The 115343-nt window shown below is 67.4% G+C and carries 102 protein-coding genes and 3 tRNA genes (2 of these 105 cut by a window edge); 47 read left to right on the top strand and 58 right to left on the bottom strand.

Going from position 1 to position 115343, the window contains the following annotated elements:
- Nucleotides 1–422, top strand: partial view of a DUF808 domain-containing protein gene (locus ACWDUN_RS13540; RefSeq protein ID WP_449929336.1) — the end only. The gene continues 514 nt to the left of window position 1, outside the view; the window shows 422 of its 936 coding nt (coding positions 515–936); its start codon lies beyond the left edge, outside the window; it ends in the stop codon at nt 420–422.
- Between the two features lie 132 nt (nt 423–554).
- Here ACWDUN_RS13540 and katG read toward each other — a convergent pair whose 3' ends face one another.
- From katG to ACWDUN_RS13525, 3 genes are all read right to left on the bottom strand, one after another.
- On the bottom strand, nt 555–2744 hold the full coding sequence (gene katG, locus ACWDUN_RS13535; RefSeq protein ID WP_449929334.1) for a catalase/peroxidase HPI: 2190 nt from the start codon (nt 2742–2744) through the stop codon (nt 555–557).
- 28 nt (nt 2745–2772) lie between these two features.
- Nucleotides 2773–3204 carry a Fur family transcriptional regulator gene (locus ACWDUN_RS13530; protein ID WP_449929550.1) on the bottom strand — a complete coding sequence of 144 codons (432 nt, stop codon included), beginning with the start codon at nt 3202–3204 and terminating at the stop codon, nt 2773–2775.
- Nucleotides 3205–3294: 90 nt separating this feature from the next.
- A complete protein-coding gene (locus ACWDUN_RS13525) occupies nt 3295–4449 on the bottom strand; it encodes a transporter substrate-binding domain-containing protein (protein WP_449929332.1) in 1155 nt (384 codons plus the stop codon).
- 195 nt (nt 4450–4644) lie between these two features.
- On the opposite strand from ACWDUN_RS13525, the gene ACWDUN_RS13520 reads away from it, so the two are divergent.
- Nucleotides 4645–5829 carry an alpha/beta hydrolase family protein gene (locus tag ACWDUN_RS13520; protein ID WP_449929330.1) on the top strand — a complete coding sequence of 395 codons (1185 nt, stop codon included), beginning with the start codon at nt 4645–4647 and terminating at the stop codon, nt 5827–5829.
- Here ACWDUN_RS13520 and ACWDUN_RS13515 read toward each other — a convergent pair.
- Nucleotides 5826–6488, bottom strand: a complete 663-nt coding sequence (locus tag ACWDUN_RS13515; protein ID WP_449929328.1) for an SIMPL domain-containing protein — start codon at nt 6486–6488, stop codon at nt 5826–5828. The two genes, ACWDUN_RS13520 and ACWDUN_RS13515, sit on opposite strands and share 4 nt — an antisense overlap.
- A 9-nt stretch (nt 6489–6497) precedes the next feature.
- Nucleotides 6498–7259, bottom strand: coding sequence for a TetR/AcrR family transcriptional regulator (locus ACWDUN_RS13510; protein ID WP_449929326.1), 762 nt, complete (start codon nt 7257–7259; stop codon nt 6498–6500).
- A gap of 103 nt (nt 7260–7362) precedes the next feature.
- On the opposite strand from ACWDUN_RS13510, the gene ACWDUN_RS13505 reads away from it, so the two are divergent.
- Nucleotides 7363–7785 carry a nuclear transport factor 2 family protein gene (locus ACWDUN_RS13505; protein WP_449929324.1) on the top strand — a complete coding sequence of 141 codons (423 nt, stop codon included), beginning with the start codon at nt 7363–7365 and terminating at the stop codon, nt 7783–7785.
- Between the two features lie 61 nt (nt 7786–7846).
- Here the strand turns inward: ACWDUN_RS13505 and ACWDUN_RS13500 are convergent, their stop codons facing one another.
- Nucleotides 7847–10258 carry a VCBS domain-containing protein gene (locus tag ACWDUN_RS13500; RefSeq protein WP_449929323.1) on the bottom strand — a complete coding sequence of 804 codons (2412 nt, stop codon included), beginning with the start codon at nt 10256–10258 and terminating at the stop codon, nt 7847–7849.
- A gap of 430 nt (nt 10259–10688) precedes the next feature.
- Between ACWDUN_RS13500 and ACWDUN_RS13495 the strand changes: the two genes are divergently transcribed.
- Nucleotides 10689–11330: a GNAT family N-acetyltransferase gene (locus tag ACWDUN_RS13495; protein WP_449929321.1), complete on the top strand. Its 642-nt coding sequence runs from the start codon at nt 10689–10691 to the stop codon at nt 11328–11330.
- A gap of 399 nt (nt 11331–11729) precedes the next feature.
- The gene (locus ACWDUN_RS13490) at nt 11730–12149 is read left to right on the top strand and encodes a hypothetical protein (RefSeq protein WP_449929319.1); all 420 of its coding nucleotides are present in this window, start codon (nt 11730–11732) and stop codon (nt 12147–12149) included.
- Between the two features lies 1 nt (nt 12150).
- On the opposite strand, the gene ACWDUN_RS13485 is transcribed toward ACWDUN_RS13490, so the two are convergent.
- Both ACWDUN_RS13485 and ACWDUN_RS13480 read right to left on the bottom strand, forming a co-directional pair.
- Nucleotides 12151–13551, bottom strand: coding sequence for a GntP family permease (locus ACWDUN_RS13485; RefSeq protein WP_449929317.1), 1401 nt, complete (start codon nt 13549–13551; stop codon nt 12151–12153).
- A 27-nt stretch (nt 13552–13578) separates the two neighbouring features.
- Complete coding sequence (locus tag ACWDUN_RS13480; RefSeq protein WP_449929315.1) at nt 13579–14079, bottom strand: gluconokinase; 501 nt, start codon at nt 14077–14079, stop codon at nt 13579–13581.
- Between the two features lie 125 nt (nt 14080–14204).
- On the opposite strand from ACWDUN_RS13480, the gene ACWDUN_RS13475 reads away from it, so the two are divergent.
- Entirely contained in the window at nt 14205–14906 is a 702-nt protein-coding gene (locus ACWDUN_RS13475) for a FadR/GntR family transcriptional regulator (RefSeq protein WP_449929314.1), read from the top strand.
- 80 nt (nt 14907–14986) lie between these two features.
- Here the strand turns inward: ACWDUN_RS13475 and ACWDUN_RS13470 are convergent, their stop codons facing one another.
- Together ACWDUN_RS13470 and ACWDUN_RS13465 are read right to left on the bottom strand one after the other, a co-directional pair.
- On the bottom strand, nt 14987–15670 hold the full coding sequence (locus ACWDUN_RS13470) for a GAP family protein (RefSeq protein ID WP_449929312.1): 684 nt from the start codon (nt 15668–15670) through the stop codon (nt 14987–14989).
- Between the two features lie 104 nt (nt 15671–15774).
- Nucleotides 15775–15857 (bottom strand) — tRNA-Leu (locus ACWDUN_RS13465).
- Between the two features lie 284 nt (nt 15858–16141).
- Between ACWDUN_RS13465 and ACWDUN_RS13460 the strand changes: the two genes are divergently transcribed.
- The 7 genes from ACWDUN_RS13460 to pknB all read left to right on the top strand — a co-directional run bounded on the left by ACWDUN_RS13460 (nt 16142) and on the right by pknB (nt 25659).
- A complete protein-coding gene (locus ACWDUN_RS13460; protein ID WP_449929310.1) occupies nt 16142–17578 on the top strand; it encodes an FhaA domain-containing protein in 1437 nt (478 codons plus the stop codon).
- Between the two features lie 124 nt (nt 17579–17702).
- A complete protein-coding gene (locus ACWDUN_RS13455) occupies nt 17703–18170 on the top strand; it encodes an FHA domain-containing protein FhaB/FipA (RefSeq protein ID WP_449929309.1) in 468 nt (155 codons plus the stop codon).
- Nucleotides 18167–19699 (top strand): PP2C family protein-serine/threonine phosphatase, encoded by a 1533-nt coding sequence (locus tag ACWDUN_RS13450; protein WP_449929307.1) that lies wholly within the window; start codon nt 18167–18169, stop codon nt 19697–19699. Before ACWDUN_RS13455 ends, ACWDUN_RS13450 begins: the two co-directional genes overlap by 4 nt.
- Complete coding sequence (locus ACWDUN_RS13445; protein WP_449929306.1) at nt 19696–21111, top strand: FtsW/RodA/SpoVE family cell cycle protein; 1416 nt, start codon at nt 19696–19698, stop codon at nt 21109–21111. The genes ACWDUN_RS13450 and ACWDUN_RS13445 overlap by 4 nt, the downstream gene beginning before the upstream one ends.
- Complete coding sequence (gene pbpA, locus ACWDUN_RS13440) at nt 21108–22583, top strand: D,D-transpeptidase PbpA (RefSeq protein ID WP_449929305.1); 1476 nt, start codon at nt 21108–21110, stop codon at nt 22581–22583. The genes ACWDUN_RS13445 and pbpA overlap by 4 nt, the downstream gene beginning before the upstream one ends.
- Nucleotides 22580–23785, top strand: coding sequence for a protein kinase domain-containing protein (locus ACWDUN_RS13435; protein WP_449929303.1), 1206 nt, complete (start codon nt 22580–22582; stop codon nt 23783–23785). The genes pbpA and ACWDUN_RS13435 overlap by 4 nt, the downstream gene beginning before the upstream one ends.
- Nucleotides 23782–25659, top strand: a complete 1878-nt coding sequence (gene pknB, locus ACWDUN_RS13430; protein WP_449929301.1) for a Stk1 family PASTA domain-containing Ser/Thr kinase — start codon at nt 23782–23784, stop codon at nt 25657–25659. Before ACWDUN_RS13435 ends, pknB begins: the two co-directional genes overlap by 4 nt.
- A 5-nt stretch (nt 25660–25664) precedes the next feature.
- On the opposite strand, the gene ACWDUN_RS13425 is transcribed toward pknB, so the two are convergent.
- Both ACWDUN_RS13425 and ACWDUN_RS13420 read right to left on the bottom strand, forming a co-directional pair.
- A complete protein-coding gene (locus ACWDUN_RS13425; protein ID WP_449929299.1) occupies nt 25665–26324 on the bottom strand; it encodes an aminodeoxychorismate/anthranilate synthase component II in 660 nt (219 codons plus the stop codon).
- Between the two features lie 30 nt (nt 26325–26354).
- Entirely contained in the window at nt 26355–27137 is a 783-nt protein-coding gene (locus ACWDUN_RS13420) for a DUF881 domain-containing protein (protein WP_449929548.1), read from the bottom strand.
- A gap of 18 nt (nt 27138–27155) precedes the next feature.
- Here ACWDUN_RS13420 and crgA point away from each other — a divergent pair, with 18 nt between their 5' ends.
- Nucleotides 27156–27437 (top strand): cell division protein CrgA, encoded by a 282-nt coding sequence (crgA, locus tag ACWDUN_RS13415; protein ID WP_447712060.1) that lies wholly within the window; start codon nt 27156–27158, stop codon nt 27435–27437.
- A 156-nt stretch (nt 27438–27593) separates the two neighbouring features.
- Nucleotides 27594–28007 (top strand): PH domain-containing protein, encoded by a 414-nt coding sequence (locus ACWDUN_RS13410; RefSeq protein WP_449929297.1) that lies wholly within the window; start codon nt 27594–27596, stop codon nt 28005–28007.
- Nucleotides 28008–28107: 100 nt separating this feature from the next.
- Here ACWDUN_RS13410 and ACWDUN_RS13405 read toward each other — a convergent pair whose 3' ends face one another.
- Nucleotides 28108–28644 (bottom strand): peptidylprolyl isomerase, encoded by a 537-nt coding sequence (locus tag ACWDUN_RS13405; protein ID WP_449929546.1) that lies wholly within the window; start codon nt 28642–28644, stop codon nt 28108–28110.
- An 89-nt stretch (nt 28645–28733) separates the two neighbouring features.
- On the opposite strand from ACWDUN_RS13405, the gene cwsA reads away from it, so the two are divergent.
- Both cwsA and ACWDUN_RS13395 read left to right on the top strand, forming a co-directional pair.
- Nucleotides 28734–29054 (top strand): cell wall synthesis protein CwsA, encoded by a 321-nt coding sequence (gene cwsA / locus ACWDUN_RS13400; protein WP_449929295.1) that lies wholly within the window; start codon nt 28734–28736, stop codon nt 29052–29054.
- A 90-nt stretch (nt 29055–29144) separates the two neighbouring features.
- Nucleotides 29145–31472: an arylsulfatase gene (locus ACWDUN_RS13395; RefSeq protein ID WP_449929293.1), complete on the top strand. Its 2328-nt coding sequence runs from the start codon at nt 29145–29147 to the stop codon at nt 31470–31472.
- On the opposite strand, the gene ACWDUN_RS13390 is transcribed toward ACWDUN_RS13395, so the two are convergent.
- The 11 genes from ACWDUN_RS13390 to dnaA form a co-directional block, all read right to left on the bottom strand.
- Nucleotides 31469–32368 carry an alpha/beta fold hydrolase gene (locus tag ACWDUN_RS13390; RefSeq protein WP_449929291.1) on the bottom strand — a complete coding sequence of 300 codons (900 nt, stop codon included), beginning with the start codon at nt 32366–32368 and terminating at the stop codon, nt 31469–31471. The two genes, ACWDUN_RS13395 and ACWDUN_RS13390, sit on opposite strands and share 4 nt — an antisense overlap.
- 12 nt (nt 32369–32380) lie before the next feature.
- Nucleotides 32381–32453 (bottom strand) — tRNA-Ala (locus tag ACWDUN_RS13385).
- A 129-nt stretch (nt 32454–32582) separates the two neighbouring features.
- Nucleotides 32583–32656, bottom strand: a tRNA-Ile gene (locus tag ACWDUN_RS13380).
- Nucleotides 32657–32722: 66 nt separating this feature from the next.
- Nucleotides 32723–33565, bottom strand: coding sequence for a DUF3566 domain-containing protein (locus ACWDUN_RS13375; protein ID WP_449929289.1), 843 nt, complete (start codon nt 33563–33565; stop codon nt 32723–32725).
- A 40-nt stretch (nt 33566–33605) separates the two neighbouring features.
- On the bottom strand, nt 33606–37412 hold the full coding sequence (gene gyrA, locus ACWDUN_RS13370) for an intein-containing DNA gyrase subunit A (RefSeq protein WP_449929287.1): 3807 nt from the start codon (nt 37410–37412) through the stop codon (nt 33606–33608).
- Between the two features lie 28 nt (nt 37413–37440).
- Complete coding sequence (gene gyrB, locus ACWDUN_RS13365; RefSeq protein WP_449929285.1) at nt 37441–39468, bottom strand: DNA topoisomerase (ATP-hydrolyzing) subunit B; 2028 nt, start codon at nt 39466–39468, stop codon at nt 37441–37443.
- A gap of 286 nt (nt 39469–39754) precedes the next feature.
- On the bottom strand, nt 39755–40315 hold the full coding sequence (locus ACWDUN_RS13360) for a DUF721 family protein (RefSeq protein WP_449929284.1): 561 nt from the start codon (nt 40313–40315) through the stop codon (nt 39755–39757).
- On the bottom strand, nt 40312–41472 hold the full coding sequence (recF, locus tag ACWDUN_RS13355; protein WP_449929282.1) for a DNA replication/repair protein RecF: 1161 nt from the start codon (nt 41470–41472) through the stop codon (nt 40312–40314). Before recF ends, ACWDUN_RS13360 begins: the two co-directional genes overlap by 4 nt.
- A 24-nt stretch (nt 41473–41496) precedes the next feature.
- Nucleotides 41497–42390 carry a phosphogluconate dehydrogenase (NAD(+)-dependent, decarboxylating) gene (gene gnd / locus ACWDUN_RS13350; protein WP_449929281.1) on the bottom strand — a complete coding sequence of 298 codons (894 nt, stop codon included), beginning with the start codon at nt 42388–42390 and terminating at the stop codon, nt 41497–41499.
- A 21-nt stretch (nt 42391–42411) separates the two neighbouring features.
- Complete coding sequence (gene dnaN / locus ACWDUN_RS13345) at nt 42412–43611, bottom strand: DNA polymerase III subunit beta (protein WP_449929279.1); 1200 nt, start codon at nt 43609–43611, stop codon at nt 42412–42414.
- A 562-nt stretch (nt 43612–44173) separates the two neighbouring features.
- The gene (gene dnaA, locus ACWDUN_RS13340) at nt 44174–45661 is read right to left on the bottom strand and encodes a chromosomal replication initiator protein DnaA (protein ID WP_449929277.1); all 1488 of its coding nucleotides are present in this window, start codon (nt 45659–45661) and stop codon (nt 44174–44176) included.
- A 588-nt stretch (nt 45662–46249) separates the two neighbouring features.
- Here dnaA and rpmH point away from each other — a divergent pair.
- The 9 genes from rpmH (at nt 46250) to ACWDUN_RS13295 (ending at nt 52533) form a co-directional block, all read left to right on the top strand.
- Complete coding sequence (rpmH, locus tag ACWDUN_RS13335) at nt 46250–46393, top strand: 50S ribosomal protein L34 (protein WP_073695092.1); 144 nt, start codon at nt 46250–46252, stop codon at nt 46391–46393.
- Nucleotides 46394–46414: 21 nt separating this feature from the next.
- Nucleotides 46415–46804, top strand: a complete 390-nt coding sequence (rnpA, locus tag ACWDUN_RS13330; RefSeq protein ID WP_449929267.1) for a ribonuclease P protein component — start codon at nt 46415–46417, stop codon at nt 46802–46804.
- 50 nt (nt 46805–46854) lie between these two features.
- On the top strand, nt 46855–47085 hold the full coding sequence (gene yidD, locus ACWDUN_RS13325) for a membrane protein insertion efficiency factor YidD (protein ID WP_449929265.1): 231 nt from the start codon (nt 46855–46857) through the stop codon (nt 47083–47085).
- A gap of 43 nt (nt 47086–47128) precedes the next feature.
- Nucleotides 47129–48202, top strand: a complete 1074-nt coding sequence (gene yidC, locus ACWDUN_RS13320; RefSeq protein WP_449929545.1) for a membrane protein insertase YidC — start codon at nt 47129–47131, stop codon at nt 48200–48202.
- Between the two features lie 71 nt (nt 48203–48273).
- Nucleotides 48274–48831, top strand: a complete 558-nt coding sequence (locus tag ACWDUN_RS13315; protein ID WP_449929263.1) for a Jag family protein — start codon at nt 48274–48276, stop codon at nt 48829–48831.
- A 74-nt stretch (nt 48832–48905) separates the two neighbouring features.
- Nucleotides 48906–49589, top strand: coding sequence for a 16S rRNA (guanine(527)-N(7))-methyltransferase RsmG (gene rsmG / locus ACWDUN_RS13310; RefSeq protein WP_449929261.1), 684 nt, complete (start codon nt 48906–48908; stop codon nt 49587–49589).
- The gene (locus ACWDUN_RS13305; RefSeq protein ID WP_449929259.1) at nt 49586–50509 is read left to right on the top strand and encodes an AAA family ATPase; all 924 of its coding nucleotides are present in this window, start codon (nt 49586–49588) and stop codon (nt 50507–50509) included. Before rsmG ends, ACWDUN_RS13305 begins: the two co-directional genes overlap by 4 nt.
- Before the next feature lie 37 nt (nt 50510–50546).
- Complete coding sequence (locus tag ACWDUN_RS13300) at nt 50547–51548, top strand: ParB/RepB/Spo0J family partition protein (RefSeq protein WP_449929257.1); 1002 nt, start codon at nt 50547–50549, stop codon at nt 51546–51548.
- Between the two features lie 238 nt (nt 51549–51786).
- Nucleotides 51787–52533, top strand: a complete 747-nt coding sequence (locus ACWDUN_RS13295; RefSeq protein WP_449929255.1) for an acetyltransferase — start codon at nt 51787–51789, stop codon at nt 52531–52533.
- A gap of 8 nt (nt 52534–52541) precedes the next feature.
- Here the strand turns inward: ACWDUN_RS13295 and ACWDUN_RS13290 are convergent, their stop codons facing one another.
- From ACWDUN_RS13290 to ACWDUN_RS13255, 8 genes are all read right to left on the bottom strand, one after another.
- The gene (locus ACWDUN_RS13290) at nt 52542–53756 is read right to left on the bottom strand and encodes an N-acetylmuramoyl-L-alanine amidase (RefSeq protein ID WP_449929253.1); all 1215 of its coding nucleotides are present in this window, start codon (nt 53754–53756) and stop codon (nt 52542–52544) included.
- A gap of 121 nt (nt 53757–53877) precedes the next feature.
- On the bottom strand, nt 53878–54213 hold the full coding sequence (trxA, locus tag ACWDUN_RS13285; RefSeq protein ID WP_449929251.1) for a thioredoxin: 336 nt from the start codon (nt 54211–54213) through the stop codon (nt 53878–53880).
- Nucleotides 54214–54223: 10 nt separating this feature from the next.
- A complete protein-coding gene (trxB, locus tag ACWDUN_RS13280; protein ID WP_449929249.1) occupies nt 54224–55186 on the bottom strand; it encodes a thioredoxin-disulfide reductase in 963 nt (320 codons plus the stop codon).
- Between the two features lie 81 nt (nt 55187–55267).
- Nucleotides 55268–55990 (bottom strand): hypothetical protein, encoded by a 723-nt coding sequence (locus tag ACWDUN_RS13275; protein WP_449929247.1) that lies wholly within the window; start codon nt 55988–55990, stop codon nt 55268–55270.
- 7 nt (nt 55991–55997) lie between these two features.
- Nucleotides 55998–56558 (bottom strand): RNA polymerase sigma factor SigM, encoded by a 561-nt coding sequence (sigM, locus tag ACWDUN_RS13270; protein ID WP_449929245.1) that lies wholly within the window; start codon nt 56556–56558, stop codon nt 55998–56000.
- A gap of 98 nt (nt 56559–56656) precedes the next feature.
- A complete protein-coding gene (gene murJ / locus ACWDUN_RS13265; protein WP_449929243.1) occupies nt 56657–60352 on the bottom strand; it encodes a murein biosynthesis integral membrane protein MurJ in 3696 nt (1231 codons plus the stop codon).
- Nucleotides 60349–62706: a DUF6049 family protein gene (locus tag ACWDUN_RS13260; protein WP_449929543.1), complete on the bottom strand. Its 2358-nt coding sequence runs from the start codon at nt 62704–62706 to the stop codon at nt 60349–60351. Before ACWDUN_RS13260 ends, murJ begins: the two co-directional genes overlap by 4 nt.
- 5 nt (nt 62707–62711) lie before the next feature.
- Nucleotides 62712–63494 (bottom strand): NUDIX hydrolase, encoded by a 783-nt coding sequence (locus tag ACWDUN_RS13255; RefSeq protein WP_449929241.1) that lies wholly within the window; start codon nt 63492–63494, stop codon nt 62712–62714.
- A gap of 100 nt (nt 63495–63594) precedes the next feature.
- On the opposite strand from ACWDUN_RS13255, the gene ACWDUN_RS13250 reads away from it, so the two are divergent.
- Both ACWDUN_RS13250 and ACWDUN_RS13245 read left to right on the top strand, forming a co-directional pair.
- Nucleotides 63595–65055 carry a CCA tRNA nucleotidyltransferase gene (locus tag ACWDUN_RS13250; RefSeq protein WP_449929240.1) on the top strand — a complete coding sequence of 487 codons (1461 nt, stop codon included), beginning with the start codon at nt 63595–63597 and terminating at the stop codon, nt 65053–65055.
- Between the two features lie 15 nt (nt 65056–65070).
- Nucleotides 65071–65565, top strand: a complete 495-nt coding sequence (locus tag ACWDUN_RS13245; protein ID WP_449929238.1) for a pullulanase — start codon at nt 65071–65073, stop codon at nt 65563–65565.
- Here the strand turns inward: ACWDUN_RS13245 and ACWDUN_RS13240 are convergent.
- The 3 genes from ACWDUN_RS13240 to ACWDUN_RS13230 form a co-directional block, all read right to left on the bottom strand.
- A complete protein-coding gene (locus ACWDUN_RS13240; RefSeq protein ID WP_449929236.1) occupies nt 65549–66751 on the bottom strand; it encodes an ankyrin repeat domain-containing protein in 1203 nt (400 codons plus the stop codon). The genes ACWDUN_RS13245 and ACWDUN_RS13240 overlap by 17 nt on opposite strands.
- 130 nt (nt 66752–66881) lie before the next feature.
- Nucleotides 66882–67658 (bottom strand): TIGR03084 family metal-binding protein, encoded by a 777-nt coding sequence (locus ACWDUN_RS13235; RefSeq protein ID WP_449929234.1) that lies wholly within the window; start codon nt 67656–67658, stop codon nt 66882–66884.
- Between the two features lie 9 nt (nt 67659–67667).
- The gene (locus ACWDUN_RS13230; RefSeq protein WP_449929232.1) at nt 67668–68954 is read right to left on the bottom strand and encodes an MFS transporter; all 1287 of its coding nucleotides are present in this window, start codon (nt 68952–68954) and stop codon (nt 67668–67670) included.
- 113 nt (nt 68955–69067) lie between these two features.
- Between ACWDUN_RS13230 and ACWDUN_RS13225 the strand changes: the two genes are divergently transcribed.
- Nucleotides 69068–69673 carry a YqgE/AlgH family protein gene (locus ACWDUN_RS13225; RefSeq protein WP_449929230.1) on the top strand — a complete coding sequence of 202 codons (606 nt, stop codon included), beginning with the start codon at nt 69068–69070 and terminating at the stop codon, nt 69671–69673.
- A 17-nt stretch (nt 69674–69690) separates the two neighbouring features.
- Here the strand turns inward: ACWDUN_RS13225 and ACWDUN_RS13220 are convergent, their stop codons facing one another.
- Together ACWDUN_RS13220 and ACWDUN_RS13215 are read right to left on the bottom strand one after the other, a co-directional pair.
- Nucleotides 69691–70050 (bottom strand): hypothetical protein, encoded by a 360-nt coding sequence (locus tag ACWDUN_RS13220; protein WP_449929228.1) that lies wholly within the window; start codon nt 70048–70050, stop codon nt 69691–69693.
- A 33-nt stretch (nt 70051–70083) separates the two neighbouring features.
- A complete protein-coding gene (locus ACWDUN_RS13215; RefSeq protein ID WP_449929226.1) occupies nt 70084–71040 on the bottom strand; it encodes an LpqN/LpqT family lipoprotein in 957 nt (318 codons plus the stop codon).
- A gap of 220 nt (nt 71041–71260) precedes the next feature.
- Here ACWDUN_RS13215 and leuS point away from each other — a divergent pair, with 220 nt between their 5' ends.
- Entirely contained in the window at nt 71261–74107 is a 2847-nt protein-coding gene (gene leuS, locus ACWDUN_RS13210; RefSeq protein WP_449929224.1) for a leucine--tRNA ligase, read from the top strand.
- Between the two features lie 191 nt (nt 74108–74298).
- Complete coding sequence (fdhA, locus tag ACWDUN_RS13205; protein WP_449929222.1) at nt 74299–75516, top strand: formaldehyde dehydrogenase, glutathione-independent; 1218 nt, start codon at nt 74299–74301, stop codon at nt 75514–75516.
- A 52-nt stretch (nt 75517–75568) separates the two neighbouring features.
- Here the strand turns inward: fdhA and ACWDUN_RS13200 are convergent, their stop codons facing one another.
- Nucleotides 75569–76240 (bottom strand): SDR family oxidoreductase, encoded by a 672-nt coding sequence (locus tag ACWDUN_RS13200; RefSeq protein WP_449929220.1) that lies wholly within the window; start codon nt 76238–76240, stop codon nt 75569–75571.
- Nucleotides 76241–76296: 56 nt separating this feature from the next.
- On the opposite strand from ACWDUN_RS13200, the gene ggh reads away from it, so the two are divergent.
- Nucleotides 76297–77637, top strand: a complete 1341-nt coding sequence (gene ggh, locus ACWDUN_RS13195) for a glucosylglycerate hydrolase (protein WP_449929218.1) — start codon at nt 76297–76299, stop codon at nt 77635–77637.
- Between the two features lies 1 nt (nt 77638).
- Here ggh and ACWDUN_RS13190 read toward each other — a convergent pair whose 3' ends face one another.
- The 6 genes from ACWDUN_RS13190 to ACWDUN_RS13165 form a co-directional block, all read right to left on the bottom strand.
- A complete protein-coding gene (locus ACWDUN_RS13190; protein WP_449929216.1) occupies nt 77639–78103 on the bottom strand; it encodes a MarR family winged helix-turn-helix transcriptional regulator in 465 nt (154 codons plus the stop codon).
- A 61-nt stretch (nt 78104–78164) separates the two neighbouring features.
- Nucleotides 78165–78908: an amino acid ABC transporter ATP-binding protein gene (locus tag ACWDUN_RS13185; protein WP_449929214.1), complete on the bottom strand. Its 744-nt coding sequence runs from the start codon at nt 78906–78908 to the stop codon at nt 78165–78167.
- On the bottom strand, nt 78908–80668 hold the full coding sequence (locus ACWDUN_RS13180) for an ABC transporter substrate-binding protein/permease (protein ID WP_449929212.1): 1761 nt from the start codon (nt 80666–80668) through the stop codon (nt 78908–78910). The genes ACWDUN_RS13185 and ACWDUN_RS13180 overlap by 1 nt, the downstream gene beginning before the upstream one ends.
- A gap of 41 nt (nt 80669–80709) precedes the next feature.
- Nucleotides 80710–80868: a hypothetical protein gene (locus tag ACWDUN_RS13175; protein ID WP_449929210.1), complete on the bottom strand. Its 159-nt coding sequence runs from the start codon at nt 80866–80868 to the stop codon at nt 80710–80712.
- A 31-nt stretch (nt 80869–80899) separates the two neighbouring features.
- Nucleotides 80900–81703 (bottom strand): LLM class F420-dependent oxidoreductase, encoded by an 804-nt coding sequence (locus ACWDUN_RS13170; protein WP_449929208.1) that lies wholly within the window; start codon nt 81701–81703, stop codon nt 80900–80902.
- A 92-nt stretch (nt 81704–81795) separates the two neighbouring features.
- A complete protein-coding gene (locus ACWDUN_RS13165) occupies nt 81796–83862 on the bottom strand; it encodes a PhoX family protein (protein ID WP_449929206.1) in 2067 nt (688 codons plus the stop codon).
- Nucleotides 83863–84087: 225 nt separating this feature from the next.
- Between ACWDUN_RS13165 and ACWDUN_RS13160 the strand changes: the two genes are divergently transcribed.
- The gene (locus ACWDUN_RS13160; RefSeq protein WP_449929204.1) at nt 84088–85812 is read left to right on the top strand and encodes an Ig-like domain-containing protein; all 1725 of its coding nucleotides are present in this window, start codon (nt 84088–84090) and stop codon (nt 85810–85812) included.
- Here the strand turns inward: ACWDUN_RS13160 and ACWDUN_RS13155 are convergent.
- Nucleotides 85802–86734, bottom strand: a complete 933-nt coding sequence (locus tag ACWDUN_RS13155; protein WP_449929202.1) for an alpha/beta fold hydrolase — start codon at nt 86732–86734, stop codon at nt 85802–85804. The two genes, ACWDUN_RS13160 and ACWDUN_RS13155, sit on opposite strands and share 11 nt — an antisense overlap.
- Before the next feature lie 22 nt (nt 86735–86756).
- The gene (locus tag ACWDUN_RS13150; protein WP_449929200.1) at nt 86757–87404 is read right to left on the bottom strand and encodes a TetR/AcrR family transcriptional regulator; all 648 of its coding nucleotides are present in this window, start codon (nt 87402–87404) and stop codon (nt 86757–86759) included.
- A gap of 113 nt (nt 87405–87517) precedes the next feature.
- Between ACWDUN_RS13150 and ACWDUN_RS13145 the strand changes: the two genes are divergently transcribed.
- On the top strand, nt 87518–89089 hold the full coding sequence (locus ACWDUN_RS13145; protein ID WP_449929199.1) for an alpha/beta hydrolase: 1572 nt from the start codon (nt 87518–87520) through the stop codon (nt 89087–89089).
- A gap of 28 nt (nt 89090–89117) precedes the next feature.
- Here ACWDUN_RS13145 and ACWDUN_RS13140 read toward each other — a convergent pair whose 3' ends face one another.
- The 8 genes from ACWDUN_RS13140 to ACWDUN_RS13105 all read right to left on the bottom strand — a co-directional run bounded on the left by ACWDUN_RS13140 (nt 89118) and on the right by ACWDUN_RS13105 (nt 97102).
- Nucleotides 89118–90326, bottom strand: a complete 1209-nt coding sequence (locus tag ACWDUN_RS13140) for a DUF1214 domain-containing protein (protein WP_449929197.1) — start codon at nt 90324–90326, stop codon at nt 89118–89120.
- 7 nt (nt 90327–90333) lie between these two features.
- The gene (locus ACWDUN_RS13135) at nt 90334–91119 is read right to left on the bottom strand and encodes a sugar phosphate isomerase/epimerase family protein (RefSeq protein ID WP_449929195.1); all 786 of its coding nucleotides are present in this window, start codon (nt 91117–91119) and stop codon (nt 90334–90336) included.
- A gap of 1 nt (nt 91120) precedes the next feature.
- Complete coding sequence (locus ACWDUN_RS13130; protein ID WP_449929193.1) at nt 91121–92284, bottom strand: sulfotransferase family protein; 1164 nt, start codon at nt 92282–92284, stop codon at nt 91121–91123.
- On the bottom strand, nt 92281–93408 hold the full coding sequence (locus tag ACWDUN_RS13125; RefSeq protein ID WP_449929191.1) for an LLM class flavin-dependent oxidoreductase: 1128 nt from the start codon (nt 93406–93408) through the stop codon (nt 92281–92283). Before ACWDUN_RS13125 ends, ACWDUN_RS13130 begins: the two co-directional genes overlap by 4 nt.
- A gap of 102 nt (nt 93409–93510) precedes the next feature.
- Nucleotides 93511–94608 carry an inositol-3-phosphate synthase gene (locus ACWDUN_RS13120; RefSeq protein WP_449929189.1) on the bottom strand — a complete coding sequence of 366 codons (1098 nt, stop codon included), beginning with the start codon at nt 94606–94608 and terminating at the stop codon, nt 93511–93513.
- A 33-nt stretch (nt 94609–94641) separates the two neighbouring features.
- Nucleotides 94642–95190: a PadR family transcriptional regulator gene (locus ACWDUN_RS13115; protein WP_449929187.1), complete on the bottom strand. Its 549-nt coding sequence runs from the start codon at nt 95188–95190 to the stop codon at nt 94642–94644.
- 141 nt (nt 95191–95331) lie between these two features.
- Complete coding sequence (locus tag ACWDUN_RS13110; protein WP_449929185.1) at nt 95332–96201, bottom strand: DUF1707 SHOCT-like domain-containing protein; 870 nt, start codon at nt 96199–96201, stop codon at nt 95332–95334.
- Nucleotides 96202–96217: 16 nt separating this feature from the next.
- Nucleotides 96218–97102, bottom strand: a complete 885-nt coding sequence (locus ACWDUN_RS13105; RefSeq protein WP_449929183.1) for a DUF1707 SHOCT-like domain-containing protein — start codon at nt 97100–97102, stop codon at nt 96218–96220.
- Between the two features lie 81 nt (nt 97103–97183).
- Here ACWDUN_RS13105 and ACWDUN_RS13100 point away from each other — a divergent pair, with 81 nt between their 5' ends.
- The 8 genes from ACWDUN_RS13100 (at nt 97184) to ACWDUN_RS13065 (ending at nt 107251) form a co-directional block, all read left to right on the top strand.
- Complete coding sequence (locus ACWDUN_RS13100; protein ID WP_449929181.1) at nt 97184–97615, top strand: DUF5318 family protein; 432 nt, start codon at nt 97184–97186, stop codon at nt 97613–97615.
- Nucleotides 97616–97688: 73 nt separating this feature from the next.
- Nucleotides 97689–100142, top strand: a complete 2454-nt coding sequence (locus ACWDUN_RS13095) for a transglycosylase domain-containing protein (protein ID WP_449929179.1) — start codon at nt 97689–97691, stop codon at nt 100140–100142.
- A 95-nt stretch (nt 100143–100237) separates the two neighbouring features.
- Nucleotides 100238–101785, top strand: a complete 1548-nt coding sequence (locus ACWDUN_RS13090) for a glycosyltransferase family 87 protein (RefSeq protein ID WP_449929177.1) — start codon at nt 100238–100240, stop codon at nt 101783–101785.
- Between the two features lie 221 nt (nt 101786–102006).
- A complete protein-coding gene (rpsF, locus tag ACWDUN_RS13085) occupies nt 102007–102297 on the top strand; it encodes a 30S ribosomal protein S6 (protein ID WP_449929175.1) in 291 nt (96 codons plus the stop codon).
- A 99-nt stretch (nt 102298–102396) separates the two neighbouring features.
- A complete protein-coding gene (locus ACWDUN_RS13080; RefSeq protein WP_449929174.1) occupies nt 102397–102918 on the top strand; it encodes a single-stranded DNA-binding protein in 522 nt (173 codons plus the stop codon).
- Between the two features lie 35 nt (nt 102919–102953).
- A complete protein-coding gene (gene rpsR, locus ACWDUN_RS13075) occupies nt 102954–103217 on the top strand; it encodes a 30S ribosomal protein S18 (RefSeq protein ID WP_019512180.1) in 264 nt (87 codons plus the stop codon).
- A gap of 14 nt (nt 103218–103231) precedes the next feature.
- On the top strand, nt 103232–103687 hold the full coding sequence (rplI, locus tag ACWDUN_RS13070; RefSeq protein WP_449929168.1) for a 50S ribosomal protein L9: 456 nt from the start codon (nt 103232–103234) through the stop codon (nt 103685–103687).
- Between the two features lie 462 nt (nt 103688–104149).
- Complete coding sequence (locus tag ACWDUN_RS13065; protein WP_449929166.1) at nt 104150–107251, top strand: replicative DNA helicase; 3102 nt, start codon at nt 104150–104152, stop codon at nt 107249–107251.
- 396 nt (nt 107252–107647) lie between these two features.
- Here the strand turns inward: ACWDUN_RS13065 and ACWDUN_RS13060 are convergent, their stop codons facing one another.
- On the bottom strand, nt 107648–108040 hold the full coding sequence (locus ACWDUN_RS13060; RefSeq protein ID WP_449929164.1) for a MarR family winged helix-turn-helix transcriptional regulator: 393 nt from the start codon (nt 108038–108040) through the stop codon (nt 107648–107650).
- A gap of 50 nt (nt 108041–108090) precedes the next feature.
- Between ACWDUN_RS13060 and ACWDUN_RS13055 the strand changes: the two genes are divergently transcribed.
- From ACWDUN_RS13055 to ACWDUN_RS13040, 4 genes are all read left to right on the top strand, one after another.
- Entirely contained in the window at nt 108091–109176 is a 1086-nt protein-coding gene (locus ACWDUN_RS13055) for a substrate-binding domain-containing protein (RefSeq protein WP_449929162.1), read from the top strand.
- A gap of 112 nt (nt 109177–109288) precedes the next feature.
- Nucleotides 109289–110356, top strand: a complete 1068-nt coding sequence (locus ACWDUN_RS13050; protein ID WP_449929160.1) for an AAA family ATPase — start codon at nt 109289–109291, stop codon at nt 110354–110356.
- Entirely contained in the window at nt 110353–111798 is a 1446-nt protein-coding gene (locus tag ACWDUN_RS13045; protein ID WP_449929158.1) for an amidase, read from the top strand. Before ACWDUN_RS13050 ends, ACWDUN_RS13045 begins: the two co-directional genes overlap by 4 nt.
- 32 nt (nt 111799–111830) lie before the next feature.
- Entirely contained in the window at nt 111831–112085 is a 255-nt protein-coding gene (locus ACWDUN_RS13040) for an ArsR/SmtB family transcription factor (protein WP_449929156.1), read from the top strand.
- Here the strand turns inward: ACWDUN_RS13040 and ACWDUN_RS13035 are convergent.
- The 3 genes from ACWDUN_RS13035 to ACWDUN_RS13025 form a co-directional block, all read right to left on the bottom strand.
- On the bottom strand, nt 112070–112975 hold the full coding sequence (locus tag ACWDUN_RS13035) for an alpha/beta fold hydrolase (protein ID WP_449929154.1): 906 nt from the start codon (nt 112973–112975) through the stop codon (nt 112070–112072). The genes ACWDUN_RS13040 and ACWDUN_RS13035 overlap by 16 nt on opposite strands.
- 63 nt (nt 112976–113038) lie before the next feature.
- Nucleotides 113039–114076, bottom strand: a complete 1038-nt coding sequence (locus tag ACWDUN_RS13030) for an aliphatic amidase (protein WP_449929152.1) — start codon at nt 114074–114076, stop codon at nt 113039–113041.
- Nucleotides 114077–114139: 63 nt separating this feature from the next.
- The gene (locus ACWDUN_RS13025) at nt 114140–114772 is read right to left on the bottom strand and encodes an AmiS/UreI family transporter (RefSeq protein WP_449929150.1); all 633 of its coding nucleotides are present in this window, start codon (nt 114770–114772) and stop codon (nt 114140–114142) included.
- Nucleotides 114773–115008: 236 nt separating this feature from the next.
- Here ACWDUN_RS13025 and ccrA point away from each other — a divergent pair, with 236 nt between their 5' ends.
- On the top strand, nt 115009–115343 hold the 5' end (the start) of the coding sequence (gene ccrA, locus ACWDUN_RS13020) for a crotonyl-CoA carboxylase/reductase (protein ID WP_449929148.1). The gene runs 946 nt beyond the window's last position; only the first 335 of its 1281 coding nucleotides appear in the window; it begins with the start codon at nt 115009–115011; the stop codon falls past the right edge of the window.

The following is a 115343-nucleotide window of genomic DNA, read 5'->3' as shown; positions in this document are numbered from 1 at the left end:
GCCTCATCGTGGTCGCCATCGTGATCACCGCGGCGGTCTACGGCGTGGTCGCGCTCATCGTGAAGATGGACGACGGCGGACTGGCGCTGGCCCAGCGCACCTCGACCTTCGCCCAGAAGCTGGGTCGTGGTCTGGTCGCGGCGATGCCCAAGGTGCTTTCGGCGTTGTCGATCATCGGCACCGTCGCGATGCTGTGGGTGGGCGGGCACATCCTGTTGGCGCAGAGTTACGAGGCCGGTCTGCGGCCGCCGTACGCTCTGGTGCACGACGCCGAGCACTGGGTGTCGCATGCCATCGGATTCGCCGAGGGCGGGGTGGCCTGGATCGTCAACACCGGGATCTCCGCGATCGTCGGCCTGGTCATCGGCGCGATCGTCGCGACCATCGTGCACTTCCTGCCCTTCGGCAAGAAGGCCCACTGACTCTGCGCTGACGGCGCGCGCCTCTCGTACGTGTGCGCCGTGGGCGCGGTGTCAACGGTGGCAAAACCACAACCAGGCCGACCCCCGAAGGGGCCGGCCTGGATTGAGGGCTGCAGATTGGTTCAGTTCGGCCTAGAAGAGATCGGCATCGGCCACCTTGGTCCATGCGGCGACGAAGTCCTTGACGAACTTCTCCTTCGCATCGTCCTCGGCGTACACCTCGGCCAGCGCGCGCAGCTGGGAGTTCGACCCGAACAGCAGATCGACCCGGCTGGCGGTGTACTTCTCGGCGCCGGTAGCACGGTCGGTACCGACATAGGTGCCGTCGTCAGCCGGAGACGGCGCCCACTTGGTGCTCATGTCGAGCAGGTTCACGAAGAAGTCCGTGCTCAGCTGGCCGGGCCGGTCGGTCAGCACGCCCAGCGTGGTCCCGCCGAAGTTGGTGTCGAGCACCCGCATGCCGCCGATCAGCACCGTCATCTCCGGCGCCGACAGATTCAGCTGGTTGGCCCGATCGATCAACTGGTACTCGGCGGGCAGCGCCAGACCCTTGCCCACATAGTTGCGGAAGCCATCGGCCGTGGGCTCCAGGTAGGCGAACGATTCGACATCGGTCTGCTCGGCCGTGGCGTCGCCGCGGCCCGAGGTGAACGGCACCGGCACATCGAAGCCGGCGGCCTTGATCGCCCGCTCCAGGCCCACCACGCCACCGAGCACCACCAGATCGGCGAAGGACACCGCCACGCCTGCCGAGGCCTGGATCTCCTCGAGCTTGGCGATCACCTGGGCCAGCTCGTCGGGCTCATTGGCCTCCCAGCCCAACTGCGGCTGCAGCCGGATCCGACCACCGTTGGCACCGCCGCGCATATCGCTGTCGCGGTAGGATGCCGCCGCCTTCCAGGCTGTCGAAACCAGTTGTGACACGGTCAGTCCCGAGTCGGCGATGGCCGCCTTCAGGGTGCCGACGTCGGCACCGGACAACGGCGTACCGGCGGGGACGACGTCCTGCCACAGCCAGGTCTGCTGGGGCACCAGCGGGCCGAGATAGCGGGCCACCGGGCCCATGTCGCGGTGCAGCAGTTTGAACCACGCGTTGGCGAAGGCCTCGGCCAGTTCCTCGGGGTGATCCAGCCAGCGGCGGGTGATCTCACCGTAGATCGGGTCCATCCGCATGGAGAGGTCGGTGGTCAGCATGGCCGGGTGGGTCTTGCCACTGCCGTGCGCCTTGGGCACCGAGTTGGCCCATCCGTTGTCCTTGGGCCGCCACTGGTTGGCACCGGCCGGGCTCTTGAACAGCTCCCATTCGTTGCCGTACAGGATCTCCAGGAAAGAGTTGTCCCACTTGGTGGGGGTGTGGGTCCAGGTGACCTCCAGACCGCTGCTGACGGTGTCGTTACCCAAACCGGCGTTGTTCCAACCCAATCCCATCTGCTCCAGCGGCGCAGCCTCGGGTTCGGGACCGTTCTCGACGTCGGTACCGCCGTGGGTCTTGCCGAAGGTGTGCCCGCCGACGATCAGCGCGGCGGTCTCGACATCGTTCATCGCCATCCGGCCGAAGGTCTCGCGAATATCGATGGCGGCGGCGATGGGGTCCGGATTGCCCTCCGGCCCTTCGGGGTTCACGTAGATCAGGCCCATGTGGCTGGCACCGAGCGGGTTCTCCAGCTTGGTGCGGTCACCGTCTGCGCCGGCATAGCGCTCCTGGCTGCCCAGCCACTCGTGCTCGGCACCCCAGTAGACGTCCTCCTCGGGCTCCCAGTAGTCCGGGCGACCGAACGCGAATCCGGCGGTCTTGAAGCCCATGTTCTCCAGCGCGCGGTCGCCGGCGTAGACCAGCAGATCCGACCAGGACAGCTTCTTGCCGTACTTCTTCTTCACCGGCCACAGCAACCGGCGTGCCTTGTCCAGGCTGACGTTGTCGGGCCAGCTGTTCAGCGGCGCGAACCGCTGCATGCCCTTGCCGCCCCCGCCGCGGCCGTCGACGACCCGATAGGTGCCCGCGGCATGCCATGACATCCGGATGAAAAACGGTCCGTAGTGCCCGAAGTCGGCCGGCCACCAGTCCTGCGAATCGGTCATCACCGCGTCGACGTCGGCGGCGAGTTGCTCGAAGTCCAGGGTCTGCACGGCCTGGCGGTAGTCGAAGTCCGGGTCGAGCGGGTTGATGACGTCGGGATCCTTCTGCAGGATCTTCAGGTTGACCGCGTTGGGCCACCAGTCACGGTTGCTGCCTCCCTCTACCGGCGGCTTGATCATCATCGGGCACTTGGCCTCGGTGGGTTCGGTCTGCGCCTCACCGATGGGGGGACTTGTCTCTGACACGTGGTTCCTTTCCGGGCTGTCGGACTGGTTATTGCGAACTGGGTTGAAACTTCGGTGCGCCGAGGCAATCAGGGCACAGACCCCAATAGATGACCTCGGCTTCGTCGATGGCGAATCCGTCGAGGCGGCCCGACGGGTCGGTTGCGGTCAGACAGGGCGCTGCCCCGACCGCGCAGTCGACATCCGCGATGACCCCACACGATCGGCACACGACGTGGTGGTGGTTGTCACCGACCCGCGACTCATAGCGCGCCACCGAACCCGTCGGCTGGATCCGGCGGACCAGACCAGCGGCGGTCAATGCGCTGAGCGAGTCGTAGACGGTTTGGTGCGACACATCCGGCAAATTGGCCCGCACCGTGCGGATCACCGCGTCGGTATCGGTGTGCGGATGCCGGTGGACGGCGTCGAGCACCGCCAGCCGCGGGCGAGTCACCCGCAGTGCGGCACCCCGCAGCATCCGCCGGAAGTCTTCTGCAGTAGCCACATCCCGAGTGTTGCCGGTTTTCTGGAATTAGTCAAGATAAGGCGATAGGCACTGTCGAGCAGTTCAGTTGGCGTCGCCGGCGGTCGTGGCGACGTCGTCGCCGAACCACTTCTGTCTGATCAGGTTGTAGGTCCCGTCCTCACGCATCCGGAACAGGGTCTGATTGATCGGTTTGCGCAGCGGACTGTCGAGCGCCATCACGAAACCCTGGTCCTCCTCGTGGAATACCGGGCCGGCCATCACCGCGACACCCGCACCGCGATGGGCGACGTAGTAGCGCAGCGTCGGCGCGTCGAACACCACGGCGTCATAGCCCTCTTCGCGCAGCAGGTGATACGCGTTCTCGACGGTCTCGGTCTGGGTCGCATCGATGCCCATGCCCTGCAGGTACTCCGCGGCGGTGGTGCCGGAGACCGTGGCAACGGACTTGTCGTAGAGGTCGGCGGGCCCGCTGATCTTGGCATCCAACTTCGCGACGGTGAGGCTGGCACTGAGGTTCGCCGAATAGAACGAGATGAAGACGATGCCGGCGAATCCCCACAGAATCGCCATGGCCTTCGTCACGGTCCGGGTCGCCGACGTGGCGTTCTTACCCACCAGCGAGCCGATACCCCACCCGAACGACTGGACGATCCCGGGCAGATAGGACCGCGACACCACCGGCTCGGCGGCGCGTCGCTCGATCAGCCAGAAAATGTGCGCCGGCACCACACTCACCACGATCGCCGCGCTGAGCCAGATCAGCATCGTGCGCGACAGCAACAGGTCCAGGTAGCCCCCGAGACCCGGTACCGACGGTCGGGTGTCGTGTACCGGCACGATGATCTGCAGCCCGGCGTCGAGGGTGGGGTGGGAGAAGTCGAACGAACGCTCGCGCTCGGCGGTCAGTGAGATGCCACCGACCGCCACATCGGCGCGCCGCGATCCGACCGCGTCAAGCTGTCCCCGGACATTGCCGACGTCCTGGTATTCCGTCGTCCAGCCCAGCCGTTGCGCGATCTCGTTCCACAAATCGACACTGAACCCGGTGAGGTCACCGCCGCCGGCGCGCATCACGAAGGGCTCCAACGTGTGCACCGCCACGGATACCGAGCGTGGCTCTGGCTGCGGATCGGCCGGCGGCTCGGCCGCGGCATGCCCGGCGACCACGATCGCCGCACCCCACAGCGACAGCAGCCAGGCGATGAGGTGCACGGTGCACCGCCGCGTCCGGCTCATGGCGCCTCGACCGGATCGCGATAGCGGTGTTGCCCTCGGTGTCGCGGATCTCGCATCGCGGGCCATGAGCCCCCTCGTCATCGTCTCGTCATGTGCGCCAGGCAGGATCTGGCAAAGGGCCGGACCACACGGATCCGGCGCCAAACGACCTTACCCCGCGCGCCGCGACCGTGATGCGCCGCTAGGGTTGACGCCATGGCACTTAGGCGACCTGCGCGCATTCTCGTATTGCTCTTCCTGGCAATCGCATTCGCCATTCCCGCGATGGCGCACGCCGTCGCGCCCAACTGGTCAGGTCTGGACGCCCGGTTCTATTCGGCGCCAATCCCCGCTCCCGGCAGGCTGATTCAGACCGTGCCGCTCGCACCGGAGTTGTCGCTGGCTGGCGCGGGCAGCGCCTACCGGATTCTGTATGCCACCACCGATCAGCACGACGCGCGCGCGGTCAGCACGGCGGCCGTCTTCGTTCCCCGTGAGCCTGCGCCGGCGGGTGGCTATCCGGTGATCGCCTGGGCGCACGGCACCGTCGGGCTCGGCGATGACTGCACACCTTCGGCGGTGCCGCGCACACCCCGGGACGACGAGTACCTGTCGCACTGGCTGAATCAGGGTTATGCCGTCGTCGCCAGCGACTATGCCGGTCTGGGTACGCCCGGCCTGATGAGCTACCTCAACAGTGTCACCACCGCGCACGGTGTCATCGATTCCGTGATCGCCGCGCACCAGATGTCGCTGCCCCTGTCACCGAAGTGGGCTATCGTCGGGCAGTCCCAAGGCGGTGGGGCGGCCGTCGCCAGCGCGAGGTGGGCGACCGAGTTCAGCGCGGGCAGTGGCCTGGACTACCGCGGCGTGGTCGCGACCGGCACCCCGGCCAACATCCAGAAGTTCGTCGCGCAGGCCGGACCCGATCTGACTTTGCCGGAGCTGGGTCCGGTCGCCAACGCCTACACGGCCTACATCATCGCGGCACTGCGCGAGGCCCGGCCGGACCTCGACATCAACGGCGTGCTGTCCCCGGCGGGGTTGCACGCGGCGGCGCGCGCTGAGACGGTGTGCGTGCACCCACTCACCGACGAGTTGGCCCACCTGTCCCCGGCGGCGATGTTCAGTCGGCCGCTGCTGTCGATCCCGGGGATCGAGGCCGCCCTCAACGACTTCATGGGCACCCCGGTCACCGGCTACGACCGGCCGATCTTCCTCGGCGTGGGCTTGCTCGACCGCGACGTCCCGCCCCAGTCGACGTTGGCGTTCTATGACCAGTTGGTGGCCAACAACCAGAACGTGGAGCTGCGGGTCTATCCGGAGGAGGACCACAGCGGTACCGTGCTTGCCTCGTTGGCCGACTCGACACCGTTTCTGCGCAACGCCTTCGCCGACTAGCCCCCGGCGAGGAAGCGGGCCTCCACCGTCACGGCCACGTGGATGTCGGCCGGCACCAGTTCCACGTCCGGCGCGCCACCCGTCGGCGCCGCATCCAGAAACATCTCGCGCCCGGCCGCGGGACCCTGCAACCCCAGCATCCCGGCATCGGCGATGGCCACCGGCCGCACCGGGCCCAGGTCCAGGGCGTCGGCGTACTGCTGCGCGCGTGCCGCCGCGTCCCGCACGGCATCTGCGCGCGCTTCCGCGATGAGCGCCTCCCGCCGTTCATCGGTGAGCGCCCAGGACACGTGGTTGGTATCGAATCCCTCGGTGCCCGAGGTGTGTTCGCCGACCCACTGTGACAGCACGCTGAAGTCGGCGAACTCCACCTCGACTCCGACAGCGGCGTGATGTACCAATGGCAACCGCTCACCGTCGGAGTTCCACGGTCGGTCCGACCAGGTACGTAACCGCTCGGCCGACCATCGGATTATCGGCGACGGCTCGGTGCGCTGCAAGCGATCGATGGAATCCTTTACCGTGGCGACATCGCGGGCCACCCGGTCGTAAACGGGTGCCATCTCCGGCCCCTCGTAGCTGATGGTTGCGCGCACCATGCCGCGCTCGGGCGGCGCGGAGGTGGAAAACGATCCTCGCACCGTGATCTCGGTCGCCATGTCTGCAGCCTAGGTGTCGATGAGGACCGCCAGGCCGTCGAGCACACGTGCCAGGCCGAACTGATAGGCGTGGTCGGCATCATAGGCACTGTTGTGGGCATGCCCGGCGGCCGCGCCGATCCGCACCGCCAAGGGGTAGCGGTCGGCGTCGAGCACCCGGTCCAGCAGTGGTCCCGCCCGCTGCCACCACTGCGCGTCGGTCTGGCCACTGTCGAGGGCGGCCCACCGGGTTTCGTTCGCGATCCGGGCGACCGCGGCCACGAAACCCAGCAGATGGGTCAAGGCGGCGTCCATCTCCAGGTCGCTGAGCCCCAACCCGTCGAAGGCCGAAAGTTCGTGGTCGTACTTGGCGATCAGCCCCGGTCCCAGCGGCGGTCGGGTGGTCGGCAGATCGATGACCCACCGATGCCGCGTCAGCATTGCTCGATTCTCCTGCGCGATCGCGGAAACCCTTTCGCGCCAGAGCATTCCGACCAGATCGGAGCGAGGCATCTGCTGGTAGACGGTGTCGAGCATGAGGTCGAGCAGCTCGGCCTTGCCCGGCACGTAGGTGTAGATGCCCATCGGCGCCACACCCAGTGCTGCGGCGACCGCGCGGATGGTGAGCGCGCTCAGGCCGTCGGTGTCGGCGATCTGTATCGCCGCCGCGATGACCTGCTCGACGTTGATCCGCTGACGCGGGCCCCGCGCCGGCGTTCGCTGCTCACGCCACAGCAGTTCCAGCGTGCGTGCGGGATCGCCGGCACTGCTACGCGGCCTGTCACCGGGCATGTCGATCCCTTCTGCTCAACGATCCGAGTTTAGACAGCGCCGGTGCCTCGTCGCGTACTCTGTACACTGTACGTTGTATGTAGTTTCTGATCGAGGAGGTCTCATGTCCCAGCAGGCCCGCACCGTGCCCGAAGCCGCCGAGTTCGACCCGACCGATGCCGCCGTCGCCGAGGTGTTGGCCTGGTTCGCGAACTTCGACGCGCTCGCGGCGGCCAAGGACGTCGAGGGGATGGCCGATCAGGCCATGTTCCCCATCAACGAGGTGACCGACCACAAGGCCGAATCTTGTGACAGGTCGCGATACATCGCGCAGATGACCGAACAGCTCGGTGGCGACGGGGACGTCTCGATGGAATCGATACGCACGCCGCATTTCCTGAACGAGAATCTGGTCTTCGTGATCACCGACGCCACGATCACCATGGGCGAGTTCTCACAGCGAGTCCGCTATGGCGATCTGCTGGTCAAGATCGACGGGGCGTGGAAGTTCCAGACCATGGTGCAGGGCGGCTGGGGCGACTTCTGAGTTCCTGAACGACGAACGGGCCGGTTCGACCGTGCTGGTCGAACCGGCCCGTGATGTCAGATCAGAAGGGCCGCTTGGGACTGACCGGCACCGTGATGATGGCGGTCGAACTGGAGACGCCGTTGGACACCGTCACCGTGAAGACGTCGTTATACGGCCGACCCAGCAAACTCGCGGTGTATGCCGCAGCGCGCGCGGCACTCGTCGGCTGAAATGTGAAGTCACCGTTTGCGCTCACCGTGTAACTGCCCTGAATACCGGCCAGCGTCAACGTGTACGTCAGCGGCAAACCGTTCGGGTCGGTCGACACCAGCTTGCCGGTGACCCGGCCGGTTCCATTGTCGACCTGCTCGTTCGTCTTGACCGGCGTGCTCGGTGGCGCCGGGTTCGGTGCCACGGGCACGGTGATGGTGGCGATGCTGCTGGTGCCGGCGGCGTTACGCGCGACCACGGTGAACACATCCGGGACGGTGACGCCCGTGCTGGCGAGAGCGCGGGCGGTAGCCGAGGGCGTGTAGGTGTACGCACCGGTCGCCTCGTCGAAGTTCAGCGTGCCCTGCAGCGTCGGAGTGATGACGTCGTAGGTGACGCCCTGACCGATCGGATCGTTGGCCGACACGCTGCCCGTCACCACACCGGTCACCACGTTCGTGGTCTGCGACCCGCCCACGGGAGTGCCCGGCTTACCATCGATTGCGGTGATCGGCACGGTGATGATGGTGGGCGCACTGGTGAGCGACCCGTTGCCGGCGACCACGGTGAACACGTCGGTGAGGTCGCCCAGGCCGGCACCGGCCAGCGCCATCGCCAGGGCCGACGGCTGATAGGTGTACTCACCGGTCGCGTTGTTGAACGTCAGCTGCCCGCCCAGGGTCGAGGTGATCACCGTATAGGTGAGCGACTGTCCGGCCGGATCGGTGGATCCCACCTGCCCGGTCACCAAACCCGTTGTCGTGTTGGTGTTCTGCCACAACGACGCGGGCGCGGTCGGCGTGGCATTGCCCGCCGTGATCGGTACCGTGATGATGCCGGGCAGGCTGGTCAACGACCCGTTCTTGGCGACCACGGTGAACACGTCGGTGAGACTGCCCAGGCCCAGGCTGGCCAGCGCCATCGACAACGCCGACGGCTGGTAGGTGTACTCACCCGTGGCGCTGTCGAAGGTCAGCTGACCACCCAATGTCGAGGTGATGACCTGGTAGGTGATGGTGTGACCGGTGGGGCCCGTGGACCCGACCTTGCCGGTCACCAGTCCGGTGGTGGTATTGGTGCTCTGCGACACCGTCGCGGGCACACTCGGGGTACCGGCCGTCGTCGCGCCGATCGGCACGGTGACGATTGCGTAGTTCGACGCCATGCCGTTGGAGACCGTGATGGTGAAGACATCACTGATCGGCGCCAGAATCGCCGCCAGTCGTGCCGCTTCCGACGGGGTGTAGGTGAACGCTCCGTTGGCGTCGACGGTCACCTCACCCAGCAGTGGGTTGATGGCCACCTTGTAGGTCAACGGCAGGCCCGAGGGGTTGTTGGCGTTCAGCACGCCGGAGACCGCGCCGGTGTCGGGATCGGGCTCCGATGTCGTGGTGCCGGCCCCGGTCGGCGGCGCAACACCCCACTCGGTCTGCAGCTGACGGAACCACGTCCACGCCGCGGCCAGTCCCAGGTCCAGCGGTGGCAGCGGTGAATTGGTGTTGACGCCGAACAGATTCAGGAATCCGCCGACGAACTTCAGCACCGGGATGGCGATGGCCTTCGGGATCGGCGCCGGGGCCGGTTCGTCCGCGGTGGTCAGATTCGAGGAGGTTGTCATCGCCGCCGACCGGAACGTGTGCGACGTCTGGGTGGTGGTGACATCCGGTGTCGAGATCGGCTCGACGCCCCTCGATTCGGATCCCGGTGAATCCGGGCCATCGAGGACGTCGGTCGCCTCACCATCCGTCGTCACGTCCGCGGTTTCGGAGGTTTCGGCGGTGGTGCTCAGATCGGCATGCTTCTTCGTGGTCACCGGCTTGTTGCCGCGCGGCTCGATGACCTCCGGCTGAGTCGGATCGAGCTCATCTTCGTCGTCCTCGTCAGCGGAGTCCTCGCCCGGGTCGATCGTGGTGTCGCCACCGATACTCGTCGTGTCGTCGTCGTCCTCGTCGTCATCGGGCTGTCCCGGTGCGCCCGAGGTGTCCTTACCGTCGGGCGCCGAAGGCCCGGTCGACGGCTTGTCCGTCGACTCTTGGTCGCCCGAGGCGCCCTGCGTCGACTGGGACGACGATTGGCCGGCGGTCGATCCCGCGCCGTCGTCGGCGTAGGCGACGCCGGTACCGGTCGTGAGCGCCGCGCCCAGGCCCAGTGCTACCGCGCCGACGCCCAGCCAGGCGTACGGCTCGGGGCGAGCGGGCTTGGCGCGATGCGTTCCGCGCCCCTTACGCTTGCCGGAACGATTGACCTTGGCGCCTTTCGGCAACCGATGCCCACCTGTCATTGAAGTCCCCACTTCGCTATCAGTTGTCACCGTGATTTTTCGCTGAAATGCGCTCACAGCCAGCCGTATATTAACGAGTGCGTCAGCGAAAGTGCGGCTTTATGTCAGTTTTGCCGAAACTGGATCGGTCGACGTCACCGCATTTCAATCGGTTGACAACCTGTGGTCACCAGTTGCTTGATCTTCGTTACGGTGTGCAGTTTGCTCGACTCATCCCCGGGAGTCTGCTTGTTTGTTGCCGGCGGAAAATTCGCTTCTGGAATTTGCCAGGCTTGGGCGCTGCTGTGCCCGGCCATACGGTCGGTACCGACGTATCGGATTACAGCAAAGTTGAGCAACTGTTGCTCTGCCGATCGCCCGGATCGACGGGTGCACGACGGCAGGCTGTCGCCGAACTGTTCGGCGTCGGCTCGGGTCTACTGTCGGCGTGATGGAGCGGAGCACGCTGCGCATCGCCGTGAGAGACGTCGAACTCGCGGCGCCCACGGACACACAACTGGCCGTGCTCGCCCGGTACGCCGCCACACCGGAAGCGGTATTGCCCGCGGCGCACACGCATTTCGTGAAGTGGATCGACGGCCGGACCCCCACGGAGATCGAGCAGCAACGGATCGCGCGGGTGAGGTCCAATCGGGACCTGTCCGCGGGCCCGGGCTGGACACTCGATCTCGCCGTGCTGGTCGACGGCCGGCCGGTGGGGCTGCAAAGCATCTCCGGCTTCGAGCAGTGGCCGCGGCATCGGGTCGTGGGCACCACCTCGTGGTTGATCGCGAGCCATCAACGCCGCGGGTTGGGCACCGCGGCGCGCGCTGCGGTCCTGGAATTCGCGTTCGCGCACCTGCGGGCCGCGAGCGCAAGATCCTGGGCGCTCGATGAGAACGTGGCGAGCGCCGCGGTGTCGACCCGACTCGGCTACCGGATGGTCGGCAGCGAGTCCTTCGTCGAGAACGGTCGCCCCCTTACCGAACTGATCTACGAGCTGTCCGCAGACGACTGGCTGGACTCACCGGTGCGCCGGGCCCTGGCGCCGACGATCACCGGCGCCGGCGCCCTCGTCTCACTACTGTCCTGACTTCTGTCCACCACGCGAAAGTGACCCTCCATCCCGCGCACAACGCGGCCCGGCCGGTCTGCTACGGGTTTTGATTCGCACCGACCGGGTACACGGCCGCACCTCAAGATCGGCGACGAGGCCGATCACAGGAGACGCTAGGGGGAACCTTGTCCAAGCATGCGATGCACTCCTCACACCGATGGCCGGCTCTTCATCTGCCGCATCTGCGGTGGCGTTCGCGTCCGACGACACCGGTTCGTGCTCCCTGGGACGAGACCGGCGCGCCCGTCGCGTGGTGGAAGGCTCTGTAGGTTTCCCTTTGGTCGCTTGCACGACGACCGCGGAATACGTTCCGTTGGTGCGGATTTCAACCTGCGTTGCGCGCCTTGTCGGGTGCTGCGGACTACCGTCGAGCATGTGACGTCAGCAGGCGAAGCCTCCGACTCGCTCGTCGAAGCGTTGACGAAGGCGCGGATCACCACCGAGAATCACGCGTTCATCCGGCAGATCACCGAGGCCGTGGGCATCACGACCTACCGGGCTGTCGACACCGCCAAACCACACGTCGTCGCCACCCGCCGTGACGGACGACGTGATCTGCACATCTATTACGGCTACACGGTCGGCTTCGGTTCCGAGGAGGAGATCGTCGGGCTGTTGGGCGACTCCGTCGGGCGCAAGCCGAGCAGTTCGCCGAGGGGCACCTGGTACGTCGAGCATCCGGCGAACCGGATCTACTCGACCAACACCCGGTCCCGCGATGTGCGCCGGGCCGCCCAACGCTGCTCTTGCGGCCTCGAGTTGTCGCTGACCGGCGTCTGCGCCAGCTGCGATTAGGTCAACCCGCGACCCACAACAGCACGCTGAACCCGAAGGCGCTCACCCCGAGCGTCGTTTCCATCACCGTCCAGGTCTTGAGTGTGGTCTTCACGTCCATGTTGAAGAAGCGGCTGACCAACCAGAAGCCCGAATCGTTCACGTGCGAGAGCACCGTCGCGCCGGCGGCAATGGCGAAGACCATGGCCGTCAACTGGATGCTGCTGAGATCGGCCTCGGCCGCGGCCGCACCGAGCAGACCCGCGGTGGTGGTCAGCGCCACGGTGGCCGACCCCTGAGCCACCCGCAAGAGGGTGGCGATGATGAAGGCCTGCAGGATCAGCGATAGGCCGAGGTTGGACAGCGAGTCGCTGAGCGCGTCGCCGATACCGCTGAGCCGCAACACCCCGCCGAACATGCCGCCTGCGCCGGTGATCAGGATGATGGCGCAGATCGGTCCGAGCGCCTTGTCCAGGATGTCGCTGATATCGGCCATCGAGCGGCCCCGGCCCAATACGAAGGTGGCCACCAGGACCGTGAGCAGCAGCGCCACCGACGTGTTGCCCAGCATCTTGAGGTACTGGGCCCAGGTGGCGTCCTCGGCGATGACGCCCGCGGTGACCAGGGTGCTGATGACGGTATTGAACGAGATGAGCACGAACGGCAACAACAGAACGCCGAGAACGGTCGAGAAGGCGGGTGCGGTGCGGGTTTTGGTGCCCACGCCGGCCTCGTCCTCGTGTCCGCCGTTCATCTCGCCGAACAGCAGGGCGGGGATGTCGACGTCGAAGCGCCGGCCCATGGCCTGCGACACCAGGTAGGCACCGATGTACCACGACGCGATCGCCACCGGCACACCGATGAGCAGGGTGAGTCCGATGTTGGCGCCGAGGGCCTCGGCCGCGGCGACCGGCCCGGGATGGGGCGGGACCAGCGCGTGCATCGCGGCGAACGCGCCGGCGGTCGGCAGGCCGTACAGCAGCAGTGAGCCACCGAAGCGACGCGCGACGGTCATGATGATCGGCAGGAAGACCACCAGACCGGCGTCGAAGAAGATGGGCAGACCGAAGATGAGGGCGGCCACGCCGAGGGCGAACGGTGCCCGCTTCTCACCGAAGCGTCCGATCAGGGTGTCGGCCAGCACCTGGGCGCCGCCGGTGATCTCGAGCAGGCGCCCGATCATGACACCGAAACCGACCAGTAGGGCCACCGATCCCAGGGTGTTGGAGAAGCCGTAGCTCAGCGCGCTGGGCACATCGGCGATCGGGATACCGGCCACCAGTGCGGTCAGCAGGCTCACCAGCACCAGCGCCACGAAGGCGTGCAACTTGACCTTCATGATCAAAAACAGCAGCAGGGCGACGGCGCCCGCGGCGATCAGCAACAGCGTGGTGGCGCCGTACGCCGGGTCGATGGCTTCCACTAGTCCTCCGTTGGATGTCGGGATGTATCAGTCGGTGGTGATATCGCTTGCGGCGACGTAGGTTTCGATGATCGAGTCGATATTGCGATCGACGTCGATGACGAGCCCCAACTCATCGGGCTCCAGCGGCTCCAGGGTTTGGAACTGCGATCTCAGCAGCGAAGCCGGCATGAAATGGCCGGGCCGGCTGGCCTGACGGGCACCGATCACGTCGAGTGTGCCGCTCAGGTGCAGGAATTCGACATCGGCGCAATGGTTGCGGAGTTGATCGCGGTACCGGCGCTTGAGCGCCGAGCAGCTCATCACGCCGCCGTTCGGGTGCTCGGCCAGCCATGCCCCGATCGCCTCGAGCCAGGGGTAACGGTCGTCGTCGTCGAGCGCGTGCCCGGCCGACATCTTCTCGATATTGGCCGGCGGGTGGAAGTCGTCGGCGTCGGCGAAGGGCACGCGCAGCCGCTGTGCCAATGCCGCGCCGACGGTCGACTTGCCGGAGCCCGAAACTCCCATGACCACGATTGGCGACCTCATGCGCTCCACCTACCCTGTTGTGCTTGCTGTCACACAGCATGGCTCAAAGGTATGCCTATTTCAAGTGCCTGTGTTGATAAAGCGCATCTAAACCCGTTGAACTCGCCATATGACACCATGTATCCGTGGCCCATTCCGTTTCCAGCGCGCTACACGGTGCCCTGCTCGACGCGCTCGGGACGGCCATCGTGTCGGGGATGTACCGACCGGGACAGGTGCTGACGCTGGAGGCGCTGAGCGCCGAGCACGGGATGTCGCGCAGCGTCGCCCGAGAGGCGGTGCGGGTACTGGAGTCCATGGGCATGGTCTCGTCGCGACGGCGGGTCGGCATCACCGTGCAATCGGCCGACCAATGGAACGTCTTCGACCCCCGACTGATCCGGTGGCGGCTGGAGGCCGGCGACCGCGCCGCCCAGTTGGTGTCGCTCTCGGAACTGCGCCGCGGATTCGAACCGGCGGCCGCGGCGCTGGCGGCCAAGCGGGCCAATCCGCACCAGTGCCGGATCATGGCCGCCGCGGTATCGGACATGGTGGTGCACGGCCGCTCCGGGGATCTGGAGTCATACCTGCTGGCGGACAAGATCTTTCACCAGACCATGCTGGAGGCCAGTGGGAACGAGATGTTCCGCGCGCTCAGCGGCGTCGTCGCCGAACTGCTGGCCGGGCGCACCCACCACGGCATGATGCCGACGGTACCGGTCACCGAGGCGATCGAACTGCACGACGAGGTGGCCCGGGCCATCCGGATGGGTGACCCCGAGGCCGCCGAGCGCGCCATGCGCGCCATCATCGACGAGGCCAACGAGGCGATAGCCGAGAAGCGGTAGCGCCTTTCGCGCGAACCCCCGTACCCCGGGGTACTGTGCGCCGCCTCAGTCCCGATTTCGCGGGCCTCGGCGCACCGGCGTCACCACCAGATGTTGCGGTGCATCAGGGCGTCCGCGACGAGCGCGACCCCGCCGACGACGAACAGGATGCGCACGCCGATCGGTCCGTAGCGGGTCAGCGCGCGCACCAATAGCCGCTGGATCTGATCGGCCTGCCGGTTGCGCAACGTCGCCAGGCCCAGCACGAGCATGCAGGGCAGCAGCGCCAGCGCGCAGTACACGATGACGATCAGCGGCCACAGCGCCGGCAGCGGGTCGCGCGCGGCGATCATCGCCAACCCGGCCAGATACGGCACGGCCGTCGGCGCCTGGCCCAATCCCACGGCGATACCGACGAATCCGAGCAACCAGGGCCGTTGTTTCATCACCGCCATCGCCCAGCCGGGCGCCGCCGACTGGGCGACCAGTGGGAAGAACGCCAAGGCGATCAGGGCCGAGCCGATGAGCAGTTCACCCCAGTACCGGATCGTCGGGGTGATCTCGAAGCTAGTGAGCTCGGTCAGGAAGTCCAGGCCGAGCACGACGCAGATGCCGAAGGTCGATGTCACCAGGAACACCCCGGCGATGAAGCTCAGCCCGCCCGGCAACGGGGACTGCCGATTCAGCCGGCTGCCGTAGACGACCGCCGAGACCACACCGACATTGAGGACGCTGAGCGAGTCGAGGAAGGCGAGGCCGAGCAACGCCAGCAGCAGACCCGTCACCGTGTCGACCCTACGGACCGCAGCCGATGGTCAGGTGCGCGCCGATCCTGCCGTCCGGAAAAGCACACGGGGCCTCGGATCAACCGAGGCCCCGTGAGCATCTGTGGGCGAAGGGGGACTTGAACCCCCACGTCCCGAAGGACACTGGCACCTGAAGCCAGCGCGTCTGCCATTCCGCCACTCGCCCTGAATGACCGCGCAACAGTATCACCACCGGCCCATCGGACCCAAACTCGTCCCGGGAGCAACGTTGCGGGCGGTGAAACCCCAGGAACGCAGACCCCACTGCAGGCGCTCGTTCACCGGAACTCGGGCCGTCTCAGGCGCGCTGACCTGCCGTGATCCGATTCTCAGAGATCTGTTGGTCACGCATCGACGCCGTGGGCCGATAACATGCTGTGAGCAGTGTGGCCAGAGCGACACGCAGCACGGGGAACGCAGGCTTCACGACGAGGACGAAGGGGCGGTGATATGGGTCTGGCCGACCGTATCGAACGGCGCCTCGAATCGACCGTCGGTGACGCCTTCGCCCGGGTCTTCGGTGGGTCGATCGTCCCGCAGGAGGTCGAGGCGCTGCTGCGACGGGAAGCCGAGGCCCACGCCCGCAATGTCGGCGGTGGCCGCATCTTGGCCCCCAACGACTACATCATTACCCTCAGTGAGGCCGATTACCGGAAGGTGAGCGCGGACCCCGTCCGCACATCGACTACTTTTGCCCGTCACCTGGAGGGTTTCATTTCCGACCAGGGGTGGCAAACGTATGGTGATGTGGTCGTCAGGTTTGAGCCATCGCCGAGCCTGCACACCGGCCAGTTCCGCACACGTGGAGCGGTCAACCCCGACACCACCGGCGAACCCGCCCCAGCAGCACGCAACCGCGCGTCTACGGCAGAACCAGGAGTACCAGCGATGACCGACAACCCGAGCTACCGCGGCCAGGGACAGGGTCGGCCCGGCGACGACCAGTACGACGACCGGTACCGCCAGCAGGAGGATCCGCGCGGCGGATACCCCCAGGATCAGGGCGGCTACCCCGACCAGGGCTATCAGCAGCGGCAGGGCGGCTACCCCGAGCAGCAGCAAGGCGGCTACCCCGATCAGGGCTACCCGCCGCCGTCCTATGAGCAGCGGCCCCCCGCCGGATACGGCCAGCCGCCCGCGGGTTACCCCGATCAGGGTTACCGCCCCCAGCAGCCGCCCGCCGGTTACGGCCAGCCCGCCGGGGCACCGCCGAGCGCCCCACCGCCGGGATACGGCGACTACGACTACGGCCGCCCCCGCCAGGACGAGGGATATGGCCGCCCGCCGGCGCCCCCGGCGCCGAGCTACCCGGACCAGGGCGGCTATCCCGATCAGGGCGGCTACGGCGGCCAACAGTACGGCCGCGCCGACTACGCCGCTCCGCCCGCCGCACCGGCCGGACCGGACTACGGCCGCTACGGCGAGGCGCCGGCCCAGGGCGGTTATCCCGACGCCGGGTACGGCGAGCCCGCCGGCTACGACTACGGCCAGGGTCAGCAGGACTACGGTCAGCAGGACTACGGTCAGCAGGATTACGGGCAACAGGACTACGGTCAGCAGCCCGCGGCCCCGGCCGGCTACGGCGGTGGCTACGGTGCCGCCGCGACGGTCACCCTGCAGCTCGACGACGGCAGCGGCCGCACCTATCAGCTGCGTGAGGGCGCCAACGTCATCGGCCGCGGTCAGGACGCCCAGTTCCGGTTGCCCGACACCGGCGTCTCGCGTCGCCACCTGGAGATCCGGTGGGACGGTCAGGTCGCGCTGCTGTCGGACCTGAACTCGACCAACGGCACCACCGTGAACAACGCGCCGGTGCAGGAGTGGCAGCTCGCCGACGGTGACGTGATCCGGTTGGGCCACTCCGAGATCATCGTCCGGGTCCACTGAGCGCCGCGGTAGCCGGGGCAACGGGGAGTAACGGTCCGGAATCGGGCTCGGCGCTTCATCGGCGCATTCCCACCCGTCCCAGTATCGTGTCGGCGGTAGCTGAGCGCGTTGGAGAGGACGTCAGATGCAGGGGCTAGTACTGCAGCTGACCCGCGTCGGATTCCTGCTGCTGCTGTGGCTGTTCATCTGGTGGGTGCTGCGCATCCTGCGCACCGACATCTACGCCCCGACCGGCGCGGTCATGGTGCGTCGCGGCCTGGCGCTGCGCGGATCGCTGCTGCCCCGCGGCGATCGGCGCCATATCGCCAGACACATGGTGGTCACCGAGGGAGCCCTCGCCGGTACCCGCATCACGCTGGGCACCCAGCCGGTGCTCATCGGCCGCGCCGACGACTCCACGCTGGTGCTCACCGACGACTACGCATCGACACGGCACGCCAGGCTGTCACCACGGGGCTCGGAATGGTATGTCGAGGACCTAGGATCGACCAACGGTACATACCTTGACAGGGCGAAGGTGACTACGGCGGTAAGGGTTCCGATGGGGACGCCGGTACGGATCGGCAAGACGGTGATCGAGTTGCGCCCGTGACGCTCGTATTGCGATATGCGGCACGCAGCGACCGCGGACTGGTGCGCGCCAACAACGAGGATTCGGTGTACGCCGGCGCCCGGTTGTTGGCACTCGCCGACGGGATGGGTGGGCACGCCGCCGGTGAGGTGGCCTCGCAGCTGGTGATCGCCGCGCTGGCCCACCTCGATGATGACGAGCCCGGCGGCGATCTGCTCAACAAGCTCAATGTGGCGGTCCACGAAGGCAACTCGGCCATCGCCGCGCACGTGGAGGCCGACCCCGAACTGGAGGGCATGGGCACCACGCTCACGGCGATCCTGTTCGCCGGGGGCCGGATCGGTCTGGTGCACATCGGTGACTCCCGCGGCTACCTCATGCGCGACGGTGAGCTCACCCAGATCACCAAGGACGACACCTTCGTCCAGACCCTGGTCGACGAGGGCCGCATCACGGCCGAGGAGGCGCACAGCCACCCGCAGCGCTCGCTCATCATGAAGGCGCTCACCGGTCACGAGGTCGAGCCCACCTTGATCATGCGCGAGGCCCGCGTCGGCGACCGTTACCTGCTGTGTTCGGACGGCCTGTCCGACCCGGTCAGCCACGACACCATCGCCGAGGCGCTGCAGATCCCGGACGTCACCGACGCCGCCGACCGGCTGATCGAACTGGCATTGCGAGGCGGCGGACCCGACAACGTCACCGTCGTCGTCGCCGACGTCGTGGACTACGACTACGGGCAGACCCAGCCGATCCTGGCCGGCGCGGTATCGGGCGAGGACAACGACACCGCTCCCCCGAACACCGCGGCCGGGCGCGCCTCGGCCTTCAACCCGAAACGCAACCAGCCCAAAAGGGTTGTCACACAACCCGAGGAGCAACGCCCGCCCCGCTCCAAGCGCCGGATGTTGATCGCCGCAGTGGTGGTTCTTCTGGTAGTGGTGGCGGGGCTGACCATCGCCCGCGAGATCGTTCGCAACAACTATTACGTCAGTGAAGAGGACGGCACCGTCGCCATCATGCGCGGTGTTCAGGGCTCGTTTCTGGGCCTCTCCCTGCAGGAGCCTTTTCTGGTCGGGTGCCTGAACTCCCGAAATGAGTTGTCGCTGATCAGCTTTGGCCAGTCCACCGACGGCCTGGACTGCGAGTTGCTCGGCGTCGACGACATCCGTGAATCCGAACGCGCGCAGGTCGCCGCCGGTCTGCCCTCGGGCACCCTGGACGATGCGATCCGCCAGATCAACGAACTCTCGCGCACCTCGTTGCTGCCCATCTGCACGGTGCCCACCCGCACGGCCTCCCCCACGCCGACGCCCTCGCCCCGGCCGAGCCCCGCGCCGACCTCGCGTCCGCCCGCTCCGCCCACCCCGTCGGCAGCCCCCCGCCCGAGCACCCCGCCTCCCCCGGCCACCACCACCCGTCCCGGTGAGCCCGCGCCCGAGACACCACCGGCCCCGGCACCACCACGCTCCACGACACCGTCCCCCACCGTCACGGCTCTGCCGCCACCACCGCCGGAGCCGGGCACCAATTGCCGGACCGCGTCATGAGCACCGAACCTCAGTCACCGGTATCCGTCACCCCTGCACTGCCGAATCGGCGCAACTCCGAACTGGCCCTTCTGATTTTCGCCGCAGTCATCACGACCGTCGCCCTGCTGATCGTCGAGGCCAATCAGGAGCAGGGGCTCAGCTGGGATCTGGCCCAGTACCTGCTGGGCTATCTGGCGCTGTTCGGTGGCGCGCACGTGGCCATCCGCCGATTCGCGCCGTATGCCGATCCCCTGCTGCTGCCCGTGGTCGCGTTGCTGAATGGCTTGGGGCTGGTCATGATTCACCGCCTGGACCTGGCCCAGCGCGAGCTCAGTCAGGACGATGTCGGCGGTAACGCCGCCCAACAGATGTTGTGGACGCTGGTCGGCGTGGTGGCCTTCGCGGCCATGCTGGGGGTGCTGCGCGATCACCGGATGCTGGCCCGGTACGGCTACACCTGCGGACTGGTCGGCTTTGTGCTGCTGGTGATTCCGGCGCTGCTGCCGGCGCGCTACTCCGAGCAGTACGGTGCCAAGATCTGGATCCGCTTCGAAGGCTTCTCGATCCAGCCCGCCGAGTTCTCCAAGATCCTGCTGCTGATCTTCTTCTCCGCGGTACTGGTGTCCAAACGGGAGCTGTTCACCAATGCCGGCAAGCACGTCCTGGGCGTCGACCTACCGCGGCCCCGCGACCTGGCCCCGCTGCTGGTCGCCTGGATCGCCTCGGTCGGTGTGATGGTGTTCGAAAAGGATTTGGGCACTTCACTTCTGTTGTATGCATCGTTTCTGGTGCTGCTGTATGTGGCCACCGGTCGGCTGGCCTGGGTCGTCATCGGATTGGGCCTGTTCGCGGTCGGCAGCCTGATCGCCTATCAACTCTTCGGGCATGTGCGGGTGCGCGTGCAGAACTGGCTGGATCCGTTCGCCGACCCCGACGGTGCCGGCTACCAGATGGTGCAGTCGCTGTTCAGCTTCGCCACCGGCGGTATCTTCGGCACCGGTCTGGGCAATGGACAGCCCGGCACCGTGCCTGCCGCCTCCACCGATTTCATCATCGCCGCGATCGGCGAGGAACTCGGATTGGTCGGTCTGGCAGGCGTTCTCATGCTCTACACCATTCTGATCACCCGGGGTCTGCGCACCGCGGTCGCGGTGCGCGACAGCTTCGGCAAGCTGATGGCCGCCGGTCTGGCCTCGACGCTGGCGATCCAGCTGTTCATCGTCGTCGGCGGTGTCACCAAGTTGATCCCGCTGACCGGGCTGACCACGCCCTGGATGTCCTACGGCGGTTCCTCGCTGCTGGCCAACTATGTGCTGCTGGCAATCCTGGTGCGCATCTCGCACGCCGCGCGCCGCCCGATCGGGCCCACCACCGGCCCGAACCCCGGCCCCATCGCTGCCGCGTCCACCGAGGTGATCGGGAAGGCATGAACACCTCGCTGCGCCGACTCTCGGTCTGCTTCATGGCACTGGTGGTGCTGCTGCTGGCCAACGCCACGTTCACCCAGGTGTTCACCGCCGACCGCTACCGCACCGATCCGCGCAACCAGCGGGTGCTGCTCGACGAATACTCACGCCAGCGTGGACAGATCACCGCAGGCGGCGAGCTGCTGGCCTACTCGGTGTCCACCGACGGACGGTTCCGGTTCCTGCGCGTCTACCCGAAACCGGAGGCCTATGCACCGGTCACCGGCTTCTACTCGCTGGGCTACTCCAGCACCGGGCTGGAGCGCGCCGAGGACCCCGTGCTCAACGGCTCCGACGAGCGGCTCTTCGGCCGCCGGCTGGCCGACTTCTTCACCGGCCGCGACCCGCGCGGCGGCAATGTCGACACCACCGTGAAACCCGATGTCCAGGAAGCCGCCTGGGAGGCCATGGAAGAGGGCTGCGACGGCCCGTGCAAGGGCGCCGTGGTGGCACTGGAGCCGTCCACCGGCAAGATCCTGGCCATGGTGTCCGCGCCGTCCTACGACCCGAACCGGTTGGCCAGCCATGACGGCACCGTGCAGACCCGGGCCTGGGAGCAGCTGCGCGACGACGACAACGCCCCGCTGGTCAACCGCGCGATCGCCGAGACCTATCCCCCGGGTTCGACGTTCAAGGTCATCACCACCGCCGCCGCGCTGCAGGCCGGTGCCACGCCGGACAGCCAGCTGACCGCGGCCGCCCGCGTGCCGCTGCCCGACACCACCGCCACGCTGGAGAACTACGGCGGCGCGACATGCGGTGGCGGACCGACCGCACCGCTGCGCGAGGCGTTCGCCCGTTCCTGCAATACCGCATTCGTCGAACTCGGCCTCGACACGGGCGCCGACAAGCTCAAGGCGACGGCCCGGGCGTTCGGGCTGGACACGCCGCCGGTGTCCATTCCGCTGCAGGTGGCCGAGTCGACGGTGGGACCGATCAGTGATGCCGCCGCGCTGGGCATGTCCAGCATCGGCCAGCGTGACGTCGCGGTCACCCCGCTGCAGAATGCGATGGTGGCGGCGACCATCGCCAACGACGGCGTCACCATGTCGCCGTATCTGGTCGATACCCTCAAGGGACCGGACCTGTCCAATATCGCCACCACCGCTCCGAGCGAATTACGACGAGCGGTGTCACCGCAGGTCGCGGCTACACTTACCGATTTGATGGTCGGCGCCGAGCAGGTGACACAGCAGAAGGGAGCCATCGCCGGCGTGCAGATCGCATCCAAGACGGGCACCGCCGAGCACGGCACGGATCCCCGCAACACTCCGCCCCACGCGTGGTACATCGCCTTCGCGCCGGCACAAGCCCCGAAGGTGGCCGTTGCCGTGCTCGTGGAGAATGGCGGTGACCGATTGTCCGCCACCGGCGGCGCAGTGGCCGCCCCGATCGGGCGCGCCACCATCGCCGCCGCACTCCGGGAGGCATCATGACGGCCCGGGTGGGAGTGACGCTGTCGGGCCGCTACCGGCTGCAGCGACTCATCGCCACCGGCGGTATGGGACAGGTGTGGGAGGGACTCGACACCCGGCTCGGCCGTCAGGTCGCGATCAAGGTGCTCAAGGCCGAGTTCTCCGAGGACTCCGAGTTCGTGGACCGGTTCCGCGGTGAGGCGCGCACCGTTGCGATGCTCAACCATCCCGGTATCGCCAGCGTCTACGACTACGGCGAGACGGAGATGGACGCCGGTGAAGGCCGCACCGCCTATCTGGTGATGGAACTGGTCAACGGTGAGCCGCTGAACTCCGTGATCAAGCGCACCGGACGGCTGTCGCTGCGGCATGCCCTGGACATGCTGGAGCAGACCGGCCGGGCTTTGCAGGTCGCGCACACCGCGGGTCTGGTGCACCGCGACGTCAAGCCCGGCAACATCCTGATCACCCCGACCGGGCAGGTGAAGCTCACCGACTTCGGCATCGCCAAGGCGGTCGACGCAGCCCCGGTCACCCAGACCGGCATGGTGATGGGCACCGCCCAGTACATTGCGCCCGAGCAGGCGCTGGGCCGCGACGCGACCGCCGCCTCCGATGTGTATTCGCTCGGCGTCGTCGGCTACGAGTCGGTGTCGGGCAAGCGCCCGTTCACCGGCGACGGTGCCCTGACGGTGGCGATGAAGCACATCAAGGAGGCGCCGCCCCCGCTGCCGCCGGATCTGCCGCCCAATGTCCGTGAGCTCATCGAGATCACGCTGGCCAAGGAGCCCAATCACCGGTACCGCTCCGGTGGACCGTTCGCCGATGCCGTCGCGGCGGTCCGCGCCGGCCGGCGTCCCCCGCGGCCCAATTCGGCACCCACCATCGGGCGGGCCGCTCCCGCGGCGATCCCGTCGGTGACCCAGGCCCGTGCCGCGGCCGCCGCCGAATACCGCCCGCCGGCCACCACGTCGCGCCCGCGAGCCAACACCGGCAGCCACCGGCCGCCTCCACCGCGGCGCACCTTCTCGCCCGGACAGCGGGCGCTGCTGTGGGCGGCCGGAGTGCTCGGCGCGCTGGCCATCATCATCGCGGTGCTGATCGTGGTGAACGCACAGGACAAGCAGGACAATCAGGTGCAACCGGAGACGTCGACCAGCACCACGGTCATCGGTGTGCCGCCCGCCCCACCCCCCGGTGATGCCCCTAGCGAGAACCCGTGACCACCCCCCAGCACCTCTCGGACCGCTATGAACTCGGAGAAATCCTGGGTTTCGGTGGCATGTCCGAGGTCCACATCGCCCGGGACACCCGATTGCACCGGGACGTCGCGGTCAAGGTGCTGCGCGCCGACCTGGCCCGTGATCCCAGCTTCTACCTGCGGTTCCGGCGCGAGGCGCAGAACGCCGCTGCGCTGAACCACCCGGCCATCGTGGCGGTGTACGACACCGGTGAGGCCGAGACCCCCCACGGTCCGCTGCCCTACATCGTGATGGAGTACGTCGACGGGGTCACCCTGCGCGACATCGTGCACAGCGAGGGGCCGATCGAGCCACGGCGGGCGATCGAGATCATCGCCGACGCCTGCCAGGCGCTGAACTTCAGCCACCAGCACGGCATCATCCACCGCGATGTCAAACCGGCCAACATCATGATCAGCAAGTCCGGTGCGGTGAAGGTGATGGACTTCGGTATCGCCCGCGCGATCGCCGATGCCGGCAACAGCGTCACCCAGACGGCCGCGGTGATCGGCACCGCGCAGTATCTGTCTCCCGAGCAGGCCCGCGGCGAGAAGGTCGATGCCCGCTCCGATGTCTACTCGTTGGGCTGTGTTCTCTACGAAATCCTCACCGGTGAGCCACCTTTCGTCGGCGACTCCCCCGTCGCGGTGGCCTATCAGCATGTGCGCGAGGACCCGGCGCCGCCGTCCACACGGCACTCCGGGGTCTCCCCCGAACTCGACGCCGTGGTGCTCAAGGCGCTGTCGAAGAACCCGGAGAACCGGTATCAGAGCGCGGCGGAGATGCGCACCGACCTGATCCGGGTGCACAGCGGCGAGGCGCCCGAGGCGCCCAAGATCTTCACCGATGCCGAGCGCACCACCATGCTCACCAACGTGGCCGCCCCGCATGCGCGGGCGCTGCCCACCGAGCACATCCCGACGGCGGGCGGTTACCCGAACCGGTCGAACAACAGATCGGTGGGACGCTGGCTGGTGGCCGTAGCGGTGCTGGCGATCCTCACCGTCGTGGCGACCATCGCCATCAACACCCTGGGCAACAGTCCGCGGGATGTGCAGGTGCCCGATGTCGCCGGCCAGCCCTCCGCCGATGCGATTGCCACCCTGCAGAACCGGGGCTTCAAGACCCGTACCGAGTTGCGACCCGACTCGACCGTGCGCCCCGAGCGCGTCATCGGGACCGAGCCGGCCGCAGGCACCGAGGTCAGCGCCGGCGAGGACATCACCATCGTGGTGTCCACCGGTCCCGAGCAGCGCGCCGTCCCCGAGGTCAAGGGCATGACGCTGGCCCAGGCCACCAGTGAACTGCTCGACGCCGGATTCGGCCGTGTCCAGCCCTCGGAGTCCGAGTCCACCCCCGAGCTCAAGGGCAAGGTGCTGGGCACCAATCCGCCGGCGAATGCGACCTCGGCGATCACCAATGTCATCACCGTGATCGTGGGATCCGGTCCGGGCAGCGTCAACGTTCCCGACTGCGTCGGGCAGAGCGTCGAGGTGTGCCAGCAGCTGCTCACCGCGGCCGGCTTCACCAATGTGCTGCCCGTCGAGGTCGACAACACCGCACCGGCCGGACAGATCGTCGGCACCAATCCGGCCGCGGGCCAGCCCGCCCCCAAGGATGCCGTGGTGCAGATGCAGGTCTCCCGCGGCAACCAGTTCGTGATGCCCAACCTGACCGGGCAGTTCTGGGTGGACGCCGAACCCAATCTGCGGGCGCTGGGCTGGACGGGCGTGCTGATCAAGGGCGCCAACGTCGACAACAGCGGTCAGCGGACCAATGCCGTGGTGACGCAGAGCCCGGCACCGGGCACCGGGGTGGGCTACCGCGACTCGATCACGCTGAGCTTCGCGTCCTAGCTGTACTAGACCCGGGCGGTCGCCGCCCGCACCGCGTCGGCGACCTCGGTTTCCAGCTTCCGCACCAGCCCCTCATCGGGGGCCGCGCCGCAGAAGCCCAGCCAGTTGGCCAGCATGCGGTGCCCGCCCTCGGTGAGAATCGACTCCGGATGGAACTGCACCCCGTGGATCGGTAGTTCGGTGTGCCGCACGGCCATGATGACGCCGCTGTCGGTGTGGCCGGTGGCCTCCAGCACGCCGGGCAGAGTGTCCGGCAGGATGGTCAGCGAGTGGTACCGGGTGGCCGTGAAAGGGTCCGGAAGCCCGTGCAACACACCAGAATCCGAGTGATGCACGACGCTGGTCTTACCGTGCAGCAGTTCCGGCGCGCGGTCCACCGTGCCACCGAACGCCACCCCGATGGCCTGGTGGCCCAGGCAGACCCCGAGCAGCGGCGTGTTTGTCTGCGCGCTGGCGTGCACCAGGGGAATCGAGGCGCCGGCGCGCTCGGGCGTGCCGGGGCCGGGGGACAGCAGGATGCCGTCGAATTGGCGGGCGACCTCGGCCGGATCGGCCAGCCGGTCGTCGTCGTTGCGCCAGACCTGCGCGTCCACACCGAGCTGGCCCAGGTACTGGACCAGGTTGAACACGAAGCTGTCGTAATTGTCGACGACCAGAACCTGCATGCGATCAGGCTACTGCGCTGGGCATCTGCATCAGTAGCCGAGCGGGCCGGCCGCCTCGGCGTAGCGCATCCGCACCGGCGCCGGATACCCCGGCAGCTCGACTTGCTCGCGGACCTCTTCGGAGTAGCCGAGCTGGAACCGCAGCACGTACTGCTTGTAGAGGGTCACCAGGGGAGCGGCCGCCAGCGCGGCCTGCATGGCGGCCGGGTCACCGACCGCGGTGATGACGTAGGGCGGGCTGTAGGTGCGCCCGTTGAGCAGCAGGGTGTTGCCGACACACAACGGTGCCGATGTCGCGATGATCCGCTGGTCCTGCATCTGGACGCCCTCCGCCCCCGCGCTCCACAACGCGTTCAGGACCGCCTGGATGTCCTGCTGGTGCACCACCAGATCGTCGGGGGAGGCGTCGACGGGGTAGCGGCCGTCGGCGTCGCGCTGGGCGTCGTTGAGCGTGACGACCAGGCCGGGACCGCGCACCGGGTCCAGGCCCGCCTGTTCGGCCAGGGTGTCCGCGCGTCGGGTGATGGCGGCCAGCGCCGCGCCGGCACCGGGGGAGCCGCCGTGATGGCTCTCCAGCGCCGTGACGAAGGCATCGCGCCGGGCGGTCAGACGGTCGACGCCGGCACTGGCCTCGCGGACCAGGTCGACCAGACGGGGGGCATCGCTGCGGCGGATCTCGTCACCACCGGAGACCCCGTGGGTGGTGGACAACAACAGACCGGCGAACACGCACACGATCGGGACCCCGAAGCGCCACAGCGACCGTTTCGGGGTCGGCACTGCGTTAGGCTCAGAGTTCACCGCCTCGACCATCGTCTTCAAAGGTTAACCATGCCCAAGTCCAAAGTCCGCAAGAAGAACGACTTCACCATCAATCCGGTGAGCCGGACCCCGGTCAAGGTCAAGGCCGGCCCGTCGAGCGTGTGGTTCGTGGTGTTGTTCGTCGGCCTCATGCTTTTCGGTCTGTTCTGGCTGCTGGTGTTCCAGCTGGGCGCGACCGGCCTGAACGCGCCGACCTGGCTGGGGTGGATGGCCGATCTCGGTCCGTGGAACTACGCGATCGCGTTTGCCTTCATGATCACCGGGCTTTTGCTCACCATGCGGTGGCGCTGACGTGCTGCGCGCCTGCGGATGAGTTCATTTTCGTGCCGATGCGTTACCCGTCCCGCAACCTGTCCGTAACCCAATCACACCGTTGTGATTCATCCCCATTGGGGATAGCGTCTGTGGATAACTCCAAAGTCCCCGGTGAGACGGGGTGCTGAGGCCGTGCAGCAAACAAGTTGGGCACCCAAGACGGTAGGCATCGTCTGGATCGCCATCAGCGGTCTGGTCATGACGATTTTTGCTGTGACCGTGGTCACAGACTTCCCGGGTCGTGTTCTCGGCATCGTTGCCGGCCTGGGTTTGCTGTTGTTTGCAACGGTTTCTTGGCGCGCACGTCCCAAGCTGGCAATCACCGCCGAGGGTCTGCGGGTGCGCGGCTGGGTCAGTGATCGGCTGCTGTCGCGCGACGACATCACCCTGATCCGGATCACCGAGTTCCGTCGGCTGGCCCGTAAACAGCGCCTACTGGAGATCGACACGGCCGATGATCGGCTCTACGTGTTCACCCGCTGGGATCTGGGCAGCAATCCGGTCGAGGTTCTCGACGCCCTGACCGCCGCCGGCTATACCCGCTAGAAACGGCGAGCGTGCGTGTTTGCACCTCAACACGCCGCCACCGCACACAAGAAAACGCACGCTCACCGAATGATCGGTAAGCGTGCGCTTCAGGTGTGTGTCAGGAAATGGTGACGCTCTCGATCACCACGGGATCGGTCGGCCGGTCGGCACGATCGGTCGCGGTGGTGGCGATGGCGTCGACGACCTTCTGCGATTCCGCGTCGACGACCTCACCGAAGATGGTGTGCCGGCGGTTCAGGTGCGGCGTCGCGCCGACGGTGATGAAGAACTGCGAGCCGTTGGTGCCCGGCCCGGCGTTGGCCATCGCCAGCAGGTAGGGCTTGTCGAACTGCAGTTCCGGGTGGAACTCGTCGGCGAACTGGTAACCCGGGCCGCCGCGGCCGGTGCCGGTCGGGTCACCGCCCTGGATCATGAAGCCGTCGATCACGCGGTGGAAGACCGCGCCGTCATAGAAGGGGCCCGACGAACCGCCGGTGGCGTTCTCGGTGCTGTAGTCCTTGGTGCCCTGTGCCAGGCCGGTGAAGTTCGCAACCGTCTTGGGGGCATGGTTGCCGAACAGGGCGATCTTGATATCGCCGCGGTTGGTGTGCAGCGTCGCGGTGGCTGTCTGAATTGGGCTCGTCACGAAATTCAGTCTGCCACCCCGTCACGTACTGCCCATCACGGCCCCGCAGTTAGTGGCACGCTGTGGGGAAGTTCCGGACGTCACGAAAGAGGTGGGCCATGAGCACCAGGACCGACGAGAAGTTGACCCCCACCGAGCGGCTCAGTCGCGGCCTGCGCTACTCGGTCATCGGCCCGGTGGATGTCACCCGTGGCACCGTCGGGCTCGGTATGTCGTCGGCGGCGTCCGGCGCGTCGTGGCTGAGCCGTCGACTGCGCGCCGAGGAACCCGCGCCGCCCAAGCGCCGCCCGTGGCTCTACCTGCTCATCGGCGCCGGCGTGCTCGCCCTGGGAGGGGTGACATTCTCGATCGTGCGGCGATCGATGCGGCCCGAGCCGTCCACGCTGCCACCGAGTGTGGAGATCACCCCCAAACCCTGAAGCGCCGGTGAACACGGCGCGGATAGGCAGCCACGACGCTCGCCACGGTGTATCACTTATGGGATATAACGTGCGCTGAGAGGACCGTCGATGACCGATGACGTCGTGGCCGAGAAGCTATCCGACGGTGGCGTGCTGCCGTTCCCGCCGGTGCCGTCCGCAAGCATCGCGGGACGCACCCTCGCCGAGTCGACCTATGCGCAGCGACAGATCCCGCGTCGGCTGCATCCGGACACCCCCAATATCGTCATCGTCCTGATCGACGATGCCGGTCCGGGTCTGCCGACGGCCTTCGGTGGCGAGGTGACCACGTCGACGCTGGACCGGTTCTGTGCAGAGGGCGTGTCCTACAACCGCTTTCACACCACCGCCATGTGCTCGCCCACCCGGGCCTCGCTGCTGACCGGGCGCAATCACCACGAGATCGGCAACGGTCAGATCGCCGAACTGGCCAACGACTGGGACGGCTATTCGGGCAAGATCCCGCGGTCGGCGGCGACGGTCGCCGAGGTGCTCAAGCAGTACGGCTACGCCACCTCGGCCTTCGGCAAGTGGCACAACACGCCCGCCGAGGAGACCACCGCGGCGGGTCCGTTCGAGAACTGGCCCACCGGACTGGGTTTCGAGTACTTCTACGGGTTCCTGGCCGGTGAGGCGTCCCAGTACGAACCGCATCTGGTGCGCAACACGACCGTCGTCGCACCTCCGAAGACACCGGAGGAGGGCTACCACCTCTCCGAGGACCTGGCCGATGACGCGATCGGCTGGCTGCGCCGGCACAAGGCCTTCAACGCCGACAAGCCGTTCTTCATGTACTGGGCCAGCGGCTGCCTGCACGGCCCGCACCACATCATGAAGGAGTGGGCCGACAAGTACGCCGGCAAGTTCGACGACGGCTGGGACGCCTACCGGGAGCGGGTCTTCGCCCGCGCCAAGGACAAGGGCTGGATCCCGCGGGACTGCGAGCTGACCGAACGTGACGCCACATTGTCGGCCTGGGACGACATCCCCGAGGACGAGAAGCCGTTTCAGCGCCGCCTGATGGAGGTGGCCGCCGGGTACGCCGAGCATGTCGACGTCCAGGTCGGCCGGATCTCCGATGAACTCGACGCCCTGGGCTACGGGGAGAACACGCTGTTCTTCTACATCTGGGGTGACAACGGATCCTCCGGCGAGGGACAGAACGGCACCATCGCGGAACTGCTGGCGCAGAACGGGATTCCCACCACCGTGCGCCAACACATCGACGCACTCGATCAGCTCGGCGGCCTCGACGTGCTGGGTTCGCCGTTGGTGGACAACCAGTATCACGCCGGCTGGGCGTGGGCGGGCAGTACACCGTACAAGGGGATGAAGCTGCTGGCCTCGCACCTGGGCGGTACCCGCAACCCGCTGGCGCTACGCTGGCCGGCGAAGGTCGCCGCAGATCCGGTCCCCCGAGATGTGTTCCTGCACTGCACCGATATCGTCCCGACCATCTACGAGGTGGTGGGTATCGAACCACCGCACACGGTCGCCGGCGAGCAGCAGATGGCCATCGCCGGAGCAAGCTTCGCGCGCACCATGGCCGACCGGTCCGCCCCGGGCGGCAAGAAGACCCAATACTTCGAGATCATGGGAAGCCGGGCGATCTACGACGACGGTTGGCTGGCCTGCGCCCGCGGACCGCGGCTGCCATGGGTGCCCGGCGCGCCCGAGGGTATCGCGACGTGGACACCGGATCAGGACCGCTGGGAGCTGTACCACCTCGACGCGGACTGGTCACAGGCACACGATCTGGCCCATGACGAACCGGAGAAGCTGGCCCAGATGCGCGAGCTATTCGCCATCGAGGCCGCTCGCAATGCCGTGTTGCCCGTCGGCGGCGGGTTGTGGGTGCCCGTTTACCACCCGGAACTGCGGATCGCACCGCCCTACCGGGAGTGGACCTTTGCCGGGGACATGGTGCGGATGCCCGAGTTCTGCGCCCCCGCGCTGGGCAACAAGAACAACACCGTCACCATCGACGTCGACATCCCGGAGAACGGCAGCGGGGTGCTGTACGCGCTGGGCGGCGCGGCGGGCGGGCTGACGTGCTACCTGGACGGCGGATATCTCTGCTACGAGTACAACCTGTTCATCCTGATGCGGACCAAGATCCGGTCGGCACAGCCTTTGGCGGCCGGACGCCACATCATCGTCGTCGAGACGAACTATGCCGAGGTGCGACCCGGCGGACCGCTGGACATCACGCTGTCGGTGAACGGCTCCGAGGTCGCGTCGGGGCAGGTTCCGGTCAGCGCGCCACTGCTGTTCACCGCGAACGACTGTCTGGACATCGGCACCTGCCTCGGGTCACCGGTGTCGCTGGACTACCGCGAGCGGGCACCGTTCCCGTTCGAGGGGCATATCCACCAGGTGCACGTGGCGTATCACTAGCGCTGACTCAGCGCTGACGGCCCACACGTGCGAGTGACGGGCGCCGTCTCCGCAGTGTCAACGCAAGGGCCGAAACCCGCCACGTCGAGCACCAGTTCGGGGAGCCTCCACAACAGCGACCCGCCGACATCGTCCACCAGGTGCCGACGGGCGCCGAGACGGTTCGAGAGGATCGTCGCCTGATCGGGGGAGTGCGCGTCGTCATCGCGGCCGTACAGGACGGTGACCGGCACCCGCTGCTCGTAGAGCTCATCGGGCCACGGACACATGGCCAGCACGGTGTCGCGGGCGTAACCGGCTGCGCCGGAGGCGAAACCGTCGTGCAGCGCGGAACGGAACAGTTCCTTGAAGTCCGGTCGGTCATAGACGGGGGAGTCGGAGGCCGGGTATCCGGTCAGCACCATGCGAAAGAGTTCCTCGGCCCCGAAATCGCGCAGCTGCCGTTCCGCGGCATCCGGATCGGCCACCACATCGCGGACGAACAGCCGGTGCGGGGTGCCCAGCAGCGCGGTCGTCGGGGGATGGCCCAGGTCGTCGATGGGGGAGACCAGGACCACTGCGCGCACCATCGCGTGGCGGGCGAGCGCCAGACCGAATGGCGCGCCCTGTGAGTTCGCGAGCACCGTGACCGGATCGACCGTCACCGCCTTGATCAACTCGGAAACATCGGCGGCCACACTGGCGAGGGTCTTGTCCGGGTCGGCCGTCGAGGCGCCCAGGCCGGGCCGGTCCACCGAGATCAGCCGGACGCCTCTGGCGGCCAGCAGATCATCGTCGGCGAAATGCATCAGCCGGCCGCATCCGGCGCCGGGCAGAAAGATCAGGGGTGTGCCATCGGAGCTGCCGTACTCGCGGTAGGCGAGCAGGCGTCCGTCGCGCAGCGAAATGTTGGGCATGGCTATCGATTGTGGAGCCTAGGAGATTCGAACTCCTGACATCTGCCTTGCAAAGGCAGCGCTCTACCAACTGAGCTAAGGCCCCTTGCGGGGTTATGCGGGCTGGTCCTCGATGGTGTGCCAGATCTCGACACCGTGGCGGGACCGATACACGATCACCGCGATGGCGGCGATCGCGGCCACGAAAAACAGCTTCATGGTGCAAACCCTTCCGTGGGCCTAGGAGGACTCGAACCTCCGACCTCTTCGTTATCAGCGAAGCGCTCTAACCGCCTGAGCTATAGGCCCGTCTGACCAGTACGGCCGAGCGACGAGATTACCGTAAGCACTGCCCATCACCCAAACCGCGAGGATCTAATCCCGATCGGCCAGCGTGACCTCGACCCCGCCCACCAGATCGGTGATCAGGTTGTAGATGAACGCACCGGCGGTCGCCATCGCCGTCAACAACACGATGTTGACCAACCCGATCAGCGTGGCGCCACCGAAAATCGTTCCGCTGGAGATCAACTCGCCGCCGGCACCGGTGTCGCTGGTGAGCAGGTCACCCACATTGCTGTTCAGCTTCGTCCAGACACCCATGCCGCCGAGCACCAGGTAGAGGAACGCGACCGCGATCATCCAGACGAAGAACATCACACCGGACAGCACCAGCGACACCTTCAGCGTGCTCCACGGATCGATGCGCCGGATCTGCATGCTGGCCCGTACCGGGCCGTGGTGCTTCTTGCCCACCTGAACGCGCCCTGCCGGGGCCGGCGGGCGGCCCTCGGCCGGTGCCGGCGGCCGGCCCGGTCGCGACGCGGGGGCGGACAGGTCCGGAAGCTCGCTGGCGTAGTTCTCCGGTCGCTGGCCTTCGGGCCGGTCCGGCGTCCGGGCCTGTACCACCTCGGTATCACGGGTTTCGCGCGCCGGCTCGCGGGTCTCGCGCGTCGGCGTCACCGCGGTGCCGGACAGGAACTGGCCGACCTGGGCGGCGGTGCCGGGGGAGCGAGCCGGTGGCCGAGACGGCTCACCGGAGCGGACCGGCTCAGTCGGACGCTGCGGATTGGCGGCCCGAGCGGCCGGGCCACGCTGCCAGGGCGGCACCTCACTGTTCTCGGCGCCCTGCGCCCGGCGAGCGGGTGTCCCGCCGTCCGGTTGCGACGCGCCCTTGGGCCCGGGTGTCGGGTTGCCGGGCTCGTTCGGTGAGGTCACCTAGCGGCTCCTTGTCTCACGCCCTGGACGGGCTGCTGCGTCACGTTGCGTCGGTCTCATCACCATCGGGCTGGTCGCCGTCGTCGGCGGAGTCGGCGACGACCTCCGCCTCCTCGCTTGCTTCGGCGTTCCGCGCAATCGCAATCAGTGTGTCGCCCTCACCCAGGTTCATCAAGCGGACGCCCTTGGTCTGCCGACCCGCCTTGCGCACCTGCTGTGCCGCGGTCCGGATGACGCCTCCGCCCGAGGTGATGGCGTACAGCTCTGTCTCGTCGTCGACGATCAGCGCTCCCACCAGGTTGCCACGCTTGGCGTCGTACTGGATGGTGAGGATGCCCTTGCCGCCGCGGCCCTGCGCCGTGTACTCGTCGATGGCGGTGCGCTTGGCATAGCCACCCGACGTCGCCACCAGCAGGTACTTCTCGGGCTCGACGACGTTGAGCGACAGCAGCCGGTCATCGGCGTTGAACCGCATGCCCTGCACACCCGAGGTCGCCCGGCCCATCGGCCGCAGCGCCTCATCTGTGGCCGAGAACCGGATGGACTGACCCTTGGCGCTGACCAGCAGCAGATCGTCCTCGGCCGAGCACAGCACCGCACCCACCAGTTCGTCGCCGTCGCGCAGGTTCACCGCGACGATGCCGCCGGAGCGGTTGGAGTCGAAGTCGACCAGCTTGGACTTCTTGACCAGGCCGTTGCGAGTGGCCAGCACCAGGTACGGCGCATCTTCGTAGCCCTTGATCTGGATGACCTGGGCGATGCGCTCCTCGGGCTGGAAGGCCAGCAGGTTCGCCACGTGCTGGCCGCGCGCCGTACGCGAGGCCTCCGGGAGGTCATAGGCCTTCGCTCGGTACACCCGGCCCTGCGTGGTGAAGAACAGGATCCAGTCGTGCGTCGAGCACACGAAGAAGTGGTTGACGATGTCGTCCTGCTTGAGCCCTGCACCCTGCACGCCCTTACCGCCGCGCTTCTGGCTGCGGTAGAGGTCGGTCTTGGTGCGCTTGGCGTAGCCGGTCTCGGTGATCGTCACCACCACGTCCTCGCGGGCGATCAGGTCCTCGTCGCTGACCTCGCCGTCGGCCGGCATGATCCGCGTCCGCCGGTCGTCGCCGTACTTGTCGGCGATCTCCTTCAGTTCGTCGCGGACGATGGCGCGCTGGCGTTCCGGCTTGGCCAGGATGTCCTCGAGATCGGCGATCTCCGCCTCGATCTTGGCCAGATCATCGACGATGCGCTGACGTTCCAGGGCGGCCAGACGACGCAACTGCATGTCGAGGATGGCCTGGGCCTGGATCTCGTCGACGTCGAGCAACTCCATCAGACCGGTGCGCGCGACGTCGGCGCTCGCCGAGGCGCGGATCAACGCGATCACCTCGTCGAGTGCGTCCAGCGCCTTGACCAGACCGCGCAGGATGTGGGCCCGTTCGTTGGCCTTGCGCAGCCGGTAGCGGGTCCGCCGGATGATCACGTCGAGCTGATGCGCGACGTAGTAGCGGATCATCTGGTCCAGCCGCAGAGTGCGGGGCACGCCGTCGACGATCGACAGCATGTTGGCACCGAAGCTGGTCTGCAGCTGGGTGTGCTTGTAGAGGTTGTTCAGCACCACCTTGGCCACGGCATCGCGCTTGAGCTCCACGACGATTCGCAGACCCACGCGGTCGCTGGACTGATCCTCGATGTTCGAGATACCGGCCAGCTTGCCGTCGCGCACCTGCTCGGCGATCGAGGTGATGAAGTTGTCGTGGTTGACCTGATAGGGCAACTCGGTGATGACGATCGAGGTGCGGCCCCGGGAGTCCTCCTCGATCTCCACCACACCGCGCATCCGGATCGACCCGCGACCGGTGTTGTAGGTGTCCTGGATTCCCTGGGACCCGACGATCAGGCCATGGGTGGGGAAATCGGGGCCCTTGACCCGCTCGCAGACCGCCGCCAGGGTGGCCTCCTCGTCGGCCTCGTGGTTCTCCAGGCACCAGTACACGGCCTCGGCGAGCTCGCGCAGGTTGTGCGGCGGGATGTTGGTCGCCATGCCGACCGCGATACCGCCGGAACCGTTGGCCAACAGGTTCGGGAACCGGCTCGGCAGAACCGTCGGCTCCTGCACCCGGCCGTCATAGTTGGGAATGAAATCGACTGTCTCCTCGTCGATCTCGCGCAGCATCTCCATCGCCAGCGGAGTGAGCCGAGCCTCGGTGTTGTGGCTGACGAATCCGTTGGTGATGAAAGCGTGGTCGTCGGTCTGCACCCGCAGGCTGTAGACGGGTTGCACTCCCGCCTCGGTGACAGCGGCGACCTTTGCGTAGTAGAAGCGTCCGTCGGTGAGATCCGTTGCGATGGCCCGCACATCCGCATCGGCGACATGAGACAGGATCTCGGCGCCGCCGCTACGCCACCGCGACAGACGGTCGATGTTGTGCTTACGCAACCATTCCTTGTCGGTCCACCGACCGCCACCATGTTCGCGGATGAACGCAGCGAGGCCGGGAACGAGATCGCGGTCGAGCCCGCCGGCGATCGCAGGAAGGTCATCGAGGATCCCGCGCAATTTCTCCTGCTTCGCCCCGCCGAATCCGATTTGCGCAGCGAACATCTCAGCGTGTCCGCGATTGGTGACAACTACCTTGTGCTCACCCGTTGTATGCCGATATCGGTGCGAGATGACACCGAACTCGAGCAGCAACTGCTGGACGTCGACCGCGAGTTGGCGGCTGCGTGTCGAATACGAGATCTGCACCGTGTTGCGGGGCAAGCTCGAGCAGGAGCCATCGCCCTCGAACAGCGCCTGCAGAAACGCGCGTTTGACTCCGGTCGTCGCATTCCACATCCACTGCGGCACGCTCTTTTGAGCCGACCGCTGACTGCACAATTCGCCCAGGCGCGAGTTCTTGAGAGCCGAGACGTTGTGGATATCCAGCTCATGCAACAGCGAGCCGGACGCGATTGTCCGAGAGCAAAGGTACCGAGGTCCGCCGATGACGGCGTCGTACGCTGCGACCACCACATCGAAGAACTGCCGGTCCAGGTTGTTGAAGCCGGCTCGCGTGTCAGAGACGAACCCCTCGCTGATGAAAGCACCTGCCAGCAGGCCTTCCATCACGTCCTGCCAGTCATCGAATCCGAACTCGGTCGCAGGAGTGCGCTGAAGCGCGACGGTATCGCCCGGACGGATCTCCTCGATCAACTTCCACAGCAGGGTGGGGACACCTGCCACATCCACGAGACACAGCAACGGATGGTTGGACGTACCCGTCACCGAGAAGCCCTCGGCGGTGGTGACGGTGAACGTCTCGTGGTCGCCCGAGTGGAAGACACGATCCACCGCTGCAGGATTGCCGTGCCGGTCGAGGACCTTGAGATCGACCACGGCATCAGAGTTCGCACGCTGACCGGGCACGATGCTGTCGATGCGGACGGACTGTCCCAGCGGCAGGCGGACCATCGCATCACCGGTGACGCAGTAGCGCATCGCGGCCGGGGGATCGTTACCCGGCGAACCGAAGTTGCCCTGCCCGTCGACCAGTGGGTAGCGCAGCGACCACGGCTGGGCCATGCGGACCAGGGTGTCGTAGATCGAGGCGTCGCCGTGCGGGTGGTAGTTACCCATCGTCTCGGCTACCGAGCGTGCGGATTTCGCGTGACCGCGATCCGGACGGAACCCGGAGTCGTACATCGCGTACAGCACGCGGCGGTGCACCGGCTTGAGGCCGTCGCGGACCTCCGGCAGCGCACGACCGACGATGACGCTCATCGCATAGTCGATGTAACTGCGCTGCATCTCCTGCTGGATATCGACAGGTTCGATGCGGTCGCCGGCTTCGTCGCCTGGCGGCAGGGTGGTGTCAGTCATGTGGTTTCAGTCCTAAGCCGTCAGATGCTTAAACATCAAGGAAACGAACGTCTTTCGCATTACGGGTGATGAAGCTGCGGCGTGCCTCGACGTCCTCACCCATCAGAATGGAGAACAGCTCGTCGGCCGCCGCGGCGTCGTCGAGCGTGACCTGGCGCAGCACCCGGACCGAGGGATCCATGGTGGTCTCCCACAGCTCCTTGGCGTCCATCTCACCCAGACCCTTGTAGCGCTGGATACCGTCCTCGGCGTTGATCTTCTTACCCGCCGCCCGCCCTGCCTCGAGCAGACCGTCGCGTTCACGATCGGAGTAGGCGAACTCGGGCTCGCTGCGCTGCCACTTGAGCTTGTACAGCGGCGGCTGGGCCAGGAAGATGTGCCCGTTCTCCACAAGCGGTTTCATGAAACGGAACAGCAGGGTGAGCAGCAGGGTCGAAATGTGCTGACCGTCGACGTCGGCGTCGGCCATCAGCACGATCTTGTGATAGCGCAGCTTGGCGATGTCGAACTCGTCGTGGATACCGGTACCGAGCGCGGTGATGATCGCCTGGACCTCGGTGTTCTTCAGCACCCGGTCGATACGGGCCTTCTCGACATTGATGATCTTGCCGCGCAACGGCAGGATCGCCTGGAACATCGAGTCTCGACCACTCTTGGCCGAGCCGCCTGCGGAATCACCCTCCACCACGTACAGTTCGGACTTCTCCGGATCCGTGGAGCGGCAGTCGGCGAGCTTGCCGGGCAGTCCGCCGATGTCCGTGGCGCTCTTGCGCCGCACCAGCTCACGCGCTTTGCGCGCCGCGATGCGTGCCTGCGCCGACGAAACCGCCTTGTTCACCACGGTTTTGGCCTCGGCCGGGTTGGCGTCGAACCAGTGCTGCAGCTCCTCGTTGCAGATCTTCTGCACGAACGACTTGACCTCGGTGTTGCCGAGCTTGGTCTTGGTCTGACCCTCGAACTGCGGCTGGGACACCTTCACCGAGATGACCGCCGCCAAGCCCTCGCGGATATCGTCACCGGTGAGGTTGGGATCCTTGTCCTTGAGCAGCTTCTTGTCCTTGGCGTACTTGTTGACCACCGTGGTCAGGGCCGCGCGGAAACCCTCTTCGTGGGTACCACCCTCATGGGTGTTGATGGTGTTGGCAAAGGTGTGCACCGACTCGGAATAGCCGGCATTCCACTGCATCGCGATCTCGACCTCGTGGCCCTCACCCTTACCGTCGAAGTCGATGACGCTGGGCTGGATCGAAGTCTTGGTGCGGTTGATGTGCTTGACGAAATCGACCAGGCCGCCGGGGTAGTGGAACACCCGGTGCTTGACCTTCTGCGGCGCGGCATCCTCGGCCGCCTTCTCCTCGGCGGACTTCGGTGCCTCGGCGTGATCGCTGACGATCTCGTCGACGACCTCTTCGGCGGTGACCCGTTCGTCGGTCAACTCGATGGTCAACCCCTTGTTCAGGAAAGCCATCTCCTGCAGGCGCCGGGCGATGGTCTCGAAGTCATAGGTGGTGGTCTCGAAGATGTCGGGATCGGCCCAGAATCGGATGGTCGTCCCGGTCTTCTTCGAGGGCTCGCCCTTGCGTAGCGTCCCGGGCACCGACCGGTCGTAGGTCTGGTGCCACTCGAAACCGTCCTTGTGGATATCGGCCTCGAGCCGGGTCGACAGCGCGTTGACAACCGAGACGCCCACGCCGTGCAGACCGCCGGACACCTGATAGGCGCCCTCTTCGAACTTGCCGCCGGCGTGCAGCACCGTCATGACGACGTCGACGGTCGGGATGCCGGTCGCGTGCATGGCCACCGGGATACCGCGACCGTCATCGGTGACCTGGACACCGCCGTCGTCGAGGATGCGGACATCGACCTTGGTGGCGAACCCCGCCATCGCCTCATCGACGGCGTTGTCGACAACCTCCCAGATCAGGTGGTGTAGACCGCGCTCGCCGGTGGACCCGATGTACATGCCCGGTCGCTTGCGGACCGCTTCCAGGCCTTCGAGTACCTTGATCGAATCGGCGCCGTATTCGGCCGGAGCGTTCTTGTCTTGGGCAGCCACGTTGGACGCGTCTCCTTGGGGTTGCGCTGAGGCGGTTCCGTCACCGCCTGCAAAAGCTCCCCACAGTCTACCGCTAGGTACCGTCAGGACTGATTCTGCGGCGGCGTTTTCACCTATCTAACTGCGCCGTGCGCGGAATTTTCGGCCTATCCGAAAGTCAGGACGCTCAAGACGGCCGATTTCCGGCGTCTCGGCGGTCTCAGTGCACCGTCTCGAGCGTGCGCAAACTCCTGCCCGACGACGGCGTGTTGGGCAACAGACACGCACGGTCGCCGAGGAGGGGCGCTCAGCCGTAGGTGTCGCGCGGGCCGCGGCCGGGCACGTTGTACTTGCCCTTTCGCCACGACGGCGCCGTGGGCCCCTGGATCTTCAGCGAGGTCACCACCCCGTCGCCGACTGCGGCCGCGATCTTGGCCAGCAACTGGGCCTGGACCATCCGCAACTGGGTCGCCCATGCGGTCGACTCGGCCGACACCGTCAGCACGCCGTCACGCAACCCGACCGGCACCGCGTGATCGGCGATCTGCTCGCCGACCACCGTCGTCCACTGGCCGAGCACCGCACCCTCGGCGACCTGTCTGGTCCAGCCCCTGGTGCGGGCCAGGTCGCGGGTGGCCGCGCTGAACGTCTGGGGATCGCGTGCATCGGGTCCCGGACCGGACCAGCGGCGGCGGCCGGTGCCGGCGGCAGGCCGCGGGGCCGGGACCGAACGGCCCCGGCCGACATCCTTGCCCTGACTGCGCGCGGCGCCGCGGGCCTCCTCCAGCGCACGGCGCACCATGTCCATGCCGGGCAGGCCCTCGAGATGCTCGGGCGGGCCCTGTTCGTCGTCACGGTCCCCCGTCATGAGACCAGCTCCGAGATCCGCCCGGTGTCGGCATCACGCATGGTGACCTCGATACGGCGGACATCCCAGTCCGCGGGCAGGTCCTCGGGCACCGCCGCGGTGATCAGCACCTGCTCGGCCGAGGCGGCAACCTTGGCCAGCGCCTGCCGGCGCGCACTGTCCAGTTCGGCGAACACGTCGTCGAGCAGCAGCACCGGGTCGGTGCCCTCGGCACGCAGTAGTTCATAGGCGGCCAGGCGCAGACCCAGTGCCATTGACCATGATTCGCCGTGGCTGGCGAAACCCTTTGCCGGTTGATCCCCGAGGCGTAGCTCGAGATCATCGCGGTGTGGACCGACCAGACATACGCCACGTTCCAACTCGGCACTGCGCTTTCGGGCACATTCGGCGAGCAGAGCGGCCTCGTAGACGTCGGGATCCACCGTGGCGTGCGCGGCCTCGGCCTCGACGGTGTCCACACTGCTGCGGTACCGGATTGCGGCGGGTCGAGAGGCCGGCGCAAGTAGTTGATAGGCCTTCTCGACCTCGGGTCCGAGCTGGTTGACCAGATCGACACGTGCCGAAATCAGCTGTGCACCATGCGATGCCAAGTGTCCGTCCCACACCTCGAGGGTGTCCAGGACGCTGCTGTCCCCGCGGTGGCGGGCCGGACCGGCCGTCTTGAGCAGCGCGGTCCGCTGCCGCAGCACCTTGTCATAGTCGGCGCGCACCGCCGCGATCCGGGGGCGTCGGGAGGTGGCCACCTCATCCATGAAGCGTCGACGTTCGGCGGGGTCGCCGCGCACCAGGGCCAGATCCTCGGGCGCGAACAACACCGCGCGCAGCACCCCGAGTATCTCCCGCGGACTGCGCACCGGCGATCGGTTCAACCGGGCCTTGTTCGCGCGTCCGGTGGTGATCTCGAGATCGACCGCGAGTTCGCGGCCGTCGTTGGCGATGATCGTCGACACCACCGCCCGTTCGGCACCGGCTCTGATCAGCGGGGCGTCATTGGCCACCCGATGCGAACCCAGGGTCGCCGAATACCACAGCGCTTCAACCAGATTCGTCTTCCCGTAACCGTTGGGCGCCACGAACACGGTCTGTCCGGGGCCGAGCTCGAGGTCGACCCGCGGCCAAGATCGGAAGTCGGTCAGTGCCAGATGGCGAACGTACAAGAGCTATCCCACCAATTCCGGCCCTCAGCCGGACTCCGATATCCGCTTGACCGCATGTCCACCGAACTGGTTGCGCAGGGCGGCAACGGCTTTCATGGTGGGCGAATCGTCCTGTCGAGAGAGGAATCTCGCGAACAGGGAGGCGGCGATGCTGGGCACCGGCACCCGCAGCCGGATGGCCTCCTCCACCGTCCAGCGGCCCTCACCCGAATCATCGGTGTAGCCGGAGATGTTGGCCAGGCCCGGGTCTTCCTTGAGCGCCTTGGCCAGCAGTTGCTGCAACCATGACCGCACCACGGTGCCGTTGGTCCACGCCTGGTACACCGCTTGCGGGTCCTTGACCAGCTCCTCGGCGGCCAGCATCTCGTATCCCTCGGCATAGGCCGTCATCAGTGCATACTCGACGCCGTTGTGCACCATCTTGGTGAAGTGGCCGGCGCCCACGGGTCCGGCGTGCACGAATCCGTCGGCCTTCTCACCGGCCGGACGCAACGTGTCGAAGATCGGCATGGCGCGGTCGATATCGGCGTCACTGCCGCCGACCATCAGGCCGTAACCCTCGGTCAGCCCCCAGATACCGCCGGACACGCCCGCATCGATGAAGGAAATACCCTTGTCGCCCAGTAGTTTTGCGTGTGGGCCATCCTCGGTGTAGCGCGAGTTGCCGCCGTCGATGACGAGATCGCCCACCGAGAGCACGTCGGCGAGTTCGGCGATGGTCTGGCGGGTGATCTCACCGGAGGGCACCATCACCCACACCACACGCGGTCCGGTGAGCGCCTTTGTCAACGCCGCCAACGTCGGGACATCGGTGACTTCCGGACGCGGATCGTAACCGATCACCTCGTGGCCCCCGGCACGCAGGCGTTCCCGCATGTTGAAGCCCATCTTGCCCAGGCCGACCAAACCCAACTGCATAACGCGTCCCTCCTAGGCCGGTCAGCCCGGGAGCCGCACCGGCATCAACAAATAGACGTAATCGGTCTGCGCGGCCGGGAACGGGCCCGACGAACCGACCTCACCGTCATTGTCCCCTGCCGGGCGCAGGACCGCGGGACGGCTCGGTGTCGTGAACCCGAACGTCACGCGCTCCGAATGCAGCGAACCCAGTCCGTCGGTGAGATACGTCGGGTTGAAGGCGATGGTCAGCGGCTCACCGGCGAACTCCACCTGCAGGTCTTCCTCGGCGCGCCCGACATCGTCGGCGCCGGCCGACAATCGCAGGCCGTCGCCACTGAACTCCATGCGGACCTGGGCGCCGCGGTCGGCCACCAGGGCCACACGCTTGATCGCCTCGGTGAGCTCGGCCACGCCGACGGTCGCGATGGCGGTGTGCTCGGTGGGCAGCAGCTGGCGGAACTTCGGGAACTCGGCGTCGAGCAGCCGAGTGGTCGTGCGCTTGCCGTTGCTGCGGATACCGAGCAGGCCTTCCTTGCCGACCGAGGGTCCGGCGCCGAGTGCCAGATGCACCTCGGTGCCATCGGTACCGGTCTTGGCGGCCTCGGACAACGTCTTTGCCGGGACCAGGACCGCGGCCTCGACCCCTGCCGAATCGGTCGACCAGGTGAGCTCGCGGACCGCCAGCCGGAATCGGTCGGTGGCGGCCAAAACGACCTTGTCACCGGAAATTTCGACGCGGATGCCGGTCAACATGGGCAGCGTGTCGTCGCGACCTGCGGCGACGGCGACCTGACCGATCGCCTGCCCGAACAGATCAGCGGAGACCACCCCGGTCTCGTCCGGCAGGGCGGGCAGCGACGGGTAGTCCTCGACGGCCATCGTCGGCAACGAGAAACGTGCGCTGCCGCAGCTCAGCGACACCCGGGTGCCCTCGACCGTGACATCGACCGGTTTGGCCGGCAGCGACCTGGTGATATCGGACAACAGCCGACCCGACACCAAAACGCTTCCCGGAGAGGCGATTTCAGCTGCGACCCGGACCTCGGCCGAGGTCTCGTAGTCGTATCCGGAGATGGTCAGACCGTCGTCGGAGCCGGTGAGCAACACGCCGGCAAGGACCGGGACCGTGGGTCGGCTGGGCAGGCTGCGTGCGACCCAGGCGACGGCGTCGGCAAAATCCTCGCGCACCAGACGGAACTTCAAATCGGTGAGACCAACATTCGTCGTCACCACGTCCATATCGTCCCTTCGATCTACCGCGTCAACGCATCAAGCAGCGGATTCCCCGTGTACTCACGAAAGCGTAGTCGCGTTCTGGTGTGCGACCGCACCGGCGTATCGAATCACAACCGTAGAGCGTCGGCGACAAACTTGAAAGCTATTCGCCCGGGCTGAGGACAGGGCACGGGCCGGTGCCGACCGGGCATGCGGTGCTCTGTCCCCAACAGCCTGCTTTTAGAAGATGAACTTCATAGAGATAAAAGCAACAGTATTAGGGGCTGTGCATTCTGTGGATGAACCCGCGCTGGTGCTGGTGGCGGGCGGCGGCGGACTGTGGGTCGGTTGTGGAGCAGTCATGAATGGTTTCGGCGCCACTGTGGACAAGTCCGCGGCTGTGCAGTGCACAACGGGTTGCCCGGAGGTTTCGCGCAGGTTGTGCACAGCCTCATCCACACCGGTGAACTGTGAATATCGATGCGGAAGTGACCAAAGTTTTTCGGCCGAAGGTGGCATTCACGGGGCACACGAGAGGGCGCCGAGCCGCGACCGCGGCGGCTCGAGCGGATTCTGAAAGGGTCGGTCAGCGCTTGGAGCGCTGTTTGATCCGGGTGGTGAGTTCCTTGACGTGATCGAAGATTTCACGTCGTTCGGCCATTCCGTCGCGGATCTTGCGCTCGGCGTACATGACGGTTGTGTGATCGCGGCCGAAGGCCTCACCGATGCGCGGTAGCGACAGGTCGGTGAGCTCACGGCACAGGTACATGGCGATCTGACGGGCCTGGGCCAGCGCACGCGTCTTACCGGGCCCACGCAGTTCGTCGACGCTGGTCTCGAAGTACTCGGCGGTGGCGGCCATGATCGTGGCGGTGCTGATCTGCATGGTGCTGGTATCGGCGATCAGGTCGCGCAGCACGATCTCGGCCAGCGATTTGTCGATGGTGGTCTTGCTCAGCGAGGCGAAGGCCGTCACCCGGATCAGCGCACCCTCGAGTTCGCGGATATTGCGTTCGATGCGGCTGGCGATGAGTTCGAGGACGTCGTCGGGCACATCGAGACGGTCCATCTGCGCCTTCTTGCGCAGGATCGCGATCCGGGTCTCCAATTCGGGCGGCTGAACATCGGTGATCAGACCCCATTCGAACCGCGTGCGCAGCCGGTCCTCGAGGGTGGCCAGCTGCTTGGGGGAGCGATCGGAGGAGATGACGATCTGCTTGTTGGCGTTGTGCAGGGTGTTGAACGTGTGGAAGAACTCTTCCTGGATACCGTCCTTGCCCTCGATGAACTGGATGTCATCGACCAGCAGGATGTCGACATCGCGGTAACTGCGCTTGAACGACGCCTTGCGGTCATCGCGCAGCGAGTTGATGAAGTCGTTGGTGAATTCCTCGGTGGAGACGTACTTCACCCGCATGCCGGGGAACAGGCGCTGCGCGTAGTTGCCGGCCGCGTGCAGCAGGTGGGTCTTGCCCAGCCCGGACTCACCCCAGATGAACAGCGGATTGTAGGCCCGTGCCGGTGCCTCGGAGATGGCCAGCGTGGCGGCGTGCGCGAACCGGTTCGAGGATCCGATGACGAACGTCTCGAAGGTGTAGCGCCGGTTGAGGGTGACGGAGTTGTCGCTGGCGGTGGCGGCCTGTTGGGACCGGTTGAAATACGACGGCCAACTGGCCTCCGCGCTGGCCAGCGCCTCGAGATCATCGTCGACCTCTTCGGTATCCGCCGAGTCCTGCGGGTTCTCGGGTTCCGGGTCGTCGTCGGGTTCGGGGGTGGCGATGCGCACCCCGAGTTCGACGCGTTGGCCCAGCTGCCGGCTCAACGCCGCGATGATCGGTTCGCGCAGGCCGCGTTCGATCTCGTTCTGGACGAAGGCGGTCGGCACGGACAGCAGGGCGAAACCCTCGGTGATCACCAGCGGTTTGACCAGTTTCAGCCAGGCCCGCTGCTGTGCGGAGAGTGTCGATTCGCGCGGTCCGCCGTTGACGGTCTCGCCGAACGGTGTTTCACCGTTGAGTTCGGCGACGACGTTGTTCCAGACCGTGACGAAAGAGGAATCTGGGTCCGCGGTCAATGACGCCTACCCCCTCATGGCTTCCTCGGGATGTCCCGGGGGCGACAGTAACAAACTGTCCACATGGTTATCCACAGCCTGTGGACAGCGGTCAGTAGCAGTTGTCGCGTTATCTGGTGGCGCGGATGCCGTGTGTCGGAGCTCGTCACATTCCGATGGCGGTCTGTGGGCTCGCGGCCGGTGGTCGTCCCCGCTCTGTGTCCGGCGCCGCCTCAGGTACAAGACGGCATTGCCAGAAGCTAACAGTTTTCTCTCGGAGTGCCAACCGTTCTGCAACATTGCGAGCGGGTTCTTCTGCGGCGGAGGATCGTTGGTGACGTATGTGACTTTTGTGCCGCGTGGTGAGCGATTCCGGCGAGGTCGGGGCGGGTCTGGCCAGGTTTGACCCAGACAATTCTCGTCAGTACCCTCGAGCAGTCGCCCACACGTGGCGATACGGCCGCTACCGGGTCCCGGACCAGATCCGGATACCGCAGCGGCTAAGTACGCAGGATGGATGAGCTTACCAACGGTGCTTGCGTCTTCGTCTGCCATGACATGCGTGGCGGTCGATGATGTCGGTACCACATCGAATGAGGAGAGACAGCCGTGGCCAAGGGCAAGCGGACTTTTCAGCCGAACAACCGCCGCCGGGCCCGTGTGCACGGTTTCCGGTTGCGGATGCGCACGCGCGCCGGTCGCGCGATCGTGTCTGCACGCCGCGGCAAGGGTCGCCGTTCTCTGACTGCGTGATTCGACGCGAGGTCTGAGGCGGTGCTTCCGGCCCAGTACCGGATGACACGGTCTACGGATTTCGGTGTCACGGTGCGGCAAGGCGTACGGGTGGCCCAGCCGGATCTGGTGGTGCATGCCTGGCGCGACGCGGCCGGCGACGCTCACGTCGCCGGTCCGAAGATAGGTCTGGTGGTGTCCAAATCGGTGGGGACGGCGGTGCAACGGCACCGTGTCGCGCGCCGGTTGCGTCATGCCGCCTATCACCTTCTATGCGAAGGAACCTCAGGTCTGGAATCGTCGGACCGAGTGGTGATCCGCGCCCTGCCGAGCAGCCGGGATGCGCTCTCGGCGCGCCTGGAGTCGGAGTTGCGCTCGGCACTGGCACGTATTCAGCAGCGTTCTCACGCACGAGGGCAGGCGCGATCGTGAGGGGCTTTCCTGCCCGGTGCGTGATCTTCGTGATCAATCTGTACCGCACTATGATTTCACCGCTTCGGTTGCCGTCGTGCCGGTTCATGCCCACCTGTAGCGAGTACGCGGTGGATGCCCTGACCGAGTGGGGTCTGATCCGCGGAGGTTGGCTGGCCGTGGTCCGGCTGGCCAAGTGCGGTCCATGGCATCGCGGAGGATGGGACCCGATACCCGAGCGCGGCGAGAAGGCCGGCGGTAAGACTTCCCGAGAAGTCGTCAGGAGCGATTCTGTTGTTTAACTGGTTCAGCCTGGACATCATCTACTACCCCGTCTCGGGGATCATGTGGATCTGGTACAAGGCCTTCGCCTTCTTGCTGGGGCCCTCGAACTTCTTCGCCTGGGCCCTGTCGGTGATGTTCCTGGTGTTCACGCTCCGAGCCATCCTCTACAAGCCGTTCGTCAAGCAGATCCGCACCACCCGGCAGATGCAGGAGCTGCAACCGCAGATCAAGGCGCTGCAGAAGAAGTACGGAAAAGACCGCCAGCGCATGGCGCTGGAGATGCAGAAGCTGCAGAAGGAACACGGCTTCAACCCGATCCTCGGCTGCCTGCCGATGCTGGCGCAGGTGCCGGTCTTCATCGGTCTGTTCCATGTGCTGCGGTCATTCAACCGGACCCAGGGCGGCTTCGGCCAGATCCAGCTCTCGGTGGAGCAGAACCGCGCCACCGGTAACTACTTCTTCAGCCCCACCGACGTGGCGCACTTCCTGGACGCCAATCTGTTCGGCGCGCCGCTGGGCGCCACGATGATCCAGACCAGCGGTCTGGACGCCTTCACCGAGTTCAGTCGCATTGCCGTGATCGGTGTCGGTGTCCCGATCATGATCCTGGCCGGCATCGCGACCTACTTCAACAGCCGCGCGTCGATCGCCCGGCAGAGCCCCGAGGCGGCGGCCAACCCGCAGACCGCGATCATGAACAAGCTGGCGCTCTACGTGTTCCCGCTGGGTGTCGTCGTCGGTGGTCCGTTCCTGCCGCTCGCCGTGATCCTGTACTGGTTCGCCAACAACATCTGGACCTTCGGCCAGCAGCACATCGTCTTCGGCAAGATCGAGAAGGAAGAGGAAGCCAAGAAGGTCGAGGCGCTGGAACGGCGCGCGGCCAATGCGCCGGCTCCTGGGGCGAAGCCGAACAAGGCCCGCAAACCCGCCAAGGATTCCTCCACGACCGAGGTGAATGCGGAGTCGTCGGCGAAGGAACTGACCGAGCCCGAGTCGGCTCAGGAGAGCACCGAGGGCAAGGGCGGCAGAACCCAGAGCGCGCCCAAGAACCAGAACGCCAAGAACGCAGCGTCCTCACGCGCGCCCGGGAACACCCCACGGCCGGGCAGCCGACCCAACAAGCGCAAGCGCTAGAAGCCAAGCCGAGAGCCGATCGACCCGGTAACAGACCGGAGGCGGACGTGGCAAGTAAGGAGAACACCGATATGACTGACGCAGAAATCACCGACCGCACGGACGCCGAGTCCGCCGACACCGACCCGGAGAGCCGCGACGCGACCGACGCGGTGGAGGACGATCTGGAGGACCGTCTGGTTGCCGAGGGCGAGATAGCCGGCGACTATCTCGAAGAGTTGTTGGATCTGCTGGACTTCGACGGGGATATCGATCTGGACGTCGAGGGTGACCGCGCGGTGGTGAGCATCGACGGTGGCAACGACCTCAACAAGCTGGTCGGCCGCAAGGGTGAGGTGCTCGACGCGCTGCAGGAGCTGACTCGGCTGGCCGTGCACCAGAAGACCGGTGAGCGCAGCCGACTGATGCTCGACATCGCGCGCTGGCGTCGGCGTCGTCGCGACGAGCTCGCCGCGTTGGGTGACAAGATCGCCCGCAAGGTGTTGGAGTCCGGTCAGCGCGAGGAACTGGCGCCGATGACGCCGTTCGAGCGCAAGATCGTGCACGACGCCGTCGCGGCGGTCGACGGCGTGCGCAGCGAGAGCGAGGGCGCCGAGCCGTCGCGCCGCGTCGTCGTGCTGCCGGCATAGGCGAGTTACACGAATGTAGTTCGAGCGACAGTGTTCGGGGCCGTCGTCCTGGAGCGAACCGGAGGATGTTTCACGTGAAACATGGTGAATTGAGTCCGGCGCCCCAGGCGGCGGCTCTTTGCTTTGGCGAGCAGTTGGCCACCGCACAGCGGTACGGAGAGATCCTGGCCGGGGCTGGGATCGAACGCGGTCTGATCGGACCGGCGGAGGTCGACCGCTTGTGGGAGCGCCACATCCTCAACAGCGCGGCCATGGCCGAGTTGTTCGAGCCGGGGGAGCGGGTTGCCGATATCGGTAGCGGCGCCGGGTTGCCGGGTATCCCGCTGGCGATGGCGCGCCCCGATCTGAAGGTGACGCTGATCGAACCGCTGCTGCGACGCAGCGAGTTCCTGCGCGAGGCGATCGCGGAGTTGGGTATCGAAGTCTCCGTGGTGCGTGGCCGGGCCGAGGATCGCGCCGTTCGTGACGAGGCCGGCGAGATGGACGCAGTGGTATCGCGGGCGGTCGCCCCGTTGGACAAATTGTCGCGCTGGAGCCTTCCGCTGTTGCGGACGGGCGGCCGGATGCTGGCTCTGAAGGGGGAGCGAGCGGTGGAGGAAGTCGAGGCGCATGAGCGGACGCTGCGTTCGCTTGGTGCGACAGAGGTGAGGGTGGTGAGATGTGGCGTGGAGTTTTTGAATCCGCCCGCCACCGTGGTCGTCGCACGACGCGCAGCGGTGGACAACAGGACGGGGCGACCCGGCAGGAGGAAGCGATGACCGGCCAGCGCGATGTTTCACGTGAAACATGGACGCCCGAGCCCGACGCGTGGCCGACGGTCGATACCCCGATCGCTGCCGAGGCCGAAAGGGCCAGCCGACTGCTACACAACCGAGAGCGGGGACTGCCGCGACCCGAGCGTCAACGCGTGTTCACCATCGCGAATCAGAAGGGCGGCGTCGGCAAGACGACGACCGCGGTGAATGTCGCGGCGGCGCTCGCGCGACAGGGGTTGCAGGTTTTGGTGATCGACCTCGATCCGCAGGGCAACGCCAGCACCGCGCTCGGCATCGAGCACCGGCAGGGGACACCGTCGTCCTATGAGGTGCTGATCGGTGAGATCCCGTTGGCCGAGGCGCTGCAGCGCAGCCCGCACAACGATCGGCTCTACTGCGTGCCGGCGACCATCGACCTGGCCGGCGCGGAGATCGAGTTGGTCAGCATGGTGGCGCGCGAGGGTCGGTTGCGTTCGGCGCTGGCCGGACTGCGCGAGCACAACTTCGATTACGTTTTCATCGACTGCCCACCCTCGCTCGGGCTACTCACCATCAATGCGCTCGTCGCCGCGCCCGAGGTACTCATCCCGATCCAGTGCGAGTACTACGCGCTGGAGGGTGTCGGGCAGTTGCTGCGCAATATCGAGATGGTGAAGGCACACCTCAATCCCGAACTCGACGTGACCACCGTGGTGCTGACGATGTACGACGGCCGCACCCGGTTGGCGGATCAGGTGGCCGAGGACGTGCGCGCCCACTTCGGCGAGAAGGTGCTGCGGACCGTCATTCCGCGCAGCGTCAAAGTGTCCGAGGCGCCGGGTTACGGCATGACCATCCTGGATTACGATCCGGGATCCCGCGGTGCGATGAGCTACTTGGACGCCAGCCGCGAGATCGCCGAACGCGGACGCCAAGCCAAGTGACACGGGTAGGACAGCAGTACATCGGGAGGAGCCGGCGATGAGCCAAGCGAAGAAGCGCAGCGGACTGGGACGAGGGTTGGCATCGCTGATCCCGACCGGACCCGCCGAAGGCGAGGCGCTCGGCGCCCCGCGCATCGGTGACAGCGCCGCCGATGTCTTGATGGGCGGGGCGCCCGCACCGGCCGAGCCGACCGCGGCCGAAGTGGCTGCCGTCGCCGAGTTCGGCGCGGTGTACCGCGAGATCGACCCGCAGCACATCGAACCGAATCCGCGCCAGCCCCGACAGGTCTTCGATGAAGAAGCACTGTCTGAACTGGTGCATTCGATCAAGGAATTCGGCGTCATGCAGCCGATCGTCGTGCGCGCACTGACCGCCGACGATGGTGCGCCGCGCTATCAGCTGGTGATGGGGGAGCGCCGCTGGCGCGCCTCCCAGGAGGCCGGTCTGACGGCGATCCCCGCGATCGTCCGCGAGACGGCCGATGACAGCATGTTGCGGGACGCGTTGCTGGAGAACATCCACCGCGCCCAGCTGAACCCTTTGGAAGAGGCCGCCGCCTATCAGCAGCTGCTCGATGAGTTCGGGGTCACCCACGATGAACTGGCGTCCCGGATCGGCCGATCCCGGCCGCTGATCTCCAACATGATCCGGTTGTTGCGTCTGCCCATCGCGGTGCAGCGTCGCGTCGCCGCCGGCGTCCTGTCGGCCGGTCATGCGCGCGCGCTGCTGTCGTTGGAGGGTGGACCGGAGAAGCAGGAGGAGCTCGCGGCCCGGATCGTCGCCGAGGGACTCTCGGTGCGGGCCACCGAGGAGGCCGTCACCCTGGCCAATCGCAACGGTCCGGCCGAACCGCCGGCACCGCGCCGCAAGCCGATCCAGATGCCGGGGCTGCAGGATGTCGCCGAGCAACTCTCCACCGCCTTCGACACCCGCGTGACGGTGAGCCTGGGCAAGCGTAAGGGCAAGATCGTCGTCGAGTTCGGATCGGTGGACGATCTGCAGCGCATCGTCGAACTGATGAACTCCACCAAGCCATGAACGGGCCGTTTCAGCGCGGTTTTCCCATGACCGGTGACACCGGCGAATTACGTCACTGTGACACTGGTGCCGCGTCAACCCGCAGAAATCCGGTATCCAGCGGAGATGGCATGTCTCACAACGTGTTTGACATCAAAGTCGGAAATCCCGGGCATCGGGCGCCGCACTGGGCTCCGCAGCGCCGCGTTGCCTATCCTGGAAGTCCGTGGGCTCCCAGAACTGAAGGTTGAGGAAACGAGTGTCAGCGCGAATCAGCTCGCTTCGGCTTGAAGCCTTCGATCAGCTGCCCAAGCACGCGCGGCGGTGCGTGTTCTGGGAGGTCGACCCGACCACGGTGCAAGGCGAGGACCATCTGGCCGACCCCGAGTTCGAAAAAGAAGCCTGGCTGTCGATGGTGATGCTGGAGTGGGGCTCGTGCGCACAGGTCGCGTTGCAGGGTGCCGCGCTACCCGGCGAGCAGGATCCCGATCGGCCCGAGGTGTTCAGCGACGCACCGTGTCTGGGGTACGCCTTCTACGCACCGCCCGGCGCGGTGCCACGGGTGCGCCGTTTCCCGACCGGGCCGGTCAGCGCCGACGCCGTGCTGTTGACGTCGCTGGGGGTCGACGCATCCGATGATGGCGAACGGTTGCCGCACGCGCTGATCACCGCGGTGGTGGGGGACTTGGTGCGTCGCGGAGTCCGAGCCCTGGAGGCGTTCGGGCGGACGACCTTGACCGACGAGCTGTGCACCCAGACGATGACGGTCGAGATCCAGGCTGTGGTCGAGGCGCTGGGGGACTGTTCGGCCGCTCAATGCATGGTGTCCGCGGACTTCCTCACCGAGGTGGGTTTCGAGGTGGTGGCCCCACATCCGTACTTCCCGCGGCTGCGCCTGGAACTCGAACAGGGCCTGGGCTGGAAGGCCGATGTCGAAGCCGCGCTGGAGCGGCTGTTGGAAAGCGCCCATATCCAGGCGCCGGTGGGTGCTGCGGCGGTCGGCTGAGCGGCCGATCAGCCCGGTGACATCCGGCCGGCCTCGACCGAGAGCTCGTGGGCCAGCAGTTCGGCGAAGGTGAACGTGCCGGTGGGCCGGTCGTTCTTGCCCAGCAGATACAGCCGCTTGACCGCGGCCAACATGCCCTCGGCAATCGCGTCGCGCGATGCCGCGGAGGCCAGCAGCGTCCGATCGTGCGGATTGGTGACGTAGCCCAAATCCACCTGCACCGTGGGCATCCGGGTCAGGCGCAGCAGGTCCCAGGTCCGGCCGTGCACGCGGCAATCACGGGATCCGGTGCGCGCCACCAGCTCTCGCTGGATGAAATCAGCCAGATTACGGCCGATGGTCGACACCGAACCGTGCGAATTACCGAAGTGGAAGGACGCCACACCACTGGCGGTGGGGCTGACGTGGCCGGTGCACCGCAGGCTGATCATCAGGTCGGCACCGACGGTGTTGGCGGTCGCCGCACGCTCGGCATCCGAGGGGCTGTGGTGCACCGGGCGAGACAGGAAGGTGTCCATGCCGATGGCGGTCATCCGGCCTTCGAGCCGACTTGCCAAGTCCCACAAGATGTCTGCTTCGCTGACCGGGCCTTCGGGCCCGGCGATGATGGCGCCGAGGTCCGATCCGCCGCGACCCGGATCGATGATCACCCGCTTGCCCGACAGCCGCGGTCCGGAGCGGCGCACCAGCTCCTCCTCGCGGATGGCATGCGGCGATCCGCCGGTCACCCGCGAACCGAGGAAGTAGAGCGAACGCAGGGTCTCCGGACCGCAGATACCGTCGGGGAACAGACCGTACTCGCGCTGGAAGAACATCAGCGCGTTGTGGGTCTGCAACCCGAAGTGCCCGTCCACCAGACCGGTGTAGAACCCGAGATCCTGTAGCCGGGCCTGCAGGGTGGCGACATCGTCGCCGTACATCGGCGCACCGAACTGGTGCGACAGGGTACGGGCTCCGAGCTGATAGGACGCCTCGCGCAGGGCACGCGCGGTCGCCTCGCCGACCATACCGTCGACGAGCAGGCCGCGGTGCTGCTGGAAGGCCCGCACCGCATGGTCGAGATCGTCGTCGAACACATCGACGGCGACGTGGCGGCCGGTGGTGGGATCGGCATCCGGGCTGTCGATCAGCCCGAGGCCGGCCAGTGCCGCCCGGATCTCGATGACCGCGCTTCCGCGATCACCGCGACGCAGAATCGACATACCAGGCCTTTCAGACAACATTCACCCCCGTCACGACGACCGCAGCGACCGTCCGGACAGACAGCATTGTCTCAGATGACGGCGAAAATCCGGAAAACCCCGGCGTGTGGTTCGGCGGCGGGGGCCGCCGCGAGGCCGACGATCAGGCCAGATCGTCGGCGATCTCGCGGAGCAGGGCGGCCTTGCCCTTGGCCCCGACGATGCGCTTGACCGGCTGTCCGTCCTTGAACAGGATCAGCGTGGGAATCGACACCACCTGGAAGTCGCGCGCGGTCGCCGGATTGGCATCCACGTCGATCTTGGCGACCTTGAGGTCACCGGACTTCTCCGTGGCGATCTCCTCCAGCACCGGGGCGACCATCTTGCACGGACCGCACCAGGTGGCCCAGAAGTCGACGAGCACCGGGGTGGAGCTGGACAGCACGTCCTGCTGGAACGAGTCGTCGGTGACCGCGACGGTCGCGGAGTTCTCAGCCATCAAACTTCTCCTAATCTTCGGTGGGAGCAGGGAATTCGGTCAGCCAGCGCTCGGTGTCGATTGCCGCCGAGCATCCGGAACCGGCGGCGGTGATGGCCTGTCGGTAGGTGTGGTCCACGAGATCGCCTGCGGCAAAGACACCTTCGACCGATGTGGCGGTGGTACGGCCGATGACCTCGACGTAGCCGTCGTCGTCCACGCCGACCTGTCCACGCACCAGATCCGAGCGCGGGATGTGACCGATCGCGACGAAGACACCCGTCACGGCGAGCTTGGACTCTTCGTCGGTTACCGTGTCGCGCAAGCGGATTCCGGTGACCTTCGGGTCGCCCTCGATCTCGGTGACCGCGGTGTTGGTGAGGATGGTGATCTTCTCGTTGGCCTTGGCCCGTTCCAGCATGATCTTCGATGCGCGGAACTCGTCGCGGCGGTGGATCAGCGTCACGGTGCGGGCGAACTTGGTCAAGAAGATGGCTTCCTCCATGGCCGAGTCGCCGCCACCGACCACTGCGATGTCCTGGTCGCGGAAGAAGAATCCGTCACAGGTGGCACAGGTGCTCACACCGAGCCCGATGCGCTCCTGCTCACCCGGGATGCCGAGCTGGCGGGCGGCGGCCCCCATGGCGAGGATCACCGACTTGGCGCGGTGCGTCTCGTCGCCGACCGTGACGGTCTTGATCGGCCCGCTCAGATCGACGGCGTCGACATCCTCCATGCGCAGATCCGCGCCGAAGCGCAGGGCCTGCTCACGCATCTCCTCCATCAGATTCGGACCGGTGATGCCGTCCCGGAAACCCGGGTAGTTCTCGACCTCGGTGGTGGTCATCAGCGCACCACCGAACGAGATGCCTTCGAACACCAGCGGCTTCAGTTGCGCGCGGGCGGTGTACACCGCGGCGGTGTACCCGGCCGGGCCGGAGCCGATGATGATCACGTCGTGGATGGGGGACGTGTCCTGGGAAGTGGTGGACATCGTGGATATCCCGGCCTTTCTGCCGTAGCGACGGCGTGTGTTCAAACACCAGCGTAGGCGTGGGTGTTCCCGGCCGTCCGGTTAGGGCCGTGGCAGCACCGTGCGGGCCGTGATCGCCGAACCGCCGGCCGGGCAACCGCCGGTCACGACGACCACCGTCACCTCCTCGACCGCCGGTCCGGGCAGCACCAACAGAACGCCGTCGGGCACCTGCTGGGCCCCCAGGATGGCGGTCTCGGCGGGGTACCCGATATCGCTCAGGCAGCGGCGGGGATCGGCGAGGGCGCGCAGGTCGGGCGGGCGGATCAGCAGGGCATGGATGGCGGCTACGGGCAGCGGTATCGCCGATCCGGTGCCGGATACCGTGATGTGCTCAGCTGTCGGCCCGTCGGTGCGAAACGCCGGGCGGCGCGGTTCGTCGCCACCCGAGAGCGCGAACACCCCGATAACGGCGGCCGCCAGCGCGGCCCCGACGCCGATGATCGCCCCGGCACGCCGCATCGGAGGGCGAGCCGCGTGTCGACGTGGCGCACCATCGGGCGGCAGCACGCGATGCTCACCGCGCAGGGCCGCCGCGACGGACGCGCTGACCTCGGCCGGGGCCGGTGGGGCCGGGGCGTCGCGGAGTTGACCGAGTTCCCTGCGGACCCGGTCGAGCGCGGCCATGGTGTGAGCGGCCTCGGGATCGGTGCGCACCCGACTGCGCACCTGGGCCGCGGTCGCGTCATCGAGCAATCCGGCCTGTAGGTCGGCGAGTTCGGTCGCGGTGACCGGTTCGGCGGGCTCACCGGGCTGGCTGTGCACCAGACCATCATGGCGCGACGGGTGTCTGCAGGTAGCCCAGGGTGGCGGCCAGTTTGGCGCGGGCCCGGGCGCATCGGCTCTTGACGGTGCCCTCCGGGATGCCGAGCAATTGCGCGGTCTCGGCGACCGAGAAGCCCTGCATGTCGACGGCGACGACGGCGGCGCGTTGTTCCAGGGGCAGCCGCATCAGCGCCCGCTCGATCACGATCGCGGTGTCCACCCGCGGTGTCGGGTCCCCGGTGAGACCGCCGCTCATGGGGTCCAGCGGGGTGGTCGGATGCGATTTGTGTTTGCGCAACCGATCCAGGCAGGCGTTCACGACGATGCGGTACAGCCAACTGCGCACCGAGCAGTCGTGCCGGAAGCCGGCGGCGCCGCAATGCGCCGACAACATCGCCTCCTGCAGGGCGTCGCGGGCGTCATCGGGGCATCGGGTGGTGATGTGCGCCATCCGGTACAGCTGGGGTTCGTAGCGGTGGAACAGTTCCTCGAAAGCGAACCGGTCACCGGCGACGTGTGCGGCCAGCAACTGCTCATCGGTGCGGTGGTGCTCGGTGAATTCCCCCACAGCCGAACACTAGGCAGCGCCGCGACCCGTTCCCGACATCTCTTTTGCGCGGCCCGCTGAGCTGGGCGATCCTGCGCATCCGCCTGGGGATAACCGCGTCAGGACCGGGTTTTGAGGGTGATCTCGCTGATATCGGATCGGCTCTCGCCGTCCACGGTGCCCAGGGTGGTGATCCACACCAGCACATAGGAGGTCGACTGCGCATCGGGTATGTCGATGGTGTTGGAGCCGGTTTGCAGCGGGGTCGGCGGTGTCAGTTCGGTGGTGTCCTCCAGCGACGCCGGGTTGGCGGTGTCGGCGGCCCGGATCTGCACCGAGGTGCCGACGCTGGACACGTCCAGGGTCACCGAGCCGAGCTCGGTGGGCCGGGGCAGTTGCAGCATCAGCCCGACGCCGTTCTTGAAGCCGGGGAACGGCGCGGGATCGGAGTAGGTGTCGGTGGGCCAGACGGTGGCCGGGTTGCCGTCGATGGCCAGGCCGGCCTCGTTCGGGGCGTCGGCTTCACCCTCGGGGGAGTACACCGTGGCGCGCACCGGCTCGACGGTGCCGCCGTCGGCCTCGGCGGTGGTGCTGGTGGGGTTGTTCAGGCCGAGTTCATCGCGGTCCAGGCCGCCACCGACATCGCCGAAGATGCGGCTCAGCACGGTGGCCAACAGGACGAAGACCACGATCACGAGGGCGCCGCCGACGGTGAGCCCGATGATCAGACCCTTGCGGCGCCGTGCGGCGGACTGCGGGTCCGCGCCTGCTGCGCCTGCCGGGGCCACCGGATCGGCCGCCGGTTCGTCCAGCGGTGCGATGTACTCGGTGCGATCGGCCACCGCGGTGGCCTGCTGCAGCAGGTTCAGCAGTGTCGGTGCGCTGCGGATGCCGCCGCCGTCCTGCACCGCGCGTGCCGCGGCCGCCGAGATCTGGAACGGGATGTCGGGGTTGACCGACTGCGGTTCCACCGGTTGGCCGACGGTATCGAGCGCGGCGCGTTCCAGGCCGCTGTGCGAACCGGATTCGGGCAGCGGCCACCGGTTGATCAGCAGCGCGTACAGCGCGGCGCCGACGCCGCGGATGTCGTCTTCGGGGGTGGCGTCGGGCAGGGTCGCCGGGAACGCGAGCGCGACATCGCCTTCGATGCTGACGCGGATGCGGCCGGGATCGTCGATGGACAGCGCGACGCCGGAGCGGTGCGCCACCTCGGCGGCGCCGGCCAGCGATTGGATGGCGCGGGCGCCGCCGATGGGGGATGGGGAGGTCTCGGCGACCTCGGCCAGCGATCCACCACGGATCCACTCCGAGACCACCAGGCCGCCCGGTCCGGTGCGGGTGACGTCGAGGATGCGGGCCAGTCCGGGGCTGTCGATCTTGGACAGCCGCTGGGTGCGGCCGAGGATGTCCTTCAGTTCGCCGTCGGGTAGCAGGCCTTCGGGGTCGACGAAGGTGAGCGCGACCTGGCGGTCCAGCGCGGTGTCCAGGGCGTGCCAGAACCGCAGTGTGTCGGTGCCGCCGTGGGAGACCAGAAGCCGGTAGCGGCCGCCGGCGATGGTGGCGCCCGGGATCAGGTGCAGTTCTTCACCGATCGACGCCTCGGTGGGACCCTCCCGCGGCGGGTCGAAGGCCAGCGGTTCGCGGGTGGGGTCGCCGCCGTAGTCGGCGGGCGGGCGGGTGCTGAAACCGCCGGTGTCGGGCTGGAAGTCCGCCGCGGTGAACCGCGTATCGGACTCAGCGGTGAACCGCGTATCGGACTCAGCGGTGAACCGCGTATCGGACTCAGCGGTGAACCGCGTATCGGACTCAGCGGTGAACCGCGTATCGGATTCTGCGGTGGCCTGCGTATCGGACTCTTCGGTCTGCGACGAATCCGCGCCCGAGGTCCCCGAGAGCGGGATCCGCGTGGTGGCGCCCGAGTCGGGATCGGGGTCACCGCCGTGCTCCGGCGTCGACCCACTCTCGGGTTTATCGCTCACCGATGGTCCTTTCCGACTGTGACTCCTGGCAATCCCTGGTTGCGGTGCGTACCGGCGGGCTGCCGGGGGACGTGGGGGCCGCATCGGAGGCAAATTGCTCTGATCAGGGTACGTGACCGCGCCTGTCCGGCGACGGACGTCGGGGCTGCTCGTGCGCGCTGCGGCCGACGCCGTGCGGCCACCGAGTCGGCGGCGTACGGCGTCGACGGCCGACAGCGCATCGGGCACCTTGGCCGACCACAGCACCACCCCGATGATCGGCGCCATGATCACACCGATCACGAACAGCCGCAGCAACGACCCGGCGCCTCCGCCGTGCCCGGTCAGCGCCTCCAGGCCGAGCAGCTGGTCGACGGCGTGGGCGGCCAGGCCGGCGATCATCGACGCCGCGATGGTCACCAGGATGGTGTGCATCACGCCGACGCTGATCAGTCGGCCGTTCGACGGACCGTGGCCGCGGGGCAGCAGGTTGGCGCGCAGCACCACGTAGCCGACGGTGGCGCCGGCCAGGAACCCGAGCCCGTTGGCCAGCCCGAGATAGCCGGCGACCATGCCGGGGTCGGTGACCAGATGGGGCACCGCCACCGATGCGGCGATCTTCACGGCGGTGATCACCAGGATCAGCACGATCGGCGTCCACGGCTGTTGGCGGGCGTAGAACACCCGCAGCTGTAGCAACACCAGCGAGTACGGGATCAGCGTGAACGCCGACAGGGTGATCGCCATGCCGAGATAGCGCGCGTCGGTGTCGCCGAAGTTGCCGTAGGCGAACAACGCACTGCCGATCGCGGGTCCGCCGACGGTCATCACGGCCACCACCGGGATCAGCGTCAGCATGGTGAGCCGCGTCGCGAGGTTCAGATCCGCCAGTACCGCCGGGGTGTCGTCGGCGGCGGCATTGCGCGACAGTCGCGGCATCACCACGGTCAGCACGGTCACGCCGATGATGCCGAACGGCAGCTGCAGCACCAGCCAGGTGTAGTTGTAGATGGCCGGCCCGGATGCGGATGCGGCGCTGGCGATCTGGTTGCCCACGATCAGCCCGACCTGGCTGATCAGGACGTAGAGCACCATCGCCAGCGCCATCATGCCGAAGGTCTTGATCCGGTCGTCGATGCCCCACAGCGGTTTCATGCTGACGCGCTCGTTGCGCAGCGCGACGAACACGACCGCGGCCTGGGCCACCACGCCCAGCGTGGTGCCGATTCCCAGGACCAGCAGTTTGGCATTGCCCATCTCGACCGGGTCGACCGAGAGTTCGCCGGGCACAATCAGATACAGCCCGATGGTGGCGATGGCGACGACGTTGTTGACCACCGGCGCCCAGGCGGGCGGTCCGAAGATGTTGCGGGTGTTCAGGATTGCCATGAACACCGAGGACAGGCCGTAGAAGATGATCTGCGGCAGCAGCAGATAGGCGAACGCCGTGGTCAGCGGGCTGTTCACCAGCGGGTCGGAGCCCAGCATCAGGTCGGTGAGCAGCGGTGCGGCCAGCGTGGAGGAGATGGTCGCCACCAGCAGCAGGACGGTCGCCAAAGTGAGCAGCTTGCGGATGAAGGCCGCACCACCGTCGGCGTCCTCGCGTTCGGCCCGCGCCAGCACCGGTACGAAGATCGCGGTGAACGTCGCCTCCAAGACCAGCGCGGCGATCAGGTTGGGCAGCTGGTTGGCCACCGAGAAGGCGCTCAGCAGCGGCCCGCCCAGGATGATGGCCAGCAACACCATCCGGGCGAAGCCGGTGAGCCGACTGATCAGGGTCGCCAGGGCCATCGCCCAAGAGCGCGACACGACGGCGGAGTCGGACAGTTCCTTGCGGGTGCGGGGCGCGGCGCTCATCGGTTCCCGCCGGGTGGATCGTCGACGGTGTGCGCCAGCGCGGTGTCCAGCGGGTCGGGTCGGCGCGGCTCCCGGGTCGGCGGAACCAGATCGGCCCGGTCGGGCTGGCCGCGGAATCGGTGCCACAACCGGCGACCGACCAGCAGCGCCAGGATGATGCCGCCGGTGAGGGTGATGAAGAACAGCACCTTGCCGTAGGCGTTGGAATGCACCGACAACCGCACCGGGTCGCCGAGGTCCATCCCGTCGGCGGTGCTCAGCGACACGTCCACCGCGAACCGCTGGGTGAAGTGCACCTCGATGGGCACCCGCACGGGAAGGAATCCCGGCGGCAGTTCGATCACGCCCGGATCCTCCACCTTCATGCCCGGCGGGGCGTCGATGCGCAGCCGGACCCTGATCGGCACCGGAAGGTCGTTGCGCAGCGCCAGCGGCAGTGGGCTGCGCTCGGTGGCCAGCGTGTAGGACCCACCCGGGTTGACCACCGTCACGGCCGCGAACAGGTCGGCGACAGTCCGGCTGACGGTCGAAAGACGTTGCTGCGCGGACTGATTGCGGAGCTGCGCCGGAGTCGACTGGCTGAGTGCGCGCAGCATGTCCTCGCGTAGCGGCGCGGTGTACTGCGCGCCGGTCAGGCCGGTGCGTTGGTCGACGGTCAACGCCGACGTCAGAGCGCCCAACCGCGCGGTGATCGCGGCGATGCCGGAGGTGACCCCGCTGTCGAACCTGGCGGCGGGGTCACCCTGCGTCGGTGCGGCAGGGGAGACCTCCGAGGGCGCCGACGGTGGTGTCTGTGCGATGACGGCCGGCAGCGGGCGCGGGACGGCCAGACCCGCGCGGATGGCGGTCGCGACGGAGGTCAGGATGCTCTGCGCCTCATCCGGGTTCAGATCCCAGGTCAGCGGCGGCAGCACGATCTGGTTACGCGGTTCGACGTCGGGTTGCAGTCCCCGCCACAGCAGCGAGCCCAGCGCGTTCTGCAACCGCGCGGTCCGAGAGTCCTGCTGCAGCGGGATGTTCAGCCCCGGGTCCAGGTAAGCCGGTGCGCGCGGTGCCGCACCGGTGCCGGCCAGCGCTGCTCCCAGGGCGGGGTCGAACGGCGCGGCGACCACCGTCGGTGCGTAGCGCCGCGGGGCGAGGTCGGCCGCGGCGGTGTCGTCGGAGGTCAGCGGCGCGGCGGCGATCGCGACGGTCGGTGCCTGCCGCGCCAGCAGACCGACCGCGGGTTCGGTGAGCGGTCCGTCGCCGATGAGGGTGGCCCCGCGCACCGACCGCACGCCGAGGATCTGATCGACGATATCGGCGCCGGCATCGGTGGCGACGGTGTTCAACCCGCTGTCGCCGACGCGGCGCAACGCGTCGAGATCGGCCTGGGCGTACACGGTCGGCGTCACGCACACGCGCTGGGTCAGCGCCTTGAGCCGGCTGAGCCAGCTGATGGCCGCTTCCTGCCCGGCTCCCGGACGCGTCGGGGAGTTCAGGCCGCCGGCGGGGTCGTCGTTCACCACGTAGCCGCCGGTCATCGCGTTCACGGTGATCAGCAGGTCGGGGTCCACGGCCAGGCACAGCGTGGTGCGCATGGCGCCGTCGGCGTCGACGGCGGCGCTGGTGGCGAAGTCGGCGGCCGACAGCAGCGTGTCCAGCCGGCCGCCGGGTGCCAGCGAGGTCGCCAGGTCGTCGTCGAGCAGCCGCACCGGGGTGGTGCCACCGGGGATGCCGGCGGCCAGTCGCGGCCGGTCGGCCAGTGGCCACAGCACGGTGGTGGCCACCGGCCGTGAGGTGTCCGGGGGTACCACCGCGGAGAGTCCCTCGGCGTCGCCGGTGGCCGGGTCGGGTGGCACGCCGAGCACCGGGAGCAGCAACCGGGCGTCGTCCAGGCGCGCCGGGGCGCCGTAGTCGGGGGTCCCGTTGACGTTGACCAGCAGCGGGTAGATGCCCGGCTCGTCGATCTTCAGGGTGGGTTCGCCGTTGCCACGCACCGGATAGGACAGCGTGAATGGCGCCTCCTGGCCGCGCTGCAGTTCACCGGACACGGTGATGAACGGCGCGACGGGCAGGTACTGGTCGAGGTTGCCGGCCAGGTCGGTGCGCAGTCCGGCCGACCCGGTGACGGCCGGGGCGTGTTCGAGGCGGACGACGATATCGCGCACCGGCCGGTCACCGATATTGCTGACGGTGCCGGCCACGGTGACCACCGAACCGGTCGTGGTGGTGACGATGTCGGGGCTGACCCGGTCGATGCGCAGCTTGAGGAACATCGTCGTGCCGGGTTCGGCGACGGCGGTTCGGCCGGCCGGGGTGACCAGGAGCAGCACGAGCAGTACGGCGGTCAGAACGCGCAGCAGTACCCGCACCGCACTCACGGGCCTTGCCCGCAGCCGTTCGCCCGCCGGGGCGGCGACTCCTCCGGGCGACGGTTGCGGGTGCGCGAATGCGTCTGTGGGCGTCGCCGGGGCGAGCTCTGCGGTAGCGGCGGCAGGGCGCCGGGACCGTCGGTGTGCAGCTTGTCGATCAGTTCACCGGCGACCACGGCGAGTCGGCGCTCGTCGGCGTAGGCCAGCCGGGCGGGCAGATCCCGCAGCGGCACCCAGGCGACCTCGGTGACCTCCATGTCCTCGTCGGACAGGTCGCCGCCCAGGAAACGCATCAGGTAATGGTGCACGGTCTTGTGCACGCGGCGGCCCTCGGTCACGAACCAGTAGTCGATGCTGCCGAGCGCGGCGAGCACACTGCCCTGGATGCCGGTTTCCTCGGCGACCTCGCGGATCGCGGTCTGTTCGGCGGTCTCGCCGACCTCGATATGCCCCTTGGGCAACGACCACAGCATCCGGCCCCGCCGGTCCACCCGGCCGATCAGAGCGGCGACCTGGGTGTCCTTGGGTCCGTCGATACCGTCGATGACCAGACCGCCCGCCGAGGTCTCGTGCACGGTGCGCAGCCGGTCGGGGGCGCGGCGGTCGGGACGCGGTTTGCGGTTCTGGCCCGGTTTGGCCTGCTGCCCGGATGCGGGAGCGGCGGATTTTGCGACGCCGTCGGCCGACGACGCACCGCCCTGGGCCTCGGCCGCGGGCGGTCCGGCAGCGCGGCGGCCGCGGCGACGCCCTCGGCGCCGTCGCGGTTTGGCCTGCTCGCCGTCCGACACCCAAGCGATAATAGTTGCCGTCGGTTTACCTGATCGCCACACGCACCGGTCGTGGCCGGGCTGTCGCCGGGTCGTTACCACCCCGCTAGGCTCACCGAACGTGCCAAGTGACCCGACTCCGACTGCCGCCGACGCCGAACTGCTGGCGGGGGCCTGGGTTGCGCTGAGCCGCTACGGATCGATTCTCGGCGAACTCGGCGCGGTGTTCGCCGCCGCCGGTCACGAGCTGTATCTGGTCGGCGGCAGTGTGCGTGACGCGCTGCTGGGCCGGTTGGGCACCGATCTGGACTTCACCACCGATGCCCGCCCACAGCAGATGCAGAAGCTGCTGCGCGGATGGGCCGATGCGTTGTGGGACACCGGGATCGAGTTCGGCACCATCGGGGTGGGCAAGGCGGGCCACCGGATGGAGATCACGACCTTCCGGGCCGACACCTACGACCAGGTGTCGCGCAATCCCGAGGTGCGCTTCGGCGACCGACTCTCCGATGATCTGGTGCGACGGGACTTCACCGTCAACGCGATGGCGGTGCGGATCCATCCTGACGCACCGGGCGGGCTGGCCGAGTTCCTCGATCCGCTGGGTGGTCTGGGCGCGCTGCGTGACCGGGTGCTCGACACCCCGGCGCAACCCCAGGTGTCCTTCGGTGATGATCCGTTACGCATGCTGCGCGCCGCGCGATTCGTGTCACAGTTGCGCTTCGGGGTGGCACCGCGGGTGACGGAGGCGCTCATCGAGATGGCTCCGCAGTTGGGTCGCATCACCGCCGAGCGGGTGGCCGCCGAGTTGGACAAGCTGGTCCTCGGTGCCGATCCGGTGGCCGGCATCGACCTGATGGTGCAGACCGGCCTGGGCGATGTGGTGCTGCCCGAGGTCGGTGAGATGCGGATGGCCATCGACGAGCACCACCAGCACAAGGATGTGTACTGGCATTCGCTGACGGTGCTGCAGCAGGCGATCGACCTTGAGCAGCAGGGGCCGGATCTGGTCTTGCGCTGGGCGGCACTGCTGCACGACATCGGCAAGCCCGCCACCCGCCGCCACGAACCCGACGGCGGGGTGAGTTTTCATCATCACGAGGTCGTCGGCGCCAAGATGGTGCGCAGACGGATGCGCGCGCTGAAGTACTCCAAGCAGATGGTCGACGATGTCTCACAGCTGGTGTACCTGCATCTGCGCTTCCACGGCTACGGCGACGGCCGGTGGACCGACTCGGCGGTGCGCCGGTACGTGACCGATGCGGGACCGCTGCTGGAGCGGTTGCACAAGCTGGTCCGCGCCGACTGCACCACCCGCAACAAGCGACGGGCCGCCCGGTTGCGCGCCAACTACGACGACCTGGAGAACCGGATCGCCGAGATCGCGGCCAAGGAGGACCTGCAGCGGGTCCGGCCCGACCTGGACGGCAACGAGATCATGAAGATCCTCGACATCCCGGCCGGCCCCCTGGTCGGCAAGGCGTGGAATCACCTGAAGGAACTACGCCTGGAACGCGGACCCCTCGAGCACGACGAGGCGGTCGCCGAACTCCGGAATTGGTGGAACGCGCAGCAGTCCTGATGCGTCTGAACAGGTATGGACTACTGCCTGTCTGACGGCGCCGGCGGCGCGGACATCTGGTCGGCCGAACCCACCCTCGATATCGACGGCGACGGCGTGCTCGACGCCATCGGTCTGGATCTGGACGCCGACGGCCACCCCGACGATGCCCTGGCCGATCTGGACGGGACCGGTCTGGCCGACCATGCCGTACACGGTCGCGACGGGCCGGCGCCGGCCTACTTCACCGACGACGGTTCGGGCACCTGGGCGGTCGCCATCGACCGCGCCGGCCAGCTGCGCTGGTTCGGCCTGGACGGCGTGGAGGCGTTCGGCGGGCCGATGGTCGACTTCGACGGTGACGGCACGGCGGGGGAGCGGCTGCTCGACATCGATGCCGATGGGCTGGCTGATCGCGTGCTCGGGGCCGGTATCGCACACGCCGACACCGACGGTGACGGACGCTGGGATGTCCGGCTCACCGATCCGGACGGAGACGGCTCGGCCGACACCGTCAGCGATCTGACGTGATCTTCAACAGCTGCGCGGCCTCCGACTGATACGCGTGCTCGGCCCAGTCCTGCGGTGTCGCGTCGAACCGGGTGTCGCGCAGCGTGCGGTCCGCCCCGGCGTCGAGCAGTCGGCGAATCAGCGCCAGGTCGCCGGACCAGGCGGCGCGGTGCAGGGCGGTCGCCCCGTCGGCGTCCCGTTCATCCGGGTCATCGGGCAGTCCGACGATCACCGGTGCCACCCCGGACGTGTCGATACCGTGTCGGGCCAACAGGGCCAGCCGCTCGGTGAAGCCGTGCTCGGCCGCCCAGCAGACCTGGCGGTGCCACATCTGCGCGCGGGTCTCCATGGCCGCACCGAGGCGATGCTCCCACGGGCTCGGACCGGCATCGGCCAACCCGTGGTCGAACAGCAGGTGCAGGTGCGAATCGTCGGGCCGGAACATCCGGTTGTACAGGGTCTGCTGGTCCACCGGGTGCGCACCGTGGCGCAGCAGCAGCGGGGCCAGCTCATCGACGGCGGGGTGTCGGGGTTGCCGGCGCGGACCCTGCTCGCCCTCGCCGAACACGCCCGTCAGCACCGTGAAGGGCGTCGACATCCCGCGCCACAGATAGCCGGCGTTCGGATCGGCCCCGGCCTCGAGCAGCAGGGTGGCCGCGGCGAGGCTGTCGGTCTGGGGCACCCGCGAGTACGCCAGGTACAGCAGCGGTGTCCAGCCGAACGGGCCGCCGGGGGCTGAGGCGAGCGCGGGGTCGGTGGCCAGCAGCGCGGCCAACCGGTCCGAGTCGGCCGCGGTCGCCGCGGCCCAGATGTGCGGATCGGTCAGTGTCCGGTGCGTCTCCCGGGCGGCGTGCCAACGGGGTGGCGCGTCGGTCTCGTCGTAGCGCAGGCAGGCCAGTGCGCAGAAGCGGTCCGCCGGATCGGCCGCGGTCTCGTCGAAGCGGGACGGGTCGGCGCTCAGGTCGGCGGCGGCCTCCAGGTAGTGCACCAGCACGGGCCACCCGCTGAAGCCGTACCGGCGGGCGAGGGTCAGTTGGGCGTCGCGCAGGGCGAATCGCTCACCGCGCAGCGCGATATCGGGCCGGGGATGGTGCTCGCGGAGCGCGTCCAGCGCCGCTGGGTCGGCGGCGCTGACGGCTCGCTGCAGACTGCAGGCCTCGTCACGCAACCGGGACAGCGAGGGGTTGTCGGGCAGGGAACTGGCCATGACGGCCTCCTCTCGAAATGCCCGCCGTCCGCGAACCGGGCCGAGAAGAGGTCATCGAATGACACCTGCGGCAGGGAGGCTGTGCCTCTTCGAGCGGACGTCGGGCGGTCCTGCGCGCCCGACGCCGATGCTAGTCGCGTCCCTTGCCCGGCGGCCCCGCGAAGGCCTGCGCGATGGTCAACCACTGCTGCGCCTCGGCGCCGACGGCGATGACGTCCAGATCCGCCCGCGCCCGGCGCTGGGTGACCAGCATGCAGAAATCCTCGGCAGAGCCCCGCACGGTTTGCGCCGCGTCCTTGGGCCCCCACGTCCACACCGCCCCGTCGGGTCCGCGTAGTTCCACGTGAAACATTTCGGCGGGTGGGGTGAGGCCGTGCACGGAGAACGCGAAATCCCTTGTGCGAACCCCGATATGGGCGATCGAACGCAGCCGGGCCGTCGGCGCCCTGCGCACCCCGAGAGCATCGGCGACGTCCAAGCCGTGCGCCCAGGTCTCCATCAGCCGGGCCGTCGCCATCGACGGTGCGCTCATCGGCGGGCCGAACCAGGCCAGCTTGGCACCGTCCTCGACGGCCAGCAGTGCCTCGTGCAAGCGGGCTCGGTCGGCCCGCCAGTGCGCCAACAACTCGGCGGGCGGGGTGTCCGCCAGCCGCTCGGCGGCCGCGTCGACGAAGCCGAACGGATCCTGGGCGGCCTCGGCGAGCACCGCGTCGAACGCCGCGCGATCGGTCGCGGACTGCAGCGCGACCCGGTCGGTCCACCACAGGTGAGCGATCTGGTGGGCGATGGTCCATCCCGGCGCGGGTGTGGCGGTGCGCCAGTCCTGCGCGGGCAGCTCGGCGACCAGCGCGTCGAGTTCGTCGCTCTCGGCACGCAGATCGGCCACCATCGGCCCGGCACCAGCCATGGCTGAACTCTAAACCGGGCGTCTGCGCCGACCGAGCCGGGCATGGGCAGCGAGTCCGATCAGGTACAGCACCGACCCGGCCAGCACCAGCGGCACCGACCGGCCGTCGGTGGGGATCACGGCGGCCGCCGCGGCGATGGCACCGACGAACGCCAACCAGAACAGGGCGTCCTGCACCGTGAACACGTGACCGCGCAGCGCGTCGTCGACGTCCATCTGCATGGCGCTGTCGGCACACAGCTTGACCAGTTGGCCGGCGGCCCCGACGAGGAAACCGCACCCGAGCATCAGCGGCAGGTAGAGCCACGCGGCGAACAGCTGGACGACGGCCGCCAGCAGCAAGGCGCCGTTCGCTGCGCGGAAGCGGCCCCACCGGCCGATCACCGCGGGCGTGGCCAGCGTCGCCAGAAACGATCCGGCGCCGGTCGCCGCGACGAAGACCGCGGCGGTGCCCAGGCCCAGTCCGGCGACCTCCTGGTCGCCGCTGTGGCGCACCATCACCAGCACCAGCAGGGTGTTGATGCCGAAGGCCATCCGGTGGGCGGCCAGGCCACTGAGCGTGGCGGCGACGGACGGCACCGCGGCCACCGTCCGGGCACCGTGCACCCAGCCCGTCGACACCGCATACGCCACCGAGCCGTGCACCGCGCGCACGCTGTCGTCGGGACCGAGCACATGCGGTGCGAAACGCACCGACAGCAGCAATGCCACGGCGACGGCGACCGCGGCGAGCAGGATCACCACCGAACCACCGATATCGTCGGCGCCCAGCAGCCAGCGCGGCACCAGCATGAAGAACGCGCCCAGGAAGGCGGCCAGCGCACCGGTCGCGGTGGCCACCGAGTTCATGGTCACCACCTGATCGCGGTGCACCAGGTGCGGCAGTGCCGCCGAGAGCCCGGAGGACACGAACCGGGTGAACCCGTTGACGATCAGCGCGCCGAACAACAACACCAGATTGTGCGCACTGACCGCGAGCGCGGCGCCCACGGCGAGCATCAGGACCAGGCGCCCGGTGTTGGCGGCGATCAGCACGAGCCGGCGGTCCCAGCGGTCCAGCAGCGCGCCCGCGAATGGGCCCAGCGCCGAATACGGCAGGAACAGCACGGCGAAGGAGATCGCGATTTCCCATGGATGGACCGCGCGCTCGGTACTGAACAGCAGCGCACCGGCCAGGCCGGCCTGGAAGAGCCCGTCGCCGAACTGGCTGACCGCGCGCAGTTCCAGCAGTCGCCGGAACTCGGGCAGTGCGCGCACGGCCTTCCAGGTGCCGCCGGGCGTGCCGGTGTCAGTCATCAGATCGGTCCTGTCCGGGCCGGCGAATATGACCCCGGACCCACAGTACAAATATCCCGGCGAGCCGGAGAGGATGGCGCCCGAGGGCGGGGGTGCGGTGACATGATGGACGGGTGGGACAGTCCGACGAACCGGAGGATTTCGCGGCTCCGACGGCGCCGCGGGTGCGGGCGGGCACACTGCTGCTGGCCGATACCGAGTTGTTCGAACCGACGTTCCGGCGCACCGTCATCTACATCGTGGAGCACAACGAGGGCGGCACCCTCGGCGTGGTGCTGAACCGGCCGAGCGACACCGCGGTCTACAACGTGTTGCCGCAGTGGGCCAAGCTCGCGTTCAAACCCAAGACGATGTTCGTCGGCGGTCCGGTGAACCGGGATTCGGCGTTGTGCCTGGCGACCGTGCGGGTGGGCGTCGACATCGCCGGGGTGCCGGGACTGCGGCATGTGCAGGGCCGGGTGTGCATGGTCGACCTGGACTCCGATCCGGAGATCCTGGCCCCGGTGGTCGAGGGGGTGCGGATCTTCGCCGGGTACTCCGGCTGGACCCTCGGCCAGCTCGACGGAGAGATCGAACGCGACGACTGGATCGTGCTGTCGGCCCTGCCCTCGGATGTGCTGGCCGAACCGCGGGTGGATCTGTGGGCGCGGGTGTTGCGGCGTCAACCGTTACCGCTGGCGATGTTGGCGACCCATCCGATCGACCTCAGCCGGAACTGACGCGCAACGATCCCCGGTCAGCACGACAGGGTGCACGAGGCGCACGAGCCCGCGCACCCGCCGCCGGACTCACGCGCGACGGCCTGGGCGGCCTCCTTGCGCGCCACCAGCTTGGCTCCCTGCCAGCATCCGGCGGCGACGGTGCCGACGGCGCCGATGACACAGACGATCATCACCAGCAGACCCATCTGGACCGGAGCGGCGAAGGCCACCGCGCCACCGGCCGCGAGCATGGCGGCCGCGGCGAACTGGGTCGGGGCGACCGCGCGCAGCACCTGCCGGACGGGGTCGTCGGCGTAGGGCTGTCTCAGCGACCAGACGGCCGCACCGGCGGTGGCGGCGGCCACCAACAGGCAGAGGACCGCGGCGACAAACATGTCACCAGGATAAGGCCGCTGACGCGGTGGGTGTCAGCCGGGCAGGCGCACACTCACCGGGACGGCGGCCGGTGCGGCAGGCGCGCTCGGTGCGACACCCGCCGGGGCGGGGGCCGCGACCGGTGCCGGGGCGGCCGGTGCCGGTGCGGACACCCGGAACCCGTTGATGATCGCGTCGGTGGCATCGGCGGCCGCGATGGACTGCGACTCGGCGGTGGTCACCGACAGCGACACCAGGTAGCGGTCGGTGCCCGAGGTGGCGATGATGTGGCGCCGCGAGGTGTTCAGCGTCATGTTGTTCTCGCGGTAGGTGCCCTCGATGATCGACGTCGGTACACCGTTGACCTCGGCGATCGAGCCACCGGTGGGACGCCACGCGGTGAGTTGCTGGCTGTCGACGAAACCGTGCCGGATGGCCTCGCGCTGATCGAAGGCTCCCACCAGTTTGTAGACCACGACCTGGGCGTTGTTGGTGTAGAGGCCGTCGCCGCCGACCCGGTCGGCGATCACAGCGAATGCGTCCGGGACGTTCGGGTCGGGCACCTGGGTCCACCCGGTGGGCCGCGGCAGCACGATGTTCAGCGCGGTGAACCCGGCCGGGGTCTGCGGTTCCATCGCGACGTTCTGGCTGGTGAGGTAGTCGCGGATGGTGCCAGAGGGATTCGCCGACAGCGGTACCGTCACCGGCCGCGGGATCGCGGCGGTGGTGGTGGCGGTGCCCAGCGCCGGCGCGGCCCCCGGCGCGAGCGCGGGCGGGACGGCCGGGCTGCCGGCGGCGACCGGTTGAGCCGGGCCGGGCGCGGTCGGGACCACGGGTGCGGCCTGCGGGGCGATGGTGACGGTCTGGGTCACGGTGACCGGAACGGGCGGTGCCGGCTGTGGGGCCAAGGGCTCGGCGGCGGCGGGGGTGCCGGCCATGCCGACGACTCCGGCGAGTCCGGCGGCGGTCCCGGCGACCACGATCCGCCAACGGCGCGCGTTCTCGTTCATTCTGGGGTCGGTCCTTCCTGGTCTCTGGGGTTCCCTGCGATCGGTGAGGGGTTGCTAGGGCGTCCGGATTTCCCCGAGTCAGGGGCCGACTGTATCCAGCCGGAGCGGCCGGCTTCCAGCGTCGGGACCGAGCTGCAACCGGGTTCTGACCACCCTGCAACGCAACCTTTATCAACCCGTGGCCGAAAGCGCCGCGAGCGGCGCTTATACCCTGTTTGGCGTGACAGATCCCTCGGTAGACCCCGCCGACGCACCGCAGCACCGCTATACCGCCGCGCTGGCCGGTGATATCGAGCTGGCCTGGCAGCAGCGCTGGCAGCGCCTGGGCACCTTCCATGTGCCCAACCCGGTCGGCTCGCTGGCACCCTCCGACGGGACCGCCGTGCCCGCGGACAAGATGTTCGTCCAGGACATGTTCCCCTACCCGTCCGGCGAAGGTCTGCACGTCGGGCACCCGCTGGGTTACATCGCGACCGACGTGTACGCCCGCTACTTCCGGATGACCGGGCGTAACGTGCTGCACGCCTTGGGTTTCGACGCCTTCGGACTACCCGCCGAGCAGTACGCTGTGCAGACCGGGACACACCCGCGCACCCGCACCGAGGCCAATATCGTCAACTTCCGCCGGCAGCTGGGCCGGTTGGGCCTGGGCCACGACGCCCGGCGCAGCTTCTCGACCACCGACGTCGACTTCTACAAGTGGACGCAGTGGATCTTCCTGCAGATCTACAACGCCTGGTTCGACCCCGAACTCAAGCGCGCCCGCCGCATCGACGAGCTGATCGCGGCGTTCGAGTCCGGTGAGCGGACACTGCCCGACGGGCGGGACTGGGCGCAGCTGAGCAAGGCCGAACGCGCCGACGTCGTGGACGGTCACCGATTGGTGTACCGCGCCGACTCGATGGTCAACTGGTGCCCCGGACTGGGCACGGTGCTGGCCAACGAGGAGGTCACCTCCGACGGACGCAGCGACCGCGGCAACTTCCCGGTGTTCCGGAAGCGCCTGCGGCAGTGGATGATGCGCATCACCGCCTACTCGGATCGGCTGCTCGACGACCTTGAGGTGCTGGACTGGCCGGACAAGGTCAAGGCCATGCAGCGCAACTGGATCGGCCGGTCGGTCGGTGCGCAGGTGCGGTTCGGCACGGCGGTCGGTGATATCGAGGTGTTCACCACCCGCCCCGACACGCTCTACGGCGCCACCTACATGGTGCTGGCCCCCGAGCATGACCTGGTCGACGCGCTGACGGCCACGCAGTGGCCCGAGGGCACCGACGGGCGCTGGACCTACGGTGCGAAGACCCCGGCCGAGGCGGTCAGCGCCTACCGCTCCGATATCGCCGCGAAGTCGGATCTGGAGCGCCAGGAGAACAAGTCCAAGACGGGCGTGTTCACCGGTTCGTATGCCACCAATCCGGTGAACGGACAACAGGTTCCGGTGTTCATCGCCGACTACGTGTTGGCCGGCTACGGTACCGGCGCCATCATGGCGGTGCCCAGTGGTGACCAGCGTGACTGGGAGTTCGCCACCGCGTTCGGGCTGCCCATCATCGAGGTGGTTTCCGGCGGGGACATCACCGAGGCCGCCTACAGCGGTGACGGTGTGCTGGTGAACTCCGGTGAGCTGAACGGACTTTCGGTGGCACAGGCCAAAGAGGCCATCATCGTGCGCCTGGAGGCCGACGGAACCGGTCACGCCCGCGTCGAGTTCAAGCTGCGCGACTGGCTGTTCGCCCGCCAACGCTATTGGGGTGAGCCGTTCCCCATCGTCTACGACGACGACGGGCGCGCGCATCCGTTGCCGGAATCCGCACTGCCGGTGGAGCTGCCGGACATCCCGGACTACGCGCCGGTGATGTTCGACCCCGACGACGCCGACAGTGAACCGTCCCCGCCGCTGGGCAAGGCCACCGAGTGGGTGCAGGTGGAACTGGACCTCGGTGACGGGCTGCAGACCTACACGCGTGACACCAACGTCATGCCGCAGTGGGCGGGCAGTTCCTGGTACGAGCTGCGCTATGCCGACCCGCACAACTCGGACACCTTCTGCGCCAAGGAGAACGAGGCCTACTGGATGGGTCCACGGCCCGAGATCCACGGACCCGACGATCCCGGTGGCGTCGACCTGTATGTCGGTGGCGTCGAGCACGCGGTGCTGCACCTGCTGTACTCGCGGTTCTGGCACAAGGTGCTGTTCGACCTCGGCCATGTCAGCTCCTCCGAGCCGTACCGCCGGCTGGTCAACCAGGGCTACATCCAGGCGTTCGCCTACACCGACTCGCGCGGTTCCTACGTCCCGGCCGCCGATGTCATCGAGCGCGACGGCACGTTCTGGTACCAGGATCCGTCCGGTGAGGTCGAGGTCAACCAGGAGTTCGGCAAGATCGGCAAATCGCTGAAGAACTCGGTGTCCCCGGATGAGATCTGCGACGAGTACGGCGCGGACACCCTGCGCGTGTACGAGATGTCGATGGGTCCGCTGGAGGCATCGCGGCCGTGGGCGACCAAGGACGTCGTCGGCGCACACCGCTTCCTGCAGCGGGTTTGGCGCGCGGTCATCGACGAGACCACCGGCGCCGAGCGGGTCACCGACGACGAGGTCTCCGAGCAAACCCGGCGCGCGCTGCACAAGACCATCGCCGGGGTGGCCGAAGACTATGCGGCCTTGCGGAACAACACCGCGGCGGCCAAGCTGATCGAGTACACCAACCACATCACCAAGGAAGGGGTGACGGCACGCGCCGCGCTCGAACCGCTGGTGCTGATGGTGGCCCCGCTGGCCCCGCACCTGGCCGAGGAACTGTGGCGCCGGCTCGGGCACGAGACCTCGCTGGCGCACGGACCGTTCCCGGTCGCCGATGAGCGCTATCTGGTCGACGACACCGTCGAGTTGCCGGTTCAGGTCAACGGCAAGGTGCGCGGCAAGATCACCGTCGCCGCCGATGCCGACAAGGCCGCGCTGGAAGCCGCCGCGCTGGCCGACGACAAGGTGCAGGCCTTCCTGGCCGGCGCCACCCCGAAGAAGGTCATCGTGGTGCCGGGCCGATTGGTCAACCTCGTCGTCTGAATTTCGCGACACATCACGCAAAAGGTGAGGATCGAACCTGACCCTTCGGGTAGTTTTCGCCGCCCGTGGCCACGTATTCACGTATCCGCATATCGACACGCGGATACTTGAGCAGGAGGGCCGCAACGTCGCGGCGGAAGGCCCGCCTGAGCACGGCGACCGAGATCGCGGCCCGGTTATGGAGCGCGCTGATGACAGATAATCGGATCGTCGTCTACAAGGGTCCCGGTCAGGTCGCCGTGGAGACGCAGCCCTATCCGAAGCTGGAGGTGCCCGCCGAGGTTGCCGACGCGATGGGAATGAGCCGCAAGGCGGATCACGGCGTCATCCTCAAATGTGTGTCCACCAACATCTGCGGCTCGGATCAGCACATGGTGCGCGGTCGGACCACGGCGCCGGTCGGCCAGACGCTGGGCCATGAGATCACCGGCGAGATCGTCGAAAAGGGTTCCGACGTACAGTTTCTCGAAGTCGGTGACATCTGCTCGGTACCGTTCAACATCGCCTGCGGGCGGTGCCGCAACTGTCGGGAGGGCCAGACGGGCATCTGCCTGAACGTCAACCCGGCCCGGGCCGGCTCGGCTTACGGTTACGTCGACATGGGCGGCTGGCTCGGCGGGCAGGCCGATTACGTAATGGTGCCGTTCGCCGACTTCAACCTGCTGAAGTTTCCGGACCGCGATGCCGCGCTGGCCAAGATCCGCGACCTCACCATGTTGTCGGACATCTTTCCGACCGGCTACCACGGCGCCAAGACCGCAGGCGTCACCACCGGGTCGACGGTCTACGTGGCCGGGGCCGGTCCGGTGGGCCTGGCTGCGGCGTACTCGGCGCACCTGCTCGGTGCGGCGGTGGTCATCGTCGGAGACCTCAACGCCGACCGGCTCGCGCAGGCGCGGTCGTTCGGCTGCGAGACCATCGACATCAGCGCCGACGCGACCCTGGAGGACCAGATCGCCGACATTTTGCACACCAACGAGGTCGACTGCGCCGTCGACGCCGTGGGATTCGAGGCGAGTGGCCACGGTCAGGGTGCCGGCGAGCAACCGGCGGCGGTGCTGAACTCGATCATGGCCGCGACCCGGGCCGGTGGATCGCTGGGCATCCCCGGGCTCTACGTCACCGGCGACCCCGGCGGAAGCGATGACGACGCCAAGCACGGCACGCTCAAGGTGCGTCTGGGTCTGGGCTGGGCCAAGAGCCACAGCTTCTACACCGGCCAGTGCCCGGTGCTGAAATACAACCGCGGGCTGATGATGAGCATCCTGCACGACAAGGCCCATATCGCCGACGCCGTGAACGCGACCGTCATCGGACTGGACGAGGCGCCCGAAGGCTACGCGGCGTTCGACTCCGGGGTGGCGCAGAAGTTCGTGCTCGACCCGCACGGGATGGTCCCGGCGGCCTGAGTTGCGATTTCGGTGAGGGTACGGGCGATCACCGCACGTATCCTCACCGAAATCACACGGTCGGCGGGCGGACGACGATCTCGTGCACGTGGCCGTCGCGGGGCGCGTTGACGGCGTGGGCCACCATGAGCCCGACGGTCGACGGCGCCAAGAACTTCGCCGGATCGTAGCTGCGCTCTTCGTAGGCGACCAGGTCGCGCTGCATCTCGGAGTCGGTGCGGCCGGGAAACACGGAGGTCACCCGCAGCGAGGGCTCGTCGGCGCGCAGCGAGTCGGCGAACGCCCGCAACGCGAACTTGCTCGCCGAGTAGGACGCCATCCCCGTCGAGACCTTCTGACCGGCACCGGAATTGATGAAGACGACATGTCCGTTAGCCGCGCGCAGGGCGGGCAGCAGCGCCAGGGTCAGCGCCACGGCACCGGTGACGTTGACCTCGAAGCTCGCCCGCCACTGCTCGGCGGTCGACTCGGCGACCCGCCCGGGATAGAGCACACCGGCGTTGTGCACCAGCACGTCGAGTTCGGCGAGCACCTCGCTGGCCGATTCGATCGACTCAGGGTCGGTCAGGTCCAGAGGCCACGTCGGTGCACCCAGCCGATCGGCGACGGCATCGAGGTGAGCCGACGGTCGGCCGGCCAGCAGCAGGGTGTGCGTCGGGGCGAGCGCATCGGCGACGGCCGATCCGATTCCGCCGCCGGCGCCGGTGATCAGAGCAGTGGGCACAGCAGAAAACACTACCGACCCTGCACGCCGGGCCGCGGCGTCGCATTATTGATGCGATGCCACCGGACCCAAGCTTTGCGCCGACCCAGCTCGCGGCGCGCGCGGCCTACCTGCTGCGCGGTAACGACCTGGGCGTGATGACCACCGCCGCACCGTTGCTGTACCCGCACATGTGGAGCTGGGACGCGGCCTTCGTCGCGATCGGGCTCGCCCCGCTCAGCGTCGAACGTGCCGTCGTCGAACTGGACACGCTGCTGTCGGCGCAGTGGGGCAACGGCATGATTCCACACATCGTCTTCGCCAACGGTGTCGACGGCTACTTCCCCGGGCCGGCGCGCTGGGCCACCTCGGCGTTGGCCGTGCACGCCCCGCGCGTCCGGCACACCTCGGGGATCACCCAACCGCCCGTGCACGCCATCGCGGTGCAGCGCATCCTGGACCGCGCCAAGACCCGCGGACGGTCCACCCGCGCGGTCGCCGAGGCCTTCCTGGACCGCCGGTGGAACGATCTGGTCCGCTGGCATCGGTGGCTGGCCGAGGCCCGCGACTTCAACGAACGCGGCCGCGTCACCCTGTATCACGGGTGGGAATCGGGCATGGACAACTCGCCGCGCTGGGACAGCGCCTACGCCAACGTGATTCCGGGCACGGTGCCCGAATATCAGCGCGAGGACAACAAGATCAACACCGATGCCAGCCAGCGCCCGTCCGACACCGAGTACGACCGCTACCTGTGGCTGCTGGAGGAGATGAAGGCGGCGCGCTACGACGACGATCTGTTGGCCAAGTCGATGAGCTTCGCTGTCGAGGACGTCTTCGTCTCGGCGATCTTCTCGGTGGCCTGCCGGGTGCTCGCCGAGATCGGCGAGGACTACAAACGCTCACCCGCCGACGTCCGCGACCTGTACCGCTGGGCCGACCGGTTCCGCGCCGGCGTCGTCGCGTCGACCGACGAAAGAACAGGTGCAGCACGAGATTTCGATGTCCGTGCGGAATCGTGGGTGGCCACCGAGACCATCGCGCAGTTCGCGCCGCTGCTGTGCGGCGGACTGCCGCACGACAAGGAACGCACCCTGCTGCGCTTGCTGGACGGTCCGCGCTTCAGCAGTCATCCGGACCTGCGCTACACGCTGATCCCGTCCACCTCACCGGTATCGCGGGACTTCCGGGCCCGCGAGTACTGGCGCGGCCCGGTGTGGCCCGTGACGACGTGGCTGTTCTCCTGGTGCTTCGCCCGCCGCGGCTGGGCCGAACGCGCGCTGACCCTGCGGCAGGAAGGGCTGCGACAGGCCAGTGACGGCACCTTCGCCGAATACTACGAGCCGTTCACCGGTGAACCACTGGGCAGCATGCAACAGTCCTGGACCGCGGCTGCGGTGCTGGATTGGTTGGGCTGACTCAGGATTGGGCCTGATCGGCCAGCCGTTCCAACGAGCCGAGGGCCGACGCCAGGGTGGCACGGTCCTCCTCGCTGAGCCCGGCGAGCATGCCGCCGAGGAAGTTGCGCCGGGCCTCCAGCGCCTCGCGGTGCTGTACCAGGCCGCGCGGGGTGACCTCGACCAGAACGGCGCGCAGATCGGAGGGGTCGCGGGACCGTTTGACCAGCCCCAGCTTCTCCAGCCGACGGATCGCCACGGTGGTGGTGGGTGTGCGGACCCGCTCATGTGCGGCCAATTCGGTCATCCGGATCGGTCCGCTTTCCAGCAGCGTCAGCAGGATCGAGAGCTGCGCCAGGGTCAGGTCGGCCCCGGCGGCGTTACCGGCACCGCGATTGTCCCCGCGGCGCAGCACCGAGAACAGTTTGGAGAGCACGCGTTGCAGCTCTCCTGCCAGCTCATCGGCCTGCGGTTCGGTCTCGATCATAATTCGCCAGTCTAACCTGTCTGCCCCTGACAGGCGGGAATGCGCAAAATTGGAGTGCCGATCACAACACCTGGTCCAGGAACCGGCGCAGCCGTTCCGTTTCGGCGCTGTCGAAGAGCTGTTCCGGGGGTCCGGATTCGACCACCTTGCCGTGATCCATGAAGACCACGGCGTCGGCCGCCGAACGCGCGAAACCCATCTCATGGGTGACGACCACCATCGTCATACCCGTGGACCCGAGATCGGCCATCAGCTCCAGGATTCCCTTCACCAGTTCGGGATCCAGTGCCGAGGTGGCCTCGTCGAAGAACATCACCTCCGGCGCCATGGCCAGCGCACGGGCGATCGCCACCCGCTGCTGCTGGCCACCGGACAGCGTCGACGGCCGGACATCGGCCTTGTGTCGCAAGCCCACCCGGTCCAGCTGGGCCAGGCCGAGTTCGCGGGCCTGCTCGGGCGCCATCTGTTTGAGCTTGCGCGGTGCCAGCGTCACATTGTCCAGCACCGTGCGGTGCGGGAACAGATTGAACTGCTGGAACACCATGCCGATGCGTTGGCGCAGCTTGTCGGGATTGTCACCCAGCACCGACCGTCCGTCGAGCAGGATGTCGCCCTTGTCGGGTTCGTAGAGACGGTTCAGGGTGCGCAACAGGGTCGACTTGCCCGAGCCCGAGGGACCGATGACGGCGGTGGTGGTGCCCGCGGGCACGTCCAGGTCGACCCCGCGCAGCACCTCGTTCGCGCCGAAGGCGAGGTGAAGATCGTTGGCGGCCAACGAGACTGCCCGAGATTGCGCCTCGGCCATCAGATCATCTCCTCCTGGACGGGGGCAGGCTGTTTACCGGTACGCAGCCGGGCGTCGATCACGTTGACCAGATGCGTCAGCGGAATCGTCAACGCCAGGTAGAACAGGCCGGCGGCAACCAGGGGCGATAGATTCCCGGTCTGCGCGTTGAGATCTCGGCCCACTTGGAACAGTTCGCGCTGGTTGGCGACCAGGCCCAGGAAGTACACCAGCGATGACGCCTTGAGCAGGGAGATGAACTGGTTGACCAGGGCCGGCAGCACGCGCCGGATGCCCTGCGGGATGATCACCAGCTTCATCGACTCGGTGTAGCTGAATCCCAGGGCGCGCGAGGCCTCCATCTGGCCGGTCTCGACGCTCTGGATGCCGGACCGGAAGATCTCCCCGACGTAGGCCGCCGACATCAGGCCCAGGGCCGCGATGCCCAGCGGATAGGGGTTGTTCCCGGTCAACTCGCCCACGATGGGCCCGATCCCGAGTCCGATGACCAGGATGATGACGACCTCGGGCAGCCCACGGAAGATGTCGGTGTAGACCCGGGCCGGCCAGCGCAGCAGCCGTGATCGGGAGATCCCGGCAACGGCCAGCAGCAGGCCGAGCACCACACCGATGACGGCGGCGCCGGCGGTCAGCAGCAAGGTGTTGGGTAGTCCGGTCTTGAACAGATCCGGGATGGCCTGCCGGTACAGGTCCCAGTTCAAGAAGGTGTCCGACAGTTGACCCAGTACCGATTTGGGGGCGGTGGGTGCGGACGGTTCGGCCGGTGCACGTTCGGCGGCGATCTGCTCGAAGTCCGGAAGTTGCGGCGCCGGAGCGGCTTTCGAGCCCGGCTTCCAGCCCGGCGGCAGTGCGCGGGGTACCCAGTCGGTGTACAACCGCGACCAGGTGCCGTCGGCGATGACGGCGTCCAGGCCGGCGTTGAGCGCGTCGATCAGCGGCTGATTCTCCTTGGCCACCGCATAGGCGACGAAATTGTCCAGGCTGAACGTGTTCTCGATGATCACGGCCTGATCGCCGGGCTGCACGGTGCCGACGGCCTGCTGGGACGGCGCCACCCAGGCGTCGATCTGGCGCGTCTTCAGGCTGCCGTAGACGGTGTTGTAGTCGGGGAACTTCACCGGATCCAGGCCCAGCGTATCGACGACGTAGGCCTCCTGAACGGTGCCCTGCACCACGCCGATCCGTTGCCCGGGCGCCAACTGGGAGAAGCTGGTGATCGCGGATCCGGTCGGCACCACCAGCGAGAAGTAGCCGAAGTCATAGCCGTTGGTGAAGCCGACGGTCTGACGTCGGGCGTCGGTGGTGGTGATCGAGGACGAGCCGATGTCGAAACGCCCGGAGGCCACCTGCGCCAGCAGCCCGGAGAAGTCGGTGCCGACGAAGTTGACGCGCAGCCCCAGCTTGTCGGCGATGGCGCGCAGCACCTCGTTGTCGAACCCGGTGAACTGTCCGGTGGCGTTGATGCAGATGCTCGGCGGTGCGTCGGACAGGGTGCCGACCGTCAGCACACCGGGGGTGCCGAGCCGCAGCGCTCCGATATCGATTCGATCCAGCGGTTCGACGGTGGCGGTCGTGTACTTGTCGGCGCCGGGGCCCTGGGCGGCGGCGGCCAGATTGGTCGGCAGCGCGCTGGCACTGTCGATACCGGGTGGCGCGCACTGGTCGGCGGCGGCGGGCGCGGCCCAGCCGATGGCGCAGGCCAGCAGGGCGAGCAGGAGCGCCAGCACCGCGTGCACGATCCGGCGGAGCAACGAGGTCATGGCTGCCCAAGGTAGCCGCTGAGGCGGCACGGGCGAAGTCTTCAGCTCATTTCGAACGCAAGCGGACCGTTCAGCACGCCGCGGCGGATCAGTTCGGTGAGCATGATGCCGGCCATGAGCTGGGCGGCCGCGGCGCAGGCGGCGCGCGCGTCCCCGTCGGCGATGGCTGCCGTCTCGTCCCGGTAGTGGCCCAGCAGCACCGCGACCCGTGGGCGGCTCTCGTGCGACCGGTCAGCCCGCGGCGCGTTGGTCCCGCCACTTCACCAGCGCCTCGGCGCGGGTCAGGTCGTAGTCGGGGCCGTTGACCCCGATGGTCATCAGCGTCACGCCCAGATCGGCCAGCGAGTCGGCGCCGGCGAGCATCACCTCGACGCTCTTCTCCGGCACCCCGGAGGAGCGTTCCACCGCGGCCGGGTCGCGGCCGATGTCGGCGCAGTGCGCGTCGAGCACCTCGGCGAGTTCGGGGTAGGTGGTGGCATCGGTGAATCCGTGCCAGATGTGCGCGTACTCGGCGACCATCCGCAGCGTCTTCTTCTTGCCCTGGCCACCGATCAGGATCGGGATCTCGCGCACCGGCTGGGGGTTCAGCTTGCCCAGCCGCGTGGTGATCCTCGGCAGGGCCGCCGCCAGATCATCGAGCCGACTGCCCGCGGTGCCGAACTCGTAGCCGTACTCGTCGTAGTCCTTCTGCTTCCAGCCCGAGCCGATGCCCAGGATCAGCCGGCCGTCGGAGATGTTGTCGACGGTGCGGGCCATGTCGGCGAGCAGTTCGGGATTGCGGTAGGAGTTGCAGCTGACCAGTGCACCGATCTCGATGCGCGAGGTCTGCTCGGCCCACGCGGCCAGCATCGTCCAGCATTCGTAATGTGCGCCGTCCGGATCGCCGTACAGCGGGAAGAAGTGATCCCAGTTGAAGGCGATGTCGACGCCCATGTCCTCGGCTCGGCGGACGGCGTCACGGATGTGGCCGTAGGACGGCGAGTGCTGCGGCTGCAGCTGAACGGCGATGCGGATGGCGTGTGTGGTGGGGGTCATAGCCTCACACTTACCCTTCCCGCGAGCAGACGCAAACGGCCCTGGTTTCTCGACATTTGGGGGCCATTCGCGCCTGCTCGAGGGGGAAAGGGTCAGACGCCGATGTTGCCGCCGTCGCGCCACACCGCGACCACCGACGGCTTGGCGGTGCCGTTGTCGCCCTCGGGCCAGCGCGACAACGGGTTGTCGATGCTGTTGTCGTCGTGCTCACCGGGATGCTGCACGCAGACCGTGACCAGATCGTCGGTGATGACCGGACCACAGGTCTCCGCACCGAGCGGCACGGTCAGGAACTGCTTGGTGAGACCGCGGGTCGGGCCCTCCAGCGAGACCGCGAACAACCCGTCGTTGGAGTCCAGGGCGTTGCCGTCGGTGGACACCCACAGGTTGCCGTGGCTGTCGAAGGCCAGGTTGTCCGGGCAGGAGATCGGGCTGACCTTGGTCTTGTCAAAACCGCCGAAGTAGGTGTCGGCGGCCTCCGGGTCACCGCACACCAGCAGCAACTCCCAGGTGAAGTCCGTACCGGTGTGGTTGTCGGTGAGCTCGAGGACCTGACCGTTCTTGTTGTCGTTGCGCGGGTTGGCGGCATCGGGACCGGCCTTGCCCTCGGCGCCACGGTTGGTGTTGTTGGTCAGTGCGACGTACACCTTGCCGGTCTTGGGGTTGGCCTCGAAATCCTCCGGGCGGTCCATCTTGGTGGCGCCCGCCTTGTCGCCGGCCAGGCGGGTGAACACCGCGACGTCCTGCGCGCTCATCCCATCGACCAGCGATTCGGCCTGGCCGTTGGCGCCGGAGCGCAGCAGCGGGATCCAGGTGCCGGTGCCGGCGAACTTGCCCTCGGCGGGCAGTTCCCCGGAGCCGTCGATCTGGTCGGCCGGGATGTCGCTGGACAGCTTGGCGACATAGAGCGTGCCCTCGTCCAGGATCGTCATGTTGTGCGCCATGTTGCCCGGCTGCACCTTCTTGGCCGAGACGAACTTGTACATGTAGTCGAAACGCTCGTCGTCGCCGGTGTAGGCGACGACGGATCCGTCGTCGGTGACGTGGATGGTGGCCGCCTCGTGCTTGAACCGGCCCAGCGCGGTGTGCTTGATGGGCGCCGATGCCGGGTCCCACGGATTGAGCTCGACGACGTAGCCGAACCGGTTGATCTCGTTCGGCGTCGCGATGACGTCGAAGCGCGGATCGAAGGTCTCCCAGCGACGTTCGGTGGGCTCCAGATCGACACCGTACCGGTCGAGGCGCTCGGCGGCCGCGCCCTCCGGGGCGGTTGCACCTTCCGGTGCGCCGAAGTAGGAGTTGAAGTTCTCTTCGCCGGAAAGGATGGTGCCCCAGGGGGTTACGCCGCCTGCACAGTTGTTGACGGTGCCCAGCACGGTGCGGCCGGTCGGATCGGCCTCGGTCTTGAGCAGGTCGGCACCGGCCGCGGGGCCGACGAGGGTGAAGGGTGTGTCGGCGGTGATGCGGCGGTTGTAGCGGCCCATGACCGGGCGCAGGCCGTCGGGGGTGCGCTCCACCTCGACGACCGAAAGGCCGTGTGCGGCAATACCGATCTCGAACTGCTCGCGGGTCGGGTTGTCGGCGTCATACCCGGGATGCATGAACTGCTCGGTGGTGTACTCGTGGTTGGTCACCAGCAGGAAGCGGTTCGAGGAGCCCTCGATGGGCAGCAGGCCGGCGAAATCGTTGTTGAAGCCGAACTGCTGGCGCTGCGCGGCGGCGCTCTGGCGGTTGACGTCGAACACCGGGGCGCCGGGCAGGACCGGGTCACCCCAGCTGATGACGACCGACTGCCGGTAGCCCTCGGGGATGATCACGGCATCTTCGCTGTTGGGTGCGACGGCGGTGAAGTTCATGCCGGCCGGCGTCGGCGGCTCGGCGGGCGCGGAGGACGTCGAAGACGTTGCGGCGGTGTCGGATCCGTTCGACGAGCAGGCGGCCAATGCGGACCCGGCGCCGACGGCCAGCACGGCCACGCCGGCGGTCTTGAGCGCCGAACGCCGTGACACTGCGGCCATCACATCACCGAAGTACTCGTTGTCGCTGGTGTTGGGCGCCGGCTTGAAGCAGGCGTCACCGCAGCGGTAGCGGCAGGTGATGTGCTGGCGCGACGACCGACCCTGGTGCGCGACAAAGAGATTCAACGGGATGAGCGCCATGGCTGCGGAAAATCCTTCCAAGTCGAATGCCGGCCGTGGGCTGGACGACCGGTTCACCGGCGAAAGGTACGGGAGCCGGACTAGCAGCAGGCAAGCAGAAGGTGAACGGGAGTTGACGGACCGGCTCATCCAAAAAGCGCAGCGTTTGACTCATCACGGAATTTGCTGCAGCGCGCCGAAGTGAAGGTTGTACAGTCCCGATAAGTATTGACGAGGGAGTTAAATATGCCCGTGCGCAGCGTCCCGGAATGCCGATCCGCCCGGGGCCGCCGGTCCGAGGGCTTTGCCGTGCGGCGGTGGCTGCAACTCGGAGCCGCTTCGGCCGGGATGGGCGCCGCGTTGTGGGGGATGTCCTTGACCGGACCCCAGGTGGGCACCGCGCAGGCCGATACCGGCGGCACATCCTCGGCCTCGTCCAGCGCTTCGCGGTCCGAGGGCGCCAAGTCCGTCCGTTCCGTGCGCACGGCGCGGGGCGTCCGGTCGGCGAACGCGCCGCGCGTGACCCACCAGCCGACCGAGGACGACATCGAGGAGCGCGATAAGGAGGGGTCGGCCACCGAACAACACGACGGCGACTCCGAGGGTGACCAGAGCGCGTCGGCTCGCGACGCGGAACCCACTGCCGCCCAGACTGCTTCGGCTTCGACAGCAACAGCGACCACGCCGGTGACCGCCGGCCCGGACGCCGCTCCGGCCCCGACGCCGTCGTCGACCGCGTCGTGGCAGAGCCCGTACCAGCGTTGGGTGGCCCGCTCGCTGGACGCCTGGTCGCACGACAGCCTGGGCTGGATCGCATCATTGCAGACCTCGGATCGGACCAAGGAGCAGCTGGAGGCGTCGTTCTTCGCGATCCGGCGCACCTTCTTCAACCAGGCACCGACCATCGACCCGGTGCAGATCGCCGGCGTCCTCGACGGCCCGGTCACCGGAACGCTCGGCGCCCATGATCCCGACGGCGACCGGATGATCTACGTCCTGACCCGCGGCCCCCGGTCGGGCAGTGTGCACATCAACACCGACGGGACCTTCACCTACACCCCCGGCGACGACTTCGACGGCGTGGACGGGTTCCGGGTCACCGCAATCGACATCGGCTTCCACACCAATCTGCTCGAGCCGCTGCGCCCGATCGGCAGCACCCCGGTGCGCACGCTGATCAACCAGGGCGCGGTGAAATTCGACTTCTACTACATCGACGGGGCGGAGCACTGGACCGCGGAACGCCGAGCGGAGCTGCAGCGCTCGGCTGACGCGCTGATCCTGTACTTCCGGGTGCTGAATCCCGTCGTCCTGACCTATGCGGTCAAGGGTGAGAACAAACCCGATTCGCACACCCTGGCATCGGCGGGCAGCAGTCTTCTCAGTGAGGACCCCGGTTACTGGAACACCGTGGTGCAGCACAAACTGCTGACCGGAAAGGACGGCAACGGCGCCGCGGTGGACGGCGAGATCGATTGGAACTTCGGCGCCCCGTGGGGACTCGGGGAGACCGTGGCCGCCGACGAGTACGACTTTCAGTCCACGGCCATGCACGAGCTGCTGCACTCGTTCGGTTTCATGTCCATGATCGGGGCGCCCGGCGACAACGACAACCGGTACTGGCTGACCACCGACCGATTCCTGGTGAATGCCAACGGAAGACGGCTGATCGGGCGGGACTACCGATGGGATGACGAAGCCGACGGTTACCTCACCGGCCAGGACGGGGGCCTGTTCTTCGGCGGTAGAAATGCCGTCGCGGCCTACGGCGGCCTGGTTCCGTTGTTCACCCCGGACCCCTGGTCGGAGGGAAGCTCGGGTAGCCATACCGATGACGTGACATTCGCCGGGGACCACCAGCTGCTGATGAATGCCCGGACCGACAGCGGACTGGGGATCCGGGTGCTCAGTGCGATGGAGATCGGCTTCCTGCGCGATCTGGGTTATCGGGTCGTCGACATCACGCGGTGACGATGCCGCGCAGGATCTCGATTAATTTCACCGGCTGATCGCCCTGCACGGAGTGGCCTGCGCCCTCGACGATGTGGGTCTGCCGGAAGCCGGGAGCGTTCTCGGCGAACGCCGCCGCGTCCTCGTCGTTGACGAAGAAGGATTTCTCCCCGCGCACCAGGGTGGTCGGCATGGTGATCGACGGCACGTCGTCCCACAGACCCTGGAACGACTCCGGCATGCCCTCTCTGGTGTCGGTGGCGCCCTTGCGGAAGGAGTCGTAGCGCCACGTCCAGGTGCCGTCGTCGAGTCGCTTGGCGTTGTGGAAGACGCCACGGCGCAATGACTTCCGGTCGCGTCCGGGCGCGGCGGCGACCGTCGCGTCGAGCATCGCCGCAAAGGTGGGGAAGCTCCGCTCACCCTGCGTCAGCGCGACCGCGCCGAGCTGGGCCTTCGACATCTGTTCGTGCCGCTCCGGGGCGGACGGGGTGACGTCGACGAGCACCAGTTCGGGCACCAGCGCGGGTTCGGTGGCCGCGATCCGCAACGCGGTCAGCCCGCCGAGGGACATGCCGACCACCAACCGGGCATCCGGGGCATGCTCGCGCAATACCGGTTTGAGGGTCTCGGCGTTGAGTTTGGGGCCATAGTCGCCGTCACTGCGCCACGCCGAGCGACCATGCCCGGGCAGATCGATGGCCAGCGCGGGCAGACCGAGACCCAGGATCACGGTGTCCCAGGTATGCGCGTTCTGACCACCGCCGTGCAGGAACACCACCTGCGGGCTCTCATGGCCCCATCTGATGGCGCTGATGTCCCCCAGGTCGAGTCGGCCGGCGCGCGGTAGTGGCCCGGACACCCCGGCCTGCTCGGCGTTCTCGGGGAGCAGGGCGAACTCGTCGAGTTCCAGCAGGTCGTCATCGGAGATGTCGGAGTCGGCCATGCTCGCCGACCCTACTCCGCGGCTACTCGAAGACGCGTGTGGGTGCGGGTGGATCAGCGAAGATGGCGGGCAGGACGAAGGTCTGCAGATATCGGCGGGCAGTTGCCGGCTTGTCCGAACCTGGGACCACGCCCAGTAGTAACGACAGTGCGGTGGTCAGAAGGAATGTCGCGACATCGGCGGGTGCCAGGCCCGGCCGGAAAAGGGTGCCGGAGTGCTCGGCTACGGCACCGACGATCTCTTCGATCTGCTCGGGCAGTCCGCTCGCGTGCGCCACCAGATGGGCGATGGTGCCGTCCTCGGTCTGCTCCGACAGCGTGCGCAGCAGCGGGTCATGGATGAGCTCGGTGGAAACGATGACCAGACTCTCCACGAGAAGCGTTGCCATGTCCGCAGATTCGGGTAGCCGAGCGAGGATTGCCGCCTGGTGATGTGCGGTCCGGCGTCGTACCAACGCCTCGAGCAACTGCTGCCGGTTGGGGAAATGCTGGTACATGGCCGCGCGTGAGTAGCCTGCTCGCGCAGCGATGCTCTCCATCGTGGAGGCTTGGAAGCCCCGATCGAGTATCAGCTCCTCGGCGGCGTCCATCAGCGCGGTCTTCGCTTCGTCGGCGCTGTTCCCGCCCCCGACCGGTCTGCCGCGGGAGCGGCGGGGAGTCGTGGCTGCCACATGACGAGCCTAGTCGCCACCTGCGCGCCGAGGTCTTATATAGACAGATACTACTCAATGTGCATATATTCCTCACGGCCGGCAGCGTTGTCGGCGCGGGAGGGGGTCCATAGATGAGGCATCGACGAGGCGCGCTGGTGCCGGTCATCTGGCTGGCAATTGCGTTGTCGGGCATCGTCCTTGTGACTGCACCACAGGCGGCGGCGACGCCGGCACCGAATGTCGACCGATCCGAGGCGAGCACTGATCCGTCGGCTCCTGGCGCAGGCCCGACCGATGCGGCGCGGACGGTCGGCGCCGAACCGAAAGCCGACAACGTCGAGCGGGTCGACCGCGCGGAGAGGGACCGGACACCGTCCCTGGATGCGGACCGGCCGAAAAAGAAGCCGAAGCGGTCCATCGATGCGCAGCGGCCGCAGCGGCACGTGGCCGCCGGGGGAGAGGTTGCCGGGAATGGGCCGGCTGCCGAGGACGGATCCGACACCGGCACCGCGGACCCGGTCGTCTCCGGCCGATCGGCCGAGACGGGGGACCCCGCGCCGGTGGCCGTGACGCCGGAACCGATCGCTGATGACGGTGTGCAGGCGGTGGCGCCCAACCGAACCCGAGCACCGTCGCTGGTCAACCTGATCGGGTCGGTGGTGATGAACGTCCTGATCGGCGCCATCCATCTCGCCGACGGACCGCCGGTGCTGCCGCCGGGGTCGACCGTGACGGTCCGGACGGCCAGGCTCGATGTGCCGGTTGCGGGCGGGCGGAACGTCGAAGCCGACTGGTACTTCCCCGAGAATGCCGACCGTTCCACCAGACTCGTGTATCTCCAGCACGGATTCATGGCCAGCGGTCCGATGTACAGCTATACCGCCGCGCGGATCGCCGAGCGGACGAACAGCATCGTGGTGGCACCGTCGCTCTCGTCGAACTTCTTCGATCCGGCGGCGGCGTGGGTCGGCGGTGCGCCCATGCAGCAGGCAATGGCCGAGTTGTTCGTGGGCGATCGCAGGGCGCTGGTGCAGAGTGCCAGCACCGCGGCGGGGTTCCCGGTCGCGCTCCCGCAGCAGTTCGCCTTCGTCGGGCACTCGGCAGGTGGCACCCTGGTGACCGCGGCGGCGGGATACCTGGCGCGCCGGGACGCGCTCGACGACCTGGTCGGTGTGGTGTTGCTCGACGGTGTGGAACCGGCAAGATCGCGGGCGGTCACGGACGCCCTCACCGCCCTGACCGGGGACCATCAGCGTCCCGTCTACCTGATCTCGTCCCAGCGCTACTTCTGGAGCCGCGGCGGCGACATGGCGGACAAGTTGCAGGCGGCCCGGCCGGGCGTGTTCAACGGTGTTGCCCTGACGGGCGGGTGGCACAGCGATTATCTGCAGGGCGGCAACGCGCTGATCCAGTGGGCCCAATACGCCATCACCGGATTCTCGGCGGACCGCAATGTGTATGCGGCGACCGACATCTCGGTCGGGTGGATCAACGACCTGTTCGCCGGCGCGAGATCCGAGGGTATCTACGGTGCGCCCGGCCAGGCGTTCCCGATCGACACCCCGGCCGGCACCGCGACCGCCACCGTCCTGCCGCTGGCGGCCGCGCAGCGCACACCACTGCAGCGCCTGGTCGACGGTTTCTTCACGCTCATCTTCGACTGGGCGGGCCGACACGTGTTCGTGTACGAACCGATGAGCTGAGTCCGGGGGTGTGGCCGGGTTCGCGCGCTCAGAGCCGGTGTCGCCGAGCGATGGCGGCCCGGCGTTGCCGCATCGCGGCCAGGCGTTCGGTCGGGCTCATCGTGGCGGTCCCGGCGGGCAGCTCGGCGGCCAGCGAGTCGTACGCGACCAGCCGGGTGTCCAACGCGGCCGGTACGCCGTCCAGCATGTGCCGGTAGGTGAGATTGCCCTGGGTGAAGCCCTGGGTGTCCAGCCAGTTGGCCACCCCGGGGTCGCGGTGTGCCAGCACCATGCGGATGCGTCCGTCCGCGTCGACCGCGGTGCGGCTCGGGGTGTAACTGACGGGCCGGTACCGGTAATCCATGCTGTTGAAGAAGACGCCCATGTTGGTCAGCATCCACAGCCCGTCGTGGGCGTCGAACTCGACGATCAGCGCCTCGTCCGGTCCGATCTCCCAGTACATGTTCGCCGCGGCCCGTCCGCGCCGGTCGTCGTCACCGGTCGCCTCGACAACCGGGAAACGGTTGGGCCGTTGTGCGTCGACGCCGCCGTGGGTGAACGGGTACTCCGGCCAATCGCGCATCAGACCGGTGACGAATGCCCCCGCCCAGTCCATCGCTTCCACCATGGTGTCCGGGTCGGGCAGCGGCTTGGGCCCATCCATGCCCAGCCGTTCGATCTGCATGCGGGCCGGCTCCTCGTCCCACCGGTCGAATCCCTGCCGGATGAACAGCTTGCGCGAGTGCGCGGTGGTGGGTAGCCAGTTGACCGATCGTGTTGCCCCGCCGACGAATACCTCGAAGGCGCCGTCGGGTCCGATGTCGAGCTGGTCGCCGAGCAGGTTGGCCTCGGGCTGATCACCGAACGGCTCGTGCAGCACCCCGGGGCCGTCGCGGCGGGCACCCTGCACCGTGATGTTGAAGAACCGCGAGCTGCCGCGGTGACCGGTGATGCGGTAGGAACTGCGGCCGTCGATCCAGGCCTGCTGATAGGTGAAGTCGGCGCAGTCACCGCCGAGCTTGCGGGTGGGTCCGCTGAAGGCATGCAGGTCGGGGTACTGCGTATCCCGTGTTTCCAACGCCAGATCGAAGGCCTGGCCGAGGTTTTGCGTGAGGAACCGCAATGCGTCGACGCGTGCCGCTCCCGATGTCGGGTTGGCGTCCTTGAATGCCAGCTCTCCGGCGGCCTGTAGCCGCGCGCAGAACTGGGCCCAGCCCGCCCGCAGGGCCTCGTCGTGGGGGCCGTCGCCGAATGCCATGTCCGGCTCACCCACCGATCCCGGTGAGCAATTCGCCGACCGTGCGCATTGCCCGCTGCGCCGCGCGCATTGCCCCCTCGGCGTCGATCCGCGGGCCGATCAGTTCCAGATCGAATCCGTGCCGGTAGCCCGCCGTCAGCACCTCGCGCAGGAACGCCTCGAGCGGGATTTCCCCGTCACCGGGTACGGCCCGCGCCGGAAGGGCGCGATCACCGAGCACGTAGTCGCTGAGCTGGATCAGTTCGACCCGCGGAAGGGCGTCGAGCACCAGCGCGGGGAAATCCGCTTCCGCCCAACAGTGGAAGACGTCGACGCAGATGCCCAGGCCGGCCCGCTCGGCGAGATCGACGGTGTCGCGCAACGTATGCGCCAGATGCAGGTCGGCATACAGCGCCGAGGCGTTCTCGATGGCCAGTGCCACCCCCGCCTGCCGGGCGTGCTCCACGCACGGGGCGATGGCGACGCAGAAGTCTTCGGCCGCCTCCGCCCAGGTGCGGGTGCCGCGTCCACCGGTGAGCAGGTAGATGACCCGGGCGCGCACCGCGGCGGCGACGTCGATCACCCTGAGCAGCGCGTCGCGCGCGTGCTCCGGGCCGGTGCTGCCGAACAGGTGATAGACCGCCTCGACGGTATGGCCGCCGTCACGCACCAGCGTTTCGAACTGCGGGTCGAGCAACTGGGTGTCCAGCATGCTGAGCCGTTGCACGCCCAGCGCCGACCACATCTGGGCCAGTTCGGTCAGGCCGGTGCCGAGGAACGTCACGTTGTGCACCGACAGACGTGGGTGGGACATCTCAGGGCCTGCTCTCGATGTCGATGCCGAAACGCGCACGGAACGGGGCGAATTCGTCGTGCAACGCCGCCAGGTCGACGCCGATGTCGGTCAGCACCGCGGTGGAGTACCGGAACTTGCCATGCCGTTCACCGGGATTGGCCGCCAGGTACCGGCGCATCGCGTCGGCGGCATCGGCAGACAGGGCCCGTCCGCTGAAACGGTAATAGCGCGCAACGGTGCCCACCGGATCCGCGACGAAATCCCGATAGCGGACATGCAGGATGCGCGGGTCGTCGACCATCGGTTCGGACATCGTGTTGGCGATACTGAGGCGGGTCAGCTCGAGATGGCGCGCCGCCTCGGCGCGCAGGTCGACTGGGCCGACCATATCGGTCATGATGTCGGCCATCATCATCGTGCGTGACGCCGCAACCTGGACGGGGTCTCGGTGCAGCCACACCAGGTGGGCATCGGGGTAGGTGGCGAACAACTCGGCAAGCCGGAACCCGTGGAAACCCTTGAGCACCCAGTACTTCGACGACCGACCGTACTGAAACTGTTGCAGCATCGCCCGGTGCAATCGGTACTGTGCTGCGGCGTCCACCGGCAATCCGCCGACCACCGTCGGCATCGGGACCCGCCACCAGGCGGTCGGCGTCATCACCCGGAAGTCGAACGCCCAGGTGCGTTCGTCCTCCGGCAGGCCGTCACCGAGCATGTCGTTGTACGGGTGACTGTGCAGCCATTTCGGCATCTTGGCGTTGATCTCGCGCCAGTCGGCGTCGGCGCGATCGCGGCGGCCGTCCTCGGACACCGCCGGCGGCGGGGAGGGATACATGACCTCCCAGAATCGCAGCGCCCGCGCGTCCGGGTCCACCGACATCAGCGCGTGCATCAGCGTGGTGCCCGACCGCGGCTCACCGGTGACGAACATCGGCGCATCGATGACCTCATCGGCGATCGGATAGCGGGTCCGGTCGGCCAGCAACTCCAGCCGCGAGGTCAGCAGCCAGTGACACACCGCCACCGCCTGCCGCCGGCCGGCCTCGTCCATTCCGGCATCATTGAGGCACCCGACCGCCAGGGCGAAGCGCTGCGGCAGCGTCGGATCACCGTGATCACTCAGACCGGTGGCTGTTTCGGCCGCCTGTAGCACCGCGGCGGCATCGATGCGGCCGGTCATGCCGGTGCCGAACAGAGCCGCAGCAACTCGTCCTCGGTGGCGCGGACCTTGGCCGCGGAAGCGGCGGCATGGCGCAGACCGGCCATCGCGCTGTAGTCGAGGATCTTGGGCACCCGCAGCCCGGCATCGACATAGTCGTTCACCACGCGGGCGACCTCTGCCGGTGTCCCGTGCGGCACGACGGCCAGCACCGCCTCGGGTGGGGTGTCGCGCAGGAACTCGGTGATCCGTTCCCGGGTCAGCACCGCCGGGTCGATATCCTGGAACCCGCGCCAGGACGGGCCCATGGGATGTTCGAATCCGAAGCGGCGCAGGGTCTCTGCCGAGACCTGCAGCAGGAACGCTTTGACCAGGGGAGCGGAGACGATGTCGGCCAACTCGGCATCGTCGTGGGCGATGAGACACACCTGGATGTAGCAGGGTGTGATCGCCATCGGATCCCGCCCGGCCCGCTCGGCCGAGGTGCGCACCGCGGCCAGCATCTCGGCGTAGTGCTCGGGTGTCCAGGCGCCGGCCGGCCACCAACCGTCGGCGTAGCGGCCGGTGATCTCGAGCATGCGCGGACCGCTGGCGCCTATCCATATCGGTGGATACCGACCGCCATACGGTTCGGTGTCCAGCCGGGCGTCGTGCAGCGTGAAGAACTCACCGCGGAAGTCGACGGGACCGCTGCTCTCCCAGAGCAATCGGATGACGCGCAGCGCCTCCTCGAACCGGCCCACCGGCCGGGTGAAATCGAAACCGTAGGGCAGGATGTTCTCGCTCTCCCCGCTGCCCAGGCCGAGGATGAACCGTCCGCGCGACAGGTGGTCCAGCGTCAGGGCGGTCTGCGCCAGCGACGCCGGATGCCTGCGGACGGTGTCGACGACGGCGGTGGCCAGGGGCACCTCGGCGGTCAGCACGGCAGCAGCGGCGGCGACCGCCAGCCCGTCGAGATGGCGATGCGGTGAGGGCGATGTGGTCGCCAGGTCGGTGAATTCGGGCGTCCAGATCGAGTCCGGCCAGAAGCTGACCATGTGGTCGGGCAGCCAAACCGAGTGATATCGCCCGCTGTCGAGGGCGCCGAGCACCGATAGGTCCAGCGGGAGCGTGGTGCGCAGGAACGCGGCGGGCTGCACTCGCATGCACGGATGCTAAGCACTCGCACAGCAGGCTGTCAGCAGAACGCCCGGATACGACAAAGGTGCGGTGAAAAAGATCTCACCGCACCTCTGCGCGAAAAAGGTTCAGCCCTCGATGAAGGCTTCCAGCTGCGTGCGGGCGACATCGTCGGCCAGCTGCTTGGGCGGGCTCTTCATCAGGTAGGCCGAGGCCGGCAGGATCGGGCCGCCGAGACCGCGGTCCTTGGCGATCTTGGCCGCGCGTACGGCGTCGATGATGATGCCGGCCGAGTTCGGCGAGTCCCACACCTCGAGCTTGTACTCCAGGTTCAGCGGCACGTCACCGAAGGCGCGACCCTCCAGGCGGACATAGGCCCACTTGCGGTCATCCAGCCAGGCGACGTAATCGGACGGACCGATGTGCACGTTCTTGTCGTAGACCTTGTCGGCCAGCGATCCGTTGAGGTTGCTGGTGACGGCCTGGGTCTTGGACACCTTCTTGGACTCCAGGCGCTCGCGCTCGAGCATGTTCTTGAAGTCCATGTTGCCGCCGACGTTGAGCTGGTAGGTGCGATCCAGCGTGACACCGCGGTCCTCGAACAGCTTGGCCATCACGCGGTGGGTGATGGTGGCGCCGACCTGGCTCTTGATGTCGTCGCCGACGATGGGTACCCCGGCATCCTCGAACTTCTTGGCCCACACCGGATCCGAGGCGATGAACACCGGCAGCGCGTTGACGAACGCGACCCCGGCGTCGATGGCGCACTGGGCGTAGAACTTGTCGGCCTCTTCCGAGCCCACCGGCAGGTAGGACACCAGCACGTCGACCTTGGCGTCCTTGAGGGCCTTGACGACGTCGACGGGCTCGGCGTCGGACACCTCGATGGTCTCCGAGTAGTACTTGCCGATGCCGTCCAGCGTCGGACCGCGCTGCACGATGATGTCGGTCGGCGGGACGTCGGCGATCTTGATGGTGTTGTTCTCCGACGCCGAGATCGCCTCGGAGAGATCGAAGCCCACCTTCTTGGCGTCCACGTCGAACGCGGCGACGAACTTCACGTCGCGGACGTGGTACGGACCGAACTTGACGTGCATCAGGCCGGGCACGCTGGTGTTCTCGTCGGCGTCGCGGTAGTAGTGCACACCCTGGACCAGAGAGGATGCGCAGTTGCCGACTCCGACAATTGCGACCCTGACCTCGTTGGGCGCCGTGGTCTCAGACATGACGTTCTCCTTCTCCTGCTGAATATTCGCCGCTCACGGCTGGGTTTCGGGTGGGCTCTGTGCGACGCGTTCGGCCGCGATGAGTTCGTTGAGCCATTTCACTTCGCGTTCGCTGGACTCCAGGCCCAACTGGTGAAGCTGCTTGGTGTAGCGGTCCAGCGAGGTGCTGGCCCGCGCGATCGCTTCCCGCAGACCTTCGCGGCGTTCCTCCACCTGCCGTCGGCGGCCTTCCAGGATGCGCATGCGTGCTTCGGCCGGGGTGCGGTTGAAGAACGCCAGGTGTACGCCGAATCCGTCATCGGTGTAGTTCTGCGGTCCGGTGTCGGCGACCAACTCGGTGAAGCGCTTCTTGCCCGCGTCGGTGAGTTGATAGACGCGACGTGCCCGCCGCATCTTCGGGGTCCCGTCCGGCGCGGCGTCCTCGACGATCAGGCCGTCGGCCTGCATACGTCGCAGCGCGGGATAGAGGGACCCGTAGGAAAACGCCCGGAACGCGCCCAGCAAGCCGGTCAGACGTTTGCGCAGTTCGTATCCGTGCATGGGCGACTCCAGCAGGAGACCCAGAATGGCGAGCTCCAGCATCGAATCACCTCCCCCAGAAAGTCGACCGCTACGACGGATCGACACCTCTGCGAAGTGTATCGCCCCGATATAACCGGCGCTACCCCGGCATGACAAAAAGGCGATCGGCAGGGATCGCCCGAGTGTCGGACAGGTGGACGGCTAGGGGCTGGGGTAGTTGATCCGCTTCACGGTGGCGTCCCCGTTGAACTCGATATAGCCGCTGTTCCCGAACTGCGGGGAGACGTAGATGCTGATCTCGATGCTCTCCGGTGGAGCGGTCATGTCGGTATTGGGTCCGATGCTGACATGCAGCGACTTGACCTCGGCCGGATCGATGCCCAGGGTCTCCGGCGCTCCCCGGATCAGGCCGACGAAGGTCGGGACGTCGAAGGCGGCCAGGTCGACGAGGCGGGCGTCGCTGCCGGCACTCGTCTCCGAAGGATCGTCCCAGCCGCCGCGGTAGCTGTAGCTCAGCACCCGGCGCGGCTCGTTCGGGTCGGGACGTTCCAGCGAGGCGTAGTCGTCGAAGATCGTCAGGTCGTAACCCTTGGTGTCACCGAACTTCTGCCGCATCTGCTCGAACAATCCATTCAGCCCGCCGAGGGACTGCAATTGCCGCGGTGCGGTCAGCACGGTCGCGGGGATGCCGTCGGCCTTGGCGCCGGGGTCGGTCTGGAAGCTGAACGGCGAGGACGTGTTGCCGTAGAGCCCCCAGCCGATCGCGATGCCGAACAGGACAAGCACCACGGCGGTCGCGATGCGGATGCCCCAGCCGGCACCGGGGCTCAGGGTCGGGCCCGTGCGTTCGGGTTTGAGGTCGGGCAGTTTCACCGGCGCGCCGGCGGTCTGCAGATCGCTGACCAACGCCTGCAGGTCGCCCAGGGTGGCTGCACTGGTCGCGGCGGCGACCCGCTGCCGGTGTTCCTCCATCGACAGCTGACCGTCGCTCATCGCGCTGTCGAGAACCTTGCAGGTGTCGTCGCGGTCGGAGTCTCGTGCCCGGGTACCCGCGGTCTGACGTGTCGCCACGCAAGGATCGTAGGGCTCAGCTCGGGTTTTCGACACGCAGTACGTTGCCGGCCGGGTCGAGATAGATATAGCCGTTGGTTCCCGCATCGGTGGACACCCGGATCAGCAGTTCCAGTGCCCCGGCTCCGCCGTCCGGACCGGTGACGTGGTCGACGTCGAGATAGGTGTCCGACACATCGGCGGGCGCGATACCCAGGGTCGCGGGCGCGCCCTGCCAGGCGGCGATCGCGGCGGGGATGTCGAAGGCGGCCAGATCGACCACCTGATCGGTGTCCGAGCGCGGCCTGCTCGACGGCTCATCCCACCCGCCCCGAAACGTGTAGAGCAGCCGCTGCTCGTTCGCGGTATCCGGGACCGCCAGATATGCGCGCTCGGGATCGAAGGCCAACTCGTAGCCCATGGTGCTGCCGAACCGCTTGCGAATCTCCTCGAGCATTCCCGTCATGCCCTCGACGGTGTTCATGTAGCGCGGCACGTTCAGCACCAGCGGCGGCGGATCGGCCGGCAGCGTCTCCGGGCCTCGGATGACCGCCGGCGGCACCAGCACCTCGGGAGACGCCACGGGTTGTTCGGCGGGCACGGCCTCGTCGGAGCCCGAGAACGCCACCGCGGCGATCACGCCCATGCCGACGATGACCGCCGCGCCTGCGCCGGCGATGATGCGCCTGCGCTGCGGTCGGGTCGATCTCTCCGGTTCGGGCCAGTAGGCGGCGTTGCGCTGCAGGTCGACCAGCAGTGCGTCGAGTTCACCGAGTGTGGTGGCCTGCAGCGCGGCGGCGACCCGCTGCTGGTGCTCGGCCATCGAGAGCTGGCCTTCGCTGTGCGCGGCGTCGAGCAGCTTGCAGGTGGCCTCGCGATCGGAGTCCTTCGCGCGTGTTCGCCCTGTCAGCCGTGCCGCCACGAGTAGAGATGGTAGAAGTTCTGTGCTCGCCGCGCTGCCGTCGCGCCTCGGTAGCTGCGGGGCCGACGTACTCTGGTGATCGTGCGATTGCAGCGACAGGTGGTGGATTACGCCCTTCGGCGTCGATCCCTGCTGGCCGAGGTGTACTCCGGGCGTACCGGGGTCACCGAGGTGTGCGACGCCAACCCGTACCTGCTGCGCGCGGCCAAGTACCACGGCAAACCCAGCACGGTGATGTGCCCGATCTGCCGCAAGGAACAGCTCACGCTGGTGTCCTGGGTGTTCGGCGAGCACCTCGGCGCGGTGTCGGGATCGGCCCGCACCGCCGAGGAGTTGGTACTGCTCGCGACGCGCTACGACGAATTCGCGGTCCATGTGGTGGAGGTATGCCGCACTTGCAGTTGGAACCACCTGGTGAAGTCATACGTGCTCGGCACGCCGCGCCCCACGGACGGGCAGCGGCCGAAGGGCACTCGGACGGCGCGCTCCGGCGCGCGTACGGCCAGTGAATAGCCAAGGGCGCCACAGCGGTCCGACGGGCGATGCCGAATTCGAGCGGTCCGTTGGTGCCAACCGCTCGCCGCATGTGCCCGGCCCGCCCCGCCCGAACCCGCAGGGTCCGCCCCGGCCCGGCCGTCCGAGCCCGCAGGGCCCGACGCGTCCCAACCCGTCCGGCGGCATCCCCGATGACCGCAAGACCGCGCTGATCCCGCCGGTGCGCACGGGCGCCGACGGCGTCGCGCCGCACCTGCGTGACCCCATCGACGTCGTCAAGGCCGCACTCGACGGTGGCCCGCCACGCAAGCCGCCGCCACCGGGCGGACCCGGTGGGCCCGGCGGCCCGGGATCCGGACCCAGACCGCCCCGCAAGTTCCAGTGGAAGTGGGTGCGCCGCGCGGCCTATGCCGCGCTGGTGGTGTTCCTGGTGCTGCCCGCCATCACGTTCGGCATGGCGTACATGATCGTCGACGTCCCCAAACCCGGGGATATCCGCACCGCGCAGGTCTCGACCATCCTGGCCAGCGACGGCAGCGAGATCGCCAAGATCGTTCCGCCGGAAGGCAACCGGGTCGACGTCAAGATCGACCAGATCCCGGTGCACGTCCGCGATGCGGTGATGGCCGCCGAGGACCGCGACTTCTACTCCAACCCCGGCTTCTCCTTCACCGGGTTCGCCCGCGCCTTCCTGAACAACCTGTTCGGCAGCAGCGGTGGCCTGCAAGGTGGGTCGACCATCACCCAGCAGTACGTGAAGAACGCGCTCGTCGGAGATGAGCGATCCGGTCTCGGCGGCATCGTGCGCAAGGCCAAGGAACTCGTCATCTCCACCAAGATGGCCGGCGAATGGTCCAAGGACCAGGTGCTGGAGTCCTACCTGAACATCATCTATTTCGGCCGCGGCGCCTACGGTGTCTCGGCCGCAGCGCAGGCCTATTTCGGTAAGCCGGTCGAGCAGCTCAACGTCGCCGAGGGCGCGTTGTTGGCGGCGCTGATCCAGCGGCCGTCGACCCTGGACCCGGCCGTGGACCCCGAGGGTGCCGCCGACCGGTGGAACTGGGTGCTCGACGGCATGGTCGAGATCGGCGCGCTGTCGCCGGCCGATCGCGCCGCGCAGGTGTTCCCGCCGACGGTGCCGCCGGACTTCGCCAGCCAGGCCAACCAGACCACCGGCCCCAACGGCCTGATCGAACGCCAGGTGACCAAGGAACTGCTCGAGCTCTTCGACATCAACGAGCAGACCCTGAACACCGAGGGCCTCAAGATCACCACAACCATCGACCCGCAGGCCCAGCAGGCCGCCGAGGAGGCGGTCGCCGAGACCTTGGAGGGCCAGGACCCGGATATGCGGACGGCGGTCGTCTCGATCGACCCGCGCACCGGCGGGGTCAAGGCCTACTACGGCGGATCCGATGCCAACGGTTTCGACTTCGCCCAGGCCGGTCTGCCCACCGGGTCGTCGTTCAAGGTCTTCGCGTTGGTCGCCGCGCTGCAGCAGGGCATCGGGCTCGGTTACAACATCGACAGCTCGCCGCTGGAACTCAACGGCATCAAGATCGGCAACGTCGAGGGCGGCAGCTGCGGCAGCTGCAATATCGCCGAGGCGCTCAAGCGGTCGTTGAACACCAGCTACTACCGGCTGATGCTGAAGCTGCAGAACGGTCCGCAGGATGTCGCCGACGCCGCGCACCAGGCCGGTATCGCCGAGAGCTTCCCCGGGGTGGATCACACCCTGAGCGAGGACGGCCAGGGCGGCCCGCCCAACAACGGCATCGTGCTCGGGCAGTACCAGAGCCGCGTCATCGACATGGCCTCGGCGTACGCCACGCTGGCGGCCTCCGGCGTCTACCACCGCCCGCACTTCGTGCAGAAGGTGGAGGACTCCGCGGGCAACGTCCTGTTCGACGCCGGCGAGCAGGGCGACGAGGGCGAGCAGCGCATCGAGGCCGATGTCGCCGACAACGTGACCGCCGCGATGCAGCCCATCGCCGGGTACTCCAACGGCCACAACCTGGCCGGCGGACGGCCGTCGGCCGCCAAGACCGGCACCAACCAGCTCGGCGACACCGGCGCCAACCGGGACGCCTGGATGGTCGGCTACACGCCGTCGCTGTCCACGGCCGTCTGGGTCGGTACCACCACCGGTGACAAGCCGCTGGTCAACGAGTGGGGCGGCGCGGTGTACGGCTCGGGTCTGCCGTCCGATATCTGGAAAGAGACGATGGACGGTGCGCTCGACGGCACCGACAACGAGTCGTTCCCCAAGCCGTCGGAGATCGGCGGATACGCCGGTCCGCCCGCCGCCGCGCCGGCCCCGCCGCGACCGGCGGACACGCCCGTTCCGCCGCCGCCGTCGGAGACGGTGATCCAGCCGACGCTGGAGATCGCGCCCGGGTTGACCATCCCGTGGGGACCGCCGACCACCGTGCCGGTCGGTCCGCCACCACCGGGTGATCCGAACGTGCCGCCACCGCCCGGCCAGCCCGGTCCGCCGGTGCCGCCCGGGCAGCCGGTACCGCCCGGCCCGCTCCCGCCGCCGTGACCGACGGCGACGGGACGGTCTCGCCGGCTCTGCCGGCCGGAACTGTCTCGCCGGCTCCGCCGGCCGAAGACCGGCGGACGCTGGATGGCCGGGACATGCCCAGCCGTAACGACGCGATCGGCTCGGCACTGTCGACGACGATCGGCGGGCCGGTCGGCCGGCATGCGCTGATCGGCCGGACCCGGTTCATGACGCCGCTGCGGGCGATGCTGCTGATCGCCCTGGTCTTCCTGGCGCTGGGCTACTCGACCAAGGCCGCCTGCCTGCAGTCCACCGATACCGGCACCGCCGCCCAGCGCGTCGCCAACTGGGACAACCAGCGCGCCTACTACTCGCTGTGCTACTCGGACACGGTTCCGCTCTACACCGCGGAACTGTTGAACCAGGGAAAGTTCCCCTACAAGTCCAGCTGGATCGAGAAGGACGCCGACGGTAAGCCGCACGTCGTCTACGACGGCAGCGAGCCCGTGCGCTACATGGAGTATCCAGTGCTCACCGGCATCTACCAGTACCTGTCGATGACGCTGGCCAAGACGTACTCGGCGCTGACGACGGTGGCCTCGGTGCCGCTGGTGGCCGAGGTGGTGATGTTCTTCAACATCTCGGCGTTCGGGCTGGCGCTGGCCTGGCTGGTGACCGTGTGGGCGACCGCGATGTTGGCCGGCCGGCGCATCTGGGACGCCGCGTTGGTGGCCGCTTCACCGCTGTTGATCTTCCAGATCTTCACCAATTTCGACGCGCTGGCGGTGGCGTGCGCGACGGCCGCGATGTTGGCCTGGGCACGGCGTAAGCCGGTGCTGGCCGGTGCCCTGATCGGTATCGGGGTGGCTTTGAAGCTGTACCCAGCGTTGCTGCTCGGTCCGCTGTTGGTGCTGTGTCTGCGCACCGGCAAGATGCGCGAGTTCGGCCGCACCGCGGTCACCGCGCTGCTGACCTGGGTGCTGGTGAATCTGCCGATTCTGGTGCTGTTCCCGCGCGGGTGGTCGGAGTTCTTCCGGCTGAACTCGCGCCGCGGCGACGATATGGACTCCATCTACAACGTGGTCAAGTCGTTCACGGGGTGGCAGGGATTCGATCCGGGACTGGGTTTCTGGGAGCCGCCGACGGTCACCAATGCGGTGACGGCAGTGCTGTTCCTGCTGTGTTGCGCGGCGATCGCGTGGCTGGCGCTGACCGCGGCGCAGCGGCCGCGGTTCGCCCAGTTGGCCTTCCTGGTGGTGGCGGCGTTCCTGCTGACCAACAAGGTGTGGAGCCCGCAGTTCTCGCTGTGGTTGGTGCCGCTGGCCGTGCTGGCGCTGCCGCACCGTCGGATCCTGTTGGCGTGGATGACCATTGACGCGTTGGTGTGGGTACCGCGGATGCTCTATCTGTACGGCGAGCAGAACCGCGGGCTGCCCGAGCAGTGGTTCACCACGACGGTGCTGCTGCGCGATATCGCGGTGGTGGCGCTGGTGGTGCTGGTGGTCCGGCAGATCCGCAGGCCCGATTCGGACCTGGTGCGGTTGCGCGGCAGCATCGACGACCCGTCCGGCGGGGTGTTCGACCGGGCGCCGGACAATCCGCCGGGGTGGCTGCCGTCGTGGCTGCGGCCGGCCGCGCCCGCTGTTGTTGACGCTGCGCCCGTGTCGGCAAGGGTCGACTGACCGCCTTGGGCGCAGCGTCAATCTCCGCAGGCGCCGACGGTGCACACAGATTGAGAATTCCGCCGCTTTCCCGTTCTGAATGCACCGTCGATGCGTGGCCGGCCCGCGATTTCGCAGATCACGGCCCGTTCCTGTACCTTGGAGCGGTTGCCGACGCAGGCGACCCTCCTGCCACGGACCGTCCGTGGCCGCACCAGACCATAGGAGGTGATGGGTTCCTTATGCGTCCATACGAAATCATGGTCATCCTTGACCCCACTCTCGACGAGCGCACCGTAGCTCCCTCGCTGGAGACGTTCCTCAACGTCGTCCGCAAGGACGGTGGCAGCGTTGACAAGGTCGACATCTGGGGCCGCCGCCGGCTGGCCTACGAGATCGCCAAGCATGCCGAGGGCATTTATGCGGTCGTCGACCTGAAGGCCGAGCCCGCGACCGTGTCCGAGCTGGACCGTCAGCTCAACCTGAACGAGTCCGTGCTGCGCACCAAGGTGATGCGGACCGACAAGCACTGAGTTGGTTGACGGGGCTGTGCGCGTCGGAGCACTTCCGTAGGCTCGCCTGCGACTGCTCTCACGCACACTCCGCTTTGACTAGACGCCCAGGAGGACCTCGTGGCTGGTGACACCGTCATCACTGTTATCGGAAACCTGACCGCCGACCCGGAATTGCGGTTCACACCGTCCGGCGCGGCCGTCGCGAACTTCACCGTGGCTTCCACGCCGCGGACGTTCGATCGTCAGACCAATGAGTGGAAGGACGGCGAAGCGCTGTTCCTCCGCTGCAACATCTGGCGTGAGGCTGCCGAGAACGTGGCCGAGAGCCTCACCCGCGGATCGCGGGTCATCGTGTCGGGTCGGCTCAAGCAGCGGTCCTTCGAAACCCGTGAGGGCGAGAAGCGCACCGTCGTGGAGCTCGAGGTCGACGAGATCGGTCCCTCGCTGCGTTACGCCACGGCCAAGGTCAACAAGGCCAGCCGCGGTGGCGGTGGCGGCGGATTCGGCGGCGGTGGTGGCGGAAACAGTGGCGGCGCCCCGCGCGGCGGCGGTTCCGATCAGCAGCCCAAGGACGATCCGTGGGGCAGCGCCCCCGCGGCCGGTTCCTACAGCGGCAGCGACGACGAACCGCCCTTCTGACAACGCTTTACATCATTTGAGAAAGAGATAGATCCATGGCCAAGTCCAGCAACAAGCGGCGGCCGGCGCCCGAGAAGCCGGTCAAGACCCGCAAGTGCGTGTTCTGCTCCAAGAAGGGCAAGAACCAGAACATCGATTACAAGGACACCGCGCTGCTGCGCACCTACATCAGCGAGCGCGGCAAGATCCGTGCCCGTCGGGTGACCGGCAACTGCGTCCAGCATCAGCGCGACGTCGCCGTCGCCGTCAAGAACGCCCGCGAGGTGGCTCTGCTGCCGTTCGGCTCGTCGACGCGGTAGGGGAGAGATACACGATGAAGCTGATTCTCACCGCTGAAGTCGAGCACCTCGGTATCGCCGGCGACACCGTCGAGGTCAAGGACGGCTACGGCCGTAACTTCCTGCTGCCCCGCGGCCTGGCCATCGTGGCCAGCCGTGGCGCCGAGCGTCAGGCCGCCGAGATCCGCCGTGCCCGCGAGATCAAGGAAGTCCGTGGCGTCGAGCACGCCAACGAGCTCAAGACCGCGCTCGAGGGTCTGGGCGCCGTGACGCTGCCGGTGAAGGCCGCTGCCGACAGCGGCAAGCTGTTCGGCTCGGTCACCCCGGCCGCGGTCGTCACCGCCATCAAGAAGGCCGGCGGCCCGAACCTGGACAAGCGCACCGTCGAACTGCCCAAGGCTCATATCAAGGCCACCGGCACGCACCAGATCGGTGTGAAGTTGCACCCCGGCGTCACCGCCGCGGTCGCGCTGAACGTCACCGCCGAGTAGCTCACGCAGTCAAACGCCCGGGTGGGGAGCTTCGTGCTCGCCACCCGGGCGTTGCTGTATCCGTCAGCGAACAAGTTCTGGAAACTTACCCACAGCAACGTCAACCTGCTGTTAACCTCGTTGGCCTTTCGGGGCAACGCAACACGCCCGAAAGGGCAACCCGCCGAGACACGCCCAACCTTTTGATGTCCACAGCCGCGGAATCCCGGAAACCGGCGCTGACCTGCCGTGGTCGTGGTAGTCCGACAGTTCATCCACAGGTTCTCCCCAGCCCGTCAACACGGCGCGCCGGGGCTGTCCACACGCCATCCACAACTCTACTAACAAGGCCCGATTGCGTGCCGCCGAGCAAAGCCTTACGTTGACCGTCGCAGGTGCGTCGACAGCTTTGTCGGTGGGCCGCTGTAGCGTGTTGATCGAACGTATTTGCGATAGATCTGATAGTGGAGGTGGGGGCGCTTCGTGGCTGTCGTAGACGACTTCAGTCATCCCGGTGGACACTCCGATCTGCAGGAGCCGCCGCGCGAGGACATCGGCCGCCAACCCCCGCAGGACATGGCTGCCGAGCAGGCGGTGCTGGGCGGCATGCTGCTGTCCAAGGACGCGATCGCCGACGTCCTGGAGAAGATGAAGCCGGCCGATTTCTACCGACCCGCGCACCAGGATGTGGCCGAGGTGATCCTCGACCTCTACGACCGCGGTGAGCCCGCCGACGCGGTCACCGTCGCCGCCGAGCTGGACCGCCGGGGTCAGCTGCGCCGCATCGGCGGTGCGCCGTACCTGCACACCCTGATCTCCACCGTGCCGACGGCCGCCAACGCCGGCTACTACGCCACCATCGTGGCGGAGAAGGCGCTGCTGCGTCGCCTGGTCGAGGCGGGCACCCGGGTGGTCCAGTACGGCTACGCCGGGGCCGACGGCGCCGACGTGGCCGATGTGGTGGACCGGGCGCAGGCCGAGATCTATGACGTCACCGAGAATCGGAACCAGTCCGAGGATTTCGTGGCGCTGGAAGACCTCCTGCAGCCGACCATGGACGAGATCGACGCCATCGCCTCCCAGGGCGGTATCGCGCGCGGCGTGCCCACCGGGTTCACCGATCTGGACGAGATCACCAACGGGCTGCACGCCGGGCAGATGATCATCATCGCGGCCAGGCCTGGCGTTGGGAAGGCGCTGGCGCTGGATACGCCGCTGCCGACGCCGACCGGGTGGACCACCATGGGTGATGTCGCGGTGGGGGATGAGTTGCTGGGTGCCGACGGCGAGCCCACCCGGGTGGTCGCCGAGAGCGGCATCTTGCTCGGTCGCCCGTGCTACGAGGTCGAATTCTCCGACGGCACCGTGATTGTCGCCGACGCGCAGCATCAGTGGCCGACGGGCTTCGGGGTGCGCTCCACCATTCAGCTGCGCTCCGGGCTGGATACCGTGGCGCCGGCCGGGTCGCCCGTGCCGTCCTCGCACGGAACCGCCACGGTGCTGGCGCCGCCGCTGCAGATCGTGGAGGTGCGGCGCGTCGACAGCGTGGCCGTGCGCTGCGTGCAGGTGAACAACCATGCGCACCTGTATCTGGCCGGTCGTGGCATGGTGCCCACTCACAACTCCACACTGGGCCTGGACTTCATGCGGTCCTGCTCGATCAAGAATCAACTGGCCAGCGTCATCTTCTCGCTGGAAATGAGCAAGTCCGAAATCGTCATGCGACTGCTGTCGGCCGAGGCGAAGATCAAGCTCGGCGATATGCGCTCCGGGCGGATGAGCGATGACGACTGGACCCGCCTGGCCCGCCGGATGAGCGAGATCTCCGAGGCACCGCTGTACATCGACGACTCACCGAACCTGACGATGATGGAGATCCGGGCCAAGGCGCGACGTCTCAAGAAGAAGGCCGATCTACGACTTATCGTCGTCGACTACCTACAGCTGATGAGCTCGGGCAAGAAGTACGACTCGCGCCAGCAAGAAGTTTCGGACTTCTCCCGAAGCCTGAAGCTGATGGCCAAGGAACTCGACGTCCCGGTGATCGCGATCAGTCAGCTGAACCGTGGTCCCGAGCAGCGCACCGACAAGCGGCCGCAGGTGTCCGATCTTCGCGAGTCGGGTTGCCTGACCGCCAACACCCGAATCCTGCGGGCCGACACCGGTGCCGAGGTCACCTTCGGTGAGTTGATGGCGACCGGCGAGCGGCCGCTGGTGTGGTCGCTCGACGAGCGCAAGCGCATGGTGGCCCGGCCGATGACCAATGTGTTCTACAGCGGGCATAAGGAGGTCTTCAAGCTGCAGCTGGCGTCTGGCCGCGAGGTGGAGGCCACAGCCAACCATCCGTTCATGACACTGGATGGCTGGGTGTCGTTGGGCGACTTGACCGTCGGGGACAAGCTTGCGACGCCGCGGATGGTGCCCGAGCCGGTGCACACCGAGCGGATGGATGAGTCCGAGATCGTGATGCTGGCGCACATGATCGGCGACGGCTCGTGCGTGAAGCGTCAGCCGATCCGGTACGCGTCGATCGACGAGGAGAACCTCGTCGCCGTGGCCCGGGCCGCCACCCACTTCGGGATCACCGCGGTGCGCGACGACTACCCGGCGGCGCGGGTAACCACGCTGCGGATGCCGGCGCCGTACCGGTTGACCCATGGCAAGCGGAACCCGATCGCGGCCTGGCTGGACTCGCTGGGACTGTTCGGGCTGCGGAGCTACGAGAAGTTCGTGCCGAAGCCGGTTTTCGCGCTGCCGAATGATCAGGTGGCGCTGTTCCTGAAGCATCTGTGGGCCACCGACGGGGCGGTGCGCTGGGATGCCAAGGTCGGACAGGGCCGGATCTACTACGCCACCACCAGCCGGCAGCTCGCCGATGACGTGGTGCAGTTGTTGTTGCGTGTCGGGGTGTACGCGCGGATCAAGCGGGCCCAGAAAACAGGGTACCGGGACTGCTGGCATGTGCTGATCTATGGCGGCGAGAATCAGAAGCGCTTCCTGACCGATGTCGGTGTGCACGGTGCGCGGGGTGTGCTGGCGCGCGATGTGTTGAGCCATCTGACGGCCATCAGCTGCAACACCAACCTGGACACCGTGCCGAAAGAGGTTTGGCAGCAAGTCAAGTCGGCGTTGGTCCGCGAAGGGATGACGCGCCGGCAGTTTGCCGCGGCGATGGCGATGGGTACGCAGTTCTGCGGCTCTACGATGTGGAAGCACTCGCCGAGCCGAGCACGGCTGCGCCGTGCAGCCACCTTGCTGAAGGACGAGGCGCTGCACGACCTGGCGACCAACGACGTGTTCTGGGACGAGATTGTCGAGATAACCAGCATCGGTATGCATGACGTGTTCGACGGGACTGTCGACGGAACACATAACTTTGTGGCGCAGGGCATTTCGGTCCATAATTCACTAGAACAGGATGCCGACATGGTGATGCTCTTGCATCGGCCGGATGCGTTCGACCGGGAGGACCCGCGTGGCGGCGAGGCCGACATCATCCTCGGCAAGCACCGGAACGGTCCGACCGCGAATATCACTGTGGCGCACCAGCTTCACTTGTCGCGGTTTACGAACATGGCGCGGTAAGTCGGGCTCTCTTGTGGCTTCCCGAGTTTAATGTCCAAATCCCAACTCAAATGTCCAGACGATGTCCAATTGGACATGAAAGTGGGATTTTCAGTGTTCCCGTACGCGCCCTAGCGAGGACGCGCACCTCCTGCCCGGCGCATAGGGACGACCCTCCTCAACGACGACAAAATGGACACGCAATTGAAAGTCCCGTTTCGGCTTAATCGGCTGTCCCAAACATGCTGTCATGGAGCAGGATTCGCGCTTCAGGCGTCAGGCGGAACCGATAAGGGTCTTTGAAGAGTGTCGAAAGAGCCACGAATCACCGCAACCGCGGCCAGCTAGCACCGCCGAACCGAGACGTGGGATTTCGTCGGCTGATCCAGGTGTCCCGGCGGCCAGTGGCCGACGGCCTCAGCGCGAGGCGCGGGCGTCCAGGATGGCCTCGGGCCCGATGTCTCCGCGATCGATCAACGCCTGCTCGTGCTCGGCGACGCGGCTCGCCGTCCTCTGGTGGAACGTCTTGCCACGGCTGCTGAGATACACGCGGATCTTGCGTCGGTCGGCGCCGTCGACCTCGCGGTAGGTCAGGGCGTTGGAGATCAGCTTGTCGACCACCCGGGTCAGGGTCGCGCTGTTGGTGCCGGTGCGCTCCACCAGCTCCGTCATCGTCAGTCCGTTCTCGTCGCGTAGGACCTGCAGGACCAGCCAGTGATCGGTGGCCAGGCCGCTGGGCTTCAGGAGCGTGTCCAAGTCGGCGGCCAGCACCCGTGCGGCCCGCGTCAACGTTACGGCCAAGTTTCCCATCGCCTGCCCCCTTGCTCAAGAAGGTCTCATCTTAAATACTTTCATCTGAGATGATAGACCCACCCCGGCGGGAACGGCCGTCGGACTTCACCATCGCGATGGTGGTGCCGCTGCAGGGCACCGCCGGTCTTTTCGGGCCCTCGTGCGAATCGATGAGTGACCTGGTGGTCCACGACCTGAACGCCGGCGGCGGCATCCTGGGCCGCGAGGTGAAGGCCATCCTGGTGGACGGCGGTGACCAGCCTGCCCGGGTCGCCGCCGAGGTGGACGCGCTGATCTCGGACGGCAGCGTCGATGCCGTCACCGGCTGGCACATCTCGTCGGTGCGCCACGCGTTGGCTCCGGTGGTGACTGATCGGGTGCCGTACGTCTACCCGGCGCTCTACGAGGGTGGTGAGACCCGGGGCGGTATCTACTGCGGCGGCGAGACGCCGCGCATCCAGATCGAGCCGGCGCTGCGGTGGATGCGTGAGCAGATGGGTCTGCGGCGCTGGTTCGTGGTCGGTGACGACTACGTCTGGCCACGGCGCTCGTCGCTGGCTGTCGATTCGTACGCGCGCGAACTCGGCCTCGAGGTTGTGGGCCAGGCGTTTGTCGACCTCGGTGATCACCAGGTCAACCAGGTGATCAAGAAGATCTCGACCACCGACTGCGACGGTGTTCTGATGTTGCTGGTGGGTCAGGACGCGGTGGCGTTCAACCGGGCGTTCGCCAAGGCGGGTCTGGATCAGCAGTTGGTACGGTTCACGCCGTTCATGGACGAGAACATGGTGCTGGCCAGCGGGCCTGCCGCCACCACCAATCTCTTCGTGTCGGCGTCGTACTTCCGGTCCCTGGTCGACGCCAATTCGATGGATCTGACGAGTCGGTACAACGCGTTGCATCACCTGGGCGCGCCACCGATCACGGTTGTATCCGAATCCTGTTACGAAGGTGGGTATCTGCTCGCAAATCTGGTCGAGCGGGCCGGCTCCACAGCGGTGTCCGACATCGACGCCGCCATGGACGGAACTGCCTACGACGGACCGCGGGGTACGGTCGAGTTCCGGGGTGGGCGCGCGCACCAGGCGGTGCATCTGGCGGTGGCCAACGGGCTGGACCTGGAGATCGTTACCACGTTGAAACCTCTGCGCTGACCGCGTGCTCCGATTCTCCGCGTTGACAGTTGCCTCCAGATAAAATACTTTCATTTGAGTATAACGATCGTGGCTGATCCGCCCGCTCGTGCCGGCACCCGCAGGAGCTCAAATGCCTTTCGTCACCGACCGCATGCAGGAGTTCAACCATGCTTCTGCTCAGAACCATTCTGCGGGAGCAGGTTTCGACCCGGTGGCGCTGGCCGCCAGGCTCGGCGACACCATTCTGGGGCAGTCCGGTGCCGTCGAGGCTGTGGTGCGCGCCCTCACCCTGTCGTGGGTGGGCCTCACCGACCCCGGTCGGCCGCTGGCCAATCTGCTGTTCGTCGGGCCCACCGGAGTGGGCAAGACCGAACTGGTCAGGTGCATCGCCGCTGAACTGCGATCCGGTCCCGACGACATGTGCCGTATCGACATGAACGCCTTGGCCCAAGAGCATTACGCCGCGTCGTTGTCGGGTGCGCCGCCTGGATACTCCGGCAGCAAGGAGTCGCACAGCCTGTTCGACCGCTCCATCGTCGAGGGCGACCTGTACCGGCCGGGCATCGTCTTGTTCGACGAGATCGAGAAGGCCGACCCCACCGTGCTCAGAGCCCTGCTGCAGATCCTCGACCACGGCGAACTCCGGCTGGCCAACGGCCAGCAACGCATCTCGTTCCGCAACAGCTTCGTGTTCCTGACGTCCAACCTGGGATCGAAAGAGGTTGCGCAACTGCAGCAACGGCAACGTCGACGGCTTCGGTGGGGCAGTCGTGCCGCCGATCACCAGACGGTGATCGTCGAGGCGCTCGAGCGGTTCTTCGACCCGGAGTTCTTCAACCGCATCGACGAGACGGTCGTCTTCGACGCGCTGGACCCGGTGTCGGCCGGGGCGGTCACCCGGCGCGAGATCGGCCTGCTGAAAGCGAAGCTGCGGCGCCGCTCGGTCGAACTGACGGTCGACGATTCCGTGGTGGAGATGCTGATCGACCGCGGTTTCGATCCGGTGTACGGCGCGCGGGGCCTCAAGCGGGTGCTGCGCGTGCACCTGCATGAACCCATCGCACAGAAACTGGTTGAGTCGGGCCACCGCAGCGGTGTGCCCGTGGAACTACGAGCCGTCGCGTCGTCGCGGGGCGTCGAGGTGACGGCCGAACAGATCGAGCCACAGCTGGACATGCGTGAAGGGATTGCAGGATGAGAGTTGACGAGTACGCCGGCTTCGACGCCGTGGGGCTGGCCCGCCTGTTGGCCGACGGACAGGTCGGCGCCGCCGAACTCGCCGAGGTCGCGGCTGCGGCAATCGACGCGGTGAACCCGCGGATCAACGCAGTGATCGAGACCTGGCAGGCCGATCCCGACGTGGTGTCGGCGGCCGGACCGTTGGCAGGTGTCCCGTTCCTGGTCAAGGACCTGGGCGTGGCACTGGCGGGTCGACGCAACGAACTGGGCAGCCGGCTGGCCGAAGGCAACGTCGCAACAGCTAATTCTGTTCTGGCGCAGCGGTTCGTCGATGCCGGTCTGGTGCCGTTGGGGCGCACTACCACACCTGAGTTCGCCTGGAGCACCATCACCGAGTCCGTGCTGGCGGGCATCACCCGCAACCCATGGGATCTGTCCCGGTCACCGGGCGGATCAAGCGGTGGAGCCGCGGCGATCGTCGCCGCGGGTGCGGTCCCGCTGGCGCACGCCACCGACGCGGCGGGATCGATTCGCATCCCCGCTGCCAGCTGCGGTGTGTTCGGGCTGAAGCCGGGGCGGGGGCGGGTGAGCAACGGGCCCGCTCTCGACGAAGCCGTCAGCGGTCTGGCCGCCCAGCTGGGCGTCAGCCGGTCGGTGCGTGACAGCGCGGCCCTGCTGGACGCGGTGTCCGGCGCCGATCCCGGCGCACCGTTTAACCTCGCTGCGCCGCAGCAGTCCTATCTGTCGGCCACCCAGGAAGATCCGGCGGGGCTGCGGATCGCGCTGATGCTGGACAGCTGGGGCGGCCTACCGGTCACTGCGGCCGTGCGTCAGGCCACCTCGGCTGTGGCGGCCCTGTGTGAAGATCTCTCCCATCGGGTCGAGCAGGCCGTCCCGAACCTCGGAGTGGGGTGGCACCAGTTCGTCGCCGACAGCGCCGTGCTGTGGTCGGCGAATGTGGCCGCCTGGATCGACGACGCGGCCTCGGCCACCGGCCGGCCCGTCGACCACACCATGCTTGAGCCGCAGACCCTGGCGGTGCACCGCACGGGTCGGGCACTGACCGCCGTCGACGTGATCCGCGCCCTGGATGCCCGCAACACCCTCACCCGCACCGTCGCACCGTTCTTCGACACGTTCGACGTGTTGCTCACGCCGACGTTGCCGGATGTCGCTGTGCCGGTGGGGGAGTACACCGCGTCCACCGATGATCTCGACGGATTCCGCTGGACCGACCGCCTGTTCACCGGTTCGCCATTCACCGCTTTCGCCAACGCAGCCGGACTCCCCGCGATGACGGTCCCGCTGTCGTCGGATCCGGTCAGTGGTCTGCCCATCGGTGCACACTTCGTCGCGCGGCAGGGCGGCGAGAGGATGCTGCTCCAGCTGGCCGCTCAACTGGAGCGCGCGGCCTCGTGGGCTGACCGCCGTCCACCGGTATGGGCGGGGGCCCTGGGCTGAAGGGCCACTCGCACGTCACCGTGGACGTCGCCGTGGACACGTTCAAGGCGCTCGCCGATCCCGTGCGGCTGGACCTGTTGCGGTGCGTCGCGGCGATCGACGAAATGGCCTGCACCGATCTGGTGGCGCGATCGAACGTGTCGAAGTCCACGGTGTCCTATCACATGAAGGCACTGCGCAACGCCGGGCTGATCGACGTGCGCAAGGATGGCCGGAACTATTTCTACCGGTACCGGTCCGACGGACTCACGGTGTTGTCGGCCACCCTCGCTCAGATCGGGCGTTGAGCTGTCCTGGCCAGGTGCTCGAAGAGCAGTCGTGTTGTGGCCGTGGGGTTCTGATCCACGAAGAAATGCCCGCCGTCGATGGCGGCGGTTTCCAACCGGCTGCAGCGGGGTGCCCAGACGTCGGTGATGTGGTGCCGGCGGGCGATCAGACCCCGGGATCCCCACACTGCAAGGGTGGGGCAGCGGGTAGTGCGGCGCAGATCCGCCGCGTCGTGTTCCACGTCGATGGTCAGAGCGGCGCGGTAGTCCTCGCAGGAGGCCCGGATCATTTCGGGATCGGACCAGCATCGGCGGTATTCGGAAAGCTGTTGTGCTGGAAACTCATCCACCGACCCGGCACCCCAGGTGGCAACGCTGGCGCCGAAGAAGAAGTCCGGATCGGCGCCGATCAGAGTCTCGGGCACCGGATGCGGCAGGCTCAGGAAGTACCAGTGCCAGTACCCCGTCGCCATGGCGTGGTCGACATCGGTCACCATGGTGTGAGTCGGCACGATGTCCAGCAGCGTCAGCGACAGAATGGCGTCGGGGAAGTCCAGCGCGGCGCGGTGTGCACAGCGTGCGCCGCGGTCGTGGCCCACCAGGTGGAAGCGGTCGAATCCCAACCGGGACATCAACTGCACCTGGTCGGTGGCCATGGCGCGAAACGAGTAGGTGGAGTGGTCCGGCGCCGAGGCCGGCTTGCTGGAATCCCCGTATCCACGAAGGTCGGCGCACACCACGGTGTAGCGCGACGACAGTGCTGCGGCCACCGGAGCCCACATCGCCAGCGTCTGCGGATACCCGTGCAACAGCAGCACCGGCGGCCCCTGGCCTCCGACGCGGCAGTGCACCGTGGCGCCGTCCACCGCGAGAAACCTGTCGTCGAAGCCGTCGAACAGGGGAACGATCATGCTCCTCTCCATCAAAAGGCGGCGCACACAACCATTTCGGTTGATTGCGCCGCCTCCCTCGGATCAGGCCTCGACGGACTTCTCGTAGGGGATGGTGCCCACCGGGCAGTCCGCCACACCGATGGTGTCGCGGGTGAAGCTCTCGACGTTCTCTCTGGCCTTCTCGGCGTCGGTCACCCACAGGCGGTAGAAGTCGAAGGGGCATTCGGCGATGCCCCGGTCGCCGTCGCCGGCGGCGTTCACGCCGGAGTAGCCGCGGTGCAGCAGCTTGAACAGGTGGTTGGTGGACTGATCGCTCTGGCGGGCCTCCCTGATGGCCGACACCGACAGCTGTGCGAACTGCATCCCGAACTCCTCGGTCCCGGTCTCACCCAGGGTGCGCCCGTCGAACCCGATGATCGAGGAGTGGCCGAAGTAGGTGTACACACCGTCGAAGCCGGCAGCGTTGGCCACCGCGACATAGACGTTGTTGGACCATGCCATGGCTTTGGCCATGGTGACGGTCTGCTCCACCGCCGGGTACATGTAGCCCTGGCAGCGCACGATCAGTTCGGCGCCCTTCATGGCGCAGTCCCGCCAGATCTCGGGGTAGTTGCCGTCGTCGCACACGATCAGCGAGACCTTCAGCCCCTTGGGGCCGTCCACCACGTAGGTGCCGTCGCCGGGGTACCAGCCTTCGATCGGCGTCCAGGGCAGGATCTTTCGGTACTTCTGCACGATCTCACCGCGGTCGTTGATCAGGATCAAGGTGTTGTAGGGCGGCTTCTTGGGATGCTCTTCGTGTCGTTCGCCGGTGATGCTGAACACGCCCCAGGTGCCGGCGTCGCGGCAGGCGGCCGAGAAGATCTCGGTCTCGGGTCCGGGCACCGTCGTCGCGGTGTCGTACATCTCCTGCTCGTCGTACATGATCCCGTGCGTGGAGTACTCGGGGAACACGATCAGGTCCAGCCCCGGGAAGCCGGGTTTCACGCCGCGGACGATCTCGGCGATCTTGTGCGCGTTCTCGATCACCTCGGCGGTGTTGTGCAGGCGGGGCATCTTGTAGTTGATCACCGCCACCCCGACGGTATCCGGGCTCGACGTGATGTCGCCATGACGCATGGTGCTTCTCCTTGTGTGTTGTGTGGTTACTTCGTGGTGGTGCATGAGGGAAAACGTTGGGACTCAGCTGACCTCAGCAAGCTGGCGGTGAGATCCGGCGCCGACGGGCGCCGGTGCGCGCCGGCTCAGGGCGGCAGCCACGCCGACGAGCACGACCACCGTGGCGGCCAGCGTGACGGTGGCGCCCGGGGTGGGCCGGAACCCGGCGAGCAGCGACAGCGCGGGGACGGTGCAGGTGGCCTGGCTGAGCAGGATCGTCGACCACCCGGTGAACGCGGTGACGGCGGTGCGCTCGAGGGCGAACAGCACGAAGAACAGGCCCCACAGCAGCGCCCAGCTCAGCCACAGCACTGCCGAGAACAGGTCGCGCACCACGTAGGCCGACACCACGGCGTAGCTGAGAGCCGCGACGGCCACGAACAACGAGAACCAGCCCAGTCCGCGCAGGTCGAGCCCGGTCAGGCCGGCGACGCCGACGTAGAGATAGGTGAACCCGAATAGGTACAACCCGGAGGCCTGGAGTAGCAGTGCGCTGTCGGCTCCGGCCTGCAGTATGAGGGTGGTGGGGATCACGCACTGCAGCGCTCCGACGAAGAGGTTCATCGGGGCCGCGGCGCGCAGGCTGATGATTCCCAGTAGTGAGAGTCCGTTGAGCAGTAACACCGCTCCGACGTAGAGCAGTCCAACGTTGGACATCCGAAACCTCCATCGAGTTCATATGAAAAACTCTCAAATGAGAGTAAGTGATGATCATCACTTCGTCAATGGGTCGGAGGTCAAAGTCCCAGGTATTGCTCAAACGCACTGCTGTGCAACGTTATTTGAACCGCTCGTTTGAAACGTGCTGTCGCCCGGAAACATTGACGCAATACCGTCCGGTGTGCTGTTCTTCCAACGTCGCAAGTCCATCGAACAATCGTGAGGAGTCGTCGATGACGACCACCCAACTGGAGCGGGCCTCCGTCGCCGATCCGAACTCCGGCCTCCATGACATCGGTACCCTCCCGCCGTTGGGCGTGGTCCCCACCCACATGCATGCGCAGGTGATCCGACCGCATCGTTACGGTGATGTGGCGCAGGCATTTCAGCCCGAAGTGGTGCCGACACCCCGGATCGGTCGCGGCGAGGTGCTCGTCGCCGTCATGGCCGCCGGCGTCAACTACAACAATGTCTGGGCGGCGCGCGGCTATCCGGTGGACCAGGTGGCCACCCGGCAGCGGCGCGGAGAGGCCGAGGATTTCCACATCGGTGGCTCGGACGCCTCGGG

It is taken from the genome of Mycobacterium sp. NPDC003323 (genome assembly GCF_053589535.1).
Note: the sequence above shows the minus strand (reverse complement) of the source record. Positions and strands in the feature narration are given on the sequence as shown.

Excerpts from the sequence above, each read along its gene's own strand:
- ACWDUN_RS13530 (WP_449929550.1), bottom strand. The coding sequence starts at position 3,204 with ATGCTGCGGGGTGCCGCACTGCGGGTGACTCGCCCGCGGCTGGCGGTG.
- ACWDUN_RS13525 (WP_449929332.1), bottom strand. The coding sequence starts at position 4,449 with ATGAGCCGGACGCGGCGGTGCACCGTGCACCTCATCGCCTGGCTGCTG.
- ACWDUN_RS13520 (WP_449929330.1), top strand. The coding sequence starts at position 4,645 with ATGGCACTTAGGCGACCTGCGCGCATTCTCGTATTGCTCTTCCTGGCA.
- ACWDUN_RS13515 (WP_449929328.1), bottom strand. The coding sequence starts at position 6,488 with ATGGCGACCGAGATCACGGTGCGAGGATCGTTTTCCACCTCCGCGCCG.
- ACWDUN_RS13510 (WP_449929326.1), bottom strand. The coding sequence starts at position 7,259 with ATGCCCGGTGACAGGCCGCGTAGCAGTGCCGGCGATCCCGCACGCACG.
- ACWDUN_RS13505 (WP_449929324.1), top strand. The coding sequence starts at position 7,363 with ATGTCCCAGCAGGCCCGCACCGTGCCCGAAGCCGCCGAGTTCGACCCG.
- ACWDUN_RS13500 (WP_449929323.1), bottom strand. The coding sequence starts at position 10,258 with ATGACAGGTGGGCATCGGTTGCCGAAAGGCGCCAAGGTCAATCGTTCC.
- ACWDUN_RS13495 (WP_449929321.1), top strand. The coding sequence starts at position 10,689 with ATGGAGCGGAGCACGCTGCGCATCGCCGTGAGAGACGTCGAACTCGCG.
- ACWDUN_RS13480 (WP_449929315.1), bottom strand. The coding sequence starts at position 14,079 with ATGAGGTCGCCAATCGTGGTCATGGGAGTTTCGGGCTCCGGCAAGTCG.
- ACWDUN_RS13460 (WP_449929310.1), top strand. The coding sequence starts at position 16,142 with ATGGGTCTGGCCGACCGTATCGAACGGCGCCTCGAATCGACCGTCGGT.
- ACWDUN_RS13455 (WP_449929309.1), top strand. The coding sequence starts at position 17,703 with ATGCAGGGGCTAGTACTGCAGCTGACCCGCGTCGGATTCCTGCTGCTG.
- ACWDUN_RS13445 (WP_449929306.1), top strand. The coding sequence starts at position 19,696 with ATGAGCACCGAACCTCAGTCACCGGTATCCGTCACCCCTGCACTGCCG.
- pbpA (WP_449929305.1), top strand. The coding sequence starts at position 21,108 with ATGAACACCTCGCTGCGCCGACTCTCGGTCTGCTTCATGGCACTGGTG.
- ACWDUN_RS13435 (WP_449929303.1), top strand. The coding sequence starts at position 22,580 with ATGACGGCCCGGGTGGGAGTGACGCTGTCGGGCCGCTACCGGCTGCAG.
- ACWDUN_RS13425 (WP_449929299.1), bottom strand. The coding sequence starts at position 26,324 with ATGCAGGTTCTGGTCGTCGACAATTACGACAGCTTCGTGTTCAACCTG.
- ACWDUN_RS13420 (WP_449929548.1), bottom strand. The coding sequence starts at position 27,137 with ATGGTCGAGGCGGTGAACTCTGAGCCTAACGCAGTGCCGACCCCGAAA.
- crgA (WP_447712060.1), top strand. The coding sequence starts at position 27,156 with ATGCCCAAGTCCAAAGTCCGCAAGAAGAACGACTTCACCATCAATCCG.
- cwsA (WP_449929295.1), top strand. The coding sequence starts at position 28,734 with ATGAGCACCAGGACCGACGAGAAGTTGACCCCCACCGAGCGGCTCAGT.
- ACWDUN_RS13395 (WP_449929293.1), top strand. The coding sequence starts at position 29,145 with ATGACCGATGACGTCGTGGCCGAGAAGCTATCCGACGGTGGCGTGCTG.
- ACWDUN_RS13390 (WP_449929291.1), bottom strand. The coding sequence starts at position 32,368 with ATGCCCAACATTTCGCTGCGCGACGGACGCCTGCTCGCCTACCGCGAG.
- gyrA (WP_449929287.1), bottom strand. The coding sequence starts at position 37,412 with ATGACTGACACCACCCTGCCGCCAGGCGACGAAGCCGGCGACCGCATC.
- ACWDUN_RS13360 (WP_449929284.1), bottom strand. The coding sequence starts at position 40,315 with ATGACGGGGGACCGTGACGACGAACAGGGCCCGCCCGAGCATCTCGAG.
- gnd (WP_449929281.1), bottom strand. The coding sequence starts at position 42,390 with ATGCAGTTGGGTTTGGTCGGCCTGGGCAAGATGGGCTTCAACATGCGG.
- dnaN (WP_449929279.1), bottom strand. The coding sequence starts at position 43,611 with ATGGACGTGGTGACGACGAATGTTGGTCTCACCGATTTGAAGTTCCGT.
- yidD (WP_449929265.1), top strand. The coding sequence starts at position 46,855 with ATGATTTCACCGCTTCGGTTGCCGTCGTGCCGGTTCATGCCCACCTGT.
- yidC (WP_449929545.1), top strand. The coding sequence starts at position 47,129 with ATGTGGATCTGGTACAAGGCCTTCGCCTTCTTGCTGGGGCCCTCGAAC.
- ACWDUN_RS13315 (WP_449929263.1), top strand. The coding sequence starts at position 48,274 with ATGACTGACGCAGAAATCACCGACCGCACGGACGCCGAGTCCGCCGAC.
- ACWDUN_RS13305 (WP_449929259.1), top strand. The coding sequence starts at position 49,586 with ATGACCGGCCAGCGCGATGTTTCACGTGAAACATGGACGCCCGAGCCC.
- ACWDUN_RS13300 (WP_449929257.1), top strand. The coding sequence starts at position 50,547 with ATGAGCCAAGCGAAGAAGCGCAGCGGACTGGGACGAGGGTTGGCATCG.
- ACWDUN_RS13290 (WP_449929253.1), bottom strand. The coding sequence starts at position 53,756 with ATGTTGTCTGAAAGGCCTGGTATGTCGATTCTGCGTCGCGGTGATCGC.
- trxA (WP_449929251.1), bottom strand. The coding sequence starts at position 54,213 with ATGGCTGAGAACTCCGCGACCGTCGCGGTCACCGACGACTCGTTCCAG.
- trxB (WP_449929249.1), bottom strand. The coding sequence starts at position 55,186 with ATGTCCACCACTTCCCAGGACACGTCCCCCATCCACGACGTGATCATC.
- murJ (WP_449929243.1), bottom strand. The coding sequence starts at position 60,352 with ATGAGCGCCGCGCCCCGCACCCGCAAGGAACTGTCCGACTCCGCCGTC.
- ACWDUN_RS13245 (WP_449929238.1), top strand. The coding sequence starts at position 65,071 with ATGGACTACTGCCTGTCTGACGGCGCCGGCGGCGCGGACATCTGGTCG.
- ACWDUN_RS13240 (WP_449929236.1), bottom strand. The coding sequence starts at position 66,751 with ATGGCCAGTTCCCTGCCCGACAACCCCTCGCTGTCCCGGTTGCGTGAC.
- ACWDUN_RS13235 (WP_449929234.1), bottom strand. The coding sequence starts at position 67,658 with ATGGCTGGTGCCGGGCCGATGGTGGCCGATCTGCGTGCCGAGAGCGAC.
- ACWDUN_RS13230 (WP_449929232.1), bottom strand. The coding sequence starts at position 68,954 with ATGACTGACACCGGCACGCCCGGCGGCACCTGGAAGGCCGTGCGCGCA.
- ACWDUN_RS13220 (WP_449929228.1), bottom strand. The coding sequence starts at position 70,050 with ATGTTTGTCGCCGCGGTCCTCTGCCTGTTGGTGGCCGCCGCCACCGCC.
- ACWDUN_RS13215 (WP_449929226.1), bottom strand. The coding sequence starts at position 71,040 with ATGAACGAGAACGCGCGCCGTTGGCGGATCGTGGTCGCCGGGACCGCC.
- fdhA (WP_449929222.1), top strand. The coding sequence starts at position 74,299 with ATGACAGATAATCGGATCGTCGTCTACAAGGGTCCCGGTCAGGTCGCC.
- ggh (WP_449929218.1), top strand. The coding sequence starts at position 76,297 with ATGCCACCGGACCCAAGCTTTGCGCCGACCCAGCTCGCGGCGCGCGCG.
- ACWDUN_RS13190 (WP_449929216.1), bottom strand. The coding sequence starts at position 78,103 with ATGATCGAGACCGAACCGCAGGCCGATGAGCTGGCAGGAGAGCTGCAA.
- ACWDUN_RS13185 (WP_449929214.1), bottom strand. The coding sequence starts at position 78,908 with ATGGCCGAGGCGCAATCTCGGGCAGTCTCGTTGGCCGCCAACGATCTT.
- ACWDUN_RS13180 (WP_449929212.1), bottom strand. The coding sequence starts at position 80,668 with ATGACCTCGTTGCTCCGCCGGATCGTGCACGCGGTGCTGGCGCTCCTG.
- ACWDUN_RS13170 (WP_449929208.1), bottom strand. The coding sequence starts at position 81,703 with ATGACCCCCACCACACACGCCATCCGCATCGCCGTTCAGCTGCAGCCG.
- ACWDUN_RS13165 (WP_449929206.1), bottom strand. The coding sequence starts at position 83,862 with ATGGCGCTCATCCCGTTGAATCTCTTTGTCGCGCACCAGGGTCGGTCG.
- ACWDUN_RS13160 (WP_449929204.1), top strand. The coding sequence starts at position 84,088 with ATGCCCGTGCGCAGCGTCCCGGAATGCCGATCCGCCCGGGGCCGCCGG.
- ACWDUN_RS13155 (WP_449929202.1), bottom strand. The coding sequence starts at position 86,734 with ATGGCCGACTCCGACATCTCCGATGACGACCTGCTGGAACTCGACGAG.
- ACWDUN_RS13145 (WP_449929199.1), top strand. The coding sequence starts at position 87,518 with ATGAGGCATCGACGAGGCGCGCTGGTGCCGGTCATCTGGCTGGCAATT.
- ACWDUN_RS13140 (WP_449929197.1), bottom strand. The coding sequence starts at position 90,326 with ATGGCATTCGGCGACGGCCCCCACGACGAGGCCCTGCGGGCGGGCTGG.
- ACWDUN_RS13135 (WP_449929195.1), bottom strand. The coding sequence starts at position 91,119 with ATGTCCCACCCACGTCTGTCGGTGCACAACGTGACGTTCCTCGGCACC.
- ACWDUN_RS13130 (WP_449929193.1), bottom strand. The coding sequence starts at position 92,284 with ATGACCGGCCGCATCGATGCCGCCGCGGTGCTACAGGCGGCCGAAACA.
- ACWDUN_RS13125 (WP_449929191.1), bottom strand. The coding sequence starts at position 93,408 with ATGCGAGTGCAGCCCGCCGCGTTCCTGCGCACCACGCTCCCGCTGGAC.
- ACWDUN_RS13120 (WP_449929189.1), bottom strand. The coding sequence starts at position 94,608 with ATGTCTGAGACCACGGCGCCCAACGAGGTCAGGGTCGCAATTGTCGGA.
- ACWDUN_RS13115 (WP_449929187.1), bottom strand. The coding sequence starts at position 95,190 with ATGCTGGAGCTCGCCATTCTGGGTCTCCTGCTGGAGTCGCCCATGCAC.
- ACWDUN_RS13090 (WP_449929177.1), top strand. The coding sequence starts at position 100,238 with ATGCCCAGCCGTAACGACGCGATCGGCTCGGCACTGTCGACGACGATC.
- rpsF (WP_449929175.1), top strand. The coding sequence starts at position 102,007 with ATGCGTCCATACGAAATCATGGTCATCCTTGACCCCACTCTCGACGAG.
- rpsR (WP_019512180.1), top strand. The coding sequence starts at position 102,954 with ATGGCCAAGTCCAGCAACAAGCGGCGGCCGGCGCCCGAGAAGCCGGTC.
- rplI (WP_449929168.1), top strand. The coding sequence starts at position 103,232 with ATGAAGCTGATTCTCACCGCTGAAGTCGAGCACCTCGGTATCGCCGGC.
- ACWDUN_RS13060 (WP_449929164.1), bottom strand. The coding sequence starts at position 108,040 with ATGGGAAACTTGGCCGTAACGTTGACGCGGGCCGCACGGGTGCTGGCC.
- ACWDUN_RS13055 (WP_449929162.1), top strand. The coding sequence starts at position 108,091 with ATGATAGACCCACCCCGGCGGGAACGGCCGTCGGACTTCACCATCGCG.
- ACWDUN_RS13050 (WP_449929160.1), top strand. The coding sequence starts at position 109,289 with ATGCCTTTCGTCACCGACCGCATGCAGGAGTTCAACCATGCTTCTGCT.
- ACWDUN_RS13045 (WP_449929158.1), top strand. The coding sequence starts at position 110,353 with ATGAGAGTTGACGAGTACGCCGGCTTCGACGCCGTGGGGCTGGCCCGC.
- ACWDUN_RS13035 (WP_449929154.1), bottom strand. The coding sequence starts at position 112,975 with ATGATCGTTCCCCTGTTCGACGGCTTCGACGACAGGTTTCTCGCGGTG.
- ACWDUN_RS13030 (WP_449929152.1), bottom strand. The coding sequence starts at position 114,076 with ATGCGTCATGGCGACATCACGTCGAGCCCGGATACCGTCGGGGTGGCG.
- ACWDUN_RS13025 (WP_449929150.1), bottom strand. The coding sequence starts at position 114,772 with ATGTCCAACGTTGGACTGCTCTACGTCGGAGCGGTGTTACTGCTCAAC.